The sequence below is a fragment of the Acinetobacter legionensis genome, assembly GCF_057165765.1.
On sequence record NZ_CM169896.1, the window covers coordinates 2,883,573 to 2,998,915 of the forward strand.

The window sequence follows — 115,343 nt, forward strand, 5'->3', positions numbered from 1 at the left end:
TTTTTTAGTAGCAGGTTGAGCAAGGTTTTTTGCTTTAGCATCACCTACAGTTCCCTGCTTGGAAACCGCAATTTCATTTTGTGCCATTGCTTGAGGAAGATTATTTGAATTTTGCGCGTCATGGATAGCACCTAATTCAATCAGCAACTTACGCCCATCGTTGACCAAACGATGGTCTGGTGGCTCAATAAAATCAAAATCTTCTACAGCACCTAAACCGAGACTTTGCATCTGTAAAATAACCGATGCTAAATTGGTCCGTTTAATTTCTGGTTCAGTAAAATCTGGACGACTTTGAAAATCATCTTCACTGTATAAGCGAATGCAAACACCTGGTGCAATACGACCACATCGCCCTTTACGCTGATTTGCAGCAGCTTGAGAAATCGCTTCAATCGGTAAACGCTGTACCCGTGAACGATAGTTATAGCGAGAAATACGTGCAAAACCACTGTCGATCACATAACGAATATTCGGTACAGTCAATGCTGTTTCAGCAACGTTTGTCGCGATGATAATACGTCGACCACCACCAGATGGATTAAAGATTTTCTGCTGTTCTGCCAAAGCTAAACGAGCATATAAAGGTAAAATTTGCGTGTGTTTAGGACCAAATTTTTGTAAGGTCTCTTGTAGTTCTCGAATTTCTTGTTCAGTACTTGAGAAAATAAGAATATCCGCATGTTCAGGATGTCCCTTAGACTCAGCATCCTTAAAACATTCTTCTACAGCTTGTACCACTGCGCGTGGTAAATTTTCTTCAAACTCATCAAAGTCATCATCATCACTACCGCCGATCGTCATCTCTGAAATCGGACGATAACGCAGTTCTACTGGAAAGCTACGTCCTTCCACTTCAAAAATTGGTGCACCATTAAAATATTCGCTAAAGCGATTCACATCTAATGTCGCTGAAGTAATAATGATTTTTAAATCAGGGCGCTTTTTGACCAGTTGCTTCAGGTAACCCATGATGAAATCAATATTTAATGAACGCTCATGTGCTTCATCAATAATAATCGTGTCATATTTATTTAAATAACGATCATTAGAAAGTTCAGCAAGTAGAATACCATCCGTCATTAAGCGAACGATCGAATCATTTGATCCTTGCTCATTAAAACGCACTTTAAAACTGATGCTTTCACCCAGCTTTTCACCAACTTCTTCAGCAATTCGTTGCGATACGCTTCGTGCTGCTAGACGACGAGGCTGAGTATGACCAATCATCCCAGTTAAACCACGACCTGCAAGCATTGCAATCTGTGGTAATTGCGTAGTTTTACCAGAACCTGTTTCCCCTGCAACAATAATAATCTGATGCTTCTGAATCGCTTCAATCAGTTTATCGGCATACTGGGTAACCGGTAGATCCTGATTGAGTTTGATTGTCGGTAGACTGGCTAATCTTTTTTTGACTTGATGATTTGATTTCTCAAACAATTCTTGGAATTTTTCAGGATGAGCATCTTTTCCTTTTTTCAGTCGATTTAAACGATGGCGATCTCGTACCATAACCCATTGATCGACATTTAACTGATTTGGCACAGATGCATTATCCTAATACTTAAAATTGAACGGAATATTTTACGCTGTAAAGCACAGGAGAGATAGTCCAATCAAAGTGAATTCACCATTGTGTTATACATGTATTATAAAAATAATATTTAAAAGGTGCTAAAGTTTACTCAACTACGCAACTGTCTGTGGTTGCAAATATTCTTATAGACGTAGATCTGTTGCTATATGATCTACAAAACTAGCTAGCTTGAAGTGATGCCCAAGCACAAAACAGCAGTCCCTGTATCATTTGCTCGATGCACAACATTGAAATGTGATGTAGTTAAAATTCAATTTATCTTATATGAACAAATTCTATACATTGAAATAAATTTTATATCTTTTTTAGAAATCACCCTTGAAATATAGCCCCAGAAGCATCATGTTTGTAACAGATTAAAAAAGGATGCTTTGTCATTCAAACATCATCTTGATTTGCTTTAGTTGATGAAACTCTGACAAAACAACGGTTTTTGGTGAAATGTATCTGGAGCACGTTAATTTGATTTTCCGATCTTAGCGATAAAAAAATACTATTTCCCCAATAATCTAAAATTCATTATTCTAGTTAAATATTAGATAAACACCTCAATCATGGAGATAATGATGAGCTTAATTAATACTGAAGTTAAACCATTTAAAGCACAAGCTTTCCAAAACGGCCAATTCATTGAAGTTACAGAAGCCGATCTTAAAGGTAAATGGTCTGTAGTTTTCTTCTATCCAGCAGACTTCACTTTTGTTTGCCCAACAGAACTTGGTGATCTTGCAGACAACTATGCTGAATTCAAAAAATTAGGCGTTGAAATCTACTCTGTTTCTACAGATACACACTTCACGCACAAAGCTTGGCACGATTCTTCTGAAGAAATCAAAAAAATTGAATATGTAATGGTTGGTGACCCAACTTGGGTTCTTGCTAAAAACTTCGAAGTTTTAATTGAATCTGCTGGTCTTGCTGATCGTGGTACTTTCGTTATCGATCCTGAAGGTAAAATCCAAATCATCGAAATCAATGCTGGTGGTATTGGTCGTGATGCTTCTGAACTTCTTCGTAAAGTTAAAGCAGCTCAATACGTTCACGGTCATCCTGGCGAAGTTTGCCCAGCTAAATGGAAAGAAGGTGATGCAACTCTTGCACCTTCAATCGACTTAGTCGGTAAAATCTAATTCTTGAATTAGATTAAACCCATAAAAAACCACGCTTTTTAGCGTGGTTTTTTTACATTGGATTTTATGTGCAGGTTTTTGCGTTTGTAGGTTTTTATTTAATGAGACCAAATTGCAATTTCATATCCGTCTAAATCTTTAAAATGAAAACGACGCCCACCAGGAAAACTAAAGATCTCTTGTACGATAGTTGCTCCTGCCTCTTTCACACACGCTAAACTTTGTTCTAACTGGATACTATATAAGACAATTAATGCCCCACCAAAACTTTGCACATTGTCAGATTGGGTAAAGCCACCTTTTATCTCCCCTGAATCAAACTCACAATATGCAGGACCAAAGTCAGTAAAAGTCCAGCCTAAGTTTTGATAAAACTTTTTGCTTTGGAGGATGTCTTTCACCTTAAATTCAATATAGTTTATTGAAATTTTTTGACGAGACGCTGACTGATCCATATATGTTTCACCATAAATTTATAAAATATTTTTTTAATAAAAAAACAAAGTATTAGCATATAAAAAATGCATTTAAACCACTGGATTTAGAATAGCGTAATTATTTTTGCGTTGTTTTGCTCAAACGATCAACTTGCTTAAGTAGCTCAGGAATACGGTATTTCCCATACATGGACTGCACATTGTGTTTCGCTTTCGCTAATTCTATTCCGATGGCAGAGACATATAAGGGCTTAACACTTTGTCCACGTAGAATTTCAAATTCCTTTGGCGTTCCCCTAAATTCATTTTTAGCCACTCCAATTACAGGAGTTTTATCAGCTAAGGCAGTATATAAATGCTGTCCTAAACCAACTGTTTGTTCAACACCTAAATAAACATAGCCATCAATCACAATCATATCAATGGTTTCTTTCACCAAATCCAATAATTTTAAAATACACGGCAATTCACGTTTATAAAATTGACCTGACTCATAGTCAGCAATTGGCTTGATGGTGATAAGGTAATGGTTCGATATACTAGAACTCGTCCAAGACTCAAATACAATGCCAGCAACTTGTGCAGCGTTTTCTGTATAGGCAATATCTATTGCAAGAATCATAATCTATCCCTAAATTATTAAAAAACTCGTTATCTCGTTTAATTATGATTTTTAAGCGTTTATCTTGCAAAAATACGCAATGTCAAAATATGAATAACCTTATCAAAACAATCATTAGGATTTTTACAAAACCACTATACATTTCTTTAAGTGAATAGACTAATTTCAAAAGATACAGAATATTTTTTCTGTAAAACAATCAAAAGTTTAAGGGGTTGCTTATGGGATCTATGATTACCGTGACTTCTTGGAAGTATAATGCTTCTTCACGGTATTTAAAAATTTTTTATAACAATGGTTCTGGTGAACTTTACCATCCCGTACCAGAATTTATATACAATAATTTACTACGATGTAGTGATAAAACAGCATTCGTGCATAAATACCTAGAATATGATTTACATTTTAAAAGGCTTTCAATTTTATAATTTTAGAGCGGCGCTTTTAAAGTAAAGTCAGGGAGATTTCTCCCTGATATAAAAACTGTGTTAGTTTTTTAATGTCACCATAAACAGACCTGACCCGATCGACAAGGTTGTTGTCATAAACCTTTCATCTTGTTTAACTTCTTTGATAAAGCTTTTAACTTCAGCCGCATGTGATATTACGTTATCAACAATCAAAACTCCGCCATGCTCTACAAGCATCTTCTGTAGATATACCCAGTAATTTAAATAAGCATTGCGTTCAGCATCAAGTAGAATAAAGTCATATTGTTCCTGACACTGTTCTAAGTATTTTTGCGCATCCCCCACCCAAAAATCGATCACGTCATCAACTTTTAACTCTTGAGCATGCAGTTGCGCTTGCTGAGTTCTTTTTTCATCGATCTCAAGCGTTGTCACCTTCGCACCTGTCACTTTGGCTGCATCCGCAAGCCACAATGTAGAATAACCTGTTGATGTTCCGATCTCTAAAATTTTCTTAGACTGCTGAATTCTTACTTGCATCGCTAAAAACAATGCTGATTCAGGTTCGATATTTCGATAGCGTTTAATACGATCACACTGTGTGGCATCAAACTTAATAAAGGATTGATATAGTTCATTCAATCGTTGCAAAAATGGGTTACTTAAACTCATGTTTAGATCTTCCTTTTCACTATCATTGTTATTATTTCAATCATTTACGTCATTGCTATGACAATACATAGCTTTTGACAAGTTACATCGTTACGGTTTATTACATGACTTAATCAACCTATAAAGTCTAACGCATATGGATTAAACAGCATGTAAAAAATCAAATCTTGGTTGAATTTGGCCATTTTCTAATGTGACCTGCTCACAAAACATCTCATAAGGTCTCACCCACACTGAGTAGTCGCCATATAAGCATTGGTAAACCACAACTTTTTCTCGGGTTTCACTATGTGTTGCGACATGAAAGACTTGGTATAAATTACCTTTATAATGTTTATAAATTCCAGCTTTTAACATCTACACTCAACACTCTAAATACGATACTTATGTTATACAGGATAGTAAAAGAAAAAACTCGTCCGAGGACGAGTTTTTTAAGCTTTTCAGTTTTTAAATTAAGAAAAATCTAAGCCTTTTTCAAATGCTTTTAACTCGTGACGAGCCATTGCTAAGTTTGATTTAGAACGATCTAAAACCAGATAAAGAAATAAATTTTCATTTGAATCAAGTGGACGAATCAAGTGATACTGCTTACCTAATGTAATTAAAATATCTTCAATTACATCATCTAATTTTAGTGCTTTTGCAACTTTACGCTTAGCACGAACAACTTCAGTATTACCTGCTGCTGCTAATTCTAAGTCTAAACCTGCACCCGCAGTCGCTAAAGATAAACCACTTTCGCTATCTACTAATGCAGCACAAACGAAACCATCGATATCAGTTAATTGATCTAGTGTGATACGAGCCATGAGCATCCCCGTTGCTTTCAACATTGTTGTTCGTTTTAGCAATTCAATTTTTATTTTGCTTTACTAAAACACTTTACTATATAGCTAAAAATTTTCATTTCTAACTAACATGGATAAATTAGTATTCTTTTTGAATACCCATTTAATTTTATTTGATAATCAATTTTAATTAATTATTTCCACACTCATTTAAATAGCATAAAAAATATTAATTATTCAATAGAAATTTAAAAAATAAATAACTAATTTGACTATTTAAAGCTTTCAAAAAATTCCAAAAAATACCAGATTCGAAAAAAAATCAGTATAGATCTCATTTTTAAAAAAAATGTAAACCTCATCACATATTTTAAAATAACTTCCCTATATGTTTCTCGTGAGTAATTCAGAAGTAGATTTGAGCTCATATAGGATCTGCCCCAATAAAATATCTTTGTTGGTCATCGCCACTAAAACCAACGGATGCTTTGGATGAGGAATTGCGGTTAATAGCGCTTTTCCATTCTCTGCATCTAAGGTAATTGTTTGACATCCAACAAGATTGATTTCTGAAACAAATGCTGTCACTAAGGCCAAAATCGAACTACTCACTGCAGCAATTTTTCCAGAATTGTTAATATTTTTCTTGTTGGCTAAAGCAATTTCAAAACCATCAGAAGTACACAACATGATGAACTCTACACCACTGACCGAGTTCAAAAGTTGTCTGATTTGTTTTTCAGCATATACGACAAAATCATCGGGTACTTTTCGAGATGTGTTTAGATCAAGCATATTCAAGAAAACCCCATAAATTAATTTGTAAATTAAGCATTTTTAAAAGCCGAAAAACATGTTTTCTAGACTTTTTCTAGTGACAGAATTATTTGATATACTTCACATTTTAGCTCAATTCTATCTGTTTTTATTGGCTTGTAAATATTTTTTTTCAATTTTAATTTATTTTTACAGCACTGATTTTGTCTCCAAAGTTCAAAATTGTCAGATCTAGTACTACTCGTCACTTTTAATCGATTAATATCATAAATTGTTTAGATCTTAAACTATGTCTTGATTTAATTTTAACGATAAAACATAGAAACAACTTTTTTATTTTTTCATTAAGTATTTTATTGATACTTGAGTTTTAGATATAAAGCGAGTGTATTCATATTATATTAAACTTTTATTAAAATTATGTTGATCAGTTATTATTCAATATAAGATAAATTGATCTTATAAAAAATTTACATTTTATTTTTTGATTTGGTTATTTTTTGTGTTTATATTTGGATTTGTTGATCATTCCTCTATGTTTGCGACAGTGTGTGTTTTAGATGATACTAGGCACGAAATATGAAATTTAGTCTTTCTAAATGAGTAGTTCGTAACAAGGTAACAGTAAAAAATACACTAGTCCCTGAGCTTCGCCTTGTGCTGCCAATAAAGCAGTGCTTTGTTCTTACTCTGGTTGCAACTAAAATTAGCTCTGTTGGCGTTATGAAACTTAAAAGAGATCCGTTATTCTTTTTGTTTCATCCTTAGTGACTTATACAAGCTTTGCTCAATTTTAGCCTACAACGCAAGCTACTTATGAAATATTAACGAGCCCTTATTTTATCCAACTGCTGGATGCCAAAAATTAATTTAAAAAAGGTACAAGACAATGAATAAACTTCTACTTTCTCTTGGTCTGATTGCAACGATTGCACTTGTTGGTTGTAATAAAGACAAAGCACCTGAAACGGGTGCGACTACAGGTGAACATGCTGCAAATGCCGTAGAACAAGCAAAACATGATGCAGAACACGCGGCTCAAAATGCAGCGGATGCGACTGCTAAAGCTGCGGATAATGCAGCAAATGCAACTGCGACTGCTGTAGATCATGCAGCTGATGCAACTGCCCATGCTGCAGATGCAACTGTTGATGCTGCTAAAGATGCCACTGCAACTGCTGCGGGTGCTGTTGAAAAAGGTGCTGCTGACGTTAAAGAAAAAGCGAGCCAATAGTTTTAATATGAAAAAAAGCTCCTAAATATAGGAGCTTTTTTTCATTTGTCATATATTTACATTATAAATTAACCGACTTTCAGTCACATGGAGTTTTGTTTATGTCTCATTCTCACCACCTAGAACAGCATTTTATACAACGTACAGGCTGGTTAAGAGCAGCCGTCTTAGGTGCAAATGATGGCATTATTTCTGTGACTAGTTTAGTGATGGGAATGGCAGCAAGCGGTGCCTCAAGCCACACCCTGCTGATTACCTGTATTGCAGGATTAATTTCTGGTGCAACCTCAATGGCTGCCGGTGAATATATTTCCGTTAAATCACAGTCAGATATTGAAGCAGCAGATCTAAAAGTAGAAGCTCTAGAATTAGAAAAGAATCCGCACTTAGAGCTTAAAGAACTTACCCACATTTATATTCAACGTGGTTTAGATCCTGAATTGGCGCATCAAGTTGCTGTTCAACTCACAGAAAAAAATGCTTTGGAAGCACATGCACGTGATGAAATTGGGATCAATGAAGCAACTGCTGCAAGACCATTACAGGCTGCTGGTTCTTCTGCATTATCTTTTTCTATTGGTGCATTATTTCCGACATTATCAATTGTGTTTAGCCCGGAAGCATATTTAGAGAAAATTGTTTTAGTTGTCGGTATCTTATCTCTAGTCATACTGGGTGCGTTATCCAGCTATTTTGCTGGTACATCAATACTCAAAGGTAGTTTCCGTGTGGCTGTGTGGGGAATTATCGCAATGGCGTTCTCAAGCTGGATTGGTTCACTGTTCCAAGTCACTCCAATTTAATTTATGTCTTGATAAAATAAGTCGCAACTTAAAGATGTATTTAAATTATATTTTTATAATAAATACCGAACATAATTTGCTAATTTGCAGCCGCTTCGGCAAAGTAACTTAAAACACAAGGAGCTTAAGTATGTCTTTATTAGAACAATTAGGGATAAAACATCCCATATTACTTGCACCAATGGCTGGAGTTTCTACCCCACTATTGGCTGCAGAAGTATCAAATCAAGGGGCTTTGGGTGCTTTAGGACTCGGTGCAAATACACTAGATTCTGCATTAAAACAAATTCATGAAACTCAAGCACTAACACCACATCCTTTTCAATTAAACTTTTTCTGTCATGAATCAGCAGCATTAAACACTGAATCTAATCTGTTATGGAGTCAACATTTAGCAACTGAATTTGAAAAATTTGGTGCAAGCCCACCTACAGAATTAAAATGTATTTACCCTAGCTTTAAAGACAATGATGATTTTTTAAACCTTTGTTTAGACACTCAACCCAAAGCAGTAAGTTTCCACTTTGGCATCCCGCATGAATATCAAATTCAAAAATTAAAACAAGCCGGTATCATCACAATTGTTTCTACAACCAATCTAACTGAAGCGCTCACTATCGAAGAAGCAGGGATTGATATTATTGTAGCTCAAGGTATCGAAGCAGGTGGACATCGCGGTATTTTTAATGCTCAAATTGATGGCGCAATTAAAACCGCTGATTTAGTCCAACTCATCAAAAAATATAGTTCACTTCCTGTCATTGCAGCAGGTGGTATTATGAATGGGCAACAAGCTAAAACCATGTTAAACCTTGGTGCTGATGCCGTTCAATTGGGAACTGCTTTTGTACAATGTAAATCTTCAAATGCCAATGCAGCATACCGCAAGGCTTTATTTGATCACCCACTCACTCAAATTACTTCAAGCATTTCAGGTCGCCCAGCACGCGGCATCATCAATCATTGGCAAGCGAGGATTGATCAGCCCGACCGTCCACATGTAGCCGCCTACCCTTATGCCTATGATTTAGCTAAACAACTGAATGCTTTAGCTGTTCAACATGGTGATACTGGCTTTGGTGCATTCTGGGCTGGAAGTAATGTTGGACTGATCCGTGAATTAGAAGCTCGAGATCTAGTTAATCAACTGGTTGTAGAAATGAACCATTCATAATGCTGACATGCCCGACATTACGGTTGTCTTCACTGGCCTGATTGGCATAGCCATAAATCACATTATCGACTTGTTGCCAATCTACCGTTGGATTACGTTGTATCAATACTTGAATTGGAATAGTACCGAGGTCATCTGCACGTACTGGCGCAAGACCACCGGCATAACGACCAAATGGAGTACGGATGGCATCTATGATGTAAGCGTTTTTCATGTTGTCTATATCCTTAAGCCGGTATCGCGTCAATCAATGGAGCACCCGTCAAAGCCTGTAATTCTTCAAAGCTCAGACCTGCAACTTTTTCAAGCACTTTTAAACCCTCTGGGGTCACGTCAATCACACATAAGTCAGTATAGATACGATCAACACAATGCTTACCTGTCACAGGATAGCTCAGTTCTTCAACAATCTTAGGTTCACCTTGCTTGGTTACATGGTCTGTGGTGATAAAGACTTTCTTGGCCCCTACAGCCAAATCCATTGCACCACCCACCGCAGGAATCGCATCCGCCGCACCGGTATGCCAATTGGCAAGGTCGCCATTGGCCGCCACTTGGAATGCACCCAATACAGCAATATCCAAATGTCCACCACGCATCATGGCAAAAGAATCACCGTGATGGAAAAACGAGCCACCCGTTAGCATGGTGACATATTCTTTGCCTGCGTTAATCAGCTCAGGATCTTCTTCACCTTTGGCGGGTGGAGGACCAAAAGCCAATAAACCATTTTCAGAATGCAGGAATACATCTTTGTTTGTTGGCAAGTATTTTGAAATCTTGGTTGGTAAACCAATACCTAAATTGACATATACACCATCGGGAATATCTTGGGCAACACGTTCAGCAATTTGGTCACGGCTTAGTTTTTGGTAGCTCATTGTTATTCTCCATTACCATTGGCTGCATCAACTGCAACCACATGCTGAACAAAAATTCCTGGGGTAATAATATGCTCAGGATCGAGCTGACCCAGTTCAACCACCTCTGAAACCTGTGCAATGGTGACATCTGCAGCCATCGCCATAATTGGACCAAAGTTACGTGCTGATTTGTTATAAACCAAGTTGCCCCAACGGTCGCCTTGATGTGCTTTAATCAGTGCAAAGTCTGCTTTAATCGGATATTCAAGTACGTAGTCTTTGCCATCGATATGACGTGTTTCTTTGCCATCTGCCAATAATGTGCCAAAGCCTGTTGGGGTAAAGACTGCACCTAAACCCATTCCAGCGGCTTGAATACGACACGCCAGATTGCCTTGCGGTACTACTTCAAGCTCGACCTTTCCAGCACGGTACAGTTCATCAAACACATAAGAGTCAGACTGACGTGGGAAAGAACAGATTACTTTTTTAACTGAACCGGCTTTAAGCAGTTTAGCCAAGCCATAATCACCATTACCGGCGTTATTACTCACAATAGTCAGGTCTTTAATACCCAGTTCAATTAGTCCGTCAATGAGTTCAGCGGGTTGTCCTGCGGTACCAAACCCACCAATCAGGATGGTTGTACCATCTTTAATCTGCGATAAAACCTCGGTAAGTGAAGCCTCACTTTTATTTATCATAGCCAATCCATTATTCTAAAATTATTATGCTTTATTGTAGATTATTCAAATAAAAAGATAGCTTATAAAACTGCAAATACAATGTTCTGTAATTTAGAACAATTGAACACCCTTAAACTTAATATCATGAGGGGACTAATAATTTTAAGGGATGAAGAATTTATGGAAATGCAAATTAGAGAAATAGAGAAAAAGCGCTTTGATAGCTTAATTGATAAACACTATGAAAAATTTGCGAATATGTGCGATACAAATCTTCGATATGTACATACCAGCGGTACAGTTGATGATTTAGCAACTTTTATAACAAAGCTCAAAGCCGGTTATTATGATTATCAACATATTGAATATGATATTGATACTGTTGTAGAGATGCAGGACTGCGTAATTGTTACTGCTAATTTTTATGCAAAGCTTTTAATTAATCAACAACCTAGAACATTACAGAACCGAGCATTATCAGTATGGAAAAAAGAACATAAAGAACTAAAATTAATGATGTATCAGGCAACACCTTTTAGTTCCTAATTCAATAATAAAACGTTAGTCTCAAGCAGAGGCTAACGTTTTAGAAAAACTGCCCCATCTTTTACTTCAACTTTTACCAACGTCAAAGAGTGACCTTTGCAGGGACCATCAACACACAATCCAGTAGTTATATCAAACATCGCTGAGTGATGCGCACACATAATTAATTTATTTTTATAAGTACTGAATACACCTGTTTTATAATCTAACTGAACAGAAAAATGAGGACAGATATTTTCATAAGCATAAAATTTATCTCCACCTTTAATCACAATAATACTTTTTTTAAGATCGTCAGGATGCGCCACTCTTAGACAAATTTCTTGAAAAAAATCAGAATTTTCACAGAGTTTAATTAAATTTTTCATAATTACTCTGCTGAAAGAACAAAGTCATATGTGATCAGGTAGTAGTCTCTATCAAGGCCATATAAAACTTTGCTTTCCTCATCCAACTTTGTGAATTGATAACTGACAATTAAACGATCTTTTACACCAAATACGGCATCATTATTTAAATAGTCATCATTTGCTAAAAAAAGATGAGTTATAAGTGACTGATATCCATCTGCAACAATTTTAAAATGGATATGCGCAGGTCTCCAAAAAGTACGCTTAGCATAATTCAGAAGTTGCCCTACTGTACCATCTGACGGGATTTGATAACTTACAGGCAAAATAGACTTAATGGCATATGAGCCATTTAATTGACTAATAAATATACCCCGTAAATTGTCAATCTGTTGCATAGCATCTTGCCCCGAATACATCCCATTATCCGCGGTTTGCCAAACATCTATATAAGCATTAGAAATAGCTTTGCCATACTCATTTCTGATCTGACCAGTAATTAACAAAGGAATAGTTTGCTCTTCACCCTCAACCACGATGCTATCAGCAAATTGACGAACTGGCATATTCTCAATAAAAAAGGGGCCAAAAACTGTTGAAGGAGTTTGTATTTCATTCTTCTGGTGATTGATCTGATCAACCAGCATAGAAATACCAAGTACGTCTGAAAGTAAAATATATTCCTGACGCTGTTCATGACAAAGTTGTCCAGTTATATTTAAGAATTGAATTGCATGAAGCCACTCATCTTCTGTTAATTGCACTTCATTAATATAGTCATGCAATTTCTCAACTAAGGCAGTAATTAAAGTACGATGACGTGCATTATCAATGTTTTGAAAGCTTTGAATAGCTTGTGTTGTTACACTCATAATAAATTCCTTTTTGGCAGCACAACTCACCTTTCCGCAGCAAATAATGCTGCGGTTAAGCCGATATTTATGGTGAAATTCGATTTATTTTATATCGGTGCTAACCCCAGATAAGCTTTGGTGAGCAGATCAACTAACTCCTCGTAGTCATAACCGCGGGGGTTATAATACGGGCTATCACAAATAATTCTTGCTACTTCAGCAGGCCCTTGTTCTGGTAAACCAATATCTTTTAGTGCCAATGGAATATTTAAAGACTGGTTTAATTGATAAATTGCCATACCAACATTTTCACGACTTGCTACACCTAATGCTCCCGCCAATCGTTCCATGGCTTCGACATCGGCATTACGGTTGTAATGTACCGAGTACGCCAAAGTGATGGCATGTGCTTGCGCATGCGGCAAGTTAAAGGTACCACCCAAGGTATGGCAGATTTTATGGTGAATCGCCATCCCAACTGACCCTAAACAGATACCTGCCAACCACGCACCATATGTAGCTTTTTGGCGGGCTTCAACGTCATGTGTATCTTTGACAATTGCAGGTAATGCGGCTTTGAGTGCCCGAATTGAATCAGTTGCCATAAGACTTATAATCGGGTTTTTGTCTTGCGCATACAATGCTTCTACCGCATGCGCCATAGCATTCATACCTGAACAAGCCGAAATTTCTGCTGGTAAAGTCAAACTCAGTTCAGGATCATAAATGACCACTTTGGGTAAGACATGAATGTCCTTACCAGTCGTTTTTAGGTTGTTTTCAGTTAGACCATATACTGTGGTCATTTCACTACCAGCATAAGTAGTGGGTATTGCCACAATTGGGGTATGAGTTTTTAAGGCAATAGCCTTGGCCAACCCAATAGTCGAGCCACCACCTAATGCTAGACAACAATCAATATTATTCTCTTTAACAAAATCAATGGCTTTAATTGCAACTTCAACAGGTACATGCATCACGGCATGAGGATAAACCCCCATTGCAATATCACCCAATTGTTGCACTAATTCTTGACCAGCATCTTCCTGTTCTGGTGTAGTTAACACTAAAACTTTTTGATAACCATGCTGATTTAAAATTTCTTTTGTTTCTTTTGACTTACCATTATCAAAATAAACATCCAAAGGTAAAGCTTTATAATGAAATGCGTTCATACAACTCATCCTCGCAGAAAATGAGGTGGAATATTGGCATCCACATTAACCCAAATAGATTTAGCATCCGTATAGTCATGAATAGCTTCAAAACCCATTTCTCGACCATAACCGGATTTACCTACACCACCAAATGGACTACCTGGATTTACACGTTTATAACTATTAATCCAGCACATACCAGCTTTGATGTTTTTAGCAAACTGATGAGCACGTTGTAAATTCTGTGTCCATAAGCCACTACCTAAACCATATTCAGTGCAATTCGCTATTTCCAAAGCCTCTTGTTCCGTTTTAAAGCGCAATACGGTTACAAAGGGACCAAATACTTCTTCTTGAGCAACACGATCCATTGGTTTGGCTTCAACCACGGTTGGTAAAACGTAATATCCATTTTGCAAGTTAATATCTTCTGGTGCTTTACCACCAGTTAACACACGACCACCTTGTTCTTTAGCAACCTCGACATATGACAACACTTTATTGCGGTGAGCTTCTGAAGTGAGTGGTCCCATTTCAGTATCGGGATCTAGAGGATCACCTAATCGAATTGATTCAGCTAGCCTGATAAATTTTTCCAAAAACTCATCTGCAATTGCTTCATGTAAAACTAAACGTGAACCTGCAATACATGCTTGCCCTTGGTTGTGAAAAATTGCCCATGCTGCACCATTAACAGCTGCATCAATATTGGCATCTTCAAAAATAATATTAGCACCTTTGCCTCCGAGCTCAAGTTGAACACGTTTCAGATTACCTATTGATGAACGAACAATATTTTGACCAGTTAAAGTTGATCCGGTGAAAGCAATTTTACCAACGTCCTCATGCTCTGCCAGTCGTTGCCCCGCCGTATGTCCATAGCCAGCCACGATATTGACAACGCCATCCGGAAAACCAGCTTTTTTAATTAATTCAGCAATTTTCAACGTAGATAAAGGAGTGAGTTCAGATGGTTTCATTACCACAGTATTACCAGCAGCTAATGCAGGTCCAAGTTTCCAACTCGTAAACATTAATGGGAAATTCCAGGGTACAATCTGTCCTACTACACCAATTGGCTCACGAACAACATAGTTTAAAAAACCTTGTTCAACTGGAATAACTGAGCCTTCAATTTTATCGGCAATTCCACCAAAATAACGGAAACAGGCAGCAGTACGCGGTACATCTAAACGGCGTGAGTCACGAATAGGATGCCCTGTATCTAAAGATTCAAGTTGTGCTAATTCCTCTGTGTGTTCTTCAATTAAATCAGCGAGTTTAAGGAGTAATCGGCCTCGCTCTGTCGCGGGGGTTGCTGCCCAAGATGGGAAAGCTCGTTTAGCAACAGCAACTGCAATATCTATATCCTCTGCTTCAGCTGCTGCAATTTTAGTAATTAACTCGCCATTAGATGGGTTGACTACATCAATGGTGCCACCATTTTTTGCAGGCACGAATTGGCCATCAATAAATAATTGATTATTCATAATTTCACCTAATGAGTATCAGAGGCTGTTAAATGTAGGAAGTTAACAGCCTCTAGCTGAATGCTTAGAATTGGATTGGATAAGGAGATAGTTCACCTGATTCATAAAGTTCAGGTAGATTTGGGGTTGCATTTTCCCAAACAAGTAACATTGAACGTTTAGTTGAGTATCCTTGATGACGAATATTGGCTGGCATTGCTGCAATATCCCCTGCTTTCATAATGACGCGGGCAATAGGACTACCATCTACTTTATCGCCAATATCCCAAGTGATTTCATCAGATAATTGTAAGAACCACTCTACGCGATCATTGCCATGAAAAATTGGTAAAATATATTCTTCTGTAGTAGGACAGAATAAACTTTGTTTACAAACAGAAGTTACAGAGGGGTTCCAAGTCACGTCTGAACGCGACAGATATTTAAATAAGTTAAAACCACTAAGTTGACCTTCAAAACCAGGTTCACAATATATAATTGGATCATCTTGAACCACATCTTCAAACTGACGGTTAACCGGTAAATCATCACGTAAAGGTGAATCATCAGGTAAACTTGGCATACGCTTCGTGGCAATCCGATAGCGGTCAATCGCTTCTGAATTATCACCATGCTTACGACCAAAAGCAGAACCTGTTTCTTCTGGGGCAGCAAATGGATCAAATCCTTTACTTACCCAATCATGTAAAATAGCTTTAAAAGTCGCCATGATTAGTGGAGTTTCAAAGTTCTCAACATAATCTACGCCTGCTGCTTTTAATACGCCATTAAAAGTGCCAGCGTATAAGTCGACATTACCATAGTGGTTTTGAGTACCAATAACATGATCGAAGTTAACCCAACCATAGAAAAACCCCCAAGCAACATCTCTCATTAAAGCCCGTAAAAATGCATCAACAGATATTAAATGAGAATGCTCCTGACCTTTTGCTTCCCATGTTACTTTGGCAAAGTATTCATCACGACTGAACTTAAAATTACCTAACTGGAAAGTTGAATAACCTGAAATTTCATCATATCCAGTAATCGTTACCCCGTCATCTTCAACAAATTTATTTTGCATAGCATTCATTTTTATCTCTCCTTGATTACTTAATACAAATGTCATTCCATTTTTCGACAGAAAGGGGACCTTTAATTGTTTGTATTAACATCACTGATTTCTTTGACGCCTCAAAACGATATGCTGATCCGACTGGTAAAATAGCTTGGTGGCCTTTTTTCAAGACAACATACCCCATTGGTACCCCATCTGGTCTCTTTCCAGCAAGATGAGTACCCTCTTGATCCTGGGGGACTATCGGGCCTTTTAATTTCAAATAATCGACACGAACTTCACCATCCATTACGATCACAAATTCATCATGTGATGCCGTATACCAAGCAGATTGCCCTTCTGCCAGAACAGACTCAATGACAAATTTGAGGTTCATCCCAACAACTGTTTTTTCATAAGGTTTGCTCATTGCTGCCACTTCAAAAATATTTGAAAAGGCATAATTAGTAGCTTTACCCTGAATAATCTGGATTGAACCTTTTTCGTAGTTTTCCAAACTACCGAGCTTTGTTGTATAAGCACTCATTTCCATATTCCTTACTGAAATTCTTCGTGTATGGTCTTTCCTCGACAGTTTGAAATTACGCCAACCCCTCGATTAAGACAATGAAGAAAGCAGCAACATGAATGTTTGCAATCTGCGAACAATGGAAAAAATAAATATAAAAAACAAAATATTACAATTATTTTCTACAATAAACCTCTGTTTAGTCACATTGACAGCTCAGTACACTTTGCACTTGAATAAAAAACGTTCGGATGAAGGACAAAATTATAACAACCATGGAAACAAGGTAGTTTTCTTAAATTTATTGAGACGTACTATGGACAGATTAAAAGTTCTCGGGGGTGCAATGTTCGCTATTGCACTTGCCCATGCGTCAGCAAACGCATCTGAAGATATAACACAACCACAGGGGTGGCTACTTCAATCTATCAATGACAATCCGCTGGGCATTCAAGTTTCGGGATGGGCTCAGGCCAGTGTTGCCGGCAGTAATCATGGCGGGCAAATGACACCTGCCACTATCTTAAGACGTGATGAAGGCATTACGCTGGATCAAGCCGCCATCACCATTGAAAAAAAGATCAAAAGTAATATTGCCAGTCGGGTTGGACCATTTCCCAGGGACATGCCAAAAGCTTTTGACTGGGGTTTTAACATCACTGGCATGTATGGTGCCGACAACTTTTTCTTCCGAACCTATGGCCTAGATGATGATTGGGGCAGCAACAAGGTGGGAAATTTTGACTCATCGGATATTTATGCTTCCTTAACCCAAGCCTATGCCGAATTTTACTTCCCTGTTTTAGGTGGTAGTAATTTGATGCTCGGCTTATTTCATACACCTTTGGCCAATGAAATTGGTTTTGCCTTGCCTGCACCTGCACCAACTACCTTTTACACCCACCCTTACAGCTTTATCCATGGTCCAGCAAAACATGTGGGTACTCTATGGAGCAGCCATATTTTCAATAATCCAGACAGTGCAAAATTGTCTTATGAAGTTGGTGCAGTACGTGGTTACAACAACCTACAAGACCCCAATGATGACTGGGATGCCATTGCCAACTTGCGCTGGCGCAGCAAGGATTTTTCACTGTGGGTCGACTTTGAAAATATCTATGGCAACGGCGCCGATGACTCCTTTAACAAATGTGGTTGCGGCTCACCAATTCCTGCCAGCTCTGCCTTGGCAAAAGATGATTACCTAACCCGCTATCAAAGTTATCTCACCATCACCAAATTTTTAGACCCGAAAAACATCGTGACCGCCGAAGCGTCCTATGGCTATCAAGAAAAAGCATTATTGACAGATATTTTTAATCAGGAACCTTACGGTATTCCGAAACAAGGCGGTAAAGATGCTTCTTGGTACGGGCTCAACGTCAGCTACAACCATATGATTAACTCGCAACTCAGTTCAGCCCTACGTGCCGAATACTTTAATACAGATGGTGTACATGTATTAGTGCCATATGAAGGCATCTACAAAGCCGTAACCGCCAACGTCACTTGGAATCCGAAACCATACTTACGTATCCGCCCAGAAATTCGTTACGACAGGTACAGTGGTAATTACAAACCATTTGCAGCTAAAGACAACGGATTACCCCCTTTGGTCAATGGCACTGAAGATGATCAACTGTCTTACTCACTTGACCTAACTTTCTTTTTTTAAATTCATTGAAAAGGATATAAATATGAATATACAAAAATGGGATACTTCTTACGAATGGAAGATTGTACTCCTTCTCACACTTAGTTTTGGCCTTGTGGGATTAGATCGTTGGATTATTGCCCCCTTATTACCTTCAATCATGAAAGATTTATCTTTAAATTACCAAGATGTTGGTCTAATTTTTGGTGCCTTGGGAATAACTTGGGGAATCTTCGCAATATATGCAGGAAGGTTATCAGATAAAATTGGTCATCGTAAGATTTTACTAATATCTCTTGTCGTTTTTTCTTTAGCTTCAGGTTTCTCTGGAGCTGCAATGGGTTTGACCAGTCTAATTCTAATTCGTTCTATAATGGGTATTTCAGAAGGTGCATTCTGTCCAACAAGTTTTGCTGCGACTGCAGTTGCAGCAAAACCCTCGCGTCGTGGTGCCTTGCAAGGATTACAGCAAAGTGGCTTTGCTTTATTTGGTCTGGGCTTAGGGCCAATTATCGCTACACAACTCCTTTTAATCGTACCCTCATGGCGTGAGGTATTCTGGGTTGTTGCAATTCCTGGTTTTATTATAGCCGTGTTTTTATTTTTTATTCTAAAAGAGCCACAAGATACTCAAGGAGGTCAATTACTAATTACCGAAAAACAGGTTGAAACACAAGTAAAAGTGAATTGGATTGATTTACTCAAAACACGGAATATTTTACTAAGTATGATTGGCCTCTTTTGTACGATGTCATGTGTTTTTGTTATTAGTGCAATGGTTCCTTTGTATTTAGAAAATTTCTTAAAACTTAGCTCTCCAGAGATGGGATTAATTGTTTCTGCTATCGGTTTTGGTGGTTTTTTAGGGCAATTTCTTGTTCCTGCCGCATCGGATTGGATTGGTCGACGCCTTGCTTCTATTCTAGGATTTATTGGAGCAACTATTTTTATTTATTTATTTGCTAATGCTTCTGCATCTATCCCAATATTATTTGGATTACTCTTTGTGCTTTCCTTCTTTAGTTTAGGATTAATCGCCTTACTATCAGGCCCCTTAGCTGCAGAATCTGCACCAGCAGGATTAGTTGCATCTTCAATTGGGCTCGTAGTAGGTGCAGGTGAAATTTTTGGTGGCGGTATTGCACCTGTAATTTCTGGAATAATTGCTGAGAACTATGGTATCCAGAATATTTTTTACTTAAGCTTAGTAGGTACAATTATTGGTATATGCATGAGTTTTTTTATTAAAGAAACTGCTCCTCGTAAAGTACAGCCTATTGAAGTATATGAAATTGAACCCACTCAAAAGTTATAATGTTGATCTAATAAAAAAGCATTCATAGTGAGTAATGACTGTAAGTTAAGCCAAATTATTGGATAAATTCTTAACTAATCAACATTAATACATAGTGGGTGCTTTTACTTTGCTTAATATACAATCAATTATTTTTAGATAATTTAGTTTATCCTTTAAATTTCGTGGGATATAAAATCAATATCTTATTTTCATAGTTGATGGATTAACTTATGGATAAATTACAATGTATGGAAGCATTTGTGAGAGTCGCACAAAGTGGAAGTTTTATTCAAGCAGCTGAATCAATTGGTGTTACTCGTTCAGTGATCAGTACACGTATTCAACAACTGGAAAAGTTTGTCAATGCGCCTTTATTTCATCGTAGTACCCGATCAGTAAGGTTATCGGCTATTGGTGAAAAATACTATCCCGAATGTGTCGAGCTTATTAGCCGTTTCGAGCAACTCGCTGATGAAATGTCACATGCAAAAAATGAGTTACATGGCCTATTACGTATTTATATGGCCCCTGGTTTTGCTTTAAGTTATTTCAGTAAACGTTTATATCAGTTCACAGCACAGTATAAAGATATTGAATTAGATATTGTTGTATACGATAAAGTCATTGATCCTATTTCTTCTGGATTTGACATTGTTTTTCAAATGTTTCCTCCTAAAGGAGAAAGCCTAATTGAGAGGAAAATTTTCAATGTAAACCGTGTGATGTGTGCTTCACCAGAATTTATTGAAAAACATGGCCAACCCAAAAACCCACACCAACTTCAGCAGTTTGAATTAGGTTATTATTCTGGATATCCCGAAAGAAACAAAATCAAATTTATGATCAATAATAAGTTCCAAGAGTTCTCTATTCATGCGAGAGTCTCATCAAGCTCAATTCATTTATTACATGATTTTGCTTTAACAGGGGGCGGTATTGTTTGCCTACCAACAATCGTCGCATGTGAGAGCCTTTATAAAAAGAAACTAATTCCAGTACTTACTGACTATCCTTTACCTAATTATGGGTTAAGAGCCGTATTTCCTTCGAACTCTAGAAATTTAACCAAAATCCGTTGCATAATCGATTTTCTAGTGGAAAAACTAGATCTTGTTCCAGAATGGGATCAACAACTGATAGAAAGCGGCTGCTTATCACCTAGGGTTAAATTCTTTCAATAATTAAATATTCTCCACATACTTCTTAGAATGAAAAAAATAGCCGTCTTACTAAGCATTCATTTAAATCTATCTTATAAAGATAGTAAGGGAACAGCGAAAGTCATTTAAATTATAACAATGGGATATAAATAACATTCTTCTTAATTATTACTTTAAAAATTAACACTATAAGAAATAATAGTTCTATTTTACATGTTGTTTGCTCCAGTATCATTTTTATAATTAAAGTTTAGTCCTAGCACGCTTAACCCTTTAAATATTCTTTGTTTTATTTGATGATTCATAATTAAATCAAATTCATTTTCACCAAATCCTTAGCTGTTCAACATGGTGATACTGGCTTTGGTGCATTCTGGGCTGGAAGTAATGTTGGACTGATCCGTGAATTAGAAGCTCGAGATCTAGTTAATCAACTGGTTGTAGAAATGAACCATTCTTAATTCTTAACTAAGCTGTCAATAGAAGCTGAACTGCGACAGCTTCTATTTATACTTACTATGCTTGGCTTTGTTCAACTAACATATACACCAAATCTAATTCGGGGCATACATACCCCAATCCTGTCATTGCAGCAGTAATTTGCCCACGATGATGTGTGCCATGATTAAATACATGCATAAGAGTAGCAGCATAAGGCAAAGTCAGTTCTTGTCCAGAAACTCGTTTATAGGTTAAATCTGCATTTAAGGTTTTTTCATCTAACTGCTCTAGAAACTCAATCCAGTTATTCGACTTCTCTTGTAATTCGTCCAGTAATAGGTTTTTTTCAGTTTGGATGATAGTATCTAATGCAATTGCAGGTGATACACCCTGCTTAAAGCGTGAATACCAAAGATAATGTTCCCCCAATAGCAAATGATTCAAAGTGCCAGCAATGCTTTTAAAATAAAGACCAACATTTTTGTTAAAATCATCATCGGACACAGCTTTTAAACTTTCACAAAGACGCTGGGTTGCCCATATATTGTATTGTGCCAGTATTCTCAAAGAATCTTTATTCATGACTTAAATAAACCATTATTATGGGTGTATAAAATATAATCAGCTTGATAAAAATGCCATTTTGACTAGAATAGCGATAAAATCAATAAAGCTAGCTTGATGCTCATGTTAAATCAAATTTTTTGCCAATCGGTGAATCATTTTCACTTATTTGATTAAGTTATAAATTTTCAACAACTTATTCAAATTAAAAGTGAGATTTATCATGTCTGCCTATCATCAAATACGTGCGCTATATGACCGTGACACGATTACGGTTTATCAAGCCTATAATCAACATATTGCCCATTTGGCAGTCCAACAACAAAAATTTGTTTCACCTTTTTCCTTTCAAAGAATGACATGGATAAAACCTTCATTTTTATGGCTAATGGGACGCAGTCATTGGGCGACAAAATCCAACCAAAATCATATCTTAGCAATCCGTATCAAACGTGATTTTTGGGAATATTTACTAGAACAAAGTGTACATACCGACCCGACACTCTCTGGGCATAAAAATGGTGAGCAATGGTTTGAAGCTTTTGAAAATGCAAGGGTACATATTCAGTGGGATCCTGAACGGAATTTAAAAGGAACTAAGCTTGAACAGCGGAGTATTCAAATTGGGATTAGTCGTTTTTTAATTCAAGCGTTTAACAACACTGCGATTCATTCAATCCAAGATATCACCCCTCTTGTAGATAAGATGGCGCAATTTCGACGTTTAGGACAGTATCATCACGCTGAAAAACTCTTGCCTAAACAACGTATTTATCCTTTAAATAATGCATTAAAAAAACATTTAGTGATTAGGTAGTTCAGTATGGGAGTTCGCTCCTATACTGATTACACATTATTGATTACACATCCAATAAATTTACCGATTCAACCTGTACATCACTCATCGTATTGCCTTGTTCAAGCAAGTGATTAAAGTAATCCTCAACGACTTTCGCTTGTTCAACTGTACTTTCCACTTTATACATATTTTGACGAAATTCATTACTTGAATGTAAACCTTTGGTATACCAAGCAATATGCTTGCGTGCAATACGGCAACCTGAGTATTCACCATAGAACTGATAAAGTTCAGACAAATGGCCCAGTAAAACTTGTTTTACTTCTTGAATATCTGGTGCTGCTAAATATTCACCTGTTTTTAAATAATGGGCAATTTCACGAAAAATCCACGGACGCCCTTGGGCTGCACGTCCAATCATAACGGCATCAGCACCAGTATAGTCCAATACATATTTGGCTTTCTCAGGGCTGTCGATATCACCATTGGCAATCACAGGAATAGAGAGCATCTGTTTGACTTCTTTAATCAAACTATAACGTGCCGTATTTAAATACATATCCTCACGGGTACGACCATGTAAGGCTAAGGCTGCAATTCCTGCTTCTTCTGCTCGTTTCGCCACACGGATAATATTCTCATGACCATTTAAAAAACCTAACCGCGTTTTTAACGTCACAGGCACATCCACCGCTTTAACCACTGCATCTAAAATTCGGGCAACCAAATCTTCATCTTTCAGCAATGCTGAACCTGCCAGTTTATTACAAACTTTTTTTGCTGGGCATCCCATATTGATATCGACAATTTGCGCACCATTTGCAACTTGATAACGTGCTGCCTCAGCCAACTGATCTGGTTCAGACCCTGCAATTTGCGCTGAAATCGGTGCTAATTCACCATCAAAATTTGCCCGATATAAACTCTTTTTGGTCATACGTAAGGTCTGATCAGAGGTCATCATTTCACTTACCGCATGCCCAGCGCCAAAGTATTTGCACAGTGTCCTAAACGGACGGTCTGTAACTCCTGCCATAGGTGCAACGATTAAATTATTTGACAGTTGATAAGGACCAATATACATATATATTCATACATTTTTAGACCTTCATAGTATACTGCATCTGCCATAGTGGCTCATCATTTTCTGAGTATGTTTTCTTCGATATGAAAAAATTAGTTCGACATCACGCATTTCTTAAATCTTTCAGCGTGTTAGCTCTTTCTTTAAGCCTAGTTGCTTGTGGTAAAGGTTCATGGTTTGCCAATGAAGATGATGAACAATTAAAACAAGAGCAAATCAGAAAACTGATTCCCAATCGTGTCAATCAACGTGACTCTTGGGCAAAAGACATCTACGATATTTCCAATGAATTAAAAATTCCAACCAACAAAGAAAATATCTGCACCATCATTGCGGTGGTTGATCAGGAATCTAACTTTGTTGCCAATCCTGTTGTACCAGGTTTGGGGGATAAAGCGGTAAAAGAAGTCACCACACGTTTAAATGAAAAATTTGAAGATAAACTTGGAACCACAATTGGTGGTACTGTTGCTTCATATTTTGAGAATGTTTTAAAAAACCAGCCCTCGCCAAATGATAACTATTTAAAACAAATGAGCCGTGTCCGCACTGAAAAAGATTTAGACGTACTTTATCGTGAAATCTTTGACTATATGGCAAAGCATTATCATGTGAGTGCGCTGACGGGTGCGGCCAAATTTGTTGGTCAAGATATTGCTGAAAAAATGAACCCAATCACCACATTAGGTTCCATGCAGGTTCATATCAATTATGCCAAAGAGCATAAACGTAGCAGTATGAACATCAATGAATTACGTGATGACCTGTATACCGAATTTGGTGGTTTATACTATGGAATTCATCGTTTAATGATGTATCCGGCAGACTATGATAAACCGATTTATCGTTTTGCCGACTATAACTCAGGGATGTATTCGAGTCGAAATGCCGCTTTTCAAAAAATGATCGATAAGCTGACTGAAGCTGATCTTGCACTTGATGGTGATTTGCTCTCTTATGACAAAAATGGGGATCCACGTCCAGCGATTACTGATACAGAGAAGGCGCTTACTGCTTTATTTTCAAAAAATAATATTTTAGTTACCCCTCGACAGTTACGTAGTGATTTAAAGGACGAAAAGCAGCAAGATTTTGAAAAAACTCAAACTTATATCGCAGTATCTAAACTTTATAAGAATAAAACGGGCAAAGATCCAATGTATGCCATAATGCCTGAAGTTGTCATTTCTGGGCCTAAATTGAGTCGTGATTATAATACTAACTGGTACGCAAGCCGCGTAAACGGAAGATATGAAACATGTATGCACAGAGCAAAACGTTTAAAAATTTAGCATTATTTGATTTTGACGGTACCTTGTGTAAAAAAGACAGTTTCACAGGGTTTATTTTCTATGCTTTATCAAAAAGACACATCGTAAAGCAAGGCATCAAAATTTTACCGTGGATTCAGGCCTATTATTTAAACATCTACCCTGCCAACTCCATGCGTATCAAATTATTTAATGCAATGTTTAAACAAGCCGATGCTAATGAAATTCAAGATATTGCAAATGAATATGCCCAACGTTTGGTCAGGGAACTGGATCAAAACCTTTATGAGCAATTATTAAAACATCAAGATAATGGTGATGATGTTGTATTAGTTTCAGCATCAGTAGATATTTACCTCAAAATCATTTGTCAAATATTGGATATAGATCTAATCTGTACGGGTACTGAAGTTATAGATGGAAAGTTTACTGGTCACTATTCCACGCCAGATTGTAGTTGTGAACAAAAACGACTACGCATCTTAGAAAAATATGATTTAGACCAATACGACAAAATATTTGCCTATGGCAACAGTGAAGAAGATTTGGATATGCTTCATTTGGCCGACTATCAATATATGGTTGGCAAGGATCAGGTTTTACCCTATTTAGAAGACGAAAAAAAATTTGCCTAATTCAGCACTGAGATTTTTCAATGTCCTATATCAATATCATCATGCCACTCGCTGAATTCTATCCCTATATTCAACATGAGTTAGAGAAATATCAAATTGAAATGGCAATTGAATATTTTGATTCAGATCATAAAATTCAAATGAAAATTGCCACTCCTGATAATTTACAAGAACAACTTAGCCAATATGATCATCCAAATCTTGGCTTCTATTTTCTCGATCAAGCTCAATACATCAGTAAAGATAAAATCTACAAAGATGAATACTGTATATATGCCATTGCAGGTAAAGGTGGTCGAGAAACAGAGGATACGTTAGAAAAAATAAGTTTAAGAATCATCTCAAAAACACCCGATAAAAATATTAAAAGCTTTTTTAATGCGATCAAACGTAAATTAAATAACGATGAAAATTTTGGCAAAGGCGTACAAGGAGGCTCTCGCTTCCATGACCAACACTTTTACTTAAAGTCATGGGTCGGCCATAAAGTTTTTAAATCCGATTTATACAACGAAAAATCACCATTAATCACACCCAAATAAAAACCCCGCCAAAGCGAGGTTATATTTCTTAGAAATCTTAAAACCAATCAATAAATTGACATGTGATTACGATGAATCATTTCTAAAGAACGTGCTTCACCTAGCACCTGATACACTTTATCCGAAGCCAAACCTTTGACAGTTTCAGCAGAACGCGAACTAAAGTTCACTCGTCCAACCGCGACTCGATGACCATACTGATCAACACATTCCACAACATCACCACGATCAAAATGCCCTTCAACAGCTTTCACCCCTACAGGCAACAAACTACGATGGTTTTCCTTGATGGCTTTGACAGCACCATCATCTAAAACCAAACGCCCTGCAGTTTGAAGGTGTGCAGCTAACCACTGTTGATGTGCTGTAACACGATCATCATCAGTAATGAATAAAGTACCCAATAATTCACCCGTCATTAAACGAGCCAATACATTATCACTTTCACCACTGGCAATCAGCGTTGGACAACCTGACTTGGCAGCCAGACGAGCAGCGCGAACTTTGGTCAGCATACCACCACGACCAAACTTACCACCACCACCGGCCATATCAAACAAGGTTTCATCCATTGCACGAACAGTATGGAACAATTTTGCATTTGGATTAGAACGCGGGTCTGAATCAAACATCCCTTGCTGATCAGTCAAAATGATCAGTAAGTCTGCATGAACTTGCCCTGCAACCATTGCTGCAAGCGTATCATTATCACCAAAGCGAATTTCATCAGTAGACACTGTGTCATTTTCATTGATTACAGGAATCACTTTCCAATCAATTAAATTTTGCAGTGCATCACATGAGTTAAGATAACGACGGCGATCGGCAAGATCATCATGAGTTAACAAGACTTGTGCTGTTTGGATAAAATGCTTTTCCAACACACTTGACCATGTATGAATTAACCCCATCTGACCAATGGCAGCACAAGCTTGTAGACTGGGTAAATCGGTGGGTCGATTCTCTAGCTTCATACGAACCATCCCTTCAGCCACAGCACCTGAAGACACAAGAATAATCTCGTGTCCTGCATTGTGTAGATCTGCAATTTGTTTCGCCCAATGCGAAATTGCATCCAAATCTAAACCTTGCCCATTTGCTGTGAGTAAAGATGATCCGATTTTAACAACGATACGTTTTAAAGCCTTGAGCTGACGTTGCCCATCTACCACTTCTATCATCTTGTCCTCGGTCTTTCTTTTCTAAATGGGTATCGTTGGAAATGATAGATACCCTTAGAAATTAGCGTACGTAGTACACTTCCATTTCGCCATCATCCTCGCCATCGTCATCCTCATCATCTTCTTCCTCTGCCAAAATACCAGCAAGACGTTGTTGACGACGCATTTCACGATAAGCTTCTTTTGCAGCAATCGTTTGCTCACGTGTTTCAGCTTCAAGCTGATCACGGAATGCTTTCATTTTCGCTGCATACTCTGGATCTTCGTCTTCCAACTCACGTTGTTGCTCGATTTGATCCATGAGGTAATACACAACAGGTTTGGTACCTTCTTCAAGCAAGCCTGAAGTTTTAAATACAGGACCATCCCATTGTAATTCTTCAAGAATATGATTACACCATTCTTCTTGAGTATCATCACTTAATTGATCAAGTTTGTTTAAAACAAGAACAATCGGTAATTGAGCCAATGTAGGTGAGAACTTTTTCAACTCTTCCACAATCGCTTTGGCATTGTAGGCAGGATCTGAACCATCAATCGGTTGTACATCAACAATATGCAACAGAATACGTGTACGTGCTAAATGCTTAAGGAAACGAATCCCTAAACCAGCACCTTCCGCCGCCCCTTCGATCAATCCAGGAATATCTGCCATAACGAATGAACGATGACGATCTGCATCGACCACACCTAAATTCGGTACCATTGTTGTAAATGGATAATCTGCAACTTTTGGCTTAGCTGCTGATACTGCGCGAATAAAGGTAGATTTACCTGCATTCGGCATTCCCAATAAACCTACATCCGCTAGAACTTTTAGCTCTAAACGAATTTCACGATATTCACCTTTAATACCATGTGTACATTTACGCGGAGAACGGTTGGTCGATGATTTGAAATGAGTATTCCCCAAACCACCATCGCCACCATGTGCAACTAAAACCTTTTGGCCATCTTCAACCAAATCACCAATAATATCGCCAGATTCTGTATCTACAATGGTTGTTCCTACTGGAACTTTCAGAATAACTGATTCACCACCACGACCAGCACAGTTTGCGCCAGCACCGTTTTTACCACGTTCAGCGCGAAATTTACGGGTATAACGATAATCTACTAAGGTACTGGTATCGTTGTCAGCTTGAATATATACGCTGCCACCACGACCACCATCACCACCATCTGGACCACCAAATGGTACAAATTTTTCACGGCGAAAACTGGCTACGCCATTGCCACCGTCGCCAGCCTCTACGGTAATGACTGCTTCATCAACAAAGCGCATGTTGCCAATCCTCTAAAATCTTTAAAACCCCATATTCTGCCATATTTTCAAAAATTTCTCGAATAGTATTATTCAGCTGAGCATGAATTTTCTTAAACATTTTTGATCAGAGGCTTGATAATGCATATTTTTATTGGATTTCGATTGTTTTTTATTCACATATTTTTCTATAATCAGTTAGCTGAAAATCAATAATTCAAAATTAAATCACACTTAATTTTATGAATTTCACAATTTCTATTTATTTGCATGCATTTTTTTGATTTTCGATCGTCCAAATTAATTTTAAGGAAAACTCATATTGTCTATTGTCCAACTCAGTGCTGCGCTTGGACCCGCAGAATGTGAACTTGCTGTAAAATATACGCTTGAAGAAATACACAAAGAAGCCAAAACAAAAAAAGATCCACTCCAACCAATTGAAAGCAATGCGACTCAACATGGTTATTCTTCGGTGCTGCTCAGTATCGATGAGAATGCCCGAATATGGCTCAATACTTGGCTCGGTACAATTCAATGGAAGTTTCAAAGTCCAATTCGCCCACAACATAAACGTAAAAACTGGTTTGTAGGCATTACGCTTTTCGATACACCGTTGCAACTCCCTCCAGATGACACCATCACTTTTCAGGCCTGTCGTGCTTCTGGTGCTGGTGGACAGCATGTCAACACAACTGACTCTGCTGTTCATGCAACTCATGTTGCATCTGGAATAAGTGTAAAGGTCATGTCTGAACGGAGCCAACATGCCAATAAGCGTGTGGCAAAAGAGTTGATTGCACTCAAACTACGACAACAGATGGAGAGCCAGCAAGCCCATCAGAAACACGCTCAACATTTACAACACGCGTTGATCGAGCGAGGCAATGCTATACGCAGTTTTAAGAAGTAGAAATATGTTAAAAAGAGAATTACATGAAACAAAAACACTATAATTTAAAAGGTTTAGATAGCGAAATTTTAGATATTACAGCTATTGATTCAGATACATGCAAAATTTATATCGTCACCGAAAAAGGCTATTTATATTGCTACAACTTAACTCAACAGCAATTACAACAACTATCCATAACGCCCCTTCCGCTTCCAATTCTAAATAATCGAGAACTCCGTCATTACGGTACCCCTAAATACCAAATTAAATGTAGTACCAATGGAAAATTTATCGCAGTTTATGTCGATCATGGGCAATTTGGAGTTGTAATAAATACTCAAACACTGGAGACAGTTCTACACATTGATAGTCAAAGTTATTATGAAGATACCGTGTCTTTCTCATTGGCTTTTACACAGTTCAATTCACAAGATATTTGTATTTATAGAAGTGACTGGAATCGACTTGAAGCATTTAATTTAACCACAAATCAGCTTTTGACTGAGCGCTATATTGCAGCTTATGAAACTGAACCTCCTAAACACTATTTAGATTACTTTCATGGCGCGTTATATGTCAGTCCAAACAATGATTATATTTTAGATGATGGTTGGATATGGCATCCTGTAGCTTCTCCCAAAGTTTGGTCACTTAGTCAATGGTTTAAACATAACCCTTTTGAAAGTGAAGATGGCTCAAGTGTCCAAACATTATGTTATCGAGAAAACTGGAATGCTTTAATGTGCTGGCTTGATGATCAACATGTTGCCATTTGGAATATTGAACTGTGGGATCAAGAAGAGTTTGACCTTAAACCTGAACCTAAAAATCGATCAGGAATACATCTTCTTTCACTCGCAAAAACAATGTGGGACGATGATTATTCAGCAAACTATTGGGAAATACCCGAACAAACTCAACAAGTTTTTAATTTATATGCTGATCAAAATTTATTAATAATTGTAGGTGATCAGAATATTACGATTTATGTCATTGCTGATCGAATTTTGTTAAATCAAATCGATAATTTGCGTCCACAAAAGCAATATAAGAGTAGGCACAGCTTACTGTCTTTTGCAAATAAAACCATTTATGAAACAAGCTATATCTAAATATTGACATTAAAAAAGGAAGCCTGAGCTTCCTTGATTTACAACACAATAAAATTAAGACTTCTGCAAATCCAATTGAGGTTGATTTGATTCTTCAAGCATTTTACGATCCACTTCAGCTGGGTTATTTAAAGCATCATTGAGCTTCTCAACATCCAGCTTTCCGACCCACTTGGCAACCACAATCGTTGCCAAAGAGTTACCCACCAAGTTAGTCAATGCACGTGCTTCAGACATGAAACGGTCAATCCCTAAAATTAAAGCCAAACCAGCGACTGGGATATTACCTACAGCAGCCAAAGTTGCTGCCATTACAATAAAGCCTGAACCAGTTACACCTGCTGCGCCTTTTGATGAAATCAACAAGACTGCAAGCAAGGTAATTTCATGCCAAATATCCAGTTGAGTATTGGTTGCTTGTGCAATAAAGATCGCCGCCATAGTCAAATAAATAGAGGTACCATCAAGGTTAAATGAATAACCTGTTGGAATTACCAAGCCAACCACAGACTTTTCACAGCCAGCAATTTCAAGCTTTTTCAGCATACGTGGTAATACAGATTCTGAAGAAGATGTCCCCAATACAATCAACAATTCTTCACGAATCATACGAATCATTTTTAAAATGCTAAATCCGCAGAAACGACTGATTGAACCTAGAATAATAAAGATAAACAACAAACACGTGATATAGAAACAAAGAATTAACTGCGCAAGTTGCGCTAAGCTACCAATCCCATACTTTCCAATGGTAAATGCCATCGCACCAAAAGCACCGATTGGCGCAAGTTTCATAATCATATTCACAATGTTAAAGAACACATGCGAAATTTGATCAATCAATCTTAATACTGGTTTTCCAGCATCGCCAAGTTTATGTAATGCAAAACCAAACAATAAGGCAAATAAAAGAACTTGTAGAATTTCACCTTCTGCAAATGCACCCACAACGGTATTTGGAATGATATGCAAAAAGAAATCAACGGTAGATTGTGATGCACCTGATTCCACATACTTACTGATACCAGTGGTATCTAAAGTCGCAGGATCAACATTCATACCAACGCCCGGTTTGGCGATATTGATAACAACTAAACCAATAATCAGGGCAATGGTAGATACGACTTCAAAGTATAAAAGTGCAATACCACCGGTCTTACCCACTGATTTCATGCTTTCCATGCCCGCAATCCCACTGACCACGGTACAGAAAATCACAGGGGCGATAATCATTTTAATGAGCTTAATAAAAGCATCACCTAAAGGTTTGAGTTGTTCGCCTAAACCAGGAACACTTTTCTCTACACCATTGATCAATTGAGTACCACTTGGAAAGTAGTGCCCTACTATCACACCCAAAATAATGGCAACAATCACTTGAAAATAGAGTGACTTATACAGCGGTTTCTTAGCCATGATAATTACTTCTTTCTATATTTCTGTTTGAAGAAATATCCAATGTTAATGCTACCATTTGCTGACACAGCCCAAAATCCCGATAAAAACTTCTGGGAAGTCGGTTTTTAGCAAATAAAAATTCCTTCAGAAAACGACAGTTTTCCAAAACAATGACAACGAATGACGATATTTAAGATTTATTCTCGCTGGCACCTTGGCCAAAAGAATAAATACAGAACAGGAGATAAAAAATAAAACGCTCTTCAAGGCTATTTTAATTAATTTTTGATGATCAATCTCTATGCAAATGTTAATTTCGCCTAACATCTGTGCAATTTATGCTTAGACCTTAGTCTAATATCGTCTATATCTATACGATTTAGATCCATTTATGGCATAGTGTATTCCACTGTCTCCTCTCCCTTGATCCATTTGACATGAATACAAAACGCAATCTTTATAAAGACTTTGAACATCCTTTTGCGCAGTTTGTGCGAATTGTTGGTAAAGGGAAAAATGGTGCACGATCATTAACTTATGATGAAGCTTATCAAGCTTTTTCAATGATTTTGAAAAATGAAGTCTTAGACGTACAACTTGGCGCATTTTTAATGTTGCTTCGGGTCAAAGAAGAGTCTGTAGATGAACTGACAGGCTTTGTCCAAGCGACCAAAGACCAATTGAATTTTCAACCACTTGCTGTGGATTTAGATTGGTCATCTTATGCAGGTAAACGCAAACATTACCCGTGGTTTTTATTGGCAGCCTTAACACTCTCAAAGCATGGCTATAAGATCGTGATGCATGGTGCATCAGGGCATACCATGAACCGTGTGTATACTGAACAAGTCTTAGAATACTTAGGCTTTCCAATTTGCCAAAATGAAGTACAGGTCAAACAGCAACTAGACACCCAAAATTTTGCTTATTTGCCTTTAAATGTAATCTCTCCAATCTTGGCAGATTTGATCAATCTTAGGAATGTGATGGGTTTACGCTCACCGATTCACACACTGGCTCGTTTGATTAATCCATTCAATGCCAAAGCAACCTTACAGGCAATTTTCCACCCTGCTTATCGTAGTTCACATCAACAAGCTGCCTTTCAATTAGGTTATAAAAATAGTGCTGTGATTAAAGGTGAAGGTGGCGAGTTTGAGCGCAATCCAGATGCCAAAACCCTCATCTGTGGTATTCAAGATGGTGAACTTTATGAACATGAATTGCCTAAATTAACCGATAACCGCAGCCCAACAGAAGAACAGCTTGATCTCGCTGTTTTTAAAGCGGTTTGGGAAGGCCAACAAGCACATGAGTATGGAGAAATTGCCATCACTGAAACAATGGGCATTGCTTTATATACCATGGTTATTGTAAATAACTATCCAGAAGCCATGAGTAAAGCAAAACATCTTTGGAACACGCGTTTCTAATTTCATCTTTAAACACAAGCGTGAACGTTATTAATTACGCTTTTGGATAAAATAAAAATCAGCCCAATAGGGATAACTTTTTCCTGAGGAATGAATATTGATGAGTTGCAACTGATCACCTATTTTGACATCGATATTATTGGATTGATAAGGACCAGATAAATAAGCATCTTTTTGCTTTCCAATCAGACTTGAACAATACAGATGATGGGTTTTTATCTTTTTTGATGCGTCGGCTGTATAAGCATTACGGATCTTTATACCAATTAACAGCATGGGATAACCATCATTTTTAATTGATGTATATTGTGTAACAGGCGTTTGGAAATTTTGACTTGCGGTTACGGTAACATCTAATAAACATTGAATACTTCTTGCATCACTTGTTCGCTCAGCGAATACACTGGTCGAAATTGCAGTGATACAAAATAAACTGAGTCGAGCAAGCTTTATTATTTTTAGTCGCGTTATTGTTTTGAGCAGCTTGAGCATTTTAATCTCTTTATCGTTTTTTAAGATTTTTATCATTCTGAATATCTTTATCACCTTATTACGCACTTCTCGTTTAAACGTATTTATCTTTTTAATAGCATCATGATTGAAACAGTTTAAATATTATTGTTTTTTAAATTGAGTGTTTGAATCACAAAGTGAAACTACTTTGTGATTCAAGGGTTCTTTTGCTCAGTTAGATAAAACGAATCGGTTTAAATTCTGGCTCAGGCACATGCGAATCACATTCCTCACCTTCTTCTTTATGCCCTTTATCAATATAACCTGTACGTTCTTTTTCAGGTATATTCTGATGTTCCCAAGCAATCACTGCTTGCATACAGGTTTGACGTTGCTCAGCAGTCAACGCCACACCATTTGGCCATTTACCAATTTCTACCGCAGTTTTTAAACGCTCAACAATGTCAGCATCTAAAATAGAAAGCATCTGTTCAATATTCATGGTCAATCCCGCTGAAAAGAATCAAAATCTTGATTCCAGCCAAGTTTAGTACGACAAGCCATATAGAAGTCATAACCTGGTGGATGTAAAAGTATTAGTTTGAAGGGATGTTTACGAATATGCAAACTATCACCGACATTTAATGAAACGCTATGCTGTCCATCGGCACTGACCATCGGCAACACACGGTTTTCACGAATCAATATCTTAATTTCGCTTTGCCCACCCACCACAATCGGTCTTGATGACAACGTATGTGGGTGCATTGGAACCAAAGCAATCGCATCCATACTTGGATGTAAAATTGGTCCGCCACCAGATAAGGCATATGCCGTTGAACCTGTCGGAGTCGATACAATTAAACCATCGCTGTGTTGGCGATAAACATATTGCCCATCAATGTTCAGCTCAAAATCAATCATATGAACAGATTTACCAGAATGAAGTACCACATCATTCAAAGCGATTGCATCATAAATTATTTCATTTTTACTGCGAATTTCAATTTCCAATAAGAAGCGACGATCAAGCTGAAACTCACCTTTTAAAACTTGATCTAACTTAAACAGCACTTCAGTGGGTTTTATATCTGTTAAAAAACCTAAGCGACCGCGGTTCACCCCAAGTACAGGAATATTGTATTTTACCAATGCACGTGCAGCATGTAATAAAGAACCATCACCACCCACAACAATAACCAAATCAACCACTTCACCGAGCAGATTCTTACTGACAGTTTGTGTATTGGTATAAGGTACAAGTTGTGCTGTAGCTGTATCAAAAACTGGATGCAGACCCAAACTTAATAAATGATCGTGTATAAGACAAAGCGTATCAACCACAGATGATTTATCTGGTCTTCCAATTAAACCGATATTACGAAAGGTCTTTGGTGAAATTTGCACAGACGCGGTAGCTCCACTGAAATTCTGAGATATAATAACACTCTCAGTATATGTTTATAAAATCATTCATATACGAAAAATAACGAGAATGTTTAAAAAGCCTTTAAATTTGTGTATTTCACAGATTTATTATTGCAAAATTAAGAAAAGCTTCGCATGATTAGCGAAAATAAATTTGGGTATTATTATCTGTATATGAAGACCGAACGTGGTATAGGCTTAATTGCACTGATTTTTTGTGTATTAATTATTGCAGTATTTCTCGCATTTAGCGTCTACTTAATTCGCCTCGACAATGTTATTCGAGATAAGTTTGAAGGCAATCGCTGGGATATTCCTGCGAAAGTATTCGCTCGTCCATTAGAAATCTATGCAACTGCGCCAATTGCCCAAATAGAGTTTGAACAAGAACTCAAATTACTCGGTTATAAAAACAGTGATAGCTATACCAAATCGGGAACCTATATTACCCAACCGAATACAATTTACGTTCATACACGTGGCTTTGACTTTGGTGACAGTGTAGATCCAGAACAAGTCCTACAAGTGACCTTTGCTGGTGATACTGTTACAGATGTAAAAGCCACCAAACCGACCAATACTGGGATCGCACGTTTAGAGCCAATGTTAATTGGTGGTATCTACCCGCAACACAATGAAGACCGTGTCCTCATTAAATTAAATAAAGTTCCTAAGCCTTTGATTGAAGCTTTAATCGCAACAGAGGATAGAAACTTTTATCGCCATCATGGTATTTCATTCCGTGGTACAGCGCGTGCATTACTCAGTAACGTGACCGGTGGTAAACGTCAGGGTGGTTCAACACTCACCCAACAGTTGGTTAAGAACTTTTTCTTAACCCCTGAAAAGACCTTAAAACGTAAAGTGAATGAAGCCCTGATGTCGCTGTTATTAGAGCTTCATTACAGCAAAGACGAAATTCTAGAAGCCTATTTAAATGAAGTGAATTTAGGTCAAAGTGGTAACTATTCTGTCAATGGTTATGGCTTAGCTTCACAATTCTATTTCGGCTTACCACTCAGCGAATTAAATATTTCACAACAAGCATTTTTGGTCGGATTAGTTCAAGGTCCTACCCTATTTAACCCTTGGAAAAATCCTGAAGGCGCAAAAAAACGTCGCGATATTGTGCTAAATAATATGCTGGTGATGGGATACTTAGACCAAGCGCAATATGAAAAAGAAATTGCACGTCCGCTTAATGTGGTTCGTAAACCAACATTAGGTACAGCAAGCTTCCCAGACTTCTTAGATATTGTACGTCGTCAACTTAAAACTGAATACCAAGAATCAGATTTAACCAACCAAGGTTTAAGAATTTTTACGACACTTGATCCAATTGCACAAACTAGAGTGCAAAAGAGCTTTAGAGAAACGGTGAGCCGTTTAGCCAATGCGAACCCAGCAAGATTAAAAGACCTACAAGGCGCTGTTTTAGTTACTCGCCCTGAAAATGGCGAATTAATTGCCGCTGTTGGTTCAACCCAAGACTTTACTGGCTTTAACCGTACTGTAGATGCTAAACGTCAAGTGGGTTCTTTGCTTAAACCTGTGATTTATTTAAGCGCGTTGGAATCAGGTCGTTATAACTGGGCATCACAAATCGAAGATGCGCCGATTAGTTTACCTGTCAGTGGTAATCAAACTTGGACGCCAAAGAACTATAGTGGAACAGGTCATGGCTATGTTCCGATGTCCCAAGCTTTAGCAAACTCATATAACTTGTCTGCTGTGCGTTTAGGTAATGAATTTGGGATCTCTACTTTTAGCAATAACTTGTCTAAATTTGGCGTGACCTCAAAGATTCCAAACTACCCATCTATTTTCCTTGGGGCTGTTGATATGTCACCAATGGAGGTGATGAGTATTTATGGTAATTTTGCAACAGGTGGATTTAAATATCCAACCAAAGCCATCCGTACTGTTGTAGATTCTAATGGTCGTTTATTAGAACGTTTTGGTTTAAATGTACAACAGACCATAGACCCTTCTGCTGCCTTCTTATTGAACTTTGGCTTACAACAAGTCATGTCCGCAGGTACAGGTAAAGCGGCTTACAACACATTACCAGCTGACCTCAAACTTGCGGGTAAATCAGGTACAACCAACGATACCCGTGATTCTTGGTTTGCTGGATACTCAGGCAATAATTTAGCAGTGGTGTGGTTAGGCTTAGACAACAATAAAATTACTGGGCTTACAGGTTCATCAGGTGCATTACCTGTCTGGATCAATGTCATGAAGCAATTACGCCAAAAACCAGTGAATTTACGTCAAACAGATGATATTTCATGGCAATGGATTGACTCTCGAACTGGGGAGCTTTCAGCACAAGGCTGTGAAGGCGCGCTATATATTCCATTATTACGCCACACTGTCCCTAATCGTGCTACAGAGTGCGGCATGCCATATTATCAAGTTGATCCTCAATCCACACCTGATACGCAACAAAACACTTCACAACCACATTCAAGTGATAGTATAGAAAACTATATTCGCGAAAGTGAAGACAGTTTAGATCAGGACTCAAGAGGTCATGTGATCTCGAGTGGTAGTTATAACAACTAGGGTCTGTTAAATATACGGGTAAATTGGCTTTAAATAGGAATTTGTGATGAAACGAAATGTAAGCACAATCGCTTATATTCTAAGTTTAAGCGGACTATTAACTTTGGCTGGGTGTCAAACAACACCCCAACAAAATTCTAAACCGAGCAAATCTGTTGAAAAGCCAAAATCTAAACAACCTGACTATGGGGTTGCTACACCAGATGGGGTAAAAATTACCCCTTATGAACGCCCTGAAATTAAACGTGAAAAAGTTCCTGTCGTGATTGCTCCGCAATCCAAGCCTCAAACGCAAAAATTTGAGGATGGGGAAAATATCCCAGCATTTAAACAGCTCATCCAACAAACTCAAACCGCATATCAAAAGGGCCAATGGGATGAAGCTGAACGTTATGCAATCCATGCACAACGTATAGCACCACAATCGGCACAAGTGTTCTCTTATTTGGCTCAAATTGCCAATCAGAAGAAACAGTATGCGAATGCTGAATCTCTAGCGCGACGTGGTTTAAGTTATGCGCAAAGTCCATCCCAAAAGAAAACCTTTTGGAATGTTATTTTGCAGGCTGCTCAGCAATTAAAAAGTCAACAGAGCATCGCAGAAGCGCAAAAACAGTTACAACGCTTATAACTGTTTAAGCCAATATCTCTGCTCGATTAAAAATTTCGAATCCCAGCAATCCCGTATGCATAATGCTGTTGTGCAATCGCTAAATCAGCTTGGCTTAATCCGCCCAATGCAAAGATGGGTAAATCACAGGTCTTGGCATATTCAGCAAATTTTTCCCATCCAAGCGCATGGGCTTCAGGATGGGTCTGGGTTGCAAATACGGGACTTAAAATCACAGCATCAAAACCCAATGTCTGTGCTCGCTGTATAGACACCAGATCATGACATGCTGCTATACAACGTAGACCGATTGGTAACTGCCCAATGTGTAAATCCATCAATTGATGCTGTTTATAATGTACAGCAGCTATACTTTTTTGAAGATGCTCAGACAACTGTTGCCACAGCTCTATATTGACAATCAAGCGAGATAAGGCATTTGGAGCTAACTGTGAAATTTGTGTTACAGCAACCTGATCTGCAATCGTTCTAAAATAAAAAAATTGCGCGTTGTCATTTGGACTTTTTTCTATGCTCAATGCTGAAAGATTGTCGGAGATTTTAATTTGATGCGACCAGTACAAGCGTTGAATGATCGCTTGATTGGCTTTAGGAAAATTAAGCGCAAATAGTTGATCACGTCCATACCATGTCCAAGGTTTCTGAATATCATGCAAATATTGTTCAGGAACCGTAGCATGAAAAAAATGGAGAAACACTTCAACATCATCATAAACATGATGAATCAGGTCAAAAGCACGCCATTGCTCGATACCTATTCCAACTTCCTCAAAGATCTCTCGACGACATGCTTCGACAGGTGTTTCCCCTACTTCAATTTTGCCACCAGGAAATTCATATTTATTACCCTGATGCTGATCTGCATTGCGCCAACCGACCAACACCTTCCCACGATGAAGTAATAAAGCAATAGCCACATGAATATTGGGTTTAGACATAAAAATCGACACCTGAATTTTTAATGAATTGTAAGCAATTATAGAAATTTTATAAATGATAAAAATTATCGTTGACAGATCTATTCGATAATGATTATCATTTAAATCACTTAGACAGCACCCCACACGGAGTAACAATAATGAACGCACCTTTTAGCCTATTCACACGTAACACAGAAGCTCACCAATCTCTTCCGATGTTACATTCAAATAACTTATTTGCATTAGGGCGCGAAATTCGCATCATGCATGCTGGAGAAGAATATCGCTTACGTTTAACACGTAACAATCGTCTAATTTTGACCAAATAACTATAAAAACATTAAGTTAAAACAAAAAACGTGGGAACAAGCAGTATGAATCAGCGCATACTGCTTTTTAATTTTGTCAGTTGAATTTTAATGCTTGTCTATTGATTTTTATACAACACCCTATCTCTATAAAACAATCCACCAATGAAATGTTAAACATTCAATAAAAATGCCCATTTAATCGCACAGCTTTAACGTAAATAAACACAAACGCTCAAACCACCATATTCGGAAGCAGTAAACTGAATCTCTCCATGATGCAGATCGATCACCTTTTTACAAATTGACAAACCCAAGCCTGAACCTTGTGTTTTGCTCCCCAAAGCTCGGTAAAAACGTTCACCTAAACGATCTAAGATGTCTTGAGGAATACCCTCACCATCATTTTGGATTTCAAAGAAATTACAATTATTTAATGGTCCAATCTGAATATAAATATTGCCCTGTAATGGCGTATAACGAATTGCATTATCGACAAGATTGCGAATACAAATAAACAGTAATTCTTCATTTACATAGACCTGAACATCTTCGCTTTGAATATGAATCTGAATCTGCTTGTCATCTATAAATGGGGCCAAGCTATTTAACACATGCTGAGTCATTTGCCCCAGACTTATCCAAGTCTTCGGTAATTCACTGGCATCCGCTGGATCTAATCGTGCCAAAAGCAAAAGATTTTCAAGGACCAGCGTTCCTCGATTCACATCATTTTGAATACTATTGAGTTGCTGATAAATCTCAGGAACCTCTGCATATTTGCGTTGTAATAACTGCAAACGCATTTGTATCGCAGAAAGTGGCGAACGTAATTCATGTGATGCATCTGCGGTAAAACGTTGTTCAGCAATTAAAGCTTGATCTAGTCGAACAAGCATTTGATTAAGCTGATTAACCATCGGCTCAAGTTCTTTAAATGCAGGTTGTCGCTGAATTAAGCTGAGATCATTGGCATTTTTCTCAGCAATTTCCGTCGAAAGCAGTTGAATGGATTTAAATTGTTTTTTAACTGAGAAATGTAAAATCAGCCATTGCAGCAACCAGAGACTTAATAAAATCAATAAATAGCTGATAAAACTTTGTAATAAGTCTTTAAAACGGACACTTAAGGGCTGTACAACATAGACGCTTAACTGAGAATCTTGATCAATCGCTCTGTAGCTACGTAACAACTTATCCTTTGACCAAATAAATCCATATCCATTTCCTTCATGTTCAGATAGGAGATTGGCTTGACCTTGTTGCAAATCAAATTCGGGTGAGTGGGTCAACATCACCTCACCATTCATCAATCGGTACTGAATATCAAATTCATCACTTAACTCATCCAATTGAAAACCAGAAGTCGCACTTAAATCTGAGATCAGAAGCATATCTGCAACTTCATCCATGATTTCATCTTGTACCTTCATATTGTGATAAATCGAAAGGCTCACCAGAAGTATCAGCGCAAAAATACCTGCCACAATTGAACTTAGCATGGAGGTCTTAATCAGCTTGGTTTGTAGTGATACTGCCTGTGTCATATTCATCCTATTGAAATCATTAAAAGTAATGATGAAATATTCAATCTTGCTCTTTATTCATACGATAGCCCAAGCCACGGATTGTTTTGATCAAATGTCCACCAATCTTCTTACGCAATTGATAGATATAAACTTCAATCGCATTACTTTCAATTTCATCTCCCCAAGCATAAAGTGATTCTTCCAATTGCTCACGTGTCACAATATGTTCAGGCTTTTGCATCAATTTATATAAAATTTGAAATTCTTTTGCGGTGAGATGAACAACTTGCTGATCCTGAAATACCGTTTTCGCTTGAGTATCTAACACTAAATTTTCATATTTTATTTCATGTAAATTTGTGACTTGAGTTTGTCTGAGCTGTGCCCGTACTCGGGCAGATAATTCTTCTAAACTAAAAGGCTTTACCAGATAGTCATTTGCACCGAGATCCAAACCTTGCACACGATCTTGAATACTGTCTCTCGCCGTAAGAAAAATCACAGGAATTTCTGGAAATTGACGTTTTAACAGTTTGAGAATTTCATCACCAGTGGCTTTGGGCAAACCACGATCTAATAAGATACAGTCATATTGATGCTGTTCTATGGCTAAAATTGCATGATCACCACGTTCAACCCAATCTATATTGTAGCCATCCATTTCCAACCAAGATTTAATACTTTCAGCTTGTGAACTATCATCTTCAGCGAGCAAAATTCGCATAGAACCTCTCTCCTTTTAGGCAGACAAAGCCTTGATCAAAATAAAATCTGCTGTTTGTTGCTGTTCATACTTATTGAACATAGGTAAAGACCACATGCATACACATGTAGTCTTAGAGAATATAACTAGAATCTGCTGTGATTTGTTTTAATGGATAAAATAATTAAAAATTCACGGCATCCACATCAATTTCTACACGTTTTGTCGGTTTATAATCGATATCGACCTCACCAAACAATGTCACTGTAGCATTTGCCGCGATCGGTTTACCTTGCCATAATTCATCATCAATATCGACAGTAATGCTACCTGTGCTATCACGGAATTGATATTTTTCGTCACCGATTGCTTTGACCACGTTACCACGAAGCTGCACTTTGGTATCATCTTTCAATGTTAAAGCTTGTTTTACTGTGGTTAAACTTGGTGTAAGCGCTGATTGATTTACTGCTGTGTTTGCAGTGGCAAAACTTGTTAAACCAATCAAGCTTGTGGTTAAAATTGTTTTCGCAAGGATGTTCATTGTTGTGTCCTCATATCGGTTCATCGTTTCGATAGAAGCATTAAAACAAACCAACATGAGGTGAATCTTAGGATTTCTTCATTTGCTATTTTAAGTCAAAATTAATTTAAAGGCACAACTCTAAGGACTTCTTCCAGCGTGGTTATGCCTTCTAATACTTTACGTGCACCAGCAATTCTTAATGGTTCAATGCCTTCTTTTTTTGCCTGCATTTTTAAATCATCTAAAGTCACGCCTGCACTAATTCTCTGCTTTGCCTCAAGGCTAATTGGCATAAACTCGTAAATCCCAACACGACCTTTATAACCTGTTTGACGGCATTCCTCACACCCAACTGCTTTATATACAAAATTAGGCATTTTGGTCTGATAGCCAAATGTCAAATGTTTCCACTCTTGTTCATTGATAAAGGTTTCTTGTTTGCAATGCGGACAAAGCTTACGCACTAAACGCTGAGCCAATACTCCCAAAATCGTTGCAGCGGTTAAAAAAGGTTGCACACCTAAATCATGCAAACGTGTCAGACTTGATGGCGCATCATTGGTATGCAGAGTTGAAAGCACTAAATGACCTGTTAATGCAGCCTGAATGGCCATGTTGGCAGTATCTTGGTCACGAATTTCTCCAACCATAATAATATCTGGATCTTGACGCATCAAAGCACGGATACCATCAGCGAAACCTAGCTCAATCCCTTGATTGACCTGCATCTGGTTAAAACTTGGCTCCAACATCTCAATTGGATCTTCAATGGTACAGACGTTCACTTGCTCGGTTGCCAATTGTTTTAACGAAGAATAAAGCGTGGTAGTTTTACCTGAACCTGTGGGGCCAGTCACCAAAATAATGCCATGACTATGTTGAGTTAAAGCATGCCATTGTGCCAATAAATGTTCATCAAAACCTAATTGTTGGAAACTTCGTACCAAAACTTCTGGGTCGAAGATACGCATCACCAACTTTTCACCAAAAGCAGTTGGCAAAGTTGAAAGACGTAGCTCGGTTTCTTGCCCTTTCGGTGTTCGTGTTTTTAAACGCCCATCCTGAGGTTTACGTTTTTCTGCAACATTCATACGGCCTAAAATTTTAATCCGTGAAATAACTGCGGTTAAGGTATTGGCTGGCATATTATAAATTGTATGCAGTACCCCATCGATACGAAAACGAATTTTACCTTTTTCCTTACGCGGTTCTAAGTGAATATCACTCGCCCCTTGCTCAAAAGCAAACTGTAAAACCCAATCGACAAGTTTCACAATATGCTGATCATTGGCATCTGGATTCTGGGTATCACCCAATTGTAAAAGTGCTTCTACACCCTTATTTTCTTTATCATAGGCACTGGATTTTTGTGAGTTGCTGACCGCTTTACTGACTTGATAGTACTCAGTTAAATAACGTTGTAATAACTCAGGATTCAATACTACTTTTTCGATTTTTTTTGGACTTAAACTACGTTCTAAATTATGTACCCAATCCGTTATAAAAGGCTGTGCTGTACCAATCAGAATTTTATCGGCACTGACTTCAACTGCTAAAATTTTATTTCTTATTGCAAACTCTTGTGACATGACATTGGTTAGTGAAGTCACATCGGCCTTTAATGGATCAATCGTAAATGAATTGAGTTCGGCTTTTTCAGCTAACCATTCTGTTAGCGTAGTCAATGTCAGTCTTTTTATTGGATTTTTAGCATCGACGAGCTTAAAGCTGGCAATCCATTGCAAAGGATGCCACTTCAACTGATCGCGTTGTCGATGGGTGGTTTGTACCAATAGTTTTTCACGCTCTGTAATACGACCATCTTTTAATAATTGTTCTAAACACCAAGCTGTATCAATTTCAAAATTAAATTGCATTGTTATATCCCCGAAACTCAATCTACTATAACAAAATTAATTGTTGTATTTCTTGGATTTTCTAAATTCAATAATGTATTTAACGTAAGGCTAAAAAATAAACTTTTGTTTTTCTAAAACTTTGCGATACATTGAAATCATTCTATTAATTCATGGTCTTATTTGGAGAGCACTATGAATTTTATATCGCTATATCCATTTTCATTTGGCTCTTATACTGATTTCCTCACCATCATTGCGGCTGCATTGGGTTGTGGTCTACTTATCGGTCTTGAACGTGAACGAAGTCAGCAACGTGAAAATCAAAATAGTTTTGCGGGTTTAAGGTCTTTTGCTATTTGTGCTTTACTTGGTGCTGTTTGTTTTTTGTTTGGTCCCTATTTTGGCATTGTGGGTGCATTCATTACAGGTGGTATCGTCATTTATTCTTTAAAGAATCAAACTGATGATCCCGGTATAACTACTGAAATTGCATTTATACTCACTTATTTTATCGGTGGAATGTGCGTTTGGAATATTTCTTTTGCCGCAGGTTTATCGGTCATCCTCACCGTCTTGTTGATGACCAAACATTCTATGCATGGCATTGCCGGGAAATGGATTACAGAATCTGAATTTAAAGATGGAATTTTCTTACTGGCATTGTTATTAATTGCATTGCCACTGACACCAAACAAAGCTTTATGGGGTGCTGTGCTTAACCCCTATGTTATTTTAAAATTACTCACCTTAATCTTGGCGGTGCAAGCACTTGCACATATTGCCAAACGATTATTGTCATCAAAAAATGCTATGCTGTTGTCTTCGCTTGCTTCAGGTTTTGTTTCCAGTACCGCTACCATTGCCAGCTTAGGATTAGAAGTCCGAAATGGACGTGCAGAAGCCAAAGCCAATGCTGGGGCAGCATTAATGTCTTGCGTGGCAACCCTACTACAACTCATGATTATTGTGATCGGTATCAGTATTACTTGGTTCAAACTCATTGTACTGCCCTGCCTAATCGCTATCGCGATCCTAACCATTTTTGCCTTATGGTTTATGCGTCACACACAACTGATTGAGAATAACCAGCTTGTAGATAGTCGTATGTTTAGTCTAAATGAAGCAGCCATTATTGCAGTGTCGTTAACCTTGATTCAGGCGGGTGTATATGGGCTAAATCTTTTATTGGGTGATGCGGGTTTAATTGCAGGTACGCTTTTGGCCTCATTATTTGAAATTCATGGCGCTTTGGCCACAATTGTCATTCAGGGAGAACCGAGTAATCACATCTTATCTCTCGCCTTTGTTTTAGGTTTAGCAGCACATGCCATTGCGAAATCGATAAATGCATTTTTAAGTGGTGGCAGCCGCTATGCCTTGATCTTTGCTCCAATTCAAATTTTGCATATGACGATGTTTATTACAGTTTTTGTTTGGGTTCTTCAATATTAAAGCACTTTTTGCAAGGATGAAATTGAAAAGCAGCAAAATTATTTTAAGATTTCGATCAATATATAATTATAAAAATTAAGAGAATTTTAAAATTTCATCAAAAAAACGTTGAAAAAATAAAATGTTGAAATATGATGACAGCGAGAACTTTTATACTCATAAATTTTAATATTTTATAATTTGGAATAATTCATGAAAATTAAATTACTGTCTTTTACCATCATTTCTTCATTATTTTTAACCGCATGTGGAGGTGATTCAGATGCTGGGGATTATACAACGAACAATGAGTCTGAATGGTTTGGATATGAAACTGGCTCTTCAACCCAAGACATTAACCTCTTTACTAAAGTAAAGTTTAGTTTTAACAATAAGCAAATGTACATCAATGGTGAATATAACGTTGATGGTTCAACACAGTTCCTTTCATCTGATCTTTTAAGTGATTATCTAGCAGCAGATGGACTCTATGATGCGCCTAAAAGTAAAACTGATTTTGGCTATCAATATGCAACGCTGAAATCGCAAACAGCGACAGTTTGGACATTTACACCTTATTCATCACGTAACTATAACCAATTAGAATTAACTGAAAAATTTGAAACAGTCAACTTAACAGGCAAAGCAATTAGTCCATATATCGATGGATTTGAGCATTATGCTGGCTCAAATATTGCACTTAGCTCAATAGTTGGCACTTATTCTTCATATTATGTGCAAAAACTTAAAGGCAAAACATTCCCGTCTGGATCAACATGTTTACGATCTATTTCCTCTTCAACAAATACAAGCTTCGCTGATCTTTATTCAGGCTATCGTCTGAATAATTACGACCCATCAAAATATTTTAAAGACGGTTATATTTCAACGGTGCTAGGAAAGTTCAACTTAGATTTATCCCGAGACATGCAACTGAATACATCGGTTGATGCTGTAGCTAAAATCGGCTCTGACTATTACCCAGCAAACTATTATACTGCAGGTGAATATGACATACTTTCAAACAAAATTAAGCAATATGAACGAGATTATCAAGACGCTGTTGCTGAGTTTGGTAAAAACAGTATAAATGCTCAGTTACAAGAAGCTTATCTAAATGGCTTAAAGTCAGAATGTACGCTATTTAACAAAACAGCAAGTGCTGCAATTGATGCTGTAAAATAAAAGATATTCTTTTATATAACACTGACTAAATCTTATTTTTAGTCAGTGTTTAAAATAATTTAATCGTTTCAATTTGTAGCTAGAAAAATAACAAAGTTAAAAATCACAGCAGGTTTAACAAAATCTACAACCTTCTATTTCACAACAGTCTAACGATATTTGCCAAATACTTTCCAGAGATTGTTATCCGCTAAAGGATCAGCATAGCTATCATTTCTTGACTTGCGCGGCTTATCGCGGGCATCCACCAATTCAAAATCTTTTTCAGTGCTCAGCACTAAACCATTCACATAAAATCGTGTTCTCGTATATTCACTTTGTCCAAACTGAAAAATATAGGTTCTTAAATCAATGAACTCACGATGTGCAACCAAGGCTGCGGTATCATCACTGTTTAACCACTGTGACATTTTTTTAATTTGGCTGGGTTCAAATTGCCCACATTTCTCTACCAATGCAGCAATTCCACGAAAAGTCTTTGATTCTTTGGCACGGGTTTTATTAATCCGAATCCGATCTACATGAAAGAAAAACAAAGGTAAATTTAAATGGCTAGGTAATTGAGCAACATCTAAAACCTCATCATCCATAAAAGGTTGATACAACATTTGTGCCCTTTCAACCAAACCAAGCCACTGTTTATAGTAGGTATCTACTTCCGATTGTGTCCCATAATAAATAGGCAAACCTTCAACATTGCTTAAGTTTACAGGTGGCCAAATATTTTGACGTAATAATGCAATATCACTTTTCAAGCTTTGTATGGCAATCGCATCTTGCATTATCTACTCCTTGAGTATTTTTTAAGCTTAGGCTATTTGAGTATGCTATAGTTATATCAATGAAACAAGTCTATGAAAAGGAATGATAATGTCCGAAAATAATGATTTTTTTGAAGAATCTGAAGAAGTTGAAGCTGACGAATACTTTTATGAGCGCGCGGATGAATTTATCGCACTTGCCAATCAATTTGCAGATCAAAATCATCAAGTGTCTCACTTGACAGCACACCCGGGAAAGATCAGTGCGTCATTTATGTATGCCAATGCCCGTTATAGCATTTGGCATGCAGCATGCGCCTACCAGCAAGCGCCAGATTTTAAAACAGATCGCCAAGTCATTTTAGACTATTACGTGGAACAATTTAAACTCATGCTTGAAGATCATCTTGATGAATATCAAGAAAATTTTGACAGCTATTTTTCAAATTCAGATACAGAGGAAGTAAAGCGTTTCGTTTAACCTGTGGATTGCCTATAATAGCGCACCAATGAAATACGCTATGTGGAAAAGTCATGTCTCAAAAAATCGATGCTACTGATGTCACCGAAGAAGAAGCCTTAAATGCTGTTTTTTTTGAGCGTGCGGATGAGTTCATCAAACAAGCCAATGAGTTTTGCCGCCCAGCGAAAGGACAGCAACCTAAGCCAGAAGAACTTCGTGGACAAGTCAGCTCAGCAATGCTCTTCGCTACTGCACGTTTTAATACTTGGGTTGCTGCAAACACCTTTAAAGATGGTGATGAAATGCGTGATGCCAAAGAACAAGTCATGTCTTATATATTGCAACAATTCCAAATGATGCTTGAAGACAACTATGATGAGTATTGTGAACAGTTTGAAAATTATCTCCGCTTCCGTAAAAACGAAGATTTTCATACCCACAAACATGATCATGATGACCATGATCATCAACACTAATGTAAGTTAAATCATCTTAGATTGATCTAAGCATTGATAAAATAGCCTCATTAATGAGGCTATTTTTTTATAACAGTTTTGGCAGTCACCCCAAAACAATAAATCAACTGACTCCTTCCAATGGCTTTACTTCATAAATTTTACCAAGCGACAATATTCATCTTTTATAAAATTCATGTATTGTATTTTGATAATAAATAACAATTTGGACGTTATATGCAAGATTTGAATTTTCCAATCATTGACCCACATATTCACCAATGGGATCCCTACAACACCCCTCATGCAGCAGCATTTGCGGTAAAGCTTTTGGGCAAGCATCCATTCCTACTTGATAAAATGGTTCGTTTAGTCAAAGCTAAAGATTTGATTGAAACGGTTGGACTAACGGAACACATTACCCGACCCTATTTACCACAAGACTATAAACATGATCTTGGCTCATATACGGTCGAACAAGTGGTGCATATTGAAGCCAGTTGGGCCAAACAGAAAGGCAAAGGTGTCGTAGGTGAAACAGAATTTATTGAATCCTTACCCTTTAATGAAAATACCATAAAACTTGGTGGCATCGTGGCTACCGCGGACCCGTGCGATCCTAATTTCAAAAAGATTTTAAAGTTACACCAAAAAGCATCTAAACATTTGCGCGGTATACGCCGCATGGCTTCCTTTCATGAAGATAAAGGTGTGCATAATTGGACGGATCTCCCACACCTATATACTGAGAAAAAGTTCTTAAAAGGCTTTGAACAACTCGCGCAACATAACCTGAGTTTTGATGCTTGGGTGTATTCTCATCAAATTCCCGATGTAATTGAGCTGGCAAAAAAGTTCCCCGAAACCTCAATTGTTTTAGACCACCTTGGTACACCAGCAGGCCTGTTTGGTAAAATTGGACAAAATACAGGCTTATCAAAAACAGCACGTGAAAATATTTTTTATCAATGGCAAGATGCTATTGCTGAATTATCTGCTTATCCAAATGTATATACCAAAATGTCTGGTCTATTTATGCCAGTGCTTGGTCATCAATTTTATAAGAAAAAACAACTGGCCTCTAAGCAACAAATCATTGATCTTGTTGCACCACTAATTCTGCATGCTTTGGAAAGTTTTGGCACCTATCGGGTGATGTTCGCTTCCAATTTCCCAATGGATCGGGTCAATACCAGTCTGGTGAATATCATTGATGCGTTTAGTGATATCGTGATGCAATATGATGAAAATGCACTGGAAAATATCTTCCACCATAATGCCAAACAATTCTATCGTTTGTAATTTTACAAGATAAAAGAGGTGTTTACTTAAACACCTCTTCAAACTTATTTACTGATACACATAATTTTTAAGTATAGAATTTTAATTAAATTGAGCAAGAAAGGCTTGAATTGCATGTCGTGCAATTTCAGCATCTTCAAATGATTTCACTCCTGAAATACCCACTGCACCAACCAACTGACCTTGATACAAAATAGGCTCACCACCTTCCAACATCCCTGAGCCGCTCTGCATGGTTAAAAATCCCATTTGACCATTTTTGATAAGGGTCTCATATGATCCTGACGGTCTACGACTTAATGCAGAGCATCTGGCTTTGTCCAAACAGAAATTCGACGTCAATGCAGAAGTACCGTCCATACGCTTCATTGCCAATAAATTGCCCGTTTCATCAACGATGGCAATACTGACATTAAAAGCATGATCAATTGCATATTGATGTGCTTTATTCAATAAAAACTCTGCATCAGATAAGGTTAAATAGTGTTTGGTTTGCATATTTTCTTCCTGAATTATAATGTCTAAAATCACAAAAAAAGCCTGTAGTCTAAGGACTACAGGCTTTTATTCTAAATCAAACTTGATTCAAAAAGACTGTCCATTCTGCTCATTTATTCAAGCAATCGAAGTGGTCTTAAATCCCCTTAAGCTTGCATTTCAGCAAAGACTTGTTTAGCCATATCAATGGTAAACTGAATATCTTCATCACTGTGTGCAGCTGAAATAAAGCCTGCCTCAAATGCAGATGGAGCAAGGTTTACACCACGATTTAACATCCCATGGAAGAATTTACGGAATGCTTCAATATCGCATTTTAAAATATGGTCAAAACTGCTAATTTCGGTTTGATCAGTAAAGTAAAGACCAAACAAACCACCCGCTTGTTGAGTAAAGAATGGGATTCCAGCTTCATCTGCAGCCGCTTGTAGACCTTGTAATAATTGATCTAATTTTGCAGACAAATCGCTGTAGAAGTTAGGTTGGCGAAGGGTTTCAAACATTTTGATCCCTGCTCGCATAGCCAAAGGATTACCCGATAAGGTTCCTGCTTGGTAAACCCCGCCTAAAGGCGCGATACATTCCATGATTTCACGTTTTCCACCAAATGCACCAACTGGTAATCCAGCACCAATGATTTTACCCAAAGTCGTTAAATCAGGTTTTACATTATAATATGCTTGCGCACCACCGAGTGCTACACGGAAACCTGTCATCACTTCATCAATAATAAATACTGATTTGTATTGATCACATTGCTCACGAATCGTTTCTAAGAAACCTGTGATTGGTTTAACCAGATTCATATTTCCAGCAACAGGTTCAACAATTACCCCTGCAATCTCTTGACCATATTTCGCAAAACAAGCTTTAACAGCTTCAATATCATTATATGGCAAGGTCACCGTATGCTTGGCAAAATCAGCAGGTACACCCTTTGATGTTGGCTCACCCATGGTCAACATGCCTGAACCCGCTTTAACCAATAAAGAATCTGAATGTCCATGATAGCAACCTTCAAATTTCACAATCATGTCACGACCTGTATAACCACGTGCCAAACGAATAGCCGTCATGGTTGCTTCAGTACCTGAGTTGGTCATACGGACCAATTCAATTGATGGCATGATTTCACAGATCAAATCAGCCAGTGTGGTTTCATGTACCGTCGGTGCACCAAAGCTTAAACCATCAACCGCTGCTTCTTGAACTGCTTGGATAATATCAGGATGTGCATGACCTAAAATCATCGGCCCCCAAGAACCCACATAGTCCACATAGCGCTTGCCGTCGACATCGTATAAATAAGCACCTTTGGCTTTTTCGATAAATACTGGCGTACCACCCACCCCATTAAACGCTCGTACTGGAGAATTCACTCCACCTGGAATGTGTTTACTGGCTTGTTTAAACAATTGCTCTTGTTTTGGAGATAGGCTCATAAATCGACTCAATCCTGTAGAATACTAAAATTTCAAAATGATATAAAAAATCACGATACAAATTAAGATTTTGCAGTTTCTGCAAATAACTGTGCCCAAGCTGCGACACGGGCAGGAATATTTTCAACTGATAAAGCTAATATATCACTAATCACAGCGCAAAGGTCAGCACCAGCCTCAATCACAGCTTGAGAATTTTCAACTGTTAAACCACCAATAGCACAAATAGGTAAATCAAACTTTTCAGATGCCTGCTGTAATGTCGCTAGGCCAATATTCCCTGCTTCAGGTTTGGTCGATGTTGCATAAATTGCGCCAAAGGCCACATAGCTTGCCCCTTCAGCGATTGCTTTTTCAGCCAACTCAATTGAGTTTAAGCAAGTCCGCCCAATGATGACACCGTGTGGTAAACGTTGCACTGCATCTGAAATTTCACCATCAGACTGCCCAAGATGAACACCTAAACTAAATTGTTCAGCTAAATCTAAATCATCATTAATCAAAAATGGTGTCTGATAGTTTTCACACAGTTGCTTGATCTGCTTCACTTCATTTGCTTGGTCAGATTGAGCTACTTTTTTACGGCGATACTGAAGAATAGCGACTTGCTTAGTGCTTAAAGCAGCTTCGAGTTTTTCTAATAATAATTGGATTGGATCGTCGTTGGTAATCAGGTAAAGACCGCGCATTCAATATTCTCAAACAATCAAATAAATGGATTATAAGCAAGTTTTCTCAGCGAAGACGTGACAAAAACAAAAAAGCTTAGAAATCTCTAAGCTTTTTTGTTTAATTTATTACCATACTGACAAGATTAGCTCTCAATTTTATCTAGACTACGGTCTTTTAAACTTAAATTGCCACGTACAATATCGGAAAGCATACGCCAGTCTGAAATAAAACTATAAAATGGTTGCTTAAAACTTGCTGGCTTATTTTTCTCAAATACAAAATGCCCCACCCAAGCACATGCATAGCCTGAAAGCAGTCCATAGACCACGTATTTTGCTTTACGTTGACGAATTGCCTTGCTAAAAAAATAAATACCGACACTACTTCCAGCTGCATGCAAACGGCGACTCATCATGCTACGGTGTTCAGTTAAATAAAAACGATAAAATTCTGAATAGTTTTTAATTGGTAATTCAAACTTCGGGTTTTGCTCTAATTCCGATTTAGGCTCAACATACGCGTTCATGATCAATCATCCTGTTTTATTTTTAATCAGCTTAGTTTATTTTATGCTGCAATAACAGCCAAATTCAATATCAAGTCTGTTGACAATTCATCTATATTTACGACTTCAAGTATTGCCCAGACCATACAAGTCACGAAATAGGAAATTTTGTCATTCTAAATATTTAATGAGTAACGATATTGCGGTAAAAAATACTCAAATGGCATGCTATACAAGTCTTCTGATGACACATTTTAAGTTACAATGCCCGATTAAACATTCAATAATGTTTAATTATCTAATAACCATGATTAACACTTAGGACCCTCACATGCTTGAAGTTGAATTAAAGTTTCAAATTCCGGAAGCCCGCCGCAATGCACTCCTCAAAGCATTAGATCCTAAAAAATCCCAAATTATTCAATTACAAGCAAAATACTACGACACACCTGATCGTCAGATGTCCAAACACGGCGCTGCACTACGTCAACGCTTAGAAGGAACACGTTGGGTACAAACATTAAAAGCCGCCACCAAAAGCCATTTACAACGCTTTGAAGACAATATTGATTTAGGTGAGCTTGCTGAAGCCCCACATTTAGATATTGATATTTACCAGAATAAACCCGAAGCACTTGCTGTTTTAAAAAATGCATTGGGGGATAAATTTGATGAACTCCAATTACAATTTGAAACCGACATCCAACGTACCATCCGTGTGATTCAGTTTGAAGATGCTGAAATTGAAATCAGCCTCGATATTGGTGAAGTCAGAACCGAAACCTCAAAACAAGAAATTCATGAGGTTGAATTTGAGTTAAAAAGTGGCTCAATTCAATCGCTTTTAGCTTTTAGTTTTGAGTGGGTTAAAAAGTATCATTTGTGGCTTGATGTACGTAGCAAAGCTGAGTTTGGACACTTATTAACTGTGGATCAAAAAGTCAGTCCAGCACAGCTCAGCAAAGAAACCATTTTAAATAAAAAAGACACTGCAGATAAAAATTTACGAGTGCTTATTGCCAGTCAATTACAACATTTATTGCCAAATATTGCCGCGATTTCTGCACAGGTTGCCCAACCTGAACATATTATTCAAGCACAGACGGCCCTACACCATTTACACTTAAGTCTTTCTCTTTTTAAGGATTGGACAGATACCAAAACGGATAAATGGTCACATCAACTTTCAGCGTTTGAGAGTCATTTTAAAAACTTACAGCATTTTGAACATATGCAACGCACATTAGGTGCTTTACTGCAAAATCCGAAAACGGCGCAAAGTTTAGACCGGGATATTTTGTATGCCAATGAAAAACTTATCAATTTGGTCAAATCAACTCAAAATGTGCAGCACTATTTAGAATTACTCATGTTCAGTTTAGGACAGTCTGCGAAAGCGCCAACCCATGACTTAAAATGGTTTGCGCAAAATACATTGCAAAATCAGTATCGACAGTTACAAGAAAGTTTAAATGAAGCCGATCTATCTGACCTTGAAAGTTTAGAAGCGCTGGCTCAGCATTTAAATGAATTAAAATTTAGCTTTCCGATCCTAACCAATATCTATGATGTTAAGAACTTACAGAAATATGCGAAATCTTTAAATGATGCTCAACAAGCTTGTGAGCAATATCAAGTGCTTGCTTCATCATCATCTTACCTACAACAAACCGACCTAGAAGCCAGTGATTGGTTTGCCTTAGGCTGGCTTACCGCAAAACAAGAAGCTTATGCGGAAAAACTGCTTGAAGCGACAGAACAGTTCTTGGTTAGCCGTAAGTTTTTAAAATAAATCAGCAGCAAGAAGAGATGGTTTTATTGATTAAAGTTATTGAATAAAATCATCTCTTTAAATACTGCATAAAATTGAAGAATAGTAGTCGCGTGAGTATTCACGTTGCGAATTTGTAATCATTCATTAAAAACTCAAAAAAAACAATTTATCGGATTAAAATCGAAAGAATAAGTAATAAGAATGGAACGATAAGCATGTTTGAAATTGAATTGAAATTCCAAATACCTGAAGAAAAGCAAGAAATGCTCATTAAAGCGTTTCAAAGAAAAGATACCAATATTCAGCACTTACAAGCCAAATACTATGATACGGCACAATTTATTTTGTCTGAGCATTCCATTTCGCTTCGTCAACGCCTTGAAGATGATCAAGAAAATAAGCAATGGGTACAAACCCTCAAACTTCCAACAGAACAAAGACTCAAACGTGCAGAATTTGAGGAAAACATCGGAAGCTCAGAAATAGGATTAGATCTAAAAAATTATCTCAGTAATAAGCATATTGCTAAAAATATTAAACGCTTATTAGAGCAACATAAAGACGGATTAGAAGTTCAGTTTCAAACAGACATCGAAAGAAAACTCAGTTTATTTAAATTTCAAAATAGTGAAATTGAAGTCAGTTATGATCATGGTCATATCATCGCCCATCAACAGCATCTCGCATTACGTGAATTAGAATTTGAACTGAAACAAGGTACTGTTCAAGATCTAATTTCTTTTATCTTACCTCGGATGAAACGCTATAACTTATGGCTTGATACCCGTAGCAAAGCGCAACAAGGTTTTCAGCTTGCACAAAATACTCCAGACAATCCCGTACAGTTGCAAACGCCACTTATTCTTGATTCAAAGGATCATCCTGAGAATGCATTAAAAAAGATTGTGAATAATTGTCTATCTCATCTACTCCCCAACAGTACAGCAATTGCATCTGGAAACTTTAATTCCAAACATATTCATCAGGCACGTGTGGCAATACGTCGCTTAAGAAGCGCTTTAAAAACCTTTTCGAATTGGTCTTTGCATATCGATCCCACTTGGCAAACTCAGTTAACCGAACTATTTAGACAACTTGGTTCGGCTCGTGATTTAGATATGATTCGAGAAGAGTTATTACCTCAGCTTGAAGCTGCTGGTGCACCTAAGTTTAAACTTCCAGAACCTCAAGATGTTGATTCGCAAAAATTAACCAAACTGTTTAGATCTTTTAATTTTAATTATTTAGTCCTATCCCTCATTCAATTTATTGCCCAAGAATCAAATGAAAAATCTCAAATAGCTGTACATAAAGCAGCATTTAAAAAAGTTAGGCAATTACATCGCAAAATTCAAACTGATGCGAAAAACTATTTAAATTTAGACATCGAAGCACGGCACCGTACTCGTAAAAACTTAAAGCGTTTGCGTTATAGTATTGAGTTTGTAGCATCATTATCGGATAAAAGCCAAGTCAAAAAATATTTAAAAGCCATTAAACCTGCTCAAGAAAGTTTAGGTCTCTACAATGACCTGATTGTTGCTGAAGATGTGTTAAAAAAATTGGTCAAAACAGAACCCCAAGTCTGGTTTGCTTTGGGCTGGGTTGCCGCAGAACGGCAACGGCTTTTGCTGAAATCACAACAAGATTTGCTGCAGTTTGCCAAGACAGCCACTTTAGAGTAATTGTAGATACTCTCCTGCTCTTTAAACCGAGATGCTCCGATCACTGCGAACAAAAGCGCATAAGTTTTAAGCAGGATATGGAATCACGTTTTCAATAACTGAACGACTCAATGCCCTGTATCAGGATCCCCTCTTCTACACAACTAAATTTAATATTAAATTTCCCAAAACGCATTCCATAAATACGTGCATCATCATGCTGATAAGCTGGTCGAGGATCTAAAGCCAGTACCGACTCAAGTTCAGCGATATATTTTTGGTCCATGTCAGCTGTTTGAAGAAATTTACTTTTTAATTGCTGTGCATGCTCAGACCAAATAACCTGTTTACGAACAGGCTCATGCTGGGCATAACCACTTTGCGCCGCATCCACAGCATCAGAATAATGAATATAAGGTTTAATATCGACAATTGGCGTACCATCTAAAAGGTCGCTGCCTGTCACATATACACGAACTGCATTACCCTCTTTTTTAACGGCTTTAAGTTGTACTACAGATAAGCCAATCGGTGCAGGACGATACATACTGCGTGTTGCAAATACACCGATTTTTTTATTTCCACCTAACCGTGGTGGCCTCACTTGAGGACGGAATTTATCTTTATCTTGTTGATTTTTATTGTCATGAAACTGCCAGATCAACCATAAATGACTAAACTCTTCGATTCCCTCAAATGCTTCCAAGACGTTGTAGGGTGCATGCATTTCGATAAAAGACTCCACCTGAACCAGATTTGGTTGTCGAGGAATACCAAATTTTTCAACATAAGGAGAACGCATAATCCCAATAATCGGGAGACTTAACTCAGTCATAATCATTTTTTCTGATAAGTTCAATTAAATATATTCAGTTTATCGAGAATGATTTTAGATTAGAATAGCAGGCTGTTCTAATTTGATAATTTATTGAGACCTTTAATGGCTGCTTTCAACGTCGAAAAGATTACTCACGTACACCACTGGAATGACACTCTATTCAGTTTTAAGACCACACGTGATACTGCATTACGTTTTAAAAATGGTCAATTTGTGATGATTGGTCTTGAAGTCAATGGTAAGCCTTTAATGCGAGCATATTCTATTGCAAGCGCTAACTACGAAGAAGAATTAGAGTTTTTCTCAATTAAAGTGCCTGATGGTCCTTTAACTTCTATTTTGCAAAAAGTAAAAGTTGGCGATGAAATTCTAATTTCAAAAAAACCTACAGGTACTTTGGTACTTGATGATTTGAATCCAGGTAAAAACTTATACCTTCTTTCATCGGGTACGGGGTTAGCACCGTTCTTATCAACGATTCGCGATCCTGAAACCTATGAACGTTTTGAGAAAGTTATCGTGGTACATGGTACACGCTTTATTTCTGAATTGGCTTACCAAGACCTGATCCTCAACGAACTTCCAAACAATGAGTTTTTTGAAGAGCTAGGTATTAAAGACAAATTGGTTTACTACCCAACTGTGACCCGTGAAGATTTCCATACGCAAGGTCGTGTAACCACTGCGATTGAATCTGGTGCATTATTTGAAAAAATTGGCTTACCACGTTTTAATCCAGAAACTGACCGTGCAATGCTGTGTGGTAGCCCAGCATTCCTTGACGATGTTGTCGAGCTCCTTGATCAACACGGCCTCAAAGAATCACCTAAAATGGGTGTTTTAGGCGACTATGTGATTGAACGCGCATTTGTTGAAAAATAATTTATTTTTCAAGCATCGTTAAACTGAAAACCGAGGTCCAATACCTCGGTTTTTTGAGTTTAATGAATATAAATTAGTACAGTTTGACGGCTCTTTTTTATAAATCTTGTATCTTTATAAAAAAGAAAGCCATACAAATGTATGGCTTCCTTAAGTCAATGAGTAATTAAATCATCAATTTAGATTTTTCTGAGCTTGACCATATTGGTCAGCCATCACTTCAACCAATTGATCAGGTTTAATATACTTCTTAATTACAGCATCTACATCCGCTTTGGTCAGTTGAGCAAACTCTTGATCTCTTAAAGCACGACTATCCATTTTCTTATTGCGTTCAAGCTGGCTGTTTAACATACGATGAATCACACGTTCATCTTCTAAAGACGTTACACGTTGCTTCATGATATTGGCTTTAGCCGCTTCCAACTCCTGACTGGTTACTCCAGTCGCTAATAAGTCATTCAGCACTTTACGCACCACTTGCGATACTTCAGCAGATTTTCCTGCTGTGTAATTGGCTTCGATCGACAATGCGCCTGCTTCATTAAAAGAGTCCAAGTTTAATTGACTACCAAAACCATAAACCAACGCATTTTTTTCACGAAGCTCTTGTCCTAAACGTGAAGACAATTGCGAGTCACCCAAAATATAACTAAAGACAATCAGTGCTGCGGCATCTTTATTGTCTACACCTACAGGTAAGGTCTGCAAAGCTTGATAACTACCAAACTCACGTTGTTCTGAAAGGGCATGCACTTTCTGCGCTTTATAAGGGGTAAATTCTGTTGATAAACGCTGATAAGGTTGTTTAGCTGACCAATTTCCAAATTGTTGCTCAAGTAACTTCTTGATCGGTTTTGCATCATATTGCCCAGTGATAGAAATAAAGGCATGGTCCATTGCAAAGTATTTTTTATACAAATCAATAACTTGTTGATTGGTTGCTGCTTGAATCTGTTGTTTAGCCAGTTCTGGTTCAAAATGATAACGTAAATCACCTGGCTGATAGGTTTCAAGTAGGCGCGCAATGGTTAAAGAGGATACTGTTTCAGGCTCAGTATATGGTCGATCCAAACTAGATAAACTTTGTAATTTAATTAAATCAAATTGTGATTGTTCAAATTTAGGGCTCTTCATCACCGACACGATATATTTAAAGAACTCTTCAAATTTTTCTTTTTTCGCTGAAATTTGAATAGTAATCCCGTTATCCGATGCCGTCGCAGTTGCTGCACCACTTGCTTCAATAGTTTTATCTGCAATATTCTGTAAGCTATATTGCTCAGAAGCACGTAATAATAAATAAGCCGTAAAATCGAGAATTTGTGCCTTATTCATTAAAGATTCAGCTGTACCAAAATTAACCTCAATGGTTGCATAGGTTTTATCATCACGTGTCGAGGTTGGGAATAAAGCATACTTCATCCCATTTTTTAAAGTGCCACGTTGAATCTTTTTCTCTGTTGCAGTTAAATATTGTTTCGATTTTTCAACATATTGGGCAACTTCCGCTTGATAAACACTGACATCTTTTAACGGTTCTACTGCAGTAGCTTGTTGATCTAAAGTTTTTGGTTTTTCAGCAGCTTGCTTTTGCTCTAAGGCCTTTTTCTGGTCTTCAGGTGTCGGTTGAATATCACCATTAAAACGGTGCTGTTCAGTTAAAAATGCTTTTAAAGTTGCATTAGTTTCAGCTACGCTTAACTTTTGAATGGCTTGTTGATCTTTAAAATATTGTGCCCAATTACCATGAGACGACACCACATAATCACTTAACATACCACCAACAGCAGCAGCACTGGTCAATAAACTCTCGTTGGCATTCTGGATTAGATTTTTAACCCGTTTTAATTCGACATCATCAAAGCTTTTATTTTTTTCTACACCGGCAATCAACGCACTGTCAATTTTTTGAGCATCATGGTTTGGTGCATAAATCGCCCCCATAAACACCAAATTAAAATCATCATCTAACCATGTTGTCGATTGAACATTGGTCGCTACACCAGTTTCTACCATGCTGGAATATAGATGACCACTCGGTTGTAAGGTATATAAATATGGCGCAAGTGCTAATACTGGCTGAATTTTTTCATTCTTACCATTCATATAAATATTGAATTTGGCAAGATCACTGCCCTTTTTCACCACAAAATTACGATTTTTTATGGTTGAAGAATCAAGTAAAGGTACTGTTGCTTGTTGAGGAATCTTACGTGCAGCTATCGCACTAAAGTTTTTATCAATGGCTTTTAAAACTTCTGCTTTATCAAATTTACCAGCAATCACCATTACCGCATTATTCGGTGCATACCAGTCTTTATAGAATTTGTTCAATTCATTCATTTTAATTGACTGTAGTTCAGCAAGATCACCAATTGGTAAACGACCCAATGACTTGTTGCCATAGGCTGCTTTCCACATTTGATCCATCAGCACAGCAAAAGGCTGATCCATACGCACTTCGCGTTCCCGCATCACAATATTGATTTCTGAAGGAACGAATTGCTCTTGAAGCACCAATTTGTCCATACGTTGTGACTCTAAATAAATCACTTCATTTAGGGTATTTTGGTCTGGACGTACAATATTGGTATATTTAGTCGAATAATAATCGGTACTGGCATTGGTCATTAACGTATATTGATCTAAACGGCGTTGAAATTCCTCACCTTTTACATCTTGTGTGCCTTTAAACGCTAAATGTTCAAGTAAATGTGCGAGGCCACCTTTGCCTTGTGGATCATTTAAAGAGCCGGTCAAATAAACCGTATTCATAAAGACTTTACTTTCTTTGTCATTCGGTGCAAGTAAAACTCTAAAGCCATTCTCTAGCTTATATTCTTCGATATTATGTTCAGATTTAACCAGGATGGCTTGAGCAAAACTAGACGCACTAAAACCAAGAATACAAAGCGACAAGGTGAGTTTTTTCAACTGCATGAGCATAGGAGAATCCAGAATTTTTTAAATTTTAAACATTTATAAGCTAAACATCTTAAGAAATTCTGAACAAAATTTATAGTAAAGTTTTGAAAAAAGAGCCGTTTATTTCAACGGCTTTTGTAATGATTTGAACATGTCTATCTTAAAATCAATTTAAATAAAAATCTCAGCTTGCATAAATAACTGTGCATAGCCTGAAATTTCTATACGTTGACTATCCTGAATAGCACAAAACAATTTTCCACCGCGCGCTGATGCCTGATAACCAATAAGTTGTGTTTTACCTAGCTTTTCAGCCCATAAGGGCGCTAGACCAGTATGCATTGAACCTGTTACAGGATCTTCATCTATTCCTTTATGTGGAGCAAAATAGCGAGCAACATAATCATAATCGTTTGAAGCTGCGGTAATGGTCACATCATAGCCTGCAGACTCAGCAGTTAATGCGGTACTCACATGATACTGTTCTGCAATTTTTCGGATATTGGTTAAGTTTGGTGTTGCATCAATCACATCTTGTGCAGATTCACAAATTAAAATATACGCTTGCGCATTGAGGTAGACTTCTTTAAAAGGCTGATCAATGACATGATTCAATAACGCTGGATAATCGATCACTTTTTGTGGCTGTCGAATCGGGAAATTCATCAGGATCTTTCCATCCTCAGCTTGCTGGATGATAAAAATACCCAAATCTTTAACATGAAAATGAATCGTCTTCGCTTGGGTATAGTCTTTAAATAAAACAAATGCTGAAGCTAAGGTTGCATGCCCACAAAAATCGACTTCAACCTGTGGTGTAAACCAGCGAATTTGATAATTTTCATCATCCATGCGTTTGACAAAAGCAGTTTCTGCCAAATTATTTTCTAAGGCAATATTTTGCATCAGAGCATCATCCAGCCAGTCATCTAAGACCAATACAGCAGCAGGGTTGCCCTTAAACAATTCTTGTGTAAAAGCATCAACTTGGTACATTTTCATTGTCAAAACTCCTCATTTTAATCTATTCTAAGCAATACTAAAAATGATTACAGATACAGTCTAAGTTTTAAAATGGTTACAGTTGAAGCTTGATCGTATTGACCATTCAAAATACACCTGTTTTATAGATTCATTTGAAGTTTATAATCTTTCCTAGATCAATAATGATGGAATAAGCACGATGAAAATAAGCATAAAACTCAAAAGCGTCGTTATAAGCAGCCTAATCCTATGTTCTCCACTGACTTTTGCAGCCGATACCATTTGGATTGCTGGAACCACACATAAAGGGACAGTTACCGTACCTATAGAGAATGGCCCTAATGTGGTTTGGAAATGCGATGGTACTGTATGTCGAATGTCTGGTCCTTGGGGCAATCAACTTTCAATCGACTCATGCCAAAGTTTGGTCTCTCGAATTGGAAAAATCACCTTCTATAAAAATTCTGCTGGAAAAATTTGGACAAAAAATTCAAAAGAATTGGCTGAGTGTAATCAAGCTGCAAAATAGAACGCTTTAGCACTAGCAGACCATCATATTTATCAGAAATATGATCGTGATAAACTGCTATTTATAGTCGTGAATACTCTGACTTGTTTTAATAAATCAGCGTGTAATGAATATGCATTTAATGAATCAGAGTTTGACTGATAAACTTTAGTTGAAAAAAAACACCTAAATGTAATTTAGGTGTTTTTTATGGCGTTTAAATAATATTGAAAAATAGGTTAACTATGTTTTAACTCTTCTCTCTCATCTGAAAGCAAAATGCTTTGATCTGTCTGCCCCATCAATTGACTGGTCACAACACCTGCAGTCATCGAACCATCAACATTTAACGCAGTACGCCCCATATCAATCAAAGGTTCAATGGAAATCAGCAAAGCCACCAAAGTTACGGGTAAACCCATAATCGGTAAAACAATCAGTGCAGCAAAGGTTGCACCACCACCGACACCTGCAACGCCAATTGAACTTAAAGTCACTACGCAAGCTAAAGTTAAAATCCAGATCGGATCAAGTGGATTAATCCCTACTGTTGGGGCAACCATCACCGCAAGCATCGCAGGATATAGACCCGCACAACCATTTTGTCCAATCGTTGTACCAAATGAAGCAGAAAAGCTAGCAATAGACTCAGGCACACCCAAACGGCGAGTTTGTGCTTCAATATTTAATGGAATACTTGCAGCACTCGAACGGCTGGTAAAAGCAAAGGTTAATACAGGTAAAACCTTTTTAAAGAAGCGGATTGGGTTAACGCCTGTCAGCAACAATACAATTGCATGTACTGCAAACATGATGGCTAGCCCCAGATAAGAGGCAACCAAAAAACCACCAAGATTAACAATATCAGCGGCTTTAGAACTTGCTACGACTTTCGTAATCAAGGCAAATACACCATAAGGTGTAAGCGTCATCACCAATCGAACTAACTTCATCACCCACGCTTGCAAAGTATCAATTGCAGTGACGATACGTTGGCCTTTTTCGGCATCATCTCTGATCAGGTTAAGCCCTGCCAAACCGAGCATCGTAGCAAAGATCACCACACTAATGATTGAGGTTGGATGTGCCCCAGTGAGTTCAGCAAATGGATTTGTTGGCAAAAAAGATAAAATAAAATCAGGTACATTTAAGTCTGTGACTTTACCAATATATTCAGATTGAATTGCTTCAAGACGTGCTGTTTCCTGTGTCCCTTGTACAAGACCAGCCGCACTTAATCCAAATAGATTGACCACAAACACGCCAACCAAAGCGGCAATAAATGTGGTAATTAGTAATGTACCAATGCTAAAAATACTAATCTTGCCTAAGGAGGATGCATTATGTAACTTAATCACAGCACTCAGGATCGAGACCAGCACTAATGGCATCACCACCATTTGTAAAAGCTTAACATAACCATTTCCAACGATATTAAACCATTGAATAGACTCAGTTAAAATTTCAGAATTTGTACCATAAACCCAATGTAATCCTAGCCCAAATACCACACCTAAACATAAACCGGCAAACACTTTTTTAGCCAGACTCCAATCTGTCTTTCTGGTTTGCATCAGCAGTATGATCAAGGCAATGAATATGACAATATTCAAAATGAGCGTATAGTTCATTCGAGTTCCAATAGTTTTGATCGTTTTATTATAAGCTTATTGTGAAATATCAAATAGTCTTTAGCATTTTTTGATATTTAAGTGTTGTTTTCTCAACATGTACTATTAATAATAAAAACATTACTTTAGCTTACTCATGAATTTTTTGTATAAGCTTATACAAATAAAGACTAACACCCAGAATATAGGCCATCTTATGAATTCACATATCCAAACTGTTGAACTTTCTAAGGCTTATCGCCTGTTAAATCACGGTCCAACCGTGCTTGTCTCAGCCCAGTATGAAAACGAAAACAATGTTATGGCAGCAGCTTGGGCTTGTGCCCTAGAACTTGTGCCTGCCAAAGTGAGTGTGGTTTTAGACAAAAGTACAAAAACTCGTGAATTAGTTGAAAAGTCAGGGCATTTCATCCTACAGGTACCGACACTCAAACAACTTAAACTGGTACAACAATTAGGCTCAATCAGTCAGTTTAATGACCCTGAAAAACTCTCACACTGCCATACGCCACTTTTCCAATTTGAGGGATTTCAGCTCCCTGCGGTTGAAGGCTGCGCTGCATGGTTGATCTGTGAACTGATTCCTGAACCGCATAATCAACAAAGCCATGATTTATTTATAGGCAAAGTCGTCGCTGCGTATGCGGATGATCGCGTATTCCGAAATGGTCACTGGTATTACCATGAAGTTGGTGCTGAATGGAAAAGCCTACATCATGTTGCAGGTGGACATTACTATACGATCGGAGACCCTGTAGATGCCAATCTATAAGCTTAATCCTTACGAATTTTTGCTTGTCGATGGGTCAATCTGTTTTAAATCATGTTCAATTCATAATTGTACAATGATCTAAAGTGACTGAGCCCTTGATCTTAATCATACATATCCTGCAATAAGCTCGGATTTTACCAACTGGTTAAGTTGTGTGAATAAGCCCTGATTATTCCCAAACTAAATACTGATTATTTATTGTCATTTTTTTAAATTCACCTTAAGGTAAATTAACGGAAAATGGATAATCTGCACAATGACCAAGATCGGATCAAATAAAATTCAGCTGAGTATCTTTCTATGCCTGTGTATGTGTTTAGGCATTGGTATTCTCCGATTTTCCTATACTGCATTATTGCCCTCTACCCGTCTTGCTTATCATTGGGACTCCAGTTTTGCCAGTATCTTAAGCAGTGCAAATTTGTTGGGGTATTTAATTGGTGCATTTTGGGCAATGAAACTGCCTCAAAACTTTACCATGCCTCGATATATCATTTTGGCGGCATTTTCTGGAACGGTGAGTTTACTCAGTTGTGCTTTTTCAGGTCTTCCCGAAAGCTGGTATGTCTTTTGGCGTGTCATTTCAGGCATCAGTGGTGGCTTATTGATGATCCTAGCACCGAGTATTGTTGCACATTGCAGCAAAGCTGAAGAACGTTTAACCATCAACTTTATTGGCTTTAGCGGTATTGGCATCGGAGTATTATTGGCAACCCTGTTTTTGCCTTATCTCGACAGAATCAACACACAATCTGCATGGATGATTTTATTTGCATTCTCTGCTGTCATTTGTTTGATCATTGTTTATTTACTCAATCTATTTAAAGATCTTCTAGATCATATCAGCGTAGCAAACAATCAAACGGGGACAGTCAATGGTATGTATTTTAGTTTGCTGATTGTCTATGCTTCAAGCGCTTTTGCCTATGTTCCCCACTCATTGTTTTGGATTGATTATCTTAAAAACACCCTGCATCTTAATCTATATCTAATTAACTTGAATTGGATTTTGTATGGTTCAGGCAGTGCCTTAGGTGCAATCAGTGCTTACTTACTGGCACGAAAATTTGGCAATTTTACCGCATTAAAAATATTATATAGCCTATATGTTTTAGCGATCTTGATTGCTATTTTTTCAACCCATCCAATCCTTACCTATACCTCATCCTTTTTTACAGGCTTGCTTAATCCTGCTGTGGTTTTCCTTACCTCATATACCATTTTACACCTTTATCATGTGGCCTATAAAAAACTATGGAGCATAGCAACATTAGCTTTTGCTGTGACTCAATTGGTTGGTGGAATCTGTTTTAGTAGCTTGCAACATTGGGGTGTTTCCTATCATCAGCAATTTATACTTGCCTCAGGTGTACTCGCTGTAGGTACAGCACAATTTTTCATCTATTCTCTAACCCATCAAACACAACTGCGTAAAAGCTAAAATAAATGATCATGTTCTGTGAATCATATTGCTATTAAAAGCTTCTCCTCCCCTTTGAAGAAGATCAGGATGAGGGTGCTTTATCTTAATCTATGCTTTAAAAAAGGACAGATGAAAGAAGCCTAGTGCTTCGTTTTAGAATCGCGCCAATCTAAACACGCTAAGCCTTATCCACCGTAAAATAATCGACTTTGCACAAAGAAATAATTTAAATATCAACCTCAAACACATAAGTTTTAGCTTTCACTTAAAGCACTTTGCTCACAGTTATTGACCATTTGGCATATAAATTGCTCTTTGTAATGCAGGGATGGCAAAGTCATAAAGGTTTTAAGATGAATACTGAAATTAAAAAAATTCAACCTGAAGATGAAGTTTTAAGTGCGGGAAAGAACCTGACATTTGGTTTACAGCATGTACTCACCATGTATGGTGGTCTGATTGCAGCACCTTTGGTCGTAGGTACGGCGATTGGTTTAAATGCAGCTGAAATTGCCTTATTAATTACGGCATCTATTCTTGTGGGTGGTTTGGCAACATTACTACAAACACTTGGACTAAAGTGGTTTGGTGCAAAACTTCCAATTGTACAAGGCACTTCATTTGCTGCTGTCGCAAGCATGATCGCGATTGGTACAACTGGGGGCAATATCCAAACGATTTTTGGTGCTGTGATTGTCAGTTCAATTTTCGGGATATTGATTACTCCCTTTTTCTCAAAAATAGTGCGTTTCTTTCCACCGATTGTGACGGGTTCAATTATTACCATTATTGGGATTTCACTTTTACCTGTTGCAATCCGCTGGATTATGGGCGGTAACCCTAAAGCACCCGAATGGGGCTCACTGGAAAATATAGGGATTGCAGCCTTTACCCTCGGTGTACTACTTGTGGTGAGCCGCTTTGGTTCAGCCACAATGGCGCGCCTAGGCGTACTCATTTCAATTATTGTTGGTGCAATTTTTACCATCCTGCTTGGTGTTGCTGACTTTTCAAAAGTGGGCAATGGTGATTTATTTGCTTTCCCACATCTATTTGCTTTTGGTCTACCCAGCTTTGAAATGTCCGCGATCTTAACCATGTGTATCGTGACCATCGTGATCCTTACTGAAACAACAGCCAGCCTATTAGCGATTGGTGAAATTGTTGATACAAAAATGGATAGTCATCGTTTGGCAGATGGTTTAAGAGCTGACATGCTATCTTCTGCGATTGCGCCATTATTTGGTTCATTTATGCAATGTGCTTTTGTCCAAAACGTGGGACTGGTTGCCATTTCAGGTGTGAAAAGCCGTTTTGTCGTAGCAACGGGTGGTGCTATTTTAGTTGTACTGGGTTTATTACCGATTTTTGGACGCTTAATTGCTGCGATTCCGATGCCTGTTTTAGGTGGCGCGGGTATTGTTTTATTTGGTAGTGTTGCAGCAAGCGGTATTCGTACATTATCTAAAGTGGATTATCAAACCCAATCCAATCTCATCATCGTTGCTGTGTCAATCTGTGTCGGCTTAATCCCTTTAATCAGCCCTGATTTCTTTCATGCCTTTCCCAAAGTATTTCAAACTTTATTTCATTCAGGAATAAGCGCAACGTGTATAGCAGCAGTATTACTCAATATTTTCTTTAATCACCTTTCATTAGGTAAAAAACCTGTTCGATCTTCGGTAAAAAATGTACAAACGGCCATACATTGAGATAAAAAAAGCAGAGCTTTAATAAAAGCTCTGCTTTTTTACTTACCACGCTCTATTTAACCGCCAAGAAAAGCAAATGACTGAATGCTTCTCTTAAAACCATTATTTTGTGGTTGGCATATGCTTTTTAATAAAGGCAACCAATTCAGGATTTTTTTCAACAATCGCTTGAGTATGGCTGGCATCTTTCACAGGTAAGAACGTTACATCTGTACCCATATCTTTTAAACGTTGTTGCAATCCTTCCGTCACAGGATAAGGCACTGCCATATCAGCAGTCCCCTGGATAATCATCACAGGACTATTAATTTTTTTGGTTGCAGGTTGGTTCTCAGCTAAGAATTTTTTTACTGTCGGATTTTCTTGGAAATTATCGACCAATCCAGGATAGTCTAAAACAGTTTTTCCTCCATTCTTAACAATATAATCACGGATATCATCGGCAAATTTATTATGCAATTCATCTAGACATAAGCCATTTTCACCTGTGGAACCTTCCGCAAATTCTGCAATATTTTTTGAACGATCTTTAAAAACTTCTCGATAATTAAACTTAGGCTCATAAGCGGTCACACCAACTGTGGTATAAGCAGCGTATGCCAATAATTCTGCATAAACTTCAACAGCAGTCCCTACTGGAGCTGTTCCAGCTTGTTCCTTTTGAAGAATATCTCGAATCGCTTGCGGCGCAACGACAGAAATAATATAACCCAAACTTGAGGCAGGTGCGCCTGCGACAGCACCTTTATAATTGGCATCACTATTGGAAAGCTCAGCAGTTCCTAAAGAACCATGCCCACCCTGCGATTGCCCGACAGACATCCATTGACCATTGATCTGATTACCATAGCGCTCTTTATATGCTTTCACTGCATAAATCGCTGAGTTAGCCTCACTCTTTAGATTTAAATACGGATGCATACCTGGTGTACCCAAGCCTTCATAATCTGGAGCAATAATTACATAACCTTCATTTAACAGGCTTTGCGCCATATTTTTAAATCGTGGGTTAAATTTATTTCTACTTGGGGCGCAACTATCACCAACGCCCACCGTGCCATGCTCCCAAACCACAACTTTCCAACCATCTGCAGGTCGTGTTGTTTTGGGGATGAAAACCATCGCTGTGGCTTTCTTGGTTTCACCAAGTACATTTGGCATATTATAAGTCATGACTTTGACCGATGTAGCCTCATTGATTACATCAGAATTATATGTATTTTCAGATACATAATCCTTATTTGAACCCCAATTATTCCAGTTATCATCATCATCATTACATGCAGTCAATAATAATGCTGAACCGCAAGTAATAGCTAATAGTGTCCGTTTAAATCCTACTTTCATTAAAAAGTCCTCAGTTTTTATTGTTTGAACAGCTCCCTGTTCACCACTAATTAAGCATAAAAAAAAGCATCTTGCTAGAATGCTTTTAACTAAATAGTAAAATAATAGATAAATATAGATTGTAATCTTAAATTTAAATTCAAAAAATCAAATTAATGCAATAAAAATTCCAATAAAGATGATTAAACCAACCCAACGATTGTGCCTAAATGCCCAAAAGCATAATTGTGGATCACGATCTTTAGTTTTTGACCATTGATAAATGAAATCAGCAACAACCAATAATAATGTAATCAAGCCAAACGGAATCAATATGTTTTCTAAATATAATGCCGAACCAATCAACAATACACTGGTCAATTGCAACAAAGAGATGATTTCAATATCATATTTTCCAAAAAGAATAGCTGTTGATTTGACCCCAATTTTTAAATCATATTCACGGTCTGTAATTGCATATTGAGTATCGTAAGCCACTGTCCATGCTAAATTCCCAAAATAAAGCAACCAACAGGTCCAATCTAAGGGTTTTCCCATTGCAGTAAATGACATCGGAATCCCCCAAGAAAATGCCATTCCTAACACCACTTGCGGTAAATGGGTATAACGCTTCATAAATGGATAAATAAATGCAAGCACTAATCCTGCAAGTGCGCAATAAAAAGTCGCAATCGGTAAGAAGAATAATGTACAGGCACTCGCTGCAACCAAGCCAATAAAGACCCAAATCGCTTCTTTAGCAGAGATGACTCCAGTTGCGAGTGGACGATGTTTAGTCCGCTCTACATGGGCATCTACTTTACGATCAGCAAAATCATTGATTGCACAACCCGCAGCACGCATAAAGATGGTTCCTAAGACCATTGCAACCAGCGTTACAATATCTGGAATTCCATCTGCAGCAATCCATAATGCCCACATGGTGGGCCACAAAACCAATTCTGTTCCAACGGGTTTATCAAAGCGACATAGATAATAATAAGCTTCTAACCGTTGTCGCCAAGTGGTTTGTTGCGCTATCGACATGACAGTCCTTAAATACTCTATTTTGAAATATTCTGTTGATGTAAAAATTGCTCAAAAGCAGGTAAAAAAGTTTCTTGAACAATAAATTTACAACCATGCCAAGTATAACAACTTTGCCGCGTCCAACCTTCTTCTAATTTTAAAACACGGCGTTCACATAACGGATTGGTACGTTGAAATAAATATTTTCCGATTGGCTGCGTTCGGATGTGCTTAAACAAACGTGCTTTGCCATGGATACTTAAAATGGGAAATATACTTTTTGCCTTGACCCAAGGTTGTTCATCACAACCAAATAAATAACTTTCACGCACCCAGGAGGTGTGTTGATGCGACATTAGCATCCATTGACTATCTAACAAGGTCATTCTTTGATAATGCTCATGAATCGGTTGAACTTTAAATCGCCCACCTGCTGCCTCAGTCAATTGTTGAGTCAGCGAACCTTGTGCATACAACCATGCTTTTAATTCAGGAGGAAATTTCTTATCCCGTATTGTGCATGATTGTTTCAATGTTCAGCCCTTCAATTTTTGGATGACTCAGTGTAACTTAATTTTTTTAATTTGTTTGACTTGATCTTGCAATTATTCAAAACTAGCTGAAAAATCCATCAAGTTAAATAAAAATAAGCTTTCTCTTAGGTCTAAAATTTAGCCAATCCTCAATACTCAATTACGTTCAAGCATCCTTAAATGCTTATATCACTATTTTGATTTGTATGACTTTCTGCTACATTTTAGCTTTAAAATTAATCGAATGTATTTTAGGGCCCCTCATAATGAATATAAAAACAGCACTCCAACTCACTATTTTATGCGCTCCTTCAACATATTGTTTTGCGCTTAACTTATCCAACGCCCCCATTCAACAAGTCACCCTGTATCCCACACTGGCAAAAATCGAACGAAGCTTTCCAGTACAAGCAGGAGAACAACTCATTACACTAAATGGGCTTGCAGCAAACTTCAATATAGACCAATTGCAATATCAAAGTAGCAATATTGAAGTCAATGCTGTGTCTCATACAGATAGTGCAATTGATAAACCTGCAGGAAATGAATCTGCTCAATTACGTCATCACATTGAAAGCATAAAAAAACAGATTTCTGAACAAAACTCGATTATTCAAGCTGCTGAATTACAAAATAAGTTCTTAGAAAATGTCATTAAAGGTTCCGCGCCAAAAGTCCGTAAACAGGCTTACGAGGCTTTTATTGCCATTGACCAAGCCAAGGCCGAGAAAGAAAAATTACAACAACGCTTACAAGAGCTTGAACAGGATCTAAATGCCATTGGAGATAGTGAGTTTAATCAGCGAACACTAAAATTTTATGTCAATGCCCCACAACGGGGTGAAATTAAAATTAGCTATATGGTTCCTTATGCACGCTGGCAGCCGATCTATAAAGCTGAGTTAAACACCCAAACCAAGCAAATCAAGCTGACACGTATGGCAATGATTGCTCAAAAAACTGGTGAAGACTGGAACAATGTTAAATTGGCATTATCCACAGCAACCCCACAAAACTATATTCAACAAGTTCAACCCCAACAATGGTGGGTAAACTATTATGAACCAGAACCAGTACGACCAATTTATCCAGCACCCGCACCTATTGCAATGGCTGAAATGAGTTATGATAGAAAGTCCACTGCCGCAGTAAAAAAATCGCCCCCTCAATTTCCACAGTTTCAAACGGCTGATTTAAATTTTAGTACTGAATTTCGTTCAGAAACCAAAGCATCCATTCCAAGCAGCCAACAACAAATCTATTTACCTTTAAGTACTGAACAATATGCGGCTAAACTTTCAGTTTGGGCGATTCCAAAACAGAGTACTCAAGCCACAATTAATGCTGAAATTTCAAAACTTGATCAAAATTGGCCTTCTGGAATTGTAAAACTATATCGTGATGGCGACTATATTGGGCAAAGAGCTTGGAGCAATAGCGCAGATGAAGCACTTCAAATGAGCTTTGGTACAGATGATCAAATTCAAGTTAAAGTCACTGATTTAACCGACAAAACAAATCCAGTCAAAGGTACTCAATCTGAAACCATACGAAAACAGCAATATTCAGTACAGAACCTGCATAACTATCCAATTCAGGTTACGATTTTTGAACCTGAACCACAAAGCCAGAACGGTAAACTCAGCACTCAATCGACCTATAATATTCCACCGACTGCAACACAATGGAATGGACAACCCAATATCAACCAATGGCAAATTGATTTAAATCCGAAACAGATTTATAAATTAGATATTCAACATCAATTTAAATATCCAAGCAAAGGGAGAACTTCAGGGTTTTAACTTTCGGTTTTTATACAAAATTTAGCCCAGTGATTACTGGGCTTTAATTTGGTCACGTAAATATCATTAATTTTGACATTTATTAGAGATAATCGCCTTCTCTTTCTGGCTGATACAATATTTTTTCAATTTTTACTTTCATCAAATGACCATCTGGCTGTGGCCATTCAATTTCCTGCCCTTCTGCCAATCCAAGAATTGCAGTACCTACAGGTGCAACAACATTGACCTGCCCTGTCTCACCACGAAAATCATGTGGATAAACCAAAGTAATTTCGGTTGCTTCCGTCGATGGTGCAATGGTGATTAAGACTTTTGCATTCATGGTTACTACATTTGGAGGCATATCTTGAGGCGCAACCACATCTGCTCGCGCCAATTCCTCTTCTAAATGTTGCATCGTCACAGTCAACTTCGACTGATGTTCCAACATCGTTTCTAAGCGATGTAAATCTTGTTCTGAAATAATAATATTTGGTTTACTAGCCATGTGCCTAATTCCTTCGATCTTTCACATCATTTGGGTATAGCAGCGATGTTTATAATGGGTCTGTTGACATTTTATAAATAAATTAAGCCACAAGCCGTAAACTACAGCATGCAACCTATATGTCGGAAACATGAAACGAAGTATCAATAAACTCCCATAATCTACTTCTTTTATAACAGATATTTACTTCGATGTTTAAGCTTATTGAACAACCATAAAAAAAGCCCCCTTGAGAGGAGGCCTTCTCAAGTTAATGCTTATTTAGCATAAACGGGGAATTTTGCACAAACCGTTTCAACTTTTGCTTTAACCGCATTGATCACAGCTTCATCACCTTTTGCATCGAGGATATCCGCAATCCAACCCGCCAAGTCGCGAACTTCCGCTTCACCAAAACCACGTGTTGTTACTGCTGGCGTACCGATACGGATACCTGAAGTAACAAATGGAGAACGTGGATCATTTGGTACAGCATTTTTGTTTACAGTAATATGAGCAGCGCCTAACCAAGCATCAGCATCTTTACCTGTCACATCTTGCTTAATTAAAGACAACAAGAATAAATGGTTTTCTGTACCACCAGATACAACATCATAACCACGTGAAATCAATACTTCAGCCATTGCTTTAGCATTTACAACCACTTGTTTTTGATATTCTTTGTATTCAGGCATCATTGCTTCTTTAAAGCAAATTGCTTTTGCTGCTATAGCATGAACCAATGGACCACCTTGGTTACCAGGGAATACAGCAGATTGAAGTTTTTTCTCAATTTCTTCGTTTGCTTTTGCAAGGATTAAACCAGAACGAGGGCCGCGCAAAGTTTTATGCGTAGTTGTCGTTGTTACATCAGCAATTTGCACTGGGCTTGGATACACACCTGCTGCAACTAGACCAGCAACGTGAGCCATATCTACAAATAAATATGCACCAACTTTATCCGCAATTTCGCGGAAACGTTGCCAATCTATAATTTGGCTATATGCAGAGAAACCCGCAACAATCATACGAGGTTTATGCTCTACTGCTAAACGTTCAACTTCTTCGTAATCAATTTCACCAGTTTCTGTATTTAAACCATATTGAACAGCATTATATGATTTACCAGAGAAGTTGACTTTAGCACCATGGGTCAAATGACCACCATGTGCCAAGCTCATACCTAAAACAGTATCACCTGGGTTGAGTAAAGCAAGATAAACTGCTGAGTTTGCTTGAGAACCTGCGTGTGGCTGAACATTTGCATAGTCAGCACCAAATAATGCTTTAGCACGATCGATCGCCAATTGTTCGATCACATCAACATATTCACAACCGCCATAATAGCGCTTGCCAGGATAACCTTCCGCATATTTGTTAGTGAGTTTTGACCCTTGTGCTTCCATAACAGCTGGTGAGCAATAGTTTTCAGATGCGATTAACTCAATATGAGCTTCTTGACGGGCATCTTCTTGAGTGATTGCTTGAGCAATTTCTGGATCAAATTCAGAAATAGAGATATTGGCGAACATTAGCGAGGTCCTATGAATTAGGGCTTTTAAGCCGTGCTAAGATTGCGCGTATTGTAGCATGAAGTTTGTAATTAAACAGAATGAAGTTTACTCCGTTTTAAATAAAAATGGCTCATGTTGAAAACATAAGCCATTTGCTAAAACCTACAATTTAAAATAGTTATTGTGCTGCAAACATTCCTTTTACATCAGCCACAATATTATCGATATTTAAGGCATAAGCTGTACTATGATCCCAAGCAGGATTGGTAATATAATTCACAGGTGTTGCCAGTGCTTTAGCTGTACCATATAAGGTATCTGTTGCCGCTTGAGGTACAGTGGTATCGGCTCCACCTTGGTAGATAATTACAGGCGTTTTGACTTGAACTTGTAAAGGTTGAGAATCTTTATTCAAGAAAGTTTGAACCACAGGTAGGGACATAAATGTATCTGTTTTTCTTGGATAATTTTTCAATGATCCATTGATTGCAACATACTGTCCCATTGCTCCCCCGAACTTATCGCCTAGTTGAGAAGAACAAACAGATTCTGCTTGTTTAGCAATCGCATCAGTCGGCACTTTAAAGACTTGGCTATAGTCTAAAGTTGGGTTTGCATTACGTAAGCCTGCCGCGATCAGAGCGGTAAACGTATCTAAAGATGCATAAACTGGAATCTGTTTATCAGGCGTTGCATTTGCCACGCTAGATTCTCCAGCATTTAGGATCAAATTCAGTTGTGACGCAGGTGCGACAGCAACCGTACCTTTATAATCTAAGCTTGCACGATCTGCGTATTGTGCAGCCCCCAAAGCAGCTTGACCACCTTGCGAGTGTCCAACAGTCACCCATTGTTTCGATGCTTTGTTACCTAACCAATTACGGGTTGCAACCACAGCATCTGTAATTGAATAAGCTTCACTTTTTACATTTAAGAATGGATGGAGTTCAGTTCCACTCGGCTCGCCTAAACCTTCATAGTCTGGTGCAACAACCACATAGCCTTCCGCAAGGAATTTAGAAATCATTCCTTTAATATAAACATTTGTCTCATTACGGCTTGGCGCACATATATCAGCGACACCTGTTGTACCATGCGCCCAAACCACAATTGGCCAACCTGAAGCTGGTGGCGCAGTTTTAGGAGTAAATACCAATGACGTTGCTTGTACTTCTGTGCCCTTCACTCCCTTCATCTTATACGTCATCACCACACTATCTGCAGCAACAGCAGTAAAATCAGTCTTGCTATATGCTGTAGGTGTGCCAACAACAGGATTTGTAATGTTATTTACATCAGTATTTGACGGCGATTCATATGAACCTCCCCCACTACCACCATTCTTACATGCTGTTAAAACCAGTCCAGAACTTAAAATTAAAACCGTTAATAATTTTTTTTTCATGTGAGTTATCCTTAAAACACAATTTTTTAAAATTAATTTATACGAGCTTAAGCGTATAATTATTTTATCAATACGTCAAAAAAATATGTTAAGCAAGTTTTTTAATCCCGATTTTAAACATTGATTAAATATCATAAAGACCTGTAGCTCTTCAGCACTTAAATAAAGCCAAACAACTTTCTTATCAATTAATGTAAATACTACAGTTGGGAAGTGTTACATGACACACAAAAACTAAAACATAAAATAGAATACAACTTTGATTTCCCCCTAATTATTTGTATTTTTCACCTTATTCCCATAGCCCCCCTTGATAGATAAAAAAATGATCATGTTGGGTGAAGACTTTTGGTATTGAAAATTTCTTCTCATTTTAAGAGAAAGCTAGGATGAGGGGATTTTTATATTGATTTATAGTTTTAAAAAAGCTTTATCAAAGAAGCCTAATGCATTTAAGACAATTAAATTTGAATATTTTTCCGACTGCATGTATTTAAAAACCATAATTGAATAGGATTTAAGCAAAATCCAATGTTGATCTCGAATTTATATGACTTTAAATTGTATTTAGGGCCTAAAAAAGCTAGTTTAAGGAAGCTTTCCATTTATATATTGGTTGAGGAACAAAGGCATGCAAGCAATCATTTTAGATACTGAGACTCATACACTCAATGGCTTACCCATTGAAATTGCTTATGCGCCGATTCAAATTCAAGAAGGGAAATTGAGTCTAGATCGTGAACAAATGTTCGATCAGCTTTACAGTATTGGAAATGAAAAGATTTCTTTCGGCTCAATGGCTGTTCATCATATATTAGAATCAGATCTTACGAATCAACCAAATTTTTCCTGTTTTGAACTTCCTCAACAAACCCTTTACATCATTGGGCACAATATTGACTATGATATTCGCGCAATCCAACAATGTGGCGTAGATACAGCTCATATCAAAGCCATTTGTACACTTGCGCTTGCTCGTCTTGTTTGGCCTGATGCTGAAGCACACAATATATCAGCACTGATCTATATGATAAGTAAAGGCAGCGAAAAAGCACGTGAAATGTTAAAAGGTGCGCATCGTGCTGATGCAGATATTATTTTAACTGCAAACATCCTTATGCATATTATTTATCAATTGAAAATTCAAACAATTGAAGAATTATATGAAGCTTCAGAAGATGCACGTATCCCACGTAGTATTAACTTTGGAAAGCACCGTGGTACCGCTATTTCAGAATTACCTAAAGACTATGTACAATGGTTACTTCGTCAAGATGAGCTTGATCCATATTTACGCAAGGCTTTAGAGAATGCAAACATAGTCACACTTTAAGCTTGTGATTTGTAACAAGAAAGTCATATTAGTGTAATTTTCATTCTTTATTCTAGGGTCAATTTATTGGGGAATAATTTGACTCATGGATCACTATTTTAAAACTGACTTGGGAATTCAGGCATTAAAAAACCGCTCATTTCAACTCACTGCTCGCCAAAGACAGTTACTACTTCTGATTGGCACTGATGATTTTAAAATTTTAAAGAGTCCACTCAAACAAAGACTCGCAACACCAGAACTTATTCAGCAACTTGAAGAGTTAGGTTTAATTTTTCAGAATCATGCTGATCATTCATCTGAAATGAAGACAAAAATAACGCCTGAATCATTCAAGATAGAAAACTTACATCATTTAAATCAATGCACTAACCTTACTCCCCTACCTTTCCCAAAAGAAGTTGATAAATTAAAAAGTATTATCACTCAAAATCTGAATGAAAATACAAAATCAGCAGATTCACATACCACTACGCATGCTACCAACACAGTAATATCTGAAGAAGAAACACATGTTGAATCTACATCTGAGCTCATTTATATAAATTTTGATGACATCAAGCAAAAAATGTCTACCCTTCTACAAACTCATTGTGGACTGATGACAAAACAGTTGGTAATACAAATACAACAGGCCAAATCCATTCGAGATATTAAATTTTGCCAAATGCAATGGATTACCGCGCTTCAAGAAAGTCGAATTTCGCCACATGAATTAAACCTAACTATGCAACAGATCAATTATTCCTTACAACACCTACAATCATCTTAAAGCAATCATAAATATTGATTTCAATTTTACCCCTTAGAATGACAAATTTAGTGCTTTTAGCGTCATTCTAAGTCTTTTATCCAGTTTGGTATTTGGTTTTTTATATTGCGCTAATGATACCCAAAATAAGCTAGAGACAATGACAAATTTTAATAAATTAAAGAGTATGCTCAGTTTAGTAAGCATGGGGATATTATTTCAAATCAGCTCAACTAGAAATTTTTTTGTTATGATTTTAAACAACTTCCAAAGATTCATATCTATTTACAAAATCAAATTGTCTGTTTTACAAGCATTCTGTAGAATCAAAAGCCAACCTATTATTTAAAATAATTAGACAATTATGACGCAATATCTTACAAAATCGACAAATCAAACAGCTTTAGAACTTTCAAATTTTTATCCAACTTTTGAACAATGTTTAACGGCTGTATCCAATATTAAATATCAAAAAGATCTACGCATCAAAAATGATCCTATTTCTTCTCAACATATATTGGTCGAAAGCTATTATCTTGGGACGCTTAAAGATAAGTTAAAAATTGAAAAAAATGCAATTCAACATGCCAACCAAAATCGTTTGGCTTTGTATCACCTTGTTGCTGTGGTACTTAATCATTTTAAAACTGCTTAATTAATTTTATCCGACTATTAAAAACGATGACAAATAAAAACGTGTTAAGCTTCCAGCTAACACGTTTTTTAATTCATGGTCAAAATTAACTCACTTGTTCAATAATACGATATATGCTGTCACTTTCCTTGCTTTCAAAAAGCAATTCAATACTGGGTAGTATTTTTTCACCATCCACAATGATGTGATCAATTTTTTGGAACAAAGATAAATTTTCTGTGTCTTCATGCTCTTGTAGCTTGTTTAACCAAGCCATTGCATTCAGCTCATTGCTATATTGATCCTTGACCCTTACTGTAATCATTTCAGTCATTTTTGTGTCCTCTTTTTTATATACTGTTTTCTTATACCATGACATCACGCAATAATTATTTTGAAGTTGTTAGATTTTATGGCAATGTTAAAAAATAGCTACATTATAGTTTTTTATATTTATAAATCAATAAATTACTTTAAATACTTTGTGTAAATACAACCAAATTCAATTATTTCATGACATTTCAAAAAGAAAAGCCCGCATTTCTGCGAGCTTTTTATGTTGGAAAGCTAGTGCTTATTTTTTATTTGAACTGGAGTCACAAATTCAATAAGCCGTCATTGATCTGTCCAACTACTTCGTAGCGTCTTAGCGACCTACTGTAGTTTTAATATAGTCAGATGCATTTAGATCTGCAAGATGTAGCAACATTATTGAACGATATGACAGCAATTATTAAATTGAATATTTTTTTTATGAGTAGATAATAGGAAAGTTTGATTGATTATATCTATTGCGCGTTCAAACATGAAAAATCTAAATTACAATATTTCGTTAAAAAGGGTCTTATAAATTTGACCTACTAAATCGTCTATTCTGTTGATATTTTATCGATAATATTCTCTCTCATAAATCATTAAAAGCATCTATTTATAGCAGATTTCGTATATGGATTCTTATACTTAACAGCTATAGGATTTTTACAATGACTTCCCCCTCCACGTGATCTACACACTTTTTCTAAGCTTCCCTGCTGGTGCTATAATTCAATTAACTTTTTCAACATATGGGATACTGTCTAGACTGTGTGTACTTTAAATTTTCAGTTATCTGAATACCAAAACCTTCCCTTTCAATGTGATCATTCTTTGAAAAGGAAATTCAGCTTTTCTGAGTAATCTGATTAAAATGCTAAGTCCTAATGCAATGAGCATAACAAATATGATTAAAGCCTTATAATCGAGGATGTTCTTGATCATACGTGATCAAAATTTATCAAACATGACGTTGCTCATTCTAGCTGCAACTTTATGGTTAAAGATATTTTTTTATATTTGTAAATGATATTTTTATTTTCTAAAAACTTGAGAATTAAAATAGCCTCTCAACTCATCAAAATACTTTAAAAAAACATTGAGACTAATTAATTTTCATTTTTTAATAAAACTTTAATATTTAAACAATACTTTTACTATTAATTATTATCAATTTTTCAATTTAAATATCGTCACAAGGCTATCACGACAATATTGAAGCAATAGCCAAGTCTATATTTTAAGCGAAATCTAATTCTTTTTCAAAAATTCTAAGTTCATGCCGCGCCATAGCTAAATTAGATTTTTGGCGATCTAATACTAAATATAAAAATAGACTACTGTTTCTATCAAGTGGTCTCAATAAGTGATACTGCTTTCCTAATGTAATTAAAATATCATCAATCGTGTCGCGTAAATTTAAAGCTTCTGCTGTTTTCATTTTAGCTCTTAAAACTTCAGTATTTCCAGCAGCGGCAAGTTCCAAATCAATTCCTGTTCCATGTGCTGCTAAAGATAAACCACTTGTACTATCTACAAGCGCTGCTGCTGTGAATCCGTCAATTTCTGTTAAAGCTGTTAAGTCAATTTTAGCCATTTATATGTGCCTTTTATTAAAAAGAGATAATATGAGCCACTTCTAAAGCACCCTCATGTTTAAAAAATACCACAAAATTATAATAAAATATTATTTTATTATAATAATTTGTAACTTTTTTTAATATAAACAAATAATTATCTCTATATTACTTCACAAGTGAAATATTTAACTCAACACAAAAATTTATTAATATGAATTTATATTCAATAAAAACAATGAATAGAAATATAAATAAAATACTTATTTATAGATCAATTTAAAACACCATAATTTAAAAAAAATAAAACCCTTCAAATACAATGATTTGAAAATTAAATAAAATAAAAAATCAATGTTCCATAGACAATATATTTCCATATATACACCACTTATCAATATATTTATTATATTATTTTTCACCAATATATTAGACATACCTTAAGATGAGCATTATCCTAACATTAAGAATAAAATTCTTAAAATATGGACTATACACAGTATTTAATTGTAAAAAGAATTAAGAACAAAAAGCTCTACAATTTTCTATCAACCGTAGTTTTTTATAATTTACAAGAAAGGATGTTATTTACAAGAGGGCTTGTTGATTTATTTAAAAAGTTATTAAGGTCAAAGCAACTATTAATTTTTGACAATGCTTTTGGCTATAAAGGAAAATCAATAGAACAGCAGAGTTTACTTACCCAAAACCCTATCAGGCTTTTGAATGCTTTTAAGCCTTGAATATTAGCTCATTTTTTATTAAGCCATTAACCAAATTTTATAAAATTCCTGAATATCTGACTCAAAAAACTCATCACAATCACTGTCATATACAAATGTTTTTTGTTCTAATAAATATTCAGCTTGATGTTCAATCAAATACTTTTTTAAAAATTTTTTAAATTCATTGGCACGCTCAGGAAAAATATGCTCCCCATCATAAAAAATCATCACAATTACCTGTATAAAGCCGTAAAACACAGATACAGATTATACAAAAATGCATAAAATTTCAAATTAAATTTAAATACCATGACATAAATCACATTAATTTTATAGTTTTTATTGTTCAATTTTCTTCAAATGACTGAACTAAATTTATAATTTTTTAAACTAAGATATTGTTTAAATTATTTTTTCTCTTGATTCAAATATTGAGTTGATAATTTAAGGTGAATACTTTTCAAGTATAAAAGAATGGAAAGAACTAAATATCCAATACAAAAAACTCAAAATATTCCAATAATTATTATTTTACTGACTAGTTTTAGCTATCAATTGAGTAGCGTTGATTTTAGCGATATTAAAAAGATGAAACAAGTGTAGGGTGATTAAAATAAAAACCAGTTGAAAAAGCTAACATGAAATTTGAAATAACAACCGAAGTTTTGATCCATGCACCCATTGATATTTTTTGGAAAACTCTTACAAATTTTGAAGATTATAAGAATTGGAATCCATTTATCCTAAACGTGTCTGGAGCGTTTCAAAAAGCTGGCAAGATCAAGCTAAGCATACAAAATAATGCAATAAACAAAATGTCTTTCAATATGATTGTGTTAGAAAAACAAGAAAACACAGAGGTCAGCTGGTGTTGAAATGTAGTCGTTAAAGGAGTATTTAATGTAGAACATAAATTTAGATTACAACAAATAAGCACGAATCAAACAAGGTCAATTCATAGTGAAGCCTTAAGTGGAGTTTTGTTAAAACCTTTCTTAAAGAACTTATAGACTAAAACCAAGCCGAATTTTGAACGAATCAATCATGCAATTAAAGTAAAATTAGAGAAACCATAGCACAAATCATTTAGAAAATTGACTTTAATCAGTAAAATATTAGCCCTTAATGCATTATGCTTTGTATTATTTAAAATACGCCCCATCTAGCATTAAACTATAAAATCAATCGAAGGAATCCAAACAATTGGTATTTAAGGAGGATCATAGTGGAGATCAAGTTTGACCATTTAAGTAATGTCAGTAAGACCGAGATTATTGAATTAAACACAAATGATCGCGTCCTCAAACAAATGCCCTTAGCCAAAGGGACTATTTTTAATGAAGATCAATGTATTGCGTGGGTCAATGATAAAGAAAATCAGTGGACACAATACGGCTATGGCCCATGGGCATTTATTGTTGATGGCAAATTTGCAGGTTGGGGAGGATTACAATATGAGCATGGAGATGCTGACTTAGCTTTAGTTTTGCATCCTAATTATTGGGGAATTGGCAAACAAATTTTTGATAAAATAATAAATAAAGCATTTAACGAAATGGGTTTTGAATCAATCACAATTTTATTACCGCCAACACGGAAAAATTTAAAAGGGATCTACTCACTTGGATTTAAATTGGATGGTGAAGTCACCCTAAGCAATGAACATTTTATCAGGTATCGTCTATATAAAATGCCTGTCGTAAAAGTCGAGTAAGTATGATTCAAAAAAGTCTTCTGCGTGGTCATCTTACTGAGTTAAGCAAAATAACTGGATAAATATTCGAAATTCTCATCTTGCTTAGTTTCAACTATAGCTCCTCAATTTGAAAAAAATGAAGCGTGCTTGAACTAAAGTAATAGTAAGCAATGACGTACTTACTTGTTTAAAAAGTGTGGCCGTTTTAGTCCATGCTCACTGGTCAGCAATTCTCTACTTTAAGCGTTCTAAAAAATTCTCAGTATGAATTGTCATTAAACACTCACTTTACCCTGTCTTATAACACTAAGCTTTCAAAGTATGATTTTTAAGACCTTACGTATTTTACTTTATTGCCTTTTCTTTAGATAATAAAAATAGGTCTTCATTGAGATGAGCAAATCTTTCTGCCAACCATTCATGGGTATCATTGAGTGCTTGATTGTAAAAGTGATGACCAAATTCTTCTACGATGAAATCAAACAAAAACTGCGCTGGAAAATTTCCTAGATCCAAGTCTAGTTCCTTTAATACATACTTTTTCAACGAATAGATTAATTGTTCACGCGTAAAATCATCAAATGTAATTATTTGCTTTTTAGCCATAGTCTTTGATTCTGAAAATAATGAGAACACATTACAATACTAATTCAGTTTTTATTCAATCTCATCGCGTCTTAAAATGACGTACATCTTGATTTTTCATATTTGTAAAGAGCCTCAATAGACCTATATAACCAGATTAAAAAATTTATACACTCAACTCTAAATAAGTGACGCCACAGTAAGCCTATTTTTTAATTATCTTATTAGATAATAAACAAGAAAAGATATTCATTGATCCTAGACAAAATAAAATTGGGCTAGACATCATAAAACTTAATAATTGCTAGTTTTTAAACAGCTGATCATACTCCGCCTATTGAACATAAAACTGAAAATTCTCTTTTTATAAAAAATACTTCCCTTCAACAAATATAGCAAGTCTAACATTTATATTCACTATATATCACGAAATATGATTAGAGTGTTCTCTGTTGAAAGGCTGGATCTTCTTCTACAAAAAACACCTCATCAGTGCCAATTAAAGTCCACTGATAGGTTCCAAATATTCTGATTAATTCCTGATTGAAAGAATTGAATAGCCTAACTAAATTAAATGACTCATCATATTCACCTATATATTGTATAACTGGAAACTGTTGAAATTCTGCATACATTTTATGTACCGTTACTTTCTTAATCATTACTTTAACTCCTTAATAAATTGAAAGAAGTTTCATCCTTACAATTTATTCTTCACGCATTGAAACACCTAGTGCTATTTTTTTTGCACTCATCTTTCTTCAACTTTCTTTTGCTGTAGTTGAAGTGAATTAGCATGATTAGCGTCAGGTTGCTTATTCTGATCCTTATTTGACTGTTGCTGTGGCGCTTGAGATTGATGACCATTAGCATCAGGTTGTTTACCCTGATTGCTACTCACTTGCTTGTTAAATTTTGACATAGTGATATCTCTTTTTTACCATTCATATTAATGGTACATTTAACATGCACCTTTATGAACTGAATAGATAGTAGCGACATGTATCAAGGTATATTTAAAAATTAATATCATTGGTTTATATTTATTTTTACAATAAAAATTCATAAATATTGTTTAGACAATGTCCATTAAAAATGTGCCCCTAAAATAAATACTTTAGAAACAGATGTAGAATCCATTACTTATTTAAAAATCTGAATTCTAAGATAAACTTAATATTTTTAGTATTAGCCACTAAATTTATATTTCATTATATGCATAGATGACCATAACATAAATACAATAATTAATACTTTTAATAAATTAATGTAGAAAATCTTAAATAAAATAATTTCATCAACATTATGATATAAAAATTTTGAAATTAAATGATATTTAATAATTATTTATATATGATATTTGGTATTATTTTAAATAAAATAGTCTATGCTGAAAGCTTCATAGACTCCTTTGATAGTCATGTAAAGTCAAATCTTAACTTATACACCTTTGCCGCAGATGTGGATGAGCCAATCAAAAAAGAGGAAATTAAATATAATATTGATCAACATTTCAAAGAAATAGTAAAAGAGCTAGACCATTCATTTATGGCACATGCCGAACTAATTAAGGGAAAATGGGGGATTTATGCTAACCAACAAATTATAAAACCGTCTCAAGAAAAACAACCAAGATACTTACCGATCTCTATAAATAATCAATTAGATCAGGTCAGTTCTGGAACTTACTATCGAGCACACATATCACCTGCCTTTAGCTTCAAAAATCTACCAAAGCCGATTATAGAACCTAAAATTGGAATGCATTGCACCAAACCCAAAGCAAAAGTTAGTACTTTAAATCAATCTACAGACATAGGTAGCGTATGGAATGGTTTTTTAGAGGTTCTCACTTTAAATACAATTTTGATTCACCTTGGAATTTAGCTTCAAAAATGACCTTGAGGGGAGAAAAACGATTTCTGCCTATGTATATACAGGATATCGAATTTCTATTTTTGAATCGAAATCTAAATTTAACAACTGACTACAGTTATTTTGAACAAAATTATAAATGCAATAACTTCCATTGGGATATTCGACAACAAGCCCCTGTCTTGGACATTAATTTACCGTTTTTTAAGAGGAAATGATGATGAATAATGCTTTGAAAAAGATATTACTTGCCGCGGGAATTCTCGTCGCAGCAGAAGTTACCACTGCTTGTACACGTGTCGTATATTTAGGTGACAATGAAGTGATTACAGCACGTTCTATGGATTGGAAACAAGACGTAGGGACAGATTTATGGATTTTACCAAGTAATGTCAAACGTACAGGCTTAGCTGGTCCGAATTCTATTCAATGGACGGCTAAATATGGTAGCGTCGTTGCAACAGGTTATGATGTTGCCACAACAGATGGCATGAATGAAAAAGGTTTAGTGGCTAACTTACTTTGGTTAGTAGAATCTGATTATCCAGATACTAAGAAGAATAGCAAACCACCTCTGAGTATTTCTCTATGGGCTCAATATGTCTTAGACAACTATGCAACTGTAGACGAAGCAGTACATGCTTTAGAAAAGGAACCTTTTATAGTTGTTACAGATACTGTGCCAGGTGATACACGTTTAACGACTCTACATCTTTCTATATCGGATGCAACGGGTGATAGTGCAATTATTGAGTATATTGGCGGTAAACAAGTGATTCATCATAGCCGTAAATATCAAGTAATGACCAATTCCCCAACCTTTGATCAACAATTAGCGCTCAATAGCTATTGGCAGCAAATTGGCGGAACAATCATGTTACCCGGAACCAATCGTGCTTCAGATCGCTTTGCAAGAGCTTCATTTTATATCAATGCAATACCTAAAAAAGCGTCATCAGAACATTCTATCGCAAGTGTGTTTGGTGTGATCAGAAATGTCTCTGTTCCATTTGGATTAAATACCGCAGAAGAACCAAATATTTCTTCTACGCGTTGGCGTACTGTCGCTGACCATAAGAGAAATCTTTACTTTTTTGAATCTGCTGTATCACCAAATATTTTTTGGGTAGACTTAAAAGAGATTAACTTCAAAGATGGGCAAACCAAAAAACTGGCTTTAGGTAAAGACCAAGCAATAACCTATTCTGGAAAATCAAACTCTTATTTTAAAAGCTCAAAACCATTCCAGTTTTTAGGAATAAATTAACTTTAAGCAAAAGATAAATGCCTTTTATAAGTATTAATTTACATAAAGACTTCAAACAAAAGCCCTCTCAATGTGGGCTTTCATTAACAATTTACGGTCTAGCACGAAGTTTTGTAAGTTTCCTCTCACGTCAGGCTTCGTTTACCCATTTTACAGATCAAATTCCATGAAAAGTGTTGAATACTTGAGCTAAATTTATTAACGGCTAAGAATATAATGCTTTAAATATACTATTTTTAGTGGTCAAAAATTTCTGCCCAGGCCAAGCTTAACCCATCTATAAAATTCTATTCATCTTTAAAAATTACGTCTATGGGTGAATTAAATAATTTAGATATTTTAAAGGCCAAAGGTAAGCTAGGATCATAGCGCTCTTTTTCAATTGCATTAATTGTCTGGCGAGAAACTCCCAAATATTCTGCTAATTGTTGCTGAGACCAACCTTGCTGCGTTCTCAATTCAGATAAGATATTTTTCATCGATAACGCCAACTCCCAATTGCAATACCAACACCCCACAGCGTTGCCATTAAAGGCCATACCAAAAACATAGAAAGATGTGGAAAGCCAATATTTTCAAGAAATCCATAGCTAAATGTGATGAGTGCGGTACCCACAAATGCAAGCGCAAAAGCTTGTAATTGGATGTGTTGTTGCATTTCATCTAGGCGCGCTAATTGCCTGAGCACACTCCAGCCCACCAAAATACAGGGAATTATAGGCAATAATGTCACAAAAATTTGTGTTGAATAACGGATATTATCATTCTTTAAATAATTCAATGTACAGATAAGCACAACAATATAAAGCAGTATTGATGCGCTAAACTCAATCAGAGATCTATATTTTTTCATACGGTACTCATGTAAAGTAAACTTTACACAAATTTAGATCAAATAGCGCACTATGTAAAGCGTGCTTTACATATTATTTTTATTTTAACTTATACAGCAACCTCGAAATGCGCCTTCAATTGAAAATTTTTCACAGCATTTATTTGCACTTTGATTATAAATTTATGAAGCTAACTGATTTAAAAGCATAAAAAAAACCTAGTAAGCATGAAGCAAACTAGGCTATAAACTTTGAATCTTTTTTCGTTGGTAGCGGGAGCTGGATTTGAACCAACGACCTTCGGGTTATGAGCCCGACGAGCTACCAGACTGCTCCATCCCGCATCAACGAAGCACCTTTATACGCCTTAAAGACGAGAAATACAACCTTTATTCAATATATGTTTAAAAGAATTATGAATGAGAAGCCGAACCACTCAGAAGACACTTATTGTTGGTCCATGATCTTAACTTCAAAATATCATAAAAACATCCAAAGTATCAAAGAAATACACTCACTAAAATGAGGATATGTTTAGGAGAATATGAATAACGTAAGCGTCAGGCAACAATTCAAATCCAGTATATCAATCTTTATTTATCATTTTAACTAAACTATGTAATAAAAATAAAAAATGAGAATATATAAAATGATCTGATTAATAGTTGATAATAACTATGAAATCCTTAAGAAATAAAAATTTGAATATCTATAATGTAAACATTTTATAAATGATTGATCAATAAATCTCAGACTGATTCACTTAACTACTCGTTTATTTTTTAATAAAAAGTCATGTTTGCTGTTATTGCAAAAGTTGCTATCAAGTCTGGCAAAATCAATAAACCCAATTTCGTTCAATATACAAAACTAATAAAGTAGGTTTTTTAAATATAACCACTATGATTTGTAAGTTTTTCTTCACTTTTTAATCACAGCATAAGTCGACTTGATTATTCAAACGATACTGATCATGATAATTTTAAATAAATCCAAGCATGTAAATATAAATTTTATCAATTAAAAAACCACCCGCAGGTGGTCATATTTAAGCTATAGATTCCAGTATCTTATAAATTTTTCCGTTCTTAGTACTTTCAAAGAGCATTTCAAAGTTAGGCCGTAAAAGTTCATTTTCAACAATAATATATTTTATACGTTCATGGGTTTTATTTGGATCTACCACAACATCATCCAATGTTGCTTCTACTGCATAACACTTACCAAATTGATCCTTTACATTTATATCGAGTTTATTCATAAAAAACACCTTAAAAATTAATTAAAAAATAGCTAAAACTGTGTACCTAAAAATTCAATGATTATTAAATTTATGCTTGTTCATCGAACGAGATTTAATATACTGCAAAAACATTCAATTGTTATTATTTTTTTTATTTACTTACATTTTAAGTGTTTACCCAAAAGATCGTTTTAGATGTTATTCAGCGCTTTTCATATCTATCCTTTTATCTCCTTTAAATCATCAAGATGAAGATCAAAAAATACTTTCAATTATTTTTACTTTAGATTCACTGGTCTCGTTGGAATTCTCAATCAAATATTTTTTCGTTTGTTGAATAAATTGAAAATAAACCTCACATCTCACAGTTCCACTTTCCATCAGAAAGCCAACTAAAATTTCGATTAACATTCTTGTGACATGGTCACCTTCTAAAGTTGCCTCAACCAATTACACTGCTAAAATTAACTTTTTCCTTACATTCATCTCCTTGGTACCCACCAATTAATCTAACAAATTCATTTTACTTGTCATCGTAATAAAATTTGGCTAATAAGGTTCAATTTTATAGTTTCTAATCTATAAGCTTAAAATCCGGTTATGTTCTCAAGATGCTATTGTTCAATACAAAAGCCTGATATTTTTGTAAGGCTTGACCTTAATTTTGCGCTGATTAAGGTTTTTTTGTTATTTATTTTTAGTAAAATAACAATGTAAAGTTAAAGTTAAATCAGCCTTAACCTTCTTATAAAATGTATAAAAAATAATCAACAATAAGTAGTTGGATCTACAAAAACTGTGATGCAAGCTTAATTTATATAAATTAAGTATTACTTCAAGATCCTTCATCGAATGTTTAATTTCAAAAGAACATAAATATGATGCTTAATTAAGGTACTAATCAGCACTTAGTACACTTAAATATTGTCCAGAAGATAAAAATAATAAGCAACAGTAACATACTCGACACAACCAGTGCAGAAAGCCAATCACAGCTAATTTACTTTAAATAATTGAAATTAAAAGTAGAAAATCGAATTATCATTTCGAGCCTAACGATTATCAAAATTTATCTCGACTATTTTACTGCGTTTTTATTATTAGTGAGCAGATGTATAGTAGCGATGACCATTGGAGAGAGTGGTCTATATGACAATAAAGAAACTCGAAACTAACCTGCATGATGCAGGTTTCTTTTTTCCTGAGCGATAAGTGGAACAGCATCACATTCCACAGAATGTAAAAGTCTAGGCACATACATCAAATCGTTAGATATGCTTAAACTTTCAAGGATAAGTGAATGATTACAGAGATGGAATGTTCATAAAAAGGGAATGTATTTATATAATTTTCCACTTAAAGTACATTGAAAAATCATTTCAAAATCTGGCAAATATCTTCTACCCTAATTATGATAAAGCATAAATTAGAGTAAGATTGGGTATTGCCGAAATCACCATCAACTGTGGCTTAGATATAGTATTGAAGACCTAATTGATCTTTGATATGGACATTGTGATTCAGTATGAACATACCTAATAGAATAGAAAATTTTATCGAAATAATTAAAATGTATAAATTTTAGTTTAAATAAAAATGCACAGCTAAAAAAAGCACGATATCGTGCTTTTTTTAACTTACTACTAATTATAGAGCAGTAATGTTTACAGCGTTAGGACCTTTTGGACCTTGAGTGATACTGAATTCAACTTGTTGACCTTCAGCAAGAGTTTTAAAACCAGAGTTAGCGATTTCGCTGAAATGAGCAAAAACGTCTGGACCTGACTCTTGTTGAATGAAACCGAAACCTTTAGTTTCGTTGAACCATTTAACAGTACCTTTAACAACATTTGAGTTTGACATAATCAATCCTACTGAAATTTAAAAATTTTAAGTCATTTTATGACTAGTGATAACGTCGAAAATAATAAAGAATTGAACTTAAAATCTGAATAAAACGAAGGATTATGACTAAAACTGCGATACTTAGAGAAGATTTACCAAAACATGACTTTTTTCTAGTTGTCTTTACTTTACAGGAAAAAAAAAAATAATCAAGCTTTCTTATATATATTTAACTTCTTTTAAGCTTAAAGAGGAACTTATCTACTTAAATAGCTCTCAAACGAGAGCTTTGCCAAGTAACTTAAGCTTTCTAAATCACTTTTAACAAGTGATTTAGTTTTGGCTAGTAGGGATTAAAGTAAAAATCATCTTTAAGATTATTTTTTAAAAGGCCAGCGCAATTGAGCCAGATATTGATTTGGTATTTGGATACGCACTCCGACTTGATCATGTTTAACTTTTTTATCTTCATAAAAAAAGCTTCCAAAAATAATATCCCAAAATATAAAAACTTCTCCAAAATTTTTACGACCAAGACCATGTTGATGATGACTACGATGAACCTCGGCAACAGCAAAAATATATTTTAAAGGACCCACCCGATAATCAACATTGGCATGCTGGAAAAACAAATGTACAGCCATAAACATCAGCCAACATCCAATCAGCAAACTAGGTGCCCCGAAAAGAGCCAATACAGTTAAACTTGGCCCAGCAAGGACAATTGCACTCAGCGGATGCCTCTTTTCAGCATTTAACCAATATAACCGACGTGAATGGTGATGAATCGCATGTAATTTCCATAGAAATCGATACTTGTGGCTCATGTAATGCATGAACCAAAGTCCAAAATCAATGATTAAAGCAACAATTATAATCTGCCAAAATACCGAAATTTGGTCAGGCCATAAACGAGGAATAAATCTAAAAAGATCCAACCACTCTATCATTTTTGCTACAGAAACAATCAAAAATAAATTAAAAACTGCATGAACTATATCTGTAAGAAAATCTTGATGTGTATCTAGCCATTTGGGTTGATAAGGCAAATAATATTCAACCAATGCAATCAGTAAACCGCTTAGTAAGATTAAAATTATTGAACTTGGCCAATACGGAATTTGCCCAGAGACGACCAACATCACGATCCATACTGTAAACATCATACAAAGCGGATAAAATAAATATTGTAGAGATATTTTAAAAAAAGCGCTCACTTATTACTCCAATCATCATAATACGCTTCAGTAGTATGCGGATTGGAATACCCTAAATATTGAACGAAACCGCTATAATGTCTTGTTAATATGGTTTATATGGCACTACTAATATCGGCATCTGTTCAATGAATGGAATAAATTTTAATAATGAGGGTTGAATACCAAACATTTGTTTACACGTTCTACTAAAGTGTGGTTGATCAGAAAAGTGTGATTGATGAGCTATGCTTGTTAAATTAACGTCCTGCTCTATTGCTTGTAAGGTTTGCAATAAGCGTATCCACTTCCGATAACTACGATAAGAAATACCAAAATTTTCACTGAACCAATGACTAAAACGGCTTTCTGAGATATTGAGCTTTGCTGCAATTTGTTTAACTGTTAAATTCTTTTGATTATTGAGAATAAGATATTCTGAAAGATGTCTTGCTCTGATGTTCTGATATTTGAAGTCATTCTGACTACAATAACTAATAAGTTTTTGAAAAGATTCAATAGCATGATTTTGTTCTAGAAAGAATTCTCTAAGTATAATCACCAGACTTTCAGGCAATACCCGAATGGGCGAGTCTGATTGTAGGTACCCTTGTAAATAATGCTGTATGACATCTGCAAGGAAATGTGTTTGATCAATATAAATCGAACAGTAGTTTCCTGGTCGCAAATGATGTGATGTATTTGCTGCGATATACACCCCACTACTCATTATACATTTATCTTCATCCTCATAAACAACCTGAACACGCTCTCCCTCTTCCTTTGCAAAGCTTAATTGATGTGCGTGATGACGATGTGGATAATTATCACCGACAGCCCCCTCAAAATATCCAATACCATATCCAATCGATATCTTTCCTTTCCAATATTTAGCAGGCAATTTGTATAGATTAGATTGGACCATAGAAAATGTAAGCACAAGTGAAAACTCAATAAATACCATTATTTTATTTATCTTCAAATACAAAAAATAAATTAGTGGCTTAATTTATCCCACTTTCATGCCGTCTTTTTCTATAACTTTAGAGTTTGATCTTGTTAAATTTTAAACATAAAAAAACCTAGTAAGCATGAAGCGAACTAGGCTATAAACTTTAAATCTTTTTTCGTTGGTAGCGGGAGCTGGATTTGAACCAACGACCTTCGGGTTATGAGCCCGACGAGCTACCAGACTGCTCCATCCCGCATCAACGAAGTGACTTTATACGCTTTAAAGATAAGGATTACAACCATTATTAAATATATATACTAAAAAGACTGATTTAACAGCTATATTCACACAATTTTTATACTTTTATATATGTTTACAATTTTTCTTAGAAGAATATCATTTTTTAGATTAACTATATTTTAATCTTTTTAGGCATCTCTATACACTGACACTTAACAGTGGTTAGACGAGGTTGCATTCCAAATTTCTAACTAGAAAGAATAATTTAAATAGACAATTCAGCTAATAATCAACATAAACACAACATCTTTCTGGATATATTTAGTATTAAAAAACTCATAAAAGCCCATCTTTTGATGAGCTCTTAGATCCAGTTGTATTTACTTATACACCCATAACCCTGAAGGGATATTACCAAATAAATGTATAAGCAAAGTAAGAACAATAAACATAAAGAAGAAAAAAGCGATGTTTATAGATTTATATATCATGTAATCACCTTATTTTATTTTTGTACATTAATTATACATTAATAAGGTGGAATTTTCAACATTTATTGCGACCGAAATTAAAAAAATGTAGATCTTCCAAATCACCATTACTTTTAAAATGTTAAATAAGAATTATCATTTTAGTCTGATGACAGCCTTTCTAGAATAATACATAAATATCTTTATCAATTTTTGGGATTAAAATGACATCTTAGGCACTTGACTCACAACTTTATTGCGCACAAATGATTTCATAAAGCTCGATCAGTTACTCAATCTCAAAAAAATGCTTTTCGGTCACTATTTTTATTTTTATTTCTTTATAATATCTAATCATTGGATCATTTGCGTCTTTGCTAATTTTATCTAAAAACTTACTCTCTTTCATCAATTTAGAATAAGTTTTATAGCCGATAATTAATTTTTGTGGCTCCTTATTTTCTTTAAAATCAGCAATTTGCTTGTTTAGTTCTTTTAGATTAATGCTCATGTTAGCTCCCCTCATTTGTTTTATTCAATATAACACCCATTTATGACATTTTTTTGGCGAATTAAGAAAAATTAAGAGATGAAGAATGCCTCACATTTCTGCAAGACAATCTTAAAGCTTTTAGCTAGGTATTCAATCCATCTTTAAACAGCTGCGAGTTAATTCTAGCTACAATATAAAATTACAATTCAGTGATAAATAAGGGATGATTCGCTTTATAAATAGCTAATTTTTTTATTTCATTTTCTAAATAATCTGCTGGCTCGTCTTTCCACGTCTCTTTTCCACTATCAAAATCTGAGTTACTCAAAGCCCAAGAAGAAATTAAACTATAAACAAATGTATTATCAGCAAAAATTAGTTTTGTTCTATCACTTTTATCGCTTTTAAACACTTTATGTGTAGGTAAAGAACCAAATATACCCACATGGGTATACAAATATTTAAATGTTTCATTCATCATAATGACTACTCTTGTCGTTAATTACTATACTACCGCATTCAGGCTTACTTTATGAACTTTGAGCAAAATTCTAAATTCTTGTGATTTCTATGATTTTCAACACAAAAAATTTGAAATGATATACAGAAAAAACTAAACAATGAGGTAAAAAAAACCTGCATCTTTGGGGAAAGAATACAGGCAAAAACCGATTATTCGGTAACAGGAGGAATACCTACTATTTTACTAGGGTTTGATTTTACTTGTCAGTGGCAATATATAACAACTATTAGAGCTTTCTTTTAATCGGTGAAAAACACCCAATATGCATGTTGATACGAAAATTTAAAATCTATAAATACTTAGCTTAATCATTCGACTAAAAGAAAACTGATAGACACATGTTATATTTCGCTGACTTATAGTTGACTACTCATTTATGCTTTTTAGGATCCCCTGCGCCCTCAGCTCTAAGGATTGAACTAAAAATAACAATGCAAACAAAAAAATATTTAAAATTTATTTTATGCTTAATTAAAATCTCATTTTTCAATGTTATTTGAATAAAATTATGCTTCATGACATGAGAGATTTAGTCTCACAGCATCATTTAGAATATTGAACAGAACTTTTCCCAATCTTTTTTCAAATTTATAAGATCAAATCACCTAATCTTTCTTTTGAATAAATCACAAAAGTTGTTTCAGGATAATTATTAATTTTAATACTTTTTTAAAGTATCCATCAGTCATTTATCATATTCACACAGAGTATATCTTCTTCTTCAAATTTAAAGCGATCATTACTTTTTGAGGCTAAAACACTTTATGTTTTAATCTCTACAAAATAATTTAATTTTTTCATAAGCTTACTCCCTACCACCTAGCGACAATATTTTTAAATATTGAGTTTGATTTGCTAAATTCTTATTGTAAATCTCTTCATGGGCAAACTGTTCTAATATGGTAAAGGATCTCTTCAATAAAATTTCTCAAAGTTTGTTTGAGATAAATTTTAAAATTACGGAAAGTAAATTTTAGCTGAGAACAGTCAGTCTTGATCCTTCAGCATTATTTGAGATATAGCGAGTAATAAATTTAGTTTGGTAATTAAATATTACTGTCTCTCTATTTTTTATACATTAAATTTCAACTGCCCTCACGGAAGTAAGGTTTTTTATTAAAATGGTATGCAGAGTGGCCACAACAACCATCTTATATCTATATGATTTAATTAATTTTAAATCATAGTGTATTAGCTACCATAAAAAAGAGATTAGGCTTCAATTCCTTAATATTGCTATTTTAACAAATCCGAAAATTATAACAAATAGCCATACTTCTACATAAAGCCAACTGTACAAAACAATAAAGATGAATTGTCTCTAATTTGGAAAAATGATCTAAATATAAGCGATCAGCAACCTTACTTGGATACTTTGATCATTCCAAGATATTTCCATAGTTATGTAAATTGTTATGCAAAAAATGCATAGAAAAATATAAAAATGCATTAGAAGTATGAAATACATCGCTTTATCTTTGAACAGTGCATTTATTCTGTAGTTTATATTAATAGTTTTCATCTTAATCTGTTAAATTAAATCACAATGCTATAGAGCACAACAAACTAATAATTAAGGATATTTAATGGATTTAATACTTAATCCAACGTATACGCTCATGCTAGCTGTGTTGGTTCTATATACAGGACGTATTTTAAACAAATATATTCCCTTTTTAACAAAATACAATATTCCAGAACCCGTGGCAGGCGGATTGGTTGGCGCAATTATTTTTTATATAATTCATCAATTTATGGGATACACAATCTCAATAAATAAGCCGATGCAAGATACATTCATGTTGATGTTTTTTGCATCAATTGGATTAAGTGCTAATTTCGTAAAGCTAAAAGAAGGTGGAAAACCTTTAGTTATTTTCCTGATCGCAATATCTATCTTTGTTTTAGTGCAAAATGGTGTAGGTATGGCTGTCGCTAAGATGGTTGGTTTAGATCCTCTTATGGGCGTAATTGCGGGTTCAATTGCTTTAATCGGTGGTTTGGGGACAGCAGGTGCCTGGGGACCGATTTTCGAATCAAAATATGCCGTTGAAGGTGCATTACCTATGGGAATCGCAAGTGCCACATTTGGTATGGTAGTTGGCGGTCTAATGGGTGGACCGTTAGCACGATATTTAATCCGCAAGCATCAATTGGCTTCGCCTTTAAATACAGAAGTACGTCAAGACAATAAAAGTGCACCATTGACAGATAGTGAATATGCATTTGAAGCCCCGCAAAAGGTTCGTCTCATTACAGCAGATAACGCTATTATAACTTTGGGAATGTTTGCTTTTGCTTTGGCTTTTGCAGAGATTATGAAGAACTTAACTCTTGGTACTGCGTTTGAATTACCTACTTTTGTATGGGCTTTAGGTGGTGGCATTTTACTTCGTAACGTGATTGAAACTGGCTTTAAGCAACCGATATTTGATCGTTCAATTGACGTGTTTGGCAACACTGCGCTTGCCCTATTTTTAGCGATGGCTTTAGTCTCATTGAAGCTTTGGCAATTAGCAGATTTAGCTGTTCCAATGATTATACTATTGATTGCTCAGTCTATTACGATGTGGTTATTTGCAGTATATATATCTTTTCGTGTTATGGGAAAAAACTATGACTCAGCAGTTTTAGCTTCGGGTCTATGTGGTTTTGGAATGGGTGCAACCCCTAACGCAATTGCAAATATGCAGGCGATTACTAATATGTATGGTCCATCACACAAAGCTTTTTTGATTGTTCCGCTTGTTGGCGCATTTTTTATTGATCTAGTTAACGTTGTGGTCATCCAATCTATTTTGAAAATTTTTAGTTAATACTTCTAGCCCTCCAATTCGAGGGCACACCAAACCATCACACTACATATATTCACAATGTAATGCAAATATAAGCACAACATACAATTAGCAGCTTTATAAACTTTTAGAGGTTAATATGCTAATTAATAAAAGCCAAACACGCTCTCAAGAAAGGTCAGAGAAAGCTAAAGAAAATCGCAGAATACCTATATATATTTTGATTTTAATAGGATTATTCTTACTCGCAATTGTGATCTATATGCTTTCAAGCTGGTTGAATTAAATATTAAAAAACCTCCCGAGGGAGGTTTAGTTAAAATCTTATTAATATTTTTCAAACCGCTTATATTGTACTGAGCAAACTCTTCTAGTAACTTTTTTAATCTAAAACAAATACTTCCAACGATTCTACATATGGTAAAATGATATAATCATAGTTCGTTAAATGCTCCTTCAACTGTGTACTCATTGTTTGATTAAAATTATAAATTTTTTCCAATTCTTTAAATAAGTCATCTAATTTACTTGATGTAAACATTGGTGTTTTAGAAAAAAATAATAAACTTGCCCCTAGACCAATATACTCTAAGCCAAAATTTTTATCTAAAAATTGAATTAAACTAAAAGACTCAAATGGGTTAAAATCACAACTAAAATAGCCATTAGGCTGGGCTGCAAATTTTTGAGTTTCAGTTGTATTTCTTAATACTTTTACCTCAATACATTTATCCAAAATTTTCTCAGGATGCATATTTATCTGTATTAGAATAGATAAATCTTGATCGCTATAACTGAATTTTCCATACAAATCACGAACACTTACTTGATTCTCAGGCTTTAAGAGTTGTTTAATATGATACTGAACTTCAAGAGGTAAAGCATTTTCGTAGCTAATATTTTCGCTTTCACCCTCGTCAAGGTATTCAGATAAATCAAAGTAAAGCCCATCACTCATAGAGGCATGCATCGAAGTATAGTTACATTGTCCGATATCCTCTAAAAGCAATAAAACTTTTTTAGGAGCAATTTTCTTTTTTAGTTCTATATACTGATTCTGAACTTCTTTCCAAGATTGGATATCACAAATTTTTGCAAAACATATCAGCTCTTGCGCCTCGTCGGTAAATTGAACATTTTTTTTGTTTTCCATTTGAAGTCTTGCCATACTGATTTCTTAAAAGTTGATCTCATATAAAGAATTATGTCATAAAAAAATATTATGCTATTTAATTTAGCCTCTTTTTCGTACCACCTTTAACTTCATTTAATAAAGTACGCACAGGTGCGCGAAACTCATCGTCTGTAGTCTCACCATTATTGAAGCCTAGATTTTTAAAGGCCTTATTTATTGAGATCACTAAGAATTCTTGTTTTGCCCCCGTGGTTAGCTAAACAATATTCACTATGCCTTGTAATTACTTTCAGTTCTTTAAAAAGAGACAAGACTTGCTTTAATAAAAAGGTACAACCAATTTTGAGTGCCTAAAGCATTTTCGGTTTGAGATGGTGTATAGGACCATTTAGAATTTTCAAGATCCACATCTTTCCATTTTTAATTCATCAGAGCGAGCAAACCTTGATAAAGTATTTGTAAAATATAACAAGTGATGATGGGTCCATGCTTGTTATATCCATCATTATTTATTAGTAAATGTTGCACGTTTCTTAGAGATTGAACGAACATAGTAAACGCGCCAGCAAGTTCCTCACTTTTTATCTATATAAGTTTAAGCCGTTTTCATTCGATAACTTTTTAACTTTATCAGGCGATTTTTTGAGCTGAGATTTCAGCTTTTATCTTTGAGTCTGTAAGACTTAAAACGAGTTTTGCCATTTTTTACGATACATTTTTATTGGGTTTTGCGGTATACCGTTAAAAACTTGAGAAATCGCGGTACATCATGCGACAAAGGGATTGTCTAGATGCTTTTAATATAAAGGGTTTTGAGACAAATTGAAACAAAGATGGTACGCCCAGCGGGACTCGAACCCACTCCACAGGCTTCGGAAACCTGTACTCTATCCAGTTAAGCTATGGGCGCTTAAATTGAGATGGCACATCATAACAAAAAAAACCGCTAGGTAAAGCATTTATAAAACAACTCTTTTGCTTGATGCTCATGCTTTAAACAATGTCGCATATTTGCAATGCAGAATTCCTCCTAACTTACTTGGTTTATTTAAAAAGATCGCTCACAATACACACTCCATAAACCAAGTGAGAATTTCATGACTGATGCTCTGACGTTAAGAGATTTATCTAAAACCTATAGAAATGGATTCCAAGCACTCAAAGGAATCAATTTGACAGTTCCAGAAGGAGAGTTTTATGCACTTTTAGGACCAAATGGCGCTGGTAAATCGACAACAATCAGTATTATCAGTTCCTTGGCACGGAAAACCTCGGGTACTGTGGAAATTTTTGGTCATGATTTAGATACTCATCCTTCACATGCAAAACAATGCCTAGGTGTCGTTCCCCAAGAATTTAACTTCGGTCAGTTTGAAAAAATCTTCGACATCTTAGTTACTCAAGCAGGTTATTACGGAATTCCGCCTAAAATTGCACAACAACGTGCTGAAGAATATTTAGAAAAATTAGGTTTATGGGATAAGCGTAATACTCAAGGGCGCATGTTGTCTGGTGGTATGAAGCGCCGTTTAATGATTGCGCGTGCTATGATGCATGAGCCTAAGCTTTTGATTTTAGATGAACCTACTGCTGGTGTGGACATCGAATTACGTCGTTCAATGTGGGATTTCCTTACAGAGATGAATGAAAAAGGAACCTCGATCATCTTAACCACGCATTATTTAGAAGAAGCAGAAATGCTATGTCGTCAAATTGCGATTATTGATCGTGGTGTCATCAAAGAAGATACCTCAATGAAAGCATTCTTAAATCAATTGAGCGAAGAGTCTTTTATTTTCGATTTAGAAAATCCAATTGAACCCATTACAATCGATATTATTGGTGTGAAATTCAACCTGATTGACCCAATGACTTTAGAAGTCACGATGGATAAAGCACATTCTTTAAATGATTTATTCCAACTTTTAGAAGCTCAGGGCATTCGTGTTCGCAGTATGCGCAATAAATCAAATCGTCTTGAAGAGTTATTTGTAAAACTGGTTGAGAAAAATCTTGAAGGAGTTGCAGAATGAATTTTACTCAACTACGTATTGCACTCTATACTTTAGTTCAAAAAGAAATTCGCAGATTTATGAGAATTTGGCCGCAGACTTTATTACCGCCTGCGATTACCATGAGCTTGTACTTTGTGATTTTTGGAAATTTGGTCGGTTCTCGTATTGGGCAAATGGGTGGATTTAGCTATATGCAATTCATCGTGCCGGGTCTTATCATGATGGCGGTGATTACAAACAGTTATGCCAATGTGTCTTCAAGCTTCTTTAGTGCTAAATTCCAAAAAAGCATCGAAGAATTGATCATGAGTCCAGTTCCATTACATATGGTCTTGTGTGGTTATGTGATTGGCGGTGTTGCTCGTGGTGTTCTTGTTGGGGCAATTGTCACAGCAATGAGTTTGTTTTTTACTGACCTTTATATACACAATATTTTCGTTACAATATATACCGTTATTATTACCTCACTCTTATTCTCTTTAGGGGGTTTTATCAATGCTGTATATGCAAAATCTTTTGATGATATTTCCATTATCCCAACCTTTGTATTAACACCGCTGACCTACTTAGGTGGTGTATTTTACTCAATCAGTGCTTTAAGCCCATTTTGGCAAAATCTCTCTTTAATTAACCCAATTGTATATATGGTCAATGCTTTCCGTTTCGGAATTCTAGGTCATAGTGATGTCAATGTTTCTCTGTCTTTACTGATAGTGACTCTTTTCTGTGGCGTACTTTATGGTATTGCTTACTATTTACTTTCTCGTGGTTCAGGAATGCGTGAATAATGTCTGTTGAAAAATCTTTATTGGGTAAAGAAACCGATTACCCAACTACCTATCAACCCGAAATTCTTTTCCCGATCGCACGTGCACAAGCACGTGAGCAATATGCGGATATAGCGGGTATATATAAAGGTCAAGATTGGTGGCATGTATTCGAAATTTCTTGGCTAAATACCAAAGGGATCCCGCAAGTTGCCATTGGGCGTATTGCGCTTCCTGCAACATCACCAAATTTGATTGAATCGAAGTCGTTAAAGCTCTACTTTAATAGCATGAACTTTACCCAGTTTGATTCTCATCAAGCTTTTATCAATACTGTTGAAAAAGACTTATCTACTGCTGCACAAGCAGCAGTGACTCTAACTTTATTTCAAGTTGATGATTTAGAGATTACCAAACCAATGGGTATTTGTATTGATGATCAAGAACCTGACCAGCTGGTCAATCATCCAGATGCAAGCCTTTTGACCTTTGATCAAGAAAATACACAAGACGGAGAAAACGTTGAAATTCAACTGTATTCACACTTATTGAGAAGTAATTGCCCTGTGACGGGACAACCAGATTGGGGAACTGTTTTTATCCGATACCAAGGCGAAAAACCTTGTTATCGTAGTATTTTAGCTTATATTATCTCGTATCGTCAGCATAACGGTTTTCACGAACAATGCGTGGAACAAATCTTTGCCGATATTTGGCAAAATTTAAAACCTGAAAAGCTGATGGTGTATGCAACGTATACACGTCGTGGCGGTTTAGATATTAACCCCTGCCGTGTATCTGATGAATCATGGATGCCAAGCCCAATTCGATTGGCGCGACAATAAACATTGAGGTTGAAAACATGCCTTTTTTTGGTTTTGTACCTTCTGAAGAACTATTAAAGAACATTCAGACTGGTATTGAGAAAAAAAACTCTAACGAACCACTTTATCCTTTACGTGATCAAACTGCCTTACTCATTAATGAAGAAATTATTGATACGCTTTTGATTGAACTTGTTCGTCGCTTCCCTGCAAGCGACAAACGAGATACTGCTGAAAAATTAGCAGGCTATGTCAAATCAACTGTTGCTGTTTTACTTAAACAATTGTTAAGTAAGGCAGACAATGATGTGGTTCGTCAGTCTGTAGATTTTTCCGAACGTAGCCTATTTAAAGATCCACAAGGTCAATTCCGTGTGGGAGTGAATTTAGACTCAAGTTTAGTCATCAATCTTAAAAATAGCTTTGCTGAAGTCAAAGCAAATGGTGATGTAAATCGTGCAGTTTTGTCTGAACAATTCAAACAATTCTCAGATGCGACGATTAACCATTTTATGCGCGATTTCAATAAAACGCTCGATTTGGGTATGATCAAACGTAAAGCTGCAGATATAGGGGCTTCCGCTGTAGGTAAGGCAGTCCACATGGCAATTGACAAATTGATTCCAAATTTAAATAAAGATGAGATCACAGCTGTTGCAGAATATTACGATACTTTATTTTTTAATTGATCGTTAAAATTCAATTGGATTTTTAAATATAAAAATGCCCTTCTTTGTAAGGGCATTTTTTATAAAGTTACTGAGCTATGCTTTTAAGGATAGTAATTAACCATTAAATTCATAAACTTAAAATCATTATAAAATACTATCCCTAGATCCATATAAGACCTTTTCAAAGTCAAAACCATTTAATTCAATCTCTTTAACCTACTATTTTCTAATTTAAATATTTCAACCTCAAAATAATCACAAAATTCAGGTCATAATTTTGTTGCAAAGTATTGATATTCATTGCCTTCAAGGGGGATTGTGATAGCATTCGCAAAACACATTTCCCGCACAAAATAGACCAATGGCACCAAGCTCTCAATATAAATTTTTACGTCAATCTCCTCGTGATGGTCTGAGTACTGCCATGATCCCCTCACGCTGGCAAAAACTCCATATTGACCCTTGGTTGAGCTTATTTCTAATTTTAAACGCGATGCTTGGTTTAACCGTCCTTTATAGTGCTTCTGCACAAGATATGGGGCTGGTTTACAAACAAGCCATGAGCTTTGGTATCGGTTTTCTCGTCATGTGTGGTTTAGCCCAAATTCCCCCTAAAGTTTATCAAGCATTTGCACCCTACTTTTATCTGTTTGGACTGCTCTGCTTAGTTGCGGTCAAAGTATTTGGTGAGGTTCGCATGGGTGCTCAACGCTGGATTGGGATTCCAGGTTTTGGCAGCGTTCAACCCAGTGAGTTTTTAAAAATTGGTATGCCATTGATGATTGCATGGTTTTTATCTCGCAATCCTCTACCGCCTAGTTTTAAAAATGTGTTTTTATCACTGATTATGATTGGTATTCCTTTTATACTAATTGCAGAACAACCCGATTTAGGGACGTCACTACTCATCTTAGCCAGTGGAATTTTTGTATTATTTCTGAGTGGTCTTTCTTGGAAAATGATTGTAGGCGCAGTGAGTGCTATTGCTGTGATTATTCCAATAGCTTGGGAGTTTCTACTCCATGATTATCAAAGACAACGGGTTTTAACTTTATTTAATCCGGAAGCTGATGCCTTAGGCACAGGTTGGAATATTATACAGTCTAAAACAGCGATAGGTTCGGGTGGCTTTATAGGCAAAGGCTATTTAGAAGGTACTCAGTCACACTTACACTTTTTACCTGAAGGTCATACTGACTTTATTATTGCAGCATTTTCCGAAGAATTCGGTCTGATTGGTATCCTACTTCTGATCATCATTTACTTTTGTATTATCTTTAGAACCTTTCAAATGAGTCTACAATGCTTCCATAATTTTGGCCGTCTTGTCGCAGGTACTTTTGCTTTGTCATTTTTTGTTTATGTATTTGTAAATGCAGGCATGGTCAGTGGTATTTTACCTGTAGTCGGTGTGCCATTACCTTTTATGAGTTATGGTGGTACTGCAATTATTACTTTAATGGCCACTTTTGGCATTGTGATGTCTATACATACACATCGTTAATTTTTTATCATAAATAATTAGGAAATATAACCTATGTTTACTTTTGGGCTTTTACAGAAGGTTAAAAACATCACTTTTTGTGCAGCTGCATTTTCACTGACCAGTTTCTGCCAAGCCAATGATTTTGCTAGCAACCCTGAATACAATAATTTTAAAGCCAAAACCATGCAAACCTATGGTTTAAGTAGCGAACAAATTGATTGGGCTATGAATGGCTCACGCAATTTACCCAATATCATCAGCATTATGGAACGACCAGGTGAAAGTAAACCTTGGTATCAGTATAAGACTAATTTTTTAGCTGAAGGCACCATCCAACGTGGTGTGCGTTTTAAGCAACAATATGCAGATACGCTAAATCGCGCAGAACAGCAGTTTGGGGTGCCTCAAGCAATCATCCTAGGCATTCTAGGGGTCGAAACAGGTTATGGCTCAAATAAGGGCTCCTTTATCACCCGTGATGCACTTGCAACCCTCGGTTTTGGTTATCCTCGCCGTGCGCAATATTTCCAAGATGAGTTGGGTGCTTTAATTGCATGGTCATATAAAGATGGCGTTCCAACCAATTCGATTGTTGGCTCTTATGCAGGTGCAGTAGGTTATCCGCAATTTATGCCAAGTAATGTGTCTAAATTTGGCGTGGATTACGATGGAAATGGTCATGTTGACTTACGTAACTCTGCGGTCGATGCGATTGGTTCAATTGCCAACTATCTGGCTCAACATGGCTGGCAGCGTGATCGCCCTATTGCGTTTTTAGCGCGTTATACAGGGAACAATCCTGAAGCAGTTATTGCAAAAGATTTAACTCAGCCTGTTCCCTATGGATCACTTAAAAATTTAGGGATTTCTCCATTAAATCCAATCGTCAAAATTGATGACTTAGATTTGGTTAATGTGATTCAATTACAGGACAGCAATGGCCCTATTTATTATATTACTTATCCTAATTTTCAAGTGATTACGACATATAATAGAAGCCGTATGTATGCCACTGCTTTATGGCTTTTAGGCACCGAAATTGTAAGTCGTTAAGACTTGCAATTTCCTAAACAATAAATAAGTCAATATTTTTTTATGTTAATTTGATCACATTTAATACTTTTTGCACATCTTGTTACAATATTGTTTATTTTTTAATCAAAACCTGTAAGAATTTGTCCTTTTTGTAACTGTTTCTTAAATAATGCTAGACACATTTATTCCAGCTTGAATATTATCCTTTCCGTTAAATGCAGTTGCACAAGTGAATTTACAGACCTCTATGGTTAATTTTCAGCGACTTAGAAAGTTAAAATTGAGGTTCCAAGGAGTTAAACGATGCATGCTTCACTAAAATATATGATGGCCCTGACCATGGGTCTGAGTATGACGCAGGTCAACTCAGAAATGGTTCAGTCATCATACTTAAACAATGATTCGGATAGTTCGAGTCTAGCTTCTCGTGTGATTAGCAAAGATTCAACAAATTTCAACTCTCATTTTTCAAACCTAAACAGTTTGTCAATTACTGAACGTTCTGGCGATCAAGTCCGTCGTCAAACTATTGCAGCAAAGATTCAAGTTCCTGAAGATGAGCCTTCAGTAATTGATAAACTTAATGAAGTTGCTTCAAACACAGTTCGCAAATTTAGCCAAACTGGTGTTGCATCTTGGTACGGTCGTCAGTTCCACGGCCGTAAAACCGCAAGCGGTGACACATTCGATATGAATGATTTGACTGCTGCACACCGTAGCTTGCCATTAAACTGCTTTATTCGTGTAACCAATAAAGACAATGGTAAAAGCGTAGTGGTTAAAGTCAACGATCGTGGTCCTTTCCATGGTAACCGTGTACTTGACCTCTCTTACGGCGCTGCTAAGCGTTTAGGTATTACAAATTCAGGAACAGCACGCGTTAATATTGAACGCGTAGATGGTCCAAACTCGTAAATCACTGCATGCATTTAACAAAAGCCACTTTCCAGTGGCTTTTTTATTGCAAAAAATAAAAATACAGATGTCCGAATTGCCCCCTTAACTTTCCAGTTATGCCCCTTTTCTTTAAATGCATTCCAGATAAAATAAAATGCGAGTCGATACAGGATGTATCACTAAACAGCAAAACGAAAACCGAAGTTTAAATTCTAAAAGTAAAAAAGTGAGCCATGCATGGACGTGAACAGCAAAACGCCAAACTTCGCGCATACATCCCTCAGCAAAACCCAAAAAGTAATCGCACTTGGTTTTGCCACGCAAGGCTTGGGTTATGCCAGCGTCATGACCGCGCTTCCTACAATCAAAAACCGATTCAGACTTTCAGATGATCAACTGTCGATTATTATCCTTAGCGTCTGTATTGCAGCAGCGTTGGGTTCTATTTTGGCAGATCGACTCGCTGTGAAACTAGGTTCAAGGCTGGCTATTGTTATCGGCTTGCTATTTGAAGGCATCGGTATTGCAATTGCAGCATTTAGTCCTAGTGTCATGATCATGGTCGCTAGTTTTTTACTTTATGGGCTTGGACTCGGATGTTTAGATGCGGCATTGAATATGCAAGCTGTCATGATGGAGCAAAAACTTGGAAAAAGCGCCTTGGGAGGTTTCTTTGCCTGTTATACCGCTGCTGCTTTCCTTGGCGCGTTAATCATGTCTGCGACAGTTTCAACTACACTTGGGGCAACAGCAGCATTGTGCATTGCTGTCGTGATGTGTTTGATTACATCGCAAGTGTCAAAACGTTGGTTATTTCAACAAAAAGAAAATGCTGCCCTACATCCTCAACAACGTTCGCCAATTCCGCATAAACAATTGCTTATTTTTGGTGTGATCATTCTCATCGCCTTTACTGTTGATTCAGCAATCAGCACGTGGAGTTCAATTTATCTTAAAGATATTTTAGCAAGCTCAGCCACAGTCGCCCCATTGGGTTATGCTGCTTACCAAATGGGTATTTTACTCACACGTTTAAGTCTGGATTATCTTTTAAAATTTAAAAGCGCTGCATGGGTTGCCTTCATCACAACGCTGATTGGTGCAACGGGCTGTGCAATCGCTGGCTTAGGGCATTCATTGGCGATTGTCATTGCTGGTTTTGCACTGGCTGGTGTTGCTGTAGGCGCATTAGTCCCGCTGACATTTTCAGCAGCAGGTCGTATAGATGAAAATCGACGCGATGAAATTATCGCACGGGTGAATATTTTTAATTATGGTGGGGCTGTAGCAGGAGCAGTAATTGTTGGCTTACTTGCTACTCCTATCGGTTATGGCCCCTCATTTATTGGTTTAGCACTGGCGCTGTTGTGTGTGATTTATTTTAGAAAAAGATTTATTTAGGCTGTATATAAATAAAAAATCGTTTAGGATGAATCAAGATCATTGCTAAAATTTAAAAACAGTCATTATTTTTATACACATATCAAATCTATACGCAGATCACAATCTTTGCTAGTTTGAATAAAATAAACAATTCAATTCATCTGTTTTCAGCAATATTTAATAAAACAAAATTGGGGGATTATTCATGTTACAAATCAGCATTCCATCAAAACTTGTCCATGCAATTGCACCCATCATCTGCGTAATTGGCCTTGGCTCGCTTAGCGCATGTACCACAATATCTCCAACAAACACGAATACACCCGCGGATCTTGCAACATTGACGCAAACAAACACGCTATTTTACGGTGGCTCAATTTTAACCATGCAAGGCATGTCACCCCATTATGTCGAAGCGCTCCTGGTCAAGGATGGAAGAATTGTCTTTGCAGGTGATTTAAAACAAGCGCAAAAGTTAAAACCAAAAAATACCCAAGAGGTTAACTTAAACAGTCATACCCTGCTGCCTGGTTTTATTGATGCACATAGCCATTTAAATAGTGTCGGTCTACAGCAAACTGTGGCAAATCTCTACCCTACGCCAGATGGTAACGTTTCAGATATTGCATCATTGATTCATGAACTTTCATTATGGCAACAAAACAATCCTGACTTTATCAAAGCAACCTCAGGCTGGATTATTGGAAATGGTTATGATGACGCCCAAATTAAAGAAAAACGACATCCTACAGCAGATGATTTAGACTTGGTTTCCACCAATCACCCGATTATTGTTTTACATCAGTCAGGACACTTAGCCTCTGTCAATCACAAAGCTCTTGAACTTTTAAACATCAATAAAAATACCCCAAATCCAATTGGCGGGATTATTCGTCGTAAAGCAAATTCTCAAGAACCCAATGGTGTACTTGAAGAAGCTGCTGTTTTTTCAGCAATGGCAACTGCATTTAGTAAAGTTCCACCTGAAATCATGCAAAATATGGCAAAAACAGCACTGAATACCTATATCAAAAATGGCTATACCACTGTACAAGAAGGTCGGGCAGATCATGGTACATCTGAATTATGGCGAAGTTTTGCGGCCATCAATCAATTGAATATTGATGTCGTGGTTTATCCAGATATCATCAATGAAAAAGATTACATGCTGAAAAATGGCAGTAGTCTCAATTATCAAAATCATTTTAGAATTGGTGGGGTTAAAATCAGCCTAGATGGCTCCCCACAAGGCAAAACCGCATGGCTAACGCAGCCTTACTTCATCCCACCAGAAGGAAAAACTAAAGACTATCGTGGTTATCCAGCCTACCCAGATACAAAAATGGTTCAAGATGCAATTAATCTGGCTTATAAGAACCATTGGCAAATTCTTGCACATGCCAATGGTGATGCTGCAATTGACCAATATCTCGCAACTATTGAGACAGCCAATGCACAATATGGCCAAGCAGATCGCCGCAATGTGATTATTCATGCGCAAACCATGCGTGAGGATCAATTAGATCAAGCCAAGAAATTAGGGCTTATTCCTTCGTTCTTCTCATTACATACTTACTACTGGGGCGATTGGCATAAACATGAAACGCTCGGCGCAGAACGTGCCAACCGAATTTCCCCTACAGGTTCTGCATTAAGAAAAAATATGATTTTTACTGAGCACCATGATGCTCCAGTCATCCCTCCTAAAAATATGATGGTGATTGATGCAACCGTCAATCGTACCACCCGTTCTGGAGATGTATTAGGTGAGAATCAAAAAGTCAGTCCTTATATTGCATTAAAATCAGTCACAGATTGGGCCGCATACCAATACTTTGAAGAAAAAGACAAAGGTACCTTAGAAAAAGGCAAATTAGCGGATCTTGTGGTGATAGATCAAGACCCATTAAAAGTGCCCACTCAAAAGATTAAAGACATCAAAATATTGGCAACCTATAAAGAAGGTCAATTGATTTATCAAAGTCCCCAATAAGGATCAGTAAGGGATAGTCGAGATAGGACATGCTCAATTCGAAATTTTTAATCATACTATTGGGCCTAAGTGGTTTTGCTTATGGAGATATCGCTATTTTCAAAGCCACTTTTCCTGATCTAAAAACCAACCAAGCACCTCAGCCACAACACCAACTTGAACAACTTCCCGCAGCTACTCTCAGCAATAATGTAACAGTGGATACCTATATTGCAGCAATTTCCAATCCTTTTAACGATACAGGATTCTACAAAGATGATTCCATCTGTAAGATCAACAATACCCAACAAGTGAAATGTCAGTTCAGTTATACATTATCTGCGACTCAAGCAAAAAACTTTAAAATCATCTTGCTGCCGGGTATTGGTCCTGTACTTGTCCCCCTTTCATGGCGAGTGATCAGCACGGATATGGGACCTTCTGGCATTGCGTATGCTGTGCTGGCAAGCCGTAAAAAAGATGAAGCCATCACCATTTATAATTCATCCGCGTGTGCTGGCTGTGCCATGCATAGCGCAAGCTTGTATTTCCCCAATATCAAAAAGCTCAGTTTAGACAATGAATTTGGTGCCATTGAAGATAAAAATCACCTGTTAAACATCGTCAAAGCCAATAAAAATAAAGTATATTTTAGCTATCAAATTCCTAACTATCCCAATAAAACACATGGGATCGCCTATTATGCCGACGAAAGCGATGGCAACGATGTCACCAATTTTCAGGAAATCAAAGTCACACTTAAACCAGAACACCAAACATGGGCACGTGATATTTTAAATTTCTATCAGGCAACACATTGAAATCCCCTGACCAGCACTTATTTTTAATTAACCTGATTTCGATATAAAATTTTTGATGAAATATGATACGTGGAAACGTCATCCGCAACTGTCTGAGGCAGGACTTCATTCAAAAAAGTGTTATTTCTGCGATTCATTGAATGCGTTACTGGTGGTCGACGAGTTTTGCGGTGAGCAGCGATGTAGCTGCGCAAGATGGTTACCCTTGCGGAGCTTCGCTCCTCATCCCGAAAGAAAAGTAGGGCGAGCCGCAGGCTGATCCTGAAATTGAATGTAAGCTCAGCAAGACTCCGTCGAGATCATTGCTTTTCAATAAGTTAAAGATATAGTTAAGTCATACTCATGTTAATTAAAGCCGCTATTTTGACCAAAACATTATTCTGATTTATATTGTTTTCAGCAAAAAATAAATATAGCCAACCACATGCATGGAGCGCCAAATGAAAACAATCACCGAATGGTTCGATGAATATAGCGAAAGTCATCAAAACAAAACCAATAAAGCCATCCATTGGGCTTGTGTTCCCGCGATTTTATTTGCCATCATTGGGATTCTTGCACATTTTAGTGCTTTGCTTACGGCACTACTTCTAGTTCTAACCCTCGTTTTCTATGCCCGTTTAGATATTGTTCTTGCTGTAGCAATGACCGCATTAATTGCAGTCATGGCATGGATCATTTACTTACTCCCAGTCGGTGTTGGTTTCTATATTGGGGTATTTATTCTGGCTTGGATTGGTCAATTTTATGGTCACAAAGTCGAAGGTAAAAAGCCTTCTTTCTTTAAAGACCTTCAATTCCTCCTCATTGGCCCCGTATGGTGCGTGGATGCCTATCTTGGTAAAGTACTACCCAAATGGAAAACACGCCAGAAACTGGCTTTTTAGCGCAAATAAACCAGAGGGAAAATTCAATTCGGCTTTTCCCTCCATTTTCTTCAATTTAACAGATAAAATAACCCGTAAAAGCACAATAAACTTAAAGCTAAATTGACTAGAATTTTCTTAGAAATAAGTGCTAAAACAACACAGATCATTGCTGTTAAAAAATAGGCATCCAAAGGCAATGCACGCAATTGATCTCCATTAAAAAATACAATTGGGGCACAAATAGCGGTCAGCAAACATGGCGCTGAATACTGCAACATATTTCCAATCACACGAGGTAATTTCAGGGCGATTTTAGGTTCTAAAAAAAAGTAACGGTTAATCAATACAATGCCTGCCAAAGTTAACAATAAAGTCCATGTCATTTTGGTGCTCCTATGTTTGTTACTCCGACGATTTTTGCCGTACACATCGCACTAAACATTCCCAAAATCCCAGATAGCACAATGCCCGCTTCAAATTGAAAATATTTAAAAATACAGGCAGATACTAAGGTAAATATGACGCCCACTAAAGTTGCGCTACTTTTCACCATAGGCACAATAATCAAAATAAATACCGCAACAATTGAAAAATCTAAATGTAAGCTTTCTAAATTTGGAATTGATTTAGCCAGTACAATTCCCAATACACTAAATAGACACCAAGCCAAATAAAAACATAGCCCAGCACCAAACAGATAAGCAAAGTTGCGTTGTTTATCTTTGCCAATACCGACAGCAAACAGTTCATCTGTCAGCAAGAAGCCAATTAATATGCGTTGCTTAAACGGAAAACGACTGACATCTTGACGAAAATTAAGCGCATAAATTAAATGCTGACTGGTTAAGAAAAATACCGTAATCATAATCGTCAAGGCAGATGCATGTGACATGACTAAACCTAAACTTACCAACTGTGCTGCACCTGCAAATACAACAGCGGACATTGAGAACGCTTGTGCAAAGCTTAATCCAGCATTGATTGCCATTGATCCAGCCAGAATACCCCAAGGCAGTACGGCAATAGATAAAGGTAAAATATCGACCACACCTTGGAAAAAAGCCTTTTTATTTTGCATAGACTTCGGCTCAATGTCGGCAGTATAAGATTCAAATTGATCACTCATTTGCAAAATCCAAATCTAAGAATTTAAGCAGTATCTTATAAATGATCAGTGATCGCTTGGATGAAATTGCTATTTGGTGAGGGACTGTAGAACGTTTAAATGACTATTCCCAAATACATTTATTAAATATTTAATGTGCTTAAATATTGAGAAGGTGTAACCCCGACTGCTTTTTTAAAATGACGATTAAAATGACTTTGATCTGAAAAACCACTATTTTGAGCAGTCATTGCGATACTCTGCCCTTGTTTTAATAATTGGCGCGCTTTCTGTAAACGGACTTGAACCAACCAGCTATGCGGTGGTAAGCCCGTATATTTTTTAAATTCACGTAAAAAATGCCAAGGGCTTAATCCTACATATGTCGCCAAATCAGTGAGCGAATAATCATGCTCAGGAAAACTGCTTAATAAATCTTTGACTATTTCAACTTTCCGTTGTGCTTCTGGTAATTCAGCAGGTGTTAATTTGGCACGACCATAACGACTGATTAAGCGGGCTAAAGTGGATAAATACATACTCTCTTTCAGTAAAGTATTTTCTTTTTGTTCTAATAAATCAAAAAGTAAACAGAGTTGCTGTGCCAATCCAACATCTTGCACAACTGCTTGTGGGAACCACGGTACGCTATTTTTAACACTAAAAAAATCTTGCCCTGCATCTAACAACATTTCTGGCGTTGGATAAATTGCACGATATTTCCAGCCTGACTCGACAGCAGATGAACCTGTATGAATTTCATCAGCATTGACTAAAATAATGTCGCCCTTCGGTGCTGTATGTAACTGCCCAGTCCGATAAAAACTCTGTGCACCATCTTCAATCACACCAATACAATAACCTTCATGCACATGCTTTGAAAATTGCTTATGGTGATACTGTGCTTTTAACAACTCTAATCCACCCAATTCTTTTAGGTGAAAATAGCTTGCCCACTCCTGCATTTTTTCAATTCAGACTTTAGATAATAATTTAAAAATAGCATGTTTATAAAAAGCGTATAGAACAAAATTGCTATCTATACGATTAGACATGGAAAATACAAAGATCTTTTGTGCACATAAGAGAATAACCAATAGATTACTGATAGGTTTTTCCATTATGTTTTAGCCAACCATCTTGATGACGACGCTTTGGATCATGGTGTGTCCAATGCATTACACCACCTTGATTACTATATTCATATTCGCCAAAAAATTCGACAGTATCACCTTTGCGTAAATTATCGATACGGGGTGCTAAATCAATATTATGCGCAACCAGTACAGTTAAGCCATTATCCAGTGCAAGAATAAATTTTTGATGACGTGAACCTTCATTATCATCACGCAACACGGCTTTTACTCGACCAATCGATTGTACTTGAACATTACTGAGTTTTGCATCGTAGGCTTTTCGAATAACCTCAAGACCATTTTGATTTTGACTATTGGCAGACGGCTTATCTTTAAATTGGTTATCTTTACTTTGCTCATTCACATGCTGTGTATTGTCTTGTGAATGATTGTTTTGCTGATCGATCGATTCAACTTTAGAGGATTCAGTTGCTTGATTTTTTTGTTGATTAAGATCAACGCCTAGATAAGCTGCGACGATCACTGCGATTACAGCACCAATACCAAGTTGAGTTTTATTTGCCATAAAGTTTGAGTCTAATCAATGTTCATTGTGGAATTATAAAAGAATAATCTTTTAGATATGTATGAATTAATTCTTCTGAATCTACTTCAATTAAATTACAGACAAAAAAAACCCCTCTAAGGAGGGGTTTTCAATAATTATACTCAGTGAGTAAAAATTATTTAGCAGCCGCTTGAGCAGCAGCAACTTCTTCTGCAAAGCTCATTTCAGCTTTCTTCTCAATACCTTCACCTACTTCGAAGCGAACGAATTGAGCTACAGTTGTTGCAGTCGCTTTCAATACTTCAGCAACTTTTTTGTCGTTGTCGATTACGTATTGTTGACGCTCAAGAACAACTTCGTTCAAGTATTTTTCAACTGAACCAGTCACCATTTTTTCAACGATGTTCGCTGGCTTACCAGATTCAATCGCTTTAGCTTCAGCAATTTCTTTCTCTTTCGCGATAAGATCAGCAGAAACATCTTCAGCAGTTACAGCAACTGGGTTGAACGCAGCAACGTGCATTGCAATACCTTTACCAGTTTCAGCAGAACCTGTGTAAGAAACAACAACACCGATTTTTAAACCGTGTTTGTAAACTGCAAGGTTTTCACCTTCAACAATTGCAGCACGACGAACTTGGATGTTT

Annotated in this window: 114 protein-coding genes, 3 tRNA genes and 2 pseudogenes (2 of these 119 cut by a window edge); 52 read left to right on the top strand and 67 right to left on the bottom strand. The window is 36.4% G+C overall.

Going from position 1 to position 115,343, the window contains the following annotated elements; genetic code table 11:
• Positions 1–1,548 carry the 5' end (the start) of a DUF3418 domain-containing protein gene (locus AC2G3J_RS13125; RefSeq protein WP_483770100.1) on the bottom strand. The gene continues 2,433 nt to the left of window position 1, outside the view, so only the first 1,548 of its 3,981 coding nucleotides appear in the window; the start codon lies at positions 1,546–1,548; its stop codon lies beyond the left edge, outside the window.
• A 618-nt stretch (positions 1,549–2,166) separates the two neighbouring features.
• Between AC2G3J_RS13125 and ahpC the strand changes: the two genes are divergently transcribed.
• Positions 2,167–2,730, top strand: a complete 564-nt coding sequence (ahpC, locus tag AC2G3J_RS13130) for an alkyl hydroperoxide reductase subunit C (RefSeq protein ID WP_004721823.1) — start codon at positions 2,167–2,169, stop codon at positions 2,728–2,730.
• 98 nt (positions 2,731–2,828) lie between these two features.
• On the opposite strand, the gene AC2G3J_RS13135 is transcribed toward ahpC, so the two are convergent.
• Entirely contained in the window at positions 2,829–3,185 is a 357-nt protein-coding gene (locus AC2G3J_RS13135; RefSeq protein WP_483770101.1) for a VOC family protein, read from the bottom strand.
• Positions 3,186–3,285: 100 nt separating this feature from the next.
• Entirely contained in the window at positions 3,286–3,789 is a 504-nt protein-coding gene (locus AC2G3J_RS13140; protein ID WP_483770102.1) for an endonuclease V, read from the bottom strand.
• 221 nt (positions 3,790–4,010) lie between these two features.
• Between AC2G3J_RS13140 and AC2G3J_RS13145 the strand changes: the two genes are divergently transcribed.
• Positions 4,011–4,217, top strand: a complete 207-nt coding sequence (locus AC2G3J_RS13145) for a KTSC domain-containing protein (protein ID WP_004721830.1) — start codon at positions 4,011–4,013, stop codon at positions 4,215–4,217.
• A 60-nt stretch (positions 4,218–4,277) separates the two neighbouring features.
• On the opposite strand, the gene AC2G3J_RS13150 is transcribed toward AC2G3J_RS13145, so the two are convergent.
• The 4 genes from AC2G3J_RS13150 to AC2G3J_RS13165 form a co-directional block, all read right to left on the bottom strand.
• On the bottom strand, positions 4,278–4,871 hold the full coding sequence (locus tag AC2G3J_RS13150; protein WP_336954528.1) for an O-methyltransferase: 594 nt from the start codon (positions 4,869–4,871) through the stop codon (positions 4,278–4,280).
• 141 nt (positions 4,872–5,012) lie between these two features.
• Positions 5,013–5,228 (bottom strand): DUF1653 domain-containing protein, encoded by a 216-nt coding sequence (locus AC2G3J_RS13155; protein WP_419328835.1) that lies wholly within the window; start codon positions 5,226–5,228, stop codon positions 5,013–5,015.
• Between the two features lie 98 nt (positions 5,229–5,326).
• On the bottom strand, positions 5,327–5,683 hold the full coding sequence (locus tag AC2G3J_RS13160; RefSeq protein ID WP_004721834.1) for a hypothetical protein: 357 nt from the start codon (positions 5,681–5,683) through the stop codon (positions 5,327–5,329).
• Between the two features lie 363 nt (positions 5,684–6,046).
• Positions 6,047–6,457 carry a roadblock/LC7 domain-containing protein gene (locus tag AC2G3J_RS13165; protein WP_419360342.1) on the bottom strand — a complete coding sequence of 137 codons (411 nt, stop codon included), beginning with the start codon at positions 6,455–6,457 and terminating at the stop codon, positions 6,047–6,049.
• An 871-nt stretch (positions 6,458–7,328) separates the two neighbouring features.
• Here AC2G3J_RS13165 and AC2G3J_RS13170 point away from each other — a divergent pair.
• The 3 genes from AC2G3J_RS13170 (at position 7,329) to AC2G3J_RS13180 (ending at position 9,650) form a co-directional block, all read left to right on the top strand.
• Entirely contained in the window at positions 7,329–7,673 is a 345-nt protein-coding gene (locus tag AC2G3J_RS13170; RefSeq protein ID WP_151803479.1) for a hypothetical protein, read from the top strand.
• 101 nt (positions 7,674–7,774) lie between these two features.
• On the top strand, positions 7,775–8,476 hold the full coding sequence (locus tag AC2G3J_RS13175) for a VIT1/CCC1 transporter family protein (protein WP_419328834.1): 702 nt from the start codon (positions 7,775–7,777) through the stop codon (positions 8,474–8,476).
• A 130-nt stretch (positions 8,477–8,606) separates the two neighbouring features.
• Complete coding sequence (locus AC2G3J_RS13180; protein WP_483770103.1) at positions 8,607–9,650, top strand: NAD(P)H-dependent flavin oxidoreductase; 1,044 nt, start codon at positions 8,607–8,609, stop codon at positions 9,648–9,650.
• Here the strand turns inward: AC2G3J_RS13180 and AC2G3J_RS13185 are convergent.
• The 3 genes and pseudogenes from AC2G3J_RS13185 to AC2G3J_RS13195 form a co-directional block, all read right to left on the bottom strand.
• Positions 9,646–9,864: pseudogene (locus AC2G3J_RS13185) on the bottom strand (thiolase family protein); the annotation flags it as partial. The gene AC2G3J_RS13180 and the pseudogene AC2G3J_RS13185 overlap by 5 nt on opposite strands.
• A gap of 13 nt (positions 9,865–9,877) precedes the next feature.
• Complete coding sequence (locus AC2G3J_RS13190; protein ID WP_483770104.1) at positions 9,878–10,531, bottom strand: 3-oxoacid CoA-transferase subunit B; 654 nt, start codon at positions 10,529–10,531, stop codon at positions 9,878–9,880.
• 2 nt (positions 10,532–10,533) lie between these two features.
• The gene (locus AC2G3J_RS13195; RefSeq protein ID WP_483770105.1) at positions 10,534–11,217 is read right to left on the bottom strand and encodes a 3-oxoacid CoA-transferase subunit A; all 684 of its coding nucleotides are present in this window, start codon (positions 11,215–11,217) and stop codon (positions 10,534–10,536) included.
• 162 nt (positions 11,218–11,379) lie between these two features.
• On the opposite strand from AC2G3J_RS13195, the gene AC2G3J_RS13200 reads away from it, so the two are divergent.
• Positions 11,380–11,745 (top strand): nuclear transport factor 2 family protein, encoded by a 366-nt coding sequence (locus AC2G3J_RS13200; protein WP_483770106.1) that lies wholly within the window; start codon positions 11,380–11,382, stop codon positions 11,743–11,745.
• Positions 11,746–11,777: 32 nt separating this feature from the next.
• On the opposite strand, the gene AC2G3J_RS13205 is transcribed toward AC2G3J_RS13200, so the two are convergent.
• The 6 genes from AC2G3J_RS13205 to AC2G3J_RS13230 form a co-directional block, all read right to left on the bottom strand.
• A complete protein-coding gene (locus tag AC2G3J_RS13205) occupies positions 11,778–12,113 on the bottom strand; it encodes a Rieske (2Fe-2S) protein (RefSeq protein ID WP_419328691.1) in 336 nt (111 codons plus the stop codon).
• Between the two features lie 2 nt (positions 12,114–12,115).
• Positions 12,116–12,967: a dioxygenase family protein gene (locus tag AC2G3J_RS13210; protein WP_483770107.1), complete on the bottom strand. Its 852-nt coding sequence runs from the start codon at positions 12,965–12,967 to the stop codon at positions 12,116–12,118.
• Positions 12,968–13,056: 89 nt separating this feature from the next.
• A complete protein-coding gene (locus AC2G3J_RS13215; RefSeq protein WP_419328688.1) occupies positions 13,057–14,124 on the bottom strand; it encodes a maleylacetate reductase in 1,068 nt (355 codons plus the stop codon).
• Positions 14,125–14,129: 5 nt separating this feature from the next.
• Positions 14,130–15,596, bottom strand: coding sequence for an aldehyde dehydrogenase family protein (locus AC2G3J_RS13220; RefSeq protein ID WP_419328686.1), 1,467 nt, complete (start codon positions 15,594–15,596; stop codon positions 14,130–14,132).
• 64 nt (positions 15,597–15,660) lie between these two features.
• On the bottom strand, positions 15,661–16,668 hold the full coding sequence (locus AC2G3J_RS13225) for a hydroxyquinol 1,2-dioxygenase (RefSeq protein ID WP_419820662.1): 1,008 nt from the start codon (positions 16,666–16,668) through the stop codon (positions 15,661–15,663).
• Positions 16,669–16,684: 16 nt separating this feature from the next.
• On the bottom strand, positions 16,685–17,179 hold the full coding sequence (locus tag AC2G3J_RS13230; RefSeq protein WP_419820663.1) for a cupin domain-containing protein: 495 nt from the start codon (positions 17,177–17,179) through the stop codon (positions 16,685–16,687).
• 121 nt (positions 17,180–17,300) lie between these two features.
• On the opposite strand from AC2G3J_RS13230, the gene AC2G3J_RS13235 reads away from it, so the two are divergent.
• From AC2G3J_RS13235 to AC2G3J_RS13250, 4 genes and pseudogenes are all read left to right on the top strand, one after another.
• Positions 17,301–18,836: an outer membrane beta-barrel protein gene (locus AC2G3J_RS13235; RefSeq protein ID WP_483770108.1), complete on the top strand. Its 1,536-nt coding sequence runs from the start codon at positions 17,301–17,303 to the stop codon at positions 18,834–18,836.
• A 22-nt stretch (positions 18,837–18,858) separates the two neighbouring features.
• Positions 18,859–20,130, top strand: coding sequence for an MFS transporter (locus tag AC2G3J_RS13240; protein WP_483770109.1), 1,272 nt, complete (start codon positions 18,859–18,861; stop codon positions 20,128–20,130).
• A 212-nt stretch (positions 20,131–20,342) separates the two neighbouring features.
• Positions 20,343–21,293, top strand: coding sequence for a LysR family transcriptional regulator (locus AC2G3J_RS13245; protein WP_419328678.1), 951 nt, complete (start codon positions 20,343–20,345; stop codon positions 21,291–21,293).
• A 332-nt stretch (positions 21,294–21,625) separates the two neighbouring features.
• Positions 21,626–21,733: pseudogene (locus tag AC2G3J_RS13250) on the top strand (nitronate monooxygenase); the annotation flags it as partial.
• 55 nt (positions 21,734–21,788) lie between these two features.
• Here the strand turns inward: AC2G3J_RS13250 and AC2G3J_RS13255 are convergent.
• Positions 21,789–22,295: a DinB family protein gene (locus tag AC2G3J_RS13255; RefSeq protein ID WP_336954519.1), complete on the bottom strand. Its 507-nt coding sequence runs from the start codon at positions 22,293–22,295 to the stop codon at positions 21,789–21,791.
• A 205-nt stretch (positions 22,296–22,500) separates the two neighbouring features.
• Here AC2G3J_RS13255 and AC2G3J_RS13260 point away from each other — a divergent pair, with 205 nt between their 5' ends.
• Positions 22,501–23,094: a DUF4291 domain-containing protein gene (locus tag AC2G3J_RS13260; protein WP_336954518.1), complete on the top strand. Its 594-nt coding sequence runs from the start codon at positions 22,501–22,503 to the stop codon at positions 23,092–23,094.
• A gap of 43 nt (positions 23,095–23,137) precedes the next feature.
• Here the strand turns inward: AC2G3J_RS13260 and dusB are convergent, their stop codons facing one another.
• Entirely contained in the window at positions 23,138–24,160 is a 1,023-nt protein-coding gene (gene dusB / locus AC2G3J_RS13265; RefSeq protein WP_336954517.1) for a tRNA dihydrouridine synthase DusB, read from the bottom strand.
• An 83-nt stretch (positions 24,161–24,243) separates the two neighbouring features.
• Here dusB and AC2G3J_RS13270 point away from each other — a divergent pair, with 83 nt between their 5' ends.
• From AC2G3J_RS13270 to AC2G3J_RS13280, 3 genes are read left to right on the top strand one after another with little or no spacing between them, the layout of a single operon-like run.
• The gene (locus tag AC2G3J_RS13270) at positions 24,244–25,452 is read left to right on the top strand and encodes a DUF1615 domain-containing protein (protein WP_336954516.1); all 1,209 of its coding nucleotides are present in this window, start codon (positions 24,244–24,246) and stop codon (positions 25,450–25,452) included.
• Positions 25,419–26,066 (top strand): HAD-IB family hydrolase, encoded by a 648-nt coding sequence (locus AC2G3J_RS13275; RefSeq protein WP_336954514.1) that lies wholly within the window; start codon positions 25,419–25,421, stop codon positions 26,064–26,066. The genes AC2G3J_RS13270 and AC2G3J_RS13275 overlap by 34 nt, the downstream gene beginning before the upstream one ends.
• A gap of 20 nt (positions 26,067–26,086) precedes the next feature.
• Entirely contained in the window at positions 26,087–26,608 is a 522-nt protein-coding gene (locus tag AC2G3J_RS13280; RefSeq protein ID WP_336954513.1) for a hypothetical protein, read from the top strand.
• A 47-nt stretch (positions 26,609–26,655) separates the two neighbouring features.
• Here the strand turns inward: AC2G3J_RS13280 and proB are convergent, their stop codons facing one another.
• Together proB and cgtA are read right to left on the bottom strand one after the other, a co-directional pair.
• On the bottom strand, positions 26,656–27,789 hold the full coding sequence (gene proB, locus AC2G3J_RS13285) for a glutamate 5-kinase (protein WP_483770110.1): 1,134 nt from the start codon (positions 27,787–27,789) through the stop codon (positions 26,656–26,658).
• A 61-nt stretch (positions 27,790–27,850) separates the two neighbouring features.
• Complete coding sequence (gene cgtA, locus AC2G3J_RS13290) at positions 27,851–29,074, bottom strand: Obg family GTPase CgtA (protein WP_336954511.1); 1,224 nt, start codon at positions 29,072–29,074, stop codon at positions 27,851–27,853.
• Positions 29,075–29,375: 301 nt separating this feature from the next.
• Here cgtA and prfH point away from each other — a divergent pair, with 301 nt between their 5' ends.
• Both prfH and AC2G3J_RS13300 read left to right on the top strand, forming a co-directional pair.
• A complete protein-coding gene (gene prfH / locus AC2G3J_RS13295) occupies positions 29,376–29,966 on the top strand; it encodes a peptide chain release factor H (protein ID WP_483770111.1) in 591 nt (196 codons plus the stop codon).
• 23 nt (positions 29,967–29,989) lie between these two features.
• The gene (locus AC2G3J_RS13300) at positions 29,990–31,060 is read left to right on the top strand and encodes a hypothetical protein (RefSeq protein WP_336954509.1); all 1,071 of its coding nucleotides are present in this window, start codon (positions 29,990–29,992) and stop codon (positions 31,058–31,060) included.
• Positions 31,061–31,114: 54 nt separating this feature from the next.
• Here the strand turns inward: AC2G3J_RS13300 and AC2G3J_RS13305 are convergent, their stop codons facing one another.
• A complete protein-coding gene (locus AC2G3J_RS13305) occupies positions 31,115–32,476 on the bottom strand; it encodes a dicarboxylate/amino acid:cation symporter (RefSeq protein WP_004721869.1) in 1,362 nt (453 codons plus the stop codon).
• 419 nt (positions 32,477–32,895) lie between these two features.
• On the opposite strand from AC2G3J_RS13305, the gene AC2G3J_RS13310 reads away from it, so the two are divergent.
• Entirely contained in the window at positions 32,896–33,891 is a 996-nt protein-coding gene (locus AC2G3J_RS13310) for a glycosyl transferase family protein (protein WP_483770112.1), read from the top strand.
• Positions 33,892–33,921: 30 nt separating this feature from the next.
• Here AC2G3J_RS13310 and AC2G3J_RS13315 read toward each other — a convergent pair whose 3' ends face one another.
• From AC2G3J_RS13315 to AC2G3J_RS13325, 3 genes are all read right to left on the bottom strand, one after another.
• Positions 33,922–34,383 (bottom strand): hypothetical protein, encoded by a 462-nt coding sequence (locus AC2G3J_RS13315; RefSeq protein ID WP_483770113.1) that lies wholly within the window; start codon positions 34,381–34,383, stop codon positions 33,922–33,924.
• Positions 34,384–34,579: 196 nt separating this feature from the next.
• Positions 34,580–34,846 carry a YeaC family protein gene (locus AC2G3J_RS13320; RefSeq protein ID WP_004721875.1) on the bottom strand — a complete coding sequence of 89 codons (267 nt, stop codon included), beginning with the start codon at positions 34,844–34,846 and terminating at the stop codon, positions 34,580–34,582.
• 2 nt (positions 34,847–34,848) lie between these two features.
• On the bottom strand, positions 34,849–35,751 hold the full coding sequence (locus tag AC2G3J_RS13325; protein ID WP_004721877.1) for an NAD(+) kinase: 903 nt from the start codon (positions 35,749–35,751) through the stop codon (positions 34,849–34,851).
• Positions 35,752–35,946: 195 nt separating this feature from the next.
• Between AC2G3J_RS13325 and mrcB the strand changes: the two genes are divergently transcribed.
• A complete protein-coding gene (gene mrcB, locus AC2G3J_RS13330; protein WP_035371136.1) occupies positions 35,947–38,340 on the top strand; it encodes a penicillin-binding protein 1B in 2,394 nt (797 codons plus the stop codon).
• Between the two features lie 46 nt (positions 38,341–38,386).
• Positions 38,387–38,971: a tetratricopeptide repeat protein gene (locus AC2G3J_RS13335; RefSeq protein ID WP_336954506.1), complete on the top strand. Its 585-nt coding sequence runs from the start codon at positions 38,387–38,389 to the stop codon at positions 38,969–38,971.
• 26 nt (positions 38,972–38,997) lie between these two features.
• Here the strand turns inward: AC2G3J_RS13335 and AC2G3J_RS13340 are convergent, their stop codons facing one another.
• Positions 38,998–39,909, bottom strand: a complete 912-nt coding sequence (locus AC2G3J_RS13340; protein WP_419360355.1) for an NUDIX domain-containing protein — start codon at positions 39,907–39,909, stop codon at positions 38,998–39,000.
• Between the two features lie 140 nt (positions 39,910–40,049).
• Between AC2G3J_RS13340 and hemP the strand changes: the two genes are divergently transcribed.
• Positions 40,050–40,220: a hemin uptake protein HemP gene (gene hemP, locus AC2G3J_RS13345; protein ID WP_004721884.1), complete on the top strand. Its 171-nt coding sequence runs from the start codon at positions 40,050–40,052 to the stop codon at positions 40,218–40,220.
• A gap of 191 nt (positions 40,221–40,411) precedes the next feature.
• Here hemP and AC2G3J_RS13350 read toward each other — a convergent pair whose 3' ends face one another.
• The 4 genes from AC2G3J_RS13350 to tfpB form a co-directional block, all read right to left on the bottom strand.
• Positions 40,412–41,746 (bottom strand): sensor histidine kinase, encoded by a 1,335-nt coding sequence (locus AC2G3J_RS13350; protein WP_483770114.1) that lies wholly within the window; start codon positions 41,744–41,746, stop codon positions 40,412–40,414.
• 40 nt (positions 41,747–41,786) lie between these two features.
• Entirely contained in the window at positions 41,787–42,452 is a 666-nt protein-coding gene (locus tag AC2G3J_RS13355) for a response regulator transcription factor (protein WP_004721888.1), read from the bottom strand.
• Positions 42,453–42,615: 163 nt separating this feature from the next.
• Positions 42,616–42,975 carry a NirD/YgiW/YdeI family stress tolerance protein gene (locus tag AC2G3J_RS13360; protein WP_336954503.1) on the bottom strand — a complete coding sequence of 120 codons (360 nt, stop codon included), beginning with the start codon at positions 42,973–42,975 and terminating at the stop codon, positions 42,616–42,618.
• Between the two features lie 101 nt (positions 42,976–43,076).
• Positions 43,077–44,834, bottom strand: a complete 1,758-nt coding sequence (gene tfpB, locus AC2G3J_RS13365; RefSeq protein WP_336954502.1) for a type IV pilus assembly ATPase TfpB — start codon at positions 44,832–44,834, stop codon at positions 43,077–43,079.
• 174 nt (positions 44,835–45,008) lie between these two features.
• On the opposite strand from tfpB, the gene AC2G3J_RS13370 reads away from it, so the two are divergent.
• Entirely contained in the window at positions 45,009–46,268 is a 1,260-nt protein-coding gene (locus AC2G3J_RS13370) for an MgtC/SapB family protein (protein ID WP_483770115.1), read from the top strand.
• A gap of 192 nt (positions 46,269–46,460) precedes the next feature.
• Positions 46,461–47,432, top strand: coding sequence for a hypothetical protein (locus AC2G3J_RS13375; RefSeq protein ID WP_483770116.1), 972 nt, complete (start codon positions 46,461–46,463; stop codon positions 47,430–47,432).
• A gap of 149 nt (positions 47,433–47,581) precedes the next feature.
• On the opposite strand, the gene AC2G3J_RS13380 is transcribed toward AC2G3J_RS13375, so the two are convergent.
• Positions 47,582–48,214 (bottom strand): hypothetical protein, encoded by a 633-nt coding sequence (locus tag AC2G3J_RS13380; protein WP_419328658.1) that lies wholly within the window; start codon positions 48,212–48,214, stop codon positions 47,582–47,584.
• 88 nt (positions 48,215–48,302) lie between these two features.
• On the opposite strand from AC2G3J_RS13380, the gene AC2G3J_RS13385 reads away from it, so the two are divergent.
• The 3 genes from AC2G3J_RS13385 to AC2G3J_RS13395 all read left to right on the top strand — a co-directional run bounded on the left by AC2G3J_RS13385 (position 48,303) and on the right by AC2G3J_RS13395 (position 50,413).
• Positions 48,303–48,674, top strand: coding sequence for a DUF3144 domain-containing protein (locus AC2G3J_RS13385; RefSeq protein WP_336954498.1), 372 nt, complete (start codon positions 48,303–48,305; stop codon positions 48,672–48,674).
• A gap of 53 nt (positions 48,675–48,727) precedes the next feature.
• Positions 48,728–49,132, top strand: coding sequence for a DUF3144 domain-containing protein (locus AC2G3J_RS13390; RefSeq protein WP_336954497.1), 405 nt, complete (start codon positions 48,728–48,730; stop codon positions 49,130–49,132).
• A gap of 216 nt (positions 49,133–49,348) precedes the next feature.
• On the top strand, positions 49,349–50,413 hold the full coding sequence (locus AC2G3J_RS13395) for an amidohydrolase family protein (RefSeq protein ID WP_483770117.1): 1,065 nt from the start codon (positions 49,349–49,351) through the stop codon (positions 50,411–50,413).
• Positions 50,414–50,494: 81 nt separating this feature from the next.
• Here the strand turns inward: AC2G3J_RS13395 and AC2G3J_RS13400 are convergent, their stop codons facing one another.
• The 4 genes from AC2G3J_RS13400 to AC2G3J_RS13415 form a co-directional block, all read right to left on the bottom strand.
• A complete protein-coding gene (locus AC2G3J_RS13400; RefSeq protein ID WP_336954495.1) occupies positions 50,495–50,911 on the bottom strand; it encodes a GlcG/HbpS family heme-binding protein in 417 nt (138 codons plus the stop codon).
• A 146-nt stretch (positions 50,912–51,057) separates the two neighbouring features.
• A complete protein-coding gene (gene hemL, locus AC2G3J_RS13405; RefSeq protein WP_336954494.1) occupies positions 51,058–52,353 on the bottom strand; it encodes a glutamate-1-semialdehyde 2,1-aminomutase in 1,296 nt (431 codons plus the stop codon).
• Positions 52,354–52,415: 62 nt separating this feature from the next.
• Positions 52,416–53,042 (bottom strand): thiamine phosphate synthase, encoded by a 627-nt coding sequence (gene thiE / locus AC2G3J_RS13410; RefSeq protein ID WP_336954493.1) that lies wholly within the window; start codon positions 53,040–53,042, stop codon positions 52,416–52,418.
• Positions 53,043–53,167: 125 nt separating this feature from the next.
• Positions 53,168–53,551, bottom strand: a complete 384-nt coding sequence (locus AC2G3J_RS13415; protein ID WP_151957026.1) for an Mpo1-like protein — start codon at positions 53,549–53,551, stop codon at positions 53,168–53,170.
• Positions 53,552–53,861: 310 nt separating this feature from the next.
• Between AC2G3J_RS13415 and AC2G3J_RS13420 the strand changes: the two genes are divergently transcribed.
• The gene (locus AC2G3J_RS13420) at positions 53,862–55,322 is read left to right on the top strand and encodes a CYTH domain-containing protein (protein ID WP_483770118.1); all 1,461 of its coding nucleotides are present in this window, start codon (positions 53,862–53,864) and stop codon (positions 55,320–55,322) included.
• A 197-nt stretch (positions 55,323–55,519) separates the two neighbouring features.
• Complete coding sequence (locus tag AC2G3J_RS13425) at positions 55,520–56,989, top strand: CYTH and CHAD domain-containing protein (protein ID WP_336954491.1); 1,470 nt, start codon at positions 55,520–55,522, stop codon at positions 56,987–56,989.
• A 91-nt stretch (positions 56,990–57,080) separates the two neighbouring features.
• Here AC2G3J_RS13425 and tsaA read toward each other — a convergent pair whose 3' ends face one another.
• Entirely contained in the window at positions 57,081–57,809 is a 729-nt protein-coding gene (tsaA, locus tag AC2G3J_RS13430) for a tRNA (N6-threonylcarbamoyladenosine(37)-N6)-methyltransferase TrmO (protein WP_336954490.1), read from the bottom strand.
• 99 nt (positions 57,810–57,908) lie between these two features.
• Between tsaA and AC2G3J_RS13435 the strand changes: the two genes are divergently transcribed.
• Positions 57,909–58,688 carry a ferredoxin--NADP reductase gene (locus AC2G3J_RS13435; RefSeq protein WP_004721908.1) on the top strand — a complete coding sequence of 260 codons (780 nt, stop codon included), beginning with the start codon at positions 57,909–57,911 and terminating at the stop codon, positions 58,686–58,688.
• Positions 58,689–58,862: 174 nt separating this feature from the next.
• On the opposite strand, the gene AC2G3J_RS13440 is transcribed toward AC2G3J_RS13435, so the two are convergent.
• Together AC2G3J_RS13440 and AC2G3J_RS13445 are read right to left on the bottom strand one after the other, a co-directional pair.
• On the bottom strand, positions 58,863–61,637 hold the full coding sequence (locus tag AC2G3J_RS13440; RefSeq protein WP_336954489.1) for a M16 family metallopeptidase: 2,775 nt from the start codon (positions 61,635–61,637) through the stop codon (positions 58,863–58,865).
• Between the two features lie 150 nt (positions 61,638–61,787).
• Complete coding sequence (locus tag AC2G3J_RS13445) at positions 61,788–62,618, bottom strand: PhzF family protein (protein WP_483770119.1); 831 nt, start codon at positions 62,616–62,618, stop codon at positions 61,788–61,790.
• A 181-nt stretch (positions 62,619–62,799) separates the two neighbouring features.
• On the opposite strand from AC2G3J_RS13445, the gene AC2G3J_RS13450 reads away from it, so the two are divergent.
• Entirely contained in the window at positions 62,800–63,129 is a 330-nt protein-coding gene (locus AC2G3J_RS13450) for a DUF8200 family protein (protein ID WP_419360368.1), read from the top strand.
• A gap of 218 nt (positions 63,130–63,347) precedes the next feature.
• Here AC2G3J_RS13450 and AC2G3J_RS13455 read toward each other — a convergent pair whose 3' ends face one another.
• A complete protein-coding gene (locus AC2G3J_RS13455) occupies positions 63,348–64,739 on the bottom strand; it encodes an L-cystine transporter (protein ID WP_034612245.1) in 1,392 nt (463 codons plus the stop codon).
• A 196-nt stretch (positions 64,740–64,935) separates the two neighbouring features.
• On the opposite strand from AC2G3J_RS13455, the gene AC2G3J_RS13460 reads away from it, so the two are divergent.
• The 3 genes from AC2G3J_RS13460 (at position 64,936) to AC2G3J_RS13470 (ending at position 68,646) form a co-directional block, all read left to right on the top strand.
• Complete coding sequence (locus AC2G3J_RS13460) at positions 64,936–65,511, top strand: flavin reductase family protein (protein WP_096733614.1); 576 nt, start codon at positions 64,936–64,938, stop codon at positions 65,509–65,511.
• Positions 65,512–65,767: 256 nt separating this feature from the next.
• Positions 65,768–66,952 (top strand): YbfB/YjiJ family MFS transporter, encoded by a 1,185-nt coding sequence (locus AC2G3J_RS13465; RefSeq protein WP_483770120.1) that lies wholly within the window; start codon positions 65,768–65,770, stop codon positions 66,950–66,952.
• Between the two features lie 335 nt (positions 66,953–67,287).
• Entirely contained in the window at positions 67,288–68,646 is a 1,359-nt protein-coding gene (locus AC2G3J_RS13470) for a nucleobase:cation symporter-2 family protein (RefSeq protein ID WP_483770121.1), read from the top strand.
• A 102-nt stretch (positions 68,647–68,748) separates the two neighbouring features.
• On the opposite strand, the gene AC2G3J_RS13475 is transcribed toward AC2G3J_RS13470, so the two are convergent.
• The 3 genes from AC2G3J_RS13475 to AC2G3J_RS13485 all read right to left on the bottom strand — a co-directional run bounded on the left by AC2G3J_RS13475 (position 68,749) and on the right by AC2G3J_RS13485 (position 71,534).
• Positions 68,749–69,993 (bottom strand): alpha/beta hydrolase family protein, encoded by a 1,245-nt coding sequence (locus tag AC2G3J_RS13475; RefSeq protein WP_483770122.1) that lies wholly within the window; start codon positions 69,991–69,993, stop codon positions 68,749–68,751.
• 147 nt (positions 69,994–70,140) lie between these two features.
• Complete coding sequence (ubiA, locus tag AC2G3J_RS13480; protein WP_419361313.1) at positions 70,141–71,019, bottom strand: 4-hydroxybenzoate octaprenyltransferase; 879 nt, start codon at positions 71,017–71,019, stop codon at positions 70,141–70,143.
• 17 nt (positions 71,020–71,036) lie between these two features.
• A complete protein-coding gene (locus tag AC2G3J_RS13485; RefSeq protein ID WP_336953864.1) occupies positions 71,037–71,534 on the bottom strand; it encodes a chorismate--pyruvate lyase family protein in 498 nt (165 codons plus the stop codon).
• 266 nt (positions 71,535–71,800) lie between these two features.
• Between AC2G3J_RS13485 and AC2G3J_RS13490 the strand changes: the two genes are divergently transcribed.
• Positions 71,801–73,339 (top strand): DUF4139 domain-containing protein, encoded by a 1,539-nt coding sequence (locus AC2G3J_RS13490; protein WP_483770123.1) that lies wholly within the window; start codon positions 71,801–71,803, stop codon positions 73,337–73,339.
• A gap of 82 nt (positions 73,340–73,421) precedes the next feature.
• Here the strand turns inward: AC2G3J_RS13490 and rnk are convergent, their stop codons facing one another.
• From rnk to AC2G3J_RS13505, 3 genes are all read right to left on the bottom strand, one after another.
• A complete protein-coding gene (rnk, locus tag AC2G3J_RS13495; protein WP_234622805.1) occupies positions 73,422–73,829 on the bottom strand; it encodes a nucleoside diphosphate kinase regulator in 408 nt (135 codons plus the stop codon).
• A gap of 257 nt (positions 73,830–74,086) precedes the next feature.
• Complete coding sequence (gene glyA, locus AC2G3J_RS13500) at positions 74,087–75,340, bottom strand: serine hydroxymethyltransferase (RefSeq protein ID WP_483770124.1); 1,254 nt, start codon at positions 75,338–75,340, stop codon at positions 74,087–74,089.
• 160 nt (positions 75,341–75,500) lie between these two features.
• Entirely contained in the window at positions 75,501–76,727 is a 1,227-nt protein-coding gene (locus AC2G3J_RS13505; protein ID WP_419328635.1) for an alpha/beta hydrolase family protein, read from the bottom strand.
• 631 nt (positions 76,728–77,358) lie between these two features.
• Between AC2G3J_RS13505 and AC2G3J_RS13510 the strand changes: the two genes are divergently transcribed.
• From AC2G3J_RS13510 to AC2G3J_RS13520, 3 genes are all read left to right on the top strand, one after another.
• A complete protein-coding gene (locus AC2G3J_RS13510) occupies positions 77,359–78,060 on the top strand; it encodes a 3'-5' exonuclease (RefSeq protein WP_336953867.1) in 702 nt (233 codons plus the stop codon).
• An 85-nt stretch (positions 78,061–78,145) separates the two neighbouring features.
• Positions 78,146–78,832: a hypothetical protein gene (locus AC2G3J_RS13515; protein ID WP_483770125.1), complete on the top strand. Its 687-nt coding sequence runs from the start codon at positions 78,146–78,148 to the stop codon at positions 78,830–78,832.
• A 343-nt stretch (positions 78,833–79,175) separates the two neighbouring features.
• A complete protein-coding gene (locus AC2G3J_RS13520) occupies positions 79,176–79,466 on the top strand; it encodes a hypothetical protein (RefSeq protein WP_336953869.1) in 291 nt (96 codons plus the stop codon).
• Between the two features lie 85 nt (positions 79,467–79,551).
• Here the strand turns inward: AC2G3J_RS13520 and AC2G3J_RS13525 are convergent, their stop codons facing one another.
• The 3 genes from AC2G3J_RS13525 to AC2G3J_RS13535 form a co-directional block, all read right to left on the bottom strand.
• A complete protein-coding gene (locus AC2G3J_RS13525; protein WP_336953870.1) occupies positions 79,552–79,779 on the bottom strand; it encodes a hypothetical protein in 228 nt (75 codons plus the stop codon).
• Between the two features lie 1,218 nt (positions 79,780–80,997).
• A complete protein-coding gene (locus AC2G3J_RS13530) occupies positions 80,998–81,354 on the bottom strand; it encodes a roadblock/LC7 domain-containing protein (RefSeq protein WP_336953871.1) in 357 nt (118 codons plus the stop codon).
• Between the two features lie 741 nt (positions 81,355–82,095).
• Positions 82,096–82,287, bottom strand: coding sequence for a hypothetical protein (locus AC2G3J_RS13535; RefSeq protein WP_483770126.1), 192 nt, complete (start codon positions 82,285–82,287; stop codon positions 82,096–82,098).
• A 410-nt stretch (positions 82,288–82,697) separates the two neighbouring features.
• On the opposite strand from AC2G3J_RS13535, the gene AC2G3J_RS13540 reads away from it, so the two are divergent.
• Positions 82,698–82,934 (top strand): hypothetical protein, encoded by a 237-nt coding sequence (locus tag AC2G3J_RS13540; protein ID WP_336953873.1) that lies wholly within the window; start codon positions 82,698–82,700, stop codon positions 82,932–82,934.
• Positions 82,935–83,284: 350 nt separating this feature from the next.
• The gene (locus AC2G3J_RS13545) at positions 83,285–83,773 is read left to right on the top strand and encodes a GNAT family N-acetyltransferase (RefSeq protein WP_419328632.1); all 489 of its coding nucleotides are present in this window, start codon (positions 83,285–83,287) and stop codon (positions 83,771–83,773) included.
• A gap of 327 nt (positions 83,774–84,100) precedes the next feature.
• Here the strand turns inward: AC2G3J_RS13545 and AC2G3J_RS13550 are convergent, their stop codons facing one another.
• From AC2G3J_RS13550 to AC2G3J_RS13560, 3 genes are all read right to left on the bottom strand, one after another.
• A complete protein-coding gene (locus AC2G3J_RS13550; RefSeq protein ID WP_336953875.1) occupies positions 84,101–84,361 on the bottom strand; it encodes a DUF2164 domain-containing protein in 261 nt (86 codons plus the stop codon).
• Between the two features lie 416 nt (positions 84,362–84,777).
• Positions 84,778–85,002 carry a hypothetical protein gene (locus AC2G3J_RS13555; RefSeq protein ID WP_336953876.1) on the bottom strand — a complete coding sequence of 75 codons (225 nt, stop codon included), beginning with the start codon at positions 85,000–85,002 and terminating at the stop codon, positions 84,778–84,780.
• An 89-nt stretch (positions 85,003–85,091) separates the two neighbouring features.
• Positions 85,092–85,262 carry a hypothetical protein gene (locus AC2G3J_RS13560; protein ID WP_336953877.1) on the bottom strand — a complete coding sequence of 57 codons (171 nt, stop codon included), beginning with the start codon at positions 85,260–85,262 and terminating at the stop codon, positions 85,092–85,094.
• 407 nt (positions 85,263–85,669) lie between these two features.
• On the opposite strand from AC2G3J_RS13560, the gene AC2G3J_RS13565 reads away from it, so the two are divergent.
• Positions 85,670–86,227, top strand: coding sequence for a hypothetical protein (locus tag AC2G3J_RS13565; RefSeq protein WP_483770127.1), 558 nt, complete (start codon positions 85,670–85,672; stop codon positions 86,225–86,227).
• A gap of 208 nt (positions 86,228–86,435) precedes the next feature.
• Positions 86,436–87,482 carry a linear amide C-N hydrolase gene (locus AC2G3J_RS13570; protein ID WP_336953879.1) on the top strand — a complete coding sequence of 349 codons (1,047 nt, stop codon included), beginning with the start codon at positions 86,436–86,438 and terminating at the stop codon, positions 87,480–87,482.
• Between the two features lie 287 nt (positions 87,483–87,769).
• On the opposite strand, the gene AC2G3J_RS13575 is transcribed toward AC2G3J_RS13570, so the two are convergent.
• From AC2G3J_RS13575 to AC2G3J_RS13620, 10 genes are all read right to left on the bottom strand, one after another.
• Positions 87,770–87,961, bottom strand: coding sequence for a type II toxin-antitoxin system RelB family anti-toxin (locus AC2G3J_RS13575; RefSeq protein ID WP_336953880.1), 192 nt, complete (start codon positions 87,959–87,961; stop codon positions 87,770–87,772).
• Positions 87,958–88,335, bottom strand: coding sequence for a hypothetical protein (locus AC2G3J_RS13580; protein WP_336953881.1), 378 nt, complete (start codon positions 88,333–88,335; stop codon positions 87,958–87,960). Before AC2G3J_RS13580 ends, AC2G3J_RS13575 begins: the two co-directional genes overlap by 4 nt.
• A gap of 247 nt (positions 88,336–88,582) precedes the next feature.
• Positions 88,583–88,659, bottom strand: a tRNA-Met gene (locus tag AC2G3J_RS13585).
• 704 nt (positions 88,660–89,363) lie between these two features.
• On the bottom strand, positions 89,364–89,576 hold the full coding sequence (locus AC2G3J_RS13590; RefSeq protein ID WP_419820681.1) for a hypothetical protein: 213 nt from the start codon (positions 89,574–89,576) through the stop codon (positions 89,364–89,366).
• Positions 89,577–91,205: 1,629 nt separating this feature from the next.
• On the bottom strand, positions 91,206–91,421 hold the full coding sequence (locus AC2G3J_RS13595) for a cold-shock protein (protein WP_336953883.1): 216 nt from the start codon (positions 91,419–91,421) through the stop codon (positions 91,206–91,208).
• Between the two features lie 359 nt (positions 91,422–91,780).
• A complete protein-coding gene (locus AC2G3J_RS13600; protein ID WP_336953884.1) occupies positions 91,781–92,620 on the bottom strand; it encodes a sterol desaturase family protein in 840 nt (279 codons plus the stop codon).
• Between the two features lie 85 nt (positions 92,621–92,705).
• Entirely contained in the window at positions 92,706–93,524 is an 819-nt protein-coding gene (locus AC2G3J_RS13605; RefSeq protein ID WP_419330757.1) for a helix-turn-helix domain-containing protein, read from the bottom strand.
• 206 nt (positions 93,525–93,730) lie between these two features.
• Positions 93,731–93,807 (bottom strand) — tRNA-Met (locus AC2G3J_RS13610).
• 743 nt (positions 93,808–94,550) lie between these two features.
• Positions 94,551–94,772, bottom strand: a complete 222-nt coding sequence (locus AC2G3J_RS13615) for a hypothetical protein (protein ID WP_336953885.1) — start codon at positions 94,770–94,772, stop codon at positions 94,551–94,553.
• 181 nt (positions 94,773–94,953) lie between these two features.
• Entirely contained in the window at positions 94,954–95,235 is a 282-nt protein-coding gene (locus AC2G3J_RS13620) for a hypothetical protein (RefSeq protein ID WP_336953886.1), read from the bottom strand.
• A 1,628-nt stretch (positions 95,236–96,863) separates the two neighbouring features.
• Between AC2G3J_RS13620 and gltS the strand changes: the two genes are divergently transcribed.
• On the top strand, positions 96,864–98,093 hold the full coding sequence (gltS, locus tag AC2G3J_RS13625; RefSeq protein ID WP_336953887.1) for a sodium/glutamate symporter: 1,230 nt from the start codon (positions 96,864–96,866) through the stop codon (positions 98,091–98,093).
• A 361-nt stretch (positions 98,094–98,454) separates the two neighbouring features.
• Here gltS and AC2G3J_RS13630 read toward each other — a convergent pair whose 3' ends face one another.
• Both AC2G3J_RS13630 and AC2G3J_RS13635 read right to left on the bottom strand, forming a co-directional pair.
• A complete protein-coding gene (locus tag AC2G3J_RS13630; protein WP_336953888.1) occupies positions 98,455–99,240 on the bottom strand; it encodes a hypothetical protein in 786 nt (261 codons plus the stop codon).
• Positions 99,241–100,041: 801 nt separating this feature from the next.
• A tRNA-Arg gene (locus tag AC2G3J_RS13635) sits at positions 100,042–100,117 on the bottom strand.
• A 187-nt stretch (positions 100,118–100,304) separates the two neighbouring features.
• On the opposite strand from AC2G3J_RS13635, the gene AC2G3J_RS13640 reads away from it, so the two are divergent.
• The 11 genes from AC2G3J_RS13640 to AC2G3J_RS13690 all read left to right on the top strand — a co-directional run bounded on the left by AC2G3J_RS13640 (position 100,305) and on the right by AC2G3J_RS13690 (position 111,965).
• The gene (locus AC2G3J_RS13640; RefSeq protein WP_483770128.1) at positions 100,305–101,240 is read left to right on the top strand and encodes an ABC transporter ATP-binding protein; all 936 of its coding nucleotides are present in this window, start codon (positions 100,305–100,307) and stop codon (positions 101,238–101,240) included.
• Positions 101,237–102,010, top strand: coding sequence for an ABC transporter permease (locus AC2G3J_RS13645; RefSeq protein ID WP_336953890.1), 774 nt, complete (start codon positions 101,237–101,239; stop codon positions 102,008–102,010). Before AC2G3J_RS13640 ends, AC2G3J_RS13645 begins: the two co-directional genes overlap by 4 nt.
• A complete protein-coding gene (gene queF, locus AC2G3J_RS13650) occupies positions 102,010–102,834 on the top strand; it encodes an NADPH-dependent 7-cyano-7-deazaguanine reductase QueF (RefSeq protein ID WP_336953891.1) in 825 nt (274 codons plus the stop codon). The genes AC2G3J_RS13645 and queF overlap by 1 nt, the downstream gene beginning before the upstream one ends.
• A gap of 17 nt (positions 102,835–102,851) precedes the next feature.
• On the top strand, positions 102,852–103,502 hold the full coding sequence (locus AC2G3J_RS13655) for a hypothetical protein (protein WP_336953892.1): 651 nt from the start codon (positions 102,852–102,854) through the stop codon (positions 103,500–103,502).
• 343 nt (positions 103,503–103,845) lie between these two features.
• Positions 103,846–104,988 (top strand): rod shape-determining protein RodA, encoded by a 1,143-nt coding sequence (gene rodA, locus AC2G3J_RS13660; protein ID WP_483770129.1) that lies wholly within the window; start codon positions 103,846–103,848, stop codon positions 104,986–104,988.
• 33 nt (positions 104,989–105,021) lie between these two features.
• The gene (mltB, locus tag AC2G3J_RS13665; protein WP_004820018.1) at positions 105,022–106,023 is read left to right on the top strand and encodes a lytic murein transglycosylase B; all 1,002 of its coding nucleotides are present in this window, start codon (positions 105,022–105,024) and stop codon (positions 106,021–106,023) included.
• Positions 106,024–106,308: 285 nt separating this feature from the next.
• On the top strand, positions 106,309–106,920 hold the full coding sequence (locus tag AC2G3J_RS13670; protein ID WP_004722011.1) for a septal ring lytic transglycosylase RlpA family protein: 612 nt from the start codon (positions 106,309–106,311) through the stop codon (positions 106,918–106,920).
• A gap of 219 nt (positions 106,921–107,139) precedes the next feature.
• Positions 107,140–108,303, top strand: a complete 1,164-nt coding sequence (locus AC2G3J_RS13675; protein ID WP_336953894.1) for an MFS transporter — start codon at positions 107,140–107,142, stop codon at positions 108,301–108,303.
• A gap of 187 nt (positions 108,304–108,490) precedes the next feature.
• Positions 108,491–110,278: an amidohydrolase gene (locus tag AC2G3J_RS13680; protein WP_483770130.1), complete on the top strand. Its 1,788-nt coding sequence runs from the start codon at positions 108,491–108,493 to the stop codon at positions 110,276–110,278.
• A gap of 29 nt (positions 110,279–110,307) precedes the next feature.
• Entirely contained in the window at positions 110,308–111,078 is a 771-nt protein-coding gene (locus AC2G3J_RS13685) for a DUF4850 domain-containing protein (protein ID WP_483770131.1), read from the top strand.
• A gap of 440 nt (positions 111,079–111,518) precedes the next feature.
• Positions 111,519–111,965 (top strand): Mpo1 family 2-hydroxy fatty acid dioxygenase, encoded by a 447-nt coding sequence (locus AC2G3J_RS13690; protein WP_419328155.1) that lies wholly within the window; start codon positions 111,519–111,521, stop codon positions 111,963–111,965.
• Positions 111,966–112,015: 50 nt separating this feature from the next.
• On the opposite strand, the gene AC2G3J_RS13695 is transcribed toward AC2G3J_RS13690, so the two are convergent.
• The 5 genes from AC2G3J_RS13695 to tsf all read right to left on the bottom strand — a co-directional run.
• Entirely contained in the window at positions 112,016–112,330 is a 315-nt protein-coding gene (locus AC2G3J_RS13695) for a branched-chain amino acid transport AzlD family protein (protein ID WP_004820009.1), read from the bottom strand.
• A complete protein-coding gene (locus AC2G3J_RS13700; RefSeq protein ID WP_336953898.1) occupies positions 112,327–113,073 on the bottom strand; it encodes an AzlC family ABC transporter permease in 747 nt (248 codons plus the stop codon). The genes AC2G3J_RS13695 and AC2G3J_RS13700 overlap by 4 nt, the downstream gene beginning before the upstream one ends.
• 122 nt (positions 113,074–113,195) lie before the next feature.
• Positions 113,196–114,017 (bottom strand): AraC family transcriptional regulator, encoded by an 822-nt coding sequence (locus AC2G3J_RS13705; protein ID WP_004722023.1) that lies wholly within the window; start codon positions 114,015–114,017, stop codon positions 113,196–113,198.
• Between the two features lie 136 nt (positions 114,018–114,153).
• Positions 114,154–114,714, bottom strand: a complete 561-nt coding sequence (locus tag AC2G3J_RS13710; RefSeq protein WP_419328157.1) for a DUF3465 domain-containing protein — start codon at positions 114,712–114,714, stop codon at positions 114,154–114,156.
• 157 nt (positions 114,715–114,871) lie between these two features.
• On the bottom strand, positions 114,872–115,343 hold the 3' portion of the coding sequence (gene tsf / locus AC2G3J_RS13715; RefSeq protein ID WP_004722025.1) for a translation elongation factor Ts. It continues 404 nt past the right edge of the window; only the last 472 of its 876 coding nucleotides appear in the window; its start codon lies beyond the right edge, outside the window; its stop codon occupies positions 114,872–114,874.

Bases quoted from the DNA above. Each gene is read 5' to 3' on its own strand.
- ahpC (WP_004721823.1), top strand. From the start codon at position 2,167: ATGAGCTTAATTAATACTGAAGTTAAACCATTTAAAGCACAAGCTTTC.
- AC2G3J_RS13135 (WP_483770101.1), bottom strand. From the start codon at position 3,185: ATGGATCAGTCAGCGTCTCGTCAAAAAATTTCAATAAACTATATTGAA.
- AC2G3J_RS13140 (WP_483770102.1), bottom strand. From the start codon at position 3,789: ATGATTCTTGCAATAGATATTGCCTATACAGAAAACGCTGCACAAGTT.
- AC2G3J_RS13145 (WP_004721830.1), top strand. From the start codon at position 4,011: ATGGGATCTATGATTACCGTGACTTCTTGGAAGTATAATGCTTCTTCA.
- AC2G3J_RS13150 (WP_336954528.1), bottom strand. From the start codon at position 4,871: ATGAGTTTAAGTAACCCATTTTTGCAACGATTGAATGAACTATATCAA.
- AC2G3J_RS13155 (WP_419328835.1), bottom strand. From the start codon at position 5,228: ATGTTAAAAGCTGGAATTTATAAACATTATAAAGGTAATTTATACCAA.
- AC2G3J_RS13160 (WP_004721834.1), bottom strand. From the start codon at position 5,683: ATGGCTCGTATCACACTAGATCAATTAACTGATATCGATGGTTTCGTT.
- AC2G3J_RS13165 (WP_419360342.1), bottom strand. From the start codon at position 6,457: ATGCTTGATCTAAACACATCTCGAAAAGTACCCGATGATTTTGTCGTA.
- AC2G3J_RS13170 (WP_151803479.1), top strand. From the start codon at position 7,329: ATGAATAAACTTCTACTTTCTCTTGGTCTGATTGCAACGATTGCACTT.
- AC2G3J_RS13175 (WP_419328834.1), top strand. From the start codon at position 7,775: ATGTCTCATTCTCACCACCTAGAACAGCATTTTATACAACGTACAGGC.
- AC2G3J_RS13180 (WP_483770103.1), top strand. From the start codon at position 8,607: ATGTCTTTATTAGAACAATTAGGGATAAAACATCCCATATTACTTGCA.
- AC2G3J_RS13190 (WP_483770104.1), bottom strand. From the start codon at position 10,531: ATGAGCTACCAAAAACTAAGCCGTGACCAAATTGCTGAACGTGTTGCC.
- AC2G3J_RS13195 (WP_483770105.1), bottom strand. From the start codon at position 11,217: ATGATAAATAAAAGTGAGGCTTCACTTACCGAGGTTTTATCGCAGATT.
- AC2G3J_RS13200 (WP_483770106.1), top strand. From the start codon at position 11,380: ATGGAAATGCAAATTAGAGAAATAGAGAAAAAGCGCTTTGATAGCTTA.
- AC2G3J_RS13205 (WP_419328691.1), bottom strand. From the start codon at position 12,113: ATGAAAAATTTAATTAAACTCTGTGAAAATTCTGATTTTTTTCAAGAA.
- AC2G3J_RS13210 (WP_483770107.1), bottom strand. From the start codon at position 12,967: ATGAGTGTAACAACACAAGCTATTCAAAGCTTTCAAAACATTGATAAT.
- AC2G3J_RS13215 (WP_419328688.1), bottom strand. From the start codon at position 14,124: ATGAACGCATTTCATTATAAAGCTTTACCTTTGGATGTTTATTTTGAT.
- AC2G3J_RS13220 (WP_419328686.1), bottom strand. From the start codon at position 15,596: ATGAATAATCAATTATTTATTGATGGCCAATTCGTGCCTGCAAAAAAT.
- AC2G3J_RS13225 (WP_419820662.1), bottom strand. From the start codon at position 16,668: ATGAATGCTATGCAAAATAAATTTGTTGAAGATGACGGGGTAACGATT.
- AC2G3J_RS13230 (WP_419820663.1), bottom strand. From the start codon at position 17,179: ATGAGTGCTTATACAACAAAGCTCGGTAGTTTGGAAAACTACGAAAAA.
- AC2G3J_RS13235 (WP_483770108.1), top strand. From the start codon at position 17,301: ATGGAAAAAATAAATATAAAAAACAAAATATTACAATTATTTTCTACA.
- AC2G3J_RS13240 (WP_483770109.1), top strand. From the start codon at position 18,859: ATGAATATACAAAAATGGGATACTTCTTACGAATGGAAGATTGTACTC.
- AC2G3J_RS13245 (WP_419328678.1), top strand. From the start codon at position 20,343: ATGGATAAATTACAATGTATGGAAGCATTTGTGAGAGTCGCACAAAGT.
- AC2G3J_RS13255 (WP_336954519.1), bottom strand. From the start codon at position 22,295: ATGAATAAAGATTCTTTGAGAATACTGGCACAATACAATATATGGGCA.
- AC2G3J_RS13260 (WP_336954518.1), top strand. From the start codon at position 22,501: ATGTCTGCCTATCATCAAATACGTGCGCTATATGACCGTGACACGATT.
- dusB (WP_336954517.1), bottom strand. From the start codon at position 24,160: ATGTATATTGGTCCTTATCAACTGTCAAATAATTTAATCGTTGCACCT.
- AC2G3J_RS13270 (WP_336954516.1), top strand. From the start codon at position 24,244: ATGAAAAAATTAGTTCGACATCACGCATTTCTTAAATCTTTCAGCGTG.
- AC2G3J_RS13275 (WP_336954514.1), top strand. From the start codon at position 25,419: ATGTATGCACAGAGCAAAACGTTTAAAAATTTAGCATTATTTGATTTT.
- AC2G3J_RS13280 (WP_336954513.1), top strand. From the start codon at position 26,087: ATGTCCTATATCAATATCATCATGCCACTCGCTGAATTCTATCCCTAT.
- proB (WP_483770110.1), bottom strand. From the start codon at position 27,789: ATGATAGAAGTGGTAGATGGGCAACGTCAGCTCAAGGCTTTAAAACGT.
- cgtA (WP_336954511.1), bottom strand. From the start codon at position 29,074: ATGCGCTTTGTTGATGAAGCAGTCATTACCGTAGAGGCTGGCGACGGT.
- AC2G3J_RS13300 (WP_336954509.1), top strand. From the start codon at position 29,990: ATGAAACAAAAACACTATAATTTAAAAGGTTTAGATAGCGAAATTTTA.
- AC2G3J_RS13305 (WP_004721869.1), bottom strand. From the start codon at position 32,476: ATGGCTAAGAAACCGCTGTATAAGTCACTCTATTTTCAAGTGATTGTT.
- AC2G3J_RS13310 (WP_483770112.1), top strand. From the start codon at position 32,896: ATGAATACAAAACGCAATCTTTATAAAGACTTTGAACATCCTTTTGCG.
- AC2G3J_RS13315 (WP_483770113.1), bottom strand. From the start codon at position 34,383: ATGCTCAAGCTGCTCAAAACAATAACGCGACTAAAAATAATAAAGCTT.
- AC2G3J_RS13320 (WP_004721875.1), bottom strand. From the start codon at position 34,846: ATGAATATTGAACAGATGCTTTCTATTTTAGATGCTGACATTGTTGAG.
- mrcB (WP_035371136.1), top strand. From the start codon at position 35,947: ATGAAGACCGAACGTGGTATAGGCTTAATTGCACTGATTTTTTGTGTA.
- AC2G3J_RS13335 (WP_336954506.1), top strand. From the start codon at position 38,387: ATGAAACGAAATGTAAGCACAATCGCTTATATTCTAAGTTTAAGCGGA.
- AC2G3J_RS13340 (WP_419360355.1), bottom strand. From the start codon at position 39,909: ATGTCTAAACCCAATATTCATGTGGCTATTGCTTTATTACTTCATCGT.
- hemP (WP_004721884.1), top strand. From the start codon at position 40,050: ATGAACGCACCTTTTAGCCTATTCACACGTAACACAGAAGCTCACCAA.
- AC2G3J_RS13350 (WP_483770114.1), bottom strand. From the start codon at position 41,746: ATGACACAGGCAGTATCACTACAAACCAAGCTGATTAAGACCTCCATG.
- AC2G3J_RS13355 (WP_004721888.1), bottom strand. From the start codon at position 42,452: ATGCGAATTTTGCTCGCTGAAGATGATAGTTCACAAGCTGAAAGTATT.
- AC2G3J_RS13360 (WP_336954503.1), bottom strand. From the start codon at position 42,975: ATGAACATCCTTGCGAAAACAATTTTAACCACAAGCTTGATTGGTTTA.
- tfpB (WP_336954502.1), bottom strand. From the start codon at position 44,834: ATGCAATTTAATTTTGAAATTGATACAGCTTGGTGTTTAGAACAATTA.
- AC2G3J_RS13370 (WP_483770115.1), top strand. From the start codon at position 45,009: ATGAATTTTATATCGCTATATCCATTTTCATTTGGCTCTTATACTGAT.
- AC2G3J_RS13375 (WP_483770116.1), top strand. From the start codon at position 46,461: ATGAAAATTAAATTACTGTCTTTTACCATCATTTCTTCATTATTTTTA.
- AC2G3J_RS13380 (WP_419328658.1), bottom strand. From the start codon at position 48,214: ATGCAAGATGCGATTGCCATACAAAGCTTGAAAAGTGATATTGCATTA.
- AC2G3J_RS13385 (WP_336954498.1), top strand. From the start codon at position 48,303: ATGTCCGAAAATAATGATTTTTTTGAAGAATCTGAAGAAGTTGAAGCT.
- AC2G3J_RS13390 (WP_336954497.1), top strand. From the start codon at position 48,728: ATGTCTCAAAAAATCGATGCTACTGATGTCACCGAAGAAGAAGCCTTA.
- AC2G3J_RS13395 (WP_483770117.1), top strand. From the start codon at position 49,349: ATGCAAGATTTGAATTTTCCAATCATTGACCCACATATTCACCAATGG.
- AC2G3J_RS13400 (WP_336954495.1), bottom strand. From the start codon at position 50,911: ATGCAAACCAAACACTATTTAACCTTATCTGATGCAGAGTTTTTATTG.
- hemL (WP_336954494.1), bottom strand. From the start codon at position 52,353: ATGAGCCTATCTCCAAAACAAGAGCAATTGTTTAAACAAGCCAGTAAA.
- thiE (WP_336954493.1), bottom strand. From the start codon at position 53,042: ATGCGCGGTCTTTACCTGATTACCAACGACGATCCAATCCAATTATTA.
- AC2G3J_RS13415 (WP_151957026.1), bottom strand. From the start codon at position 53,551: ATGAACGCGTATGTTGAGCCTAAATCGGAATTAGAGCAAAACCCGAAG.
- AC2G3J_RS13420 (WP_483770118.1), top strand. From the start codon at position 53,862: ATGCTTGAAGTTGAATTAAAGTTTCAAATTCCGGAAGCCCGCCGCAAT.
- AC2G3J_RS13425 (WP_336954491.1), top strand. From the start codon at position 55,520: ATGTTTGAAATTGAATTGAAATTCCAAATACCTGAAGAAAAGCAAGAA.
- tsaA (WP_336954490.1), bottom strand. From the start codon at position 57,809: ATGATTATGACTGAGTTAAGTCTCCCGATTATTGGGATTATGCGTTCT.
- AC2G3J_RS13435 (WP_004721908.1), top strand. From the start codon at position 57,909: ATGGCTGCTTTCAACGTCGAAAAGATTACTCACGTACACCACTGGAAT.
- AC2G3J_RS13440 (WP_336954489.1), bottom strand. From the start codon at position 61,637: ATGCTCATGCAGTTGAAAAAACTCACCTTGTCGCTTTGTATTCTTGGT.
- AC2G3J_RS13445 (WP_483770119.1), bottom strand. From the start codon at position 62,618: ATGAAAATGTACCAAGTTGATGCTTTTACACAAGAATTGTTTAAGGGC.
- AC2G3J_RS13450 (WP_419360368.1), top strand. From the start codon at position 62,800: ATGAAAATAAGCATAAAACTCAAAAGCGTCGTTATAAGCAGCCTAATC.
- AC2G3J_RS13455 (WP_034612245.1), bottom strand. From the start codon at position 64,739: ATGAACTATACGCTCATTTTGAATATTGTCATATTCATTGCCTTGATC.
- AC2G3J_RS13460 (WP_096733614.1), top strand. From the start codon at position 64,936: ATGAATTCACATATCCAAACTGTTGAACTTTCTAAGGCTTATCGCCTG.
- AC2G3J_RS13465 (WP_483770120.1), top strand. From the start codon at position 65,768: ATGACCAAGATCGGATCAAATAAAATTCAGCTGAGTATCTTTCTATGC.
- AC2G3J_RS13470 (WP_483770121.1), top strand. From the start codon at position 67,288: ATGAATACTGAAATTAAAAAAATTCAACCTGAAGATGAAGTTTTAAGT.
- AC2G3J_RS13475 (WP_483770122.1), bottom strand. From the start codon at position 69,993: ATGAAAGTAGGATTTAAACGGACACTATTAGCTATTACTTGCGGTTCA.
- ubiA (WP_419361313.1), bottom strand. From the start codon at position 71,019: ATGTCGATAGCGCAACAAACCACTTGGCGACAACGGTTAGAAGCTTAT.
- AC2G3J_RS13490 (WP_483770123.1), top strand. From the start codon at position 71,801: ATGAATATAAAAACAGCACTCCAACTCACTATTTTATGCGCTCCTTCA.
- rnk (WP_234622805.1), bottom strand. From the start codon at position 73,829: ATGGCTAGTAAACCAAATATTATTATTTCAGAACAAGATTTACATCGC.
- glyA (WP_483770124.1), bottom strand. From the start codon at position 75,340: ATGTTCGCCAATATCTCTATTTCTGAATTTGATCCAGAAATTGCTCAA.
- AC2G3J_RS13505 (WP_419328635.1), bottom strand. From the start codon at position 76,727: ATGAAAAAAAAATTATTAACGGTTTTAATTTTAAGTTCTGGACTGGTT.
- AC2G3J_RS13510 (WP_336953867.1), top strand. From the start codon at position 77,359: ATGCAAGCAATCATTTTAGATACTGAGACTCATACACTCAATGGCTTA.
- AC2G3J_RS13515 (WP_483770125.1), top strand. From the start codon at position 78,146: ATGGATCACTATTTTAAAACTGACTTGGGAATTCAGGCATTAAAAAAC.
- AC2G3J_RS13520 (WP_336953869.1), top strand. From the start codon at position 79,176: ATGACGCAATATCTTACAAAATCGACAAATCAAACAGCTTTAGAACTT.
- AC2G3J_RS13525 (WP_336953870.1), bottom strand. From the start codon at position 79,779: ATGACTGAAATGATTACAGTAAGGGTCAAGGATCAATATAGCAATGAG.
- AC2G3J_RS13530 (WP_336953871.1), bottom strand. From the start codon at position 81,354: ATGGCTAAAATTGACTTAACAGCTTTAACAGAAATTGACGGATTCACA.
- AC2G3J_RS13535 (WP_483770126.1), bottom strand. From the start codon at position 82,287: ATGATTTTTTATGATGGGGAGCATATTTTTCCTGAGCGTGCCAATGAA.
- AC2G3J_RS13540 (WP_336953873.1), top strand. From the start codon at position 82,698: ATGAAATTTGAAATAACAACCGAAGTTTTGATCCATGCACCCATTGAT.
- AC2G3J_RS13550 (WP_336953875.1), bottom strand. From the start codon at position 84,361: ATGGCTAAAAAGCAAATAATTACATTTGATGATTTTACGCGTGAACAA.
- AC2G3J_RS13555 (WP_336953876.1), bottom strand. From the start codon at position 85,002: ATGATTAAGAAAGTAACGGTACATAAAATGTATGCAGAATTTCAACAG.
- AC2G3J_RS13560 (WP_336953877.1), bottom strand. From the start codon at position 85,262: ATGTCAAAATTTAACAAGCAAGTGAGTAGCAATCAGGGTAAACAACCT.
- AC2G3J_RS13565 (WP_483770127.1), top strand. From the start codon at position 85,670: ATGATATTTAATAATTATTTATATATGATATTTGGTATTATTTTAAAT.
- AC2G3J_RS13570 (WP_336953879.1), top strand. From the start codon at position 86,436: ATGAATAATGCTTTGAAAAAGATATTACTTGCCGCGGGAATTCTCGTC.
- AC2G3J_RS13575 (WP_336953880.1), bottom strand. From the start codon at position 87,961: ATGAAAAATATCTTATCTGAATTGAGAACGCAGCAAGGTTGGTCTCAG.
- AC2G3J_RS13580 (WP_336953881.1), bottom strand. From the start codon at position 88,335: ATGAAAAAATATAGATCTCTGATTGAGTTTAGCGCATCAATACTGCTT.
- AC2G3J_RS13590 (WP_419820681.1), bottom strand. From the start codon at position 89,576: ATGAATAAACTCGATATAAATGTAAAGGATCAATTTGGTAAGTGTTAT.
- AC2G3J_RS13595 (WP_336953883.1), bottom strand. From the start codon at position 91,421: ATGTCAAACTCAAATGTTGTTAAAGGTACTGTTAAATGGTTCAACGAA.
- AC2G3J_RS13605 (WP_419330757.1), bottom strand. From the start codon at position 93,524: ATGGTCCAATCTAATCTATACAAATTGCCTGCTAAATATTGGAAAGGA.
- AC2G3J_RS13615 (WP_336953885.1), bottom strand. From the start codon at position 94,772: ATGAGCATTAATCTAAAAGAACTAAACAAGCAAATTGCTGATTTTAAA.
- AC2G3J_RS13620 (WP_336953886.1), bottom strand. From the start codon at position 95,235: ATGATGAATGAAACATTTAAATATTTGTATACCCATGTGGGTATATTT.
- gltS (WP_336953887.1), top strand. From the start codon at position 96,864: ATGGATTTAATACTTAATCCAACGTATACGCTCATGCTAGCTGTGTTG.
- AC2G3J_RS13630 (WP_336953888.1), bottom strand. From the start codon at position 99,240: ATGGCAAGACTTCAAATGGAAAACAAAAAAAATGTTCAATTTACCGAC.
- AC2G3J_RS13640 (WP_483770128.1), top strand. From the start codon at position 100,305: ATGACTGATGCTCTGACGTTAAGAGATTTATCTAAAACCTATAGAAAT.
- AC2G3J_RS13645 (WP_336953890.1), top strand. From the start codon at position 101,237: ATGAATTTTACTCAACTACGTATTGCACTCTATACTTTAGTTCAAAAA.
- queF (WP_336953891.1), top strand. From the start codon at position 102,010: ATGTCTGTTGAAAAATCTTTATTGGGTAAAGAAACCGATTACCCAACT.
- AC2G3J_RS13655 (WP_336953892.1), top strand. From the start codon at position 102,852: ATGCCTTTTTTTGGTTTTGTACCTTCTGAAGAACTATTAAAGAACATT.
- rodA (WP_483770129.1), top strand. From the start codon at position 103,846: ATGGCACCAAGCTCTCAATATAAATTTTTACGTCAATCTCCTCGTGAT.
- mltB (WP_004820018.1), top strand. From the start codon at position 105,022: ATGTTTACTTTTGGGCTTTTACAGAAGGTTAAAAACATCACTTTTTGT.
- AC2G3J_RS13670 (WP_004722011.1), top strand. From the start codon at position 106,309: ATGCATGCTTCACTAAAATATATGATGGCCCTGACCATGGGTCTGAGT.
- AC2G3J_RS13675 (WP_336953894.1), top strand. From the start codon at position 107,140: ATGGACGTGAACAGCAAAACGCCAAACTTCGCGCATACATCCCTCAGC.
- AC2G3J_RS13680 (WP_483770130.1), top strand. From the start codon at position 108,491: ATGTTACAAATCAGCATTCCATCAAAACTTGTCCATGCAATTGCACCC.
- AC2G3J_RS13685 (WP_483770131.1), top strand. From the start codon at position 110,308: ATGCTCAATTCGAAATTTTTAATCATACTATTGGGCCTAAGTGGTTTT.
- AC2G3J_RS13690 (WP_419328155.1), top strand. From the start codon at position 111,519: ATGAAAACAATCACCGAATGGTTCGATGAATATAGCGAAAGTCATCAA.
- AC2G3J_RS13695 (WP_004820009.1), bottom strand. From the start codon at position 112,330: ATGACATGGACTTTATTGTTAACTTTGGCAGGCATTGTATTGATTAAC.
- AC2G3J_RS13700 (WP_336953898.1), bottom strand. From the start codon at position 113,073: ATGAGTGATCAATTTGAATCTTATACTGCCGACATTGAGCCGAAGTCT.
- AC2G3J_RS13705 (WP_004722023.1), bottom strand. From the start codon at position 114,017: ATGCAGGAGTGGGCAAGCTATTTTCACCTAAAAGAATTGGGTGGATTA.
- AC2G3J_RS13710 (WP_419328157.1), bottom strand. From the start codon at position 114,714: ATGGCAAATAAAACTCAACTTGGTATTGGTGCTGTAATCGCAGTGATC.